Genomic DNA, 114791 nt, shown 5'->3' with positions numbered 1-114791 from the left:
CTCGTCATCATGACGGCAGCGCTCGCGCGCAGGCTCGACCTTCCGGTGACCTTCCAGTCGGTCGACGTGGAGGACAGCTGGAGCCGCGGCAATTCGCTCCTGCTGGCGGCCGGCCATGTGAACCTGGTCATAGGACACCGGCTGTTCGATCGCATGGGAGGCATCGGCAACGACACCTCCACGACGGTGGACTTCCTGCCGCCCCGGGACCTGCGGGGCCGCCGGGTGACGGTGATCAGCGAAGCGCGTGTCCTGGCAATGTTTCTCAACAACCGCGCGGCCGAGACCCTGACCGAGGGTGACCTGAACCAGGCGTACGCATGGGCCCGTGCGGCGGTGGCGCAAGACCCTTCTTTCGCCAGTGCCCAGATCACGCTCGGTGTCATCTACCACCGCCGCGGTTTGCTCGAGCCGGCCGAGCAAGTCTTCCGCCATGCGCTGCGGGCGGAGCCGCAGAACACGCAGGCACTGGCCGACCTTTCCGCTGTGCTTTCGAGCCAGGGCCGCGACGGCGAGGCCCACGAGATCAGGCAGCAGTTGGCTCGTCTCGAGACCCACCCACCGTTCCACTACTTCGAGCTGGGTCGCGCCGCGGTGCAGCGGGGCGATTTCGAGGCCGGCCGTGCCTGGCTGCAACGCGAGCTGTCACGCGACCCCGACTACCACGAGACCCACTTCTGGCTGGCAGTCGCCTACGCCGGCCTTGGCGACAACCGTGCGGCGCGGCAGCACCTCAACCGGGCGATGGCCAACAGCACCACCCGGGGCGAGCACGACCTCTACGCAGCCAAGCTGGATCGCCTGCAGGGCGCGCGACAACCGTGAAACACGGCTGCCCGGCCTGTGCACCGGGCGCCGGGCGCCGGGAACAGCGTGTTCGACGGTTTGTTGTCGGCAGCGGGCACCTGAAAGGTCAGGCCCAAGTAGGAGGTGGGCCGACCGGCGCTGCCGATCGGCCCCACACTCGCTCCCTGAGCACCCTTTTTCGTGATGTCGCTACCGAACCCTCCAACGGCCAGCGCGGCACACCCTACGGCGTCTTGTTCTTTAGAACGGATTGCCGACGCGAAACACGACATGCGCAGCAAAAGAATTTGCGCGGCGCCCTCGCGACATCCATTTCACGCCTGATTGCCGCTGCCAGCATGGCCCGCTAGAGTCGGCGTGGCGGATCGGCCGAGCGGCCGAGCGCCTCAGGGATGACCCAGGACATCACGCTGTTGCTTCGCCGTGCCGCTGACGGAAACCGTCAGGCCGCGGATCAGGTCGTGGCCTTGCTTTACGCCGATCTGCAGCGCCTGGCGCGCAGTCGCCTGCGCCGTGCGGCCGACATGACCCTGCTGGACACCACTTCCCTGGTTCACGAGTCGTATCTGCGGCTGGCGCGCGGCGAGGGCCCGGAGTTCGCCGACCGACGCCACTTCCTCGCCTATGCCGCCCAGGTGATGCGCAGCATCGTGGTGGATCTGCTGCGCTCGCGCCAGTCCGAACGCCACGGCGGGGGCGCCTGGCACGTCACCCTCAACACCGAGATCGGCGAATCGGTCATGCGCCACGAGGACGAGGTGCTGCGCGTGCATGAAGCGCTCGACGAGCTCGCGGTCAGCGACCCCCGCCTGGCGCAGGTCGTGCAGATGCGCTACTTCGGCGGCCTGTCCGAGGCCGAGATAGCCGACTGCCTGGGCATCACCGAGCGCACCGTCCAGCGTGACTGGCAAAAGGCAAGGCTCTTTCTCTCGCTGGCCCTGAAATAGGAACATGCGAGACCTGGACCCCCCTGCCGAAGTCCCCAAGGGGGGCCCACGCGTGGTCGACAAGTCGCGCTGGCCGGTCCTGAGCCCGCACCTGGACGCCCTGCTGGACTTGACACCGCCCGAGCGCGCGGCCCGCCTGGCCGAGCTGCGAACCAAAGACGAGGCCCTGGCGGAGGACCTCGCCGCCCTCATGACCGACCTCGAGGCGCTGGACCGCAGCGACTTCCTGCAGTCACCCGCCCTGCCACCGCCGCCGGCCTTCGAAGGCCAGGCGGTCGGGGCCTACACGATCGAGCGCGAACTGGGCGAAGGCGGCATGGGCAGCGTCTGGCTGGCGCGCCGCACCGACGGACGCTTCGAGGGGCAGGTGGCGATCAAGTTCCTGCACGCGGGCCTGGTGCCGCGCGCCGATGCCGAGCGCTTCGCAAGAGAGGGCCGCATCCTGGCGCGCCTGGCCCATCCGCACATCGCCCGGCTGCTCGATGCCGGCCTGCACGGCCCGCACGGCGCGGCCCAGCCCTACCTCGTGCTGGAGTACGTGGACGGCCTGCCCATAGACCAGCACTGCGAGCGCCACGGGCTCGACCTTGCCGCCAGGCTCCAGCTGTTTCTGGACGTGCTCGCCGCGGTCGCCCACGCCCACCACCGGCTGATCCTGCATCGGGACCTGAAGCCGACCAACATCCTGGTGACCGCCAGCGGCGACGTGAAGCTGCTCGACTTCGGCATCGCCAAGCTGCTGCGGGACTCCCATGGCGCCGCCACCACTCCACCGCACGAGGCCACCGAACTGACGCAGCGCGCCGGCCGCGCCTTCACCCTGCAATACGCCGCGCCGGAGCAGCTTCAGAACGGCGAGATGACCACGGCAACCGACGTGTATGCCCTCGGCGTGTTGCTCTACGTGCTGCTGGGAGGCACCCATCCGACCGCCGGCACCACCAGCGCGCCGGTCGACCAGATGCGAGCCACGCTCGATCGGCAACCCCGACGGCTGTCGGAAACCGTGCTTCGCAGGGGCGGTCCGGATGCGCAGCGCCTGTCGCGAGCCTTGCGCGGCGATCTGGACATCGTCGTCGCCAAGGCCCTGAAGAAGTCGCCCGCCGAGCGCTACTCGAATGCCGAGGCCCTGGCCGAGGATCTGCGCCGCCACCTCTCCCATGAGCCGATCGCCGCCCGCCGCGACAGCGCGGCCTACGTGCTGTCCAAGTTCGTCCGGCGCCACCGCGCCGGCGTCGCAACAGCCGGTCTGGTCGCCGGCGCATTGGCCGTGGGCGTCGGCGTCGCGCTGTACGAGGCCGAACAAGCCCGGCGCCAGCAGGAACAGGCCGAGGGCCTGATCGAATTCATGCTGGGCGATCTGCGACGCAAGCTGCAGCCGGTCGGAAGGCTGGAGGCGCTCGACGCGGTGGGCGAGCGCGCCCTGGCCTACTACGCCGAGCAGGAGCCGGGCCGGCTGGATGCCGAGTCGCTGGGCCGGCGTGCGCGGGCCTTGCACCTGATCGGCGAGATCGCCGACGACCGGGGAGACCTGGACGAGGCCACCCGCGTCTTCCGCCAGGCCGCCGAAAGCACGGCCGCGCTGGTGCAGCGGCATCCCAACGATGGCCAGCGCCTGTTCGATCACGCCCAAAGCCTGTACTGGGTGGGCTACGTCGCCCGGCGGCACGGCCAGGCAGACGAGGCCGAGCGTGCGTTCCGCGGCTACCTCGAGCTGGCGGAGCAACTCGTCCGGCTCGATCCGACGCGGCTGGACTGGCGGGTGGAGCGCGCCTACGCGCAGGAGAACCTCGGCGTGCTGAGGGTCGAGCGTTCGCAGCCGGCCGAAGCGCTGAAGGCATTGAACGATGCGCGCAACATCTTCGCGGCGGCGCCACCCGAGCGAACGGACCTGCGGTTCGAGGAGGCCAATGCCCTGGGCTGGATCGCCAAGGCGCGCGAAGCCCAGGGCGACCTCGCGGGTGCCCTCGCGGCCCAGCGCGACAAGCTGCGAGTCGTCAGTGGTCTGCCCACCGCAACGAAAGATCGGCACGTCCAGCGCTTGATGGCCAATGCCGTCTACGAGCAAGGCCGGCTGCACCTGATGATGGGCGATGCGGCGGCCGCCCTGCAGTCGGCCCGCGAATCGCTGGCCGATTTCGAGTCGCTTCTGGCCATCGACCCCAAGAACGCGGACTGGCAGGTTCAGGCCAGCCTCGTGCGTTTGAGCGTGGCCGAAGCGAGGTGGGCGCTGGGTCAGCGTGCGGCGGCTCGCGAGAGCCTCCAAACCGCGGAAGACGAGAACTCCCGCCTGCTGGCAGGCGGCAGCGCGCGACCCACCTGGCGGCTCGCGTTGCAGGGCAACGCTCTGCGCCTGCGACTGCAGATGGCAGACCCGTGGCCCGGTGCCGCTTCGGCGCTGCAGTCCTATCTGGACGACGTACGCCAGGCCGAGGCGGGAGGCCTTGTCACCGATTCGGGACAAGCCCGCCTGGCCGCAGCGGTCGAGCTCGGACTCGGCGACCTTCGCCATCGCGAAGGAGCGCGGGACGCCGCCCACACGGCGTGGCAAGCCGCGGCATCACGGCTGCGACAGGCGGCCGCCCAGGGCGACCTGGCCGCCTCCGTCCTCTTGGCCCAGGTGCTTTGGCGCCTGGGCGACAGCACCGAGGCGCGCGCGCTGGCCGAGCGCGCGACGGCATCGGCTTACCGGCACCCCGAACTTGCCGATCTGCGAGAACGGCTGAACAGCGGCGAGGGCGCTGCCAGCCATCACCATCAGTGAGGATTTCATGCCAACCGTCTCCGTCAGCGTCAGTTCGCCCGGCACCATCCACGTCACGCCGGATCCCGTCGGTGTAAGCGGCAGCAACGCCACGATCACCTTCAACCTCCTGAGCTCGGGCTACTCCTTCGCGAGCAGCAATGCGATCGTCGTGCCGGAGCCGGCGAGCCAGTTCCCGAACGGCTCGGTGACCGTGTCGGCCACCCAGGCGACCCTGCTCGACGTCAACAGCGATTCCAACACCTACAAGTACGTGGTGCACCTCGTTCGCAACAGCGACAACCAGCCGCTGAGCCTGGATCCGGCGATCGAGAACGGTAAATAAGCATCAACAAACGCCCATCGAAAGGGGGTGCGAAGTCCGCACCCCCACGCTTGCACGATAGGCCCCACCCTCCCCGCTGTGCTCGAATCGCCGACGCATTGCCCCGGAGGGTGTTCATGTCCGTGTTGTCCCGATTCCGCCGCGAGGTCGCGGTCGCCCTCGCGCCCTGGCTGATGGCGGGCGCGATGCCGGCGGGCGCAGCGACCCTGAACGAATTGCCGGTGCTGAAAAGCCAGGGCGGCATGCTCGACGTGCTCGTCGTCGCCCGTGGCGACAAGATCTCGCACCTCGGCACCCTGACGACCCGGGGCTGGGTCTACGACATCTGCCCCCGCCCCGCCGACGGCAGCGACAGTTGCCCCACCAAGCCGCCGGGCACCAACCTGTACGGCGGCACGCGGCTGCAGTTGCAGCCTGGTGACACCCTGAAGATGCGGCTGGTCAACAAGCTGCCGATGGTGCGCGACTCCGAGCACGCCGGCGAACCGGGCCACCACTACCTGGCGTCCAACCCGACCAACCTGCACACGCACGGCTTGATCGTCTCGCCGCACTATCCGACCAAGAACAATCCGACCTACGGCGACAACGTCTTCGTGATGACGCTGAACCCGGACAACCCGCCGCCAGGCGATGACGACGTGGTGCATGGCGACGTGCGCTTCGGCTTCACCGACTACGAGATCAAGATCCCCAGGAGCCATCCGTCGGGCCTTTTCTGGCTGCACGGCCACATCCATGGCCTGACGCTGAACCAGCTCAGCTCGGGCATGTCGGCAATGATCACCATCGGCGACCCGTCCGAGTACCTGTGCAAGAACGCCGAATGCAGCGCGTTCCTCGACACGCTGCCGGTGCGCCACCTGATGCTCAAGGACACCCAGGTGCTCAAGAGCGGCCGCATGGTCACCGAGCAGTACCCGGTGTTCTGCAAGACCCAGGCGACCCGCAACGAGGAATCGCGCCAGGGCTCCTGCGCCGGCATCCACGGCCGCCCGACCGGCGGTGGCCGCTGGTTTTTCAGCGTCAACGGCCAGGGCTACCCCCACATCCCGGTCGCCCAAGGCAACGGCGAGATCTGGCGCATCGTCACCGCCTCGGCCACCGTCACCTACGACCTCGGCCTGCGCGACGACCTGAGCGGCCAGGACATGCTGGTGCAGGTGCTGTCGGTCGATGGCGTCGCGGTGCAGCCCGGTCGCAACGCCACCACCGCCGAAATGCGCAGCATGACCGGCACGCGCATCACCGCCGTGCCCTGCCCGGCCGACCTGGGCGGCGGCCAGCTGGCGCACAAGGCGCTTTGCGCGACCCGCATCCGCATGATGCCCAGCTCCCGCGTGGAGCTCTGGGTGGCGCATCGCGATGCCAACGGCCGGCTCGCCCCCGCCGGCAACAACGCCAGCGCCACGCTTTACACCTCGCAGGTCCAGACCGGCCCGGCTGGCGACACCTGGCCGTGGGTGGACCTGGCGCAGGTGAGCTTCCGCGGCACCGCCGTGGCCAACGCCCCGCAGGTGCTGTCGGTGACCGGCGATGCGCAGGCGGAATGGCGCGATCCGCGTCGCATGAGCGCGGAACTGGGCGCGGCCAATGCCATGTTCCGCCCCGAGGCCGATTGCCAACCGCTGGCCACCGGCCACAAGCGAAGGATCTTCATGGGCTTCACCCCGGGCGGGTCAGTCGCCTTCGGCTTGGGCTACGAGGAACTCGACGAGAACGGTCAACCGGTGGCCGGCACCTTCAGGGACATCGAACCCTTCAACGCCGACACGCCGACCGTCTGCCTGCCGCTGGGCCCCGGCAACACCCCGACGGTGGAGCGCTGGCAGATCGTGAACATCGCGTCGGAGGACCACAACTTCCACGTCCACCAGACCAAGTTCAGCCTGCTGTCGCGTGACGTCATCAACGGCCGCATCGTCGAGCACCGCGGGGGCGTGTTGCACGACAACGTGCCCATCCCGCATGCCGACGGTGAATGCGAGTCGGTCGACGACTGGCGTGCCGGCAAGTGCGTGGCGCACCCGATGGAGCTGGAGATTCCCTTCACGGTCGCGGGCGACTTCGCCTACCACTGCCACATCGGCGAGCACAGCGACGAAGGCATGATGGCCCGCATCCGGATCAGGGCCAACAAGTGATGCGAAGGCCGCCTGTACCGGCCACGCTGCTGGCCTGCCTCGCCCTGGCGGCCGCAGCTGCACACTCTGCCGTGCCGCTGCCGGACGTGCCCGGCATCCAGGCGGCCTACGAATCGGCCTACATCGCCACGCGGGGCAAGCCGCCAGGCGAGCATGCGGACGACCTGCTGATCCAGGGCGCCCACTGCCAGCCGCTCAAGCCCGGCCCGGGAGCGGCTTGCCAGATCGATTTCGTGCGTCAACGCGAGCCCGAAGGGCGGCTGTACTTCGACATCGTCACGCTTCAGCAAGCCGAGGCAGGCAACGGCTGGGTCCTGCGCTCGGGCCTGTGCATGACCAAGCCGGCGGACCGGCACGCGGCACTGAAGGCCGGGGCTACTTCGGCCGCTCGCTGAAGGCCGGGCCGCAGTGGGCATCACCGTGTGCCAGCACGGTGTGCAGCGATTCGACGCAGGCCCGCTCGCCGCTGCGGTGCGCCCCTGCACGATCGAGCAGCAGCGCGTCGAGGCCGGCGGCGCGCGCCGCGTCATGGTCGAGCTCAGGGGAGTCGCCCACCATCAGGGCCTCTTCCGGGTCGATGCCGAAGTGCCCCACGACGTGCAGGAAGGCCTTCGCCAGCGGCTTGCTGGCCCCGATCTCCTCGCCTATGGCCACCAGCTCCACCCGCTCGCCCAGGCCGGTGGCCCGGAGCTTGCGCCGCTGCCCGTCGGACGGGCCGTTGGTCAGGATCGCCGTGCGCAGGCCCTGCGCCCGCAGGCGCTCCAGGGCAGGCAGGGCATCGTCGTGCAGCAAGGGGCTGTCGTTGACGCAGTCCATGAACAGGCGGTTGATCTCCTCCACCAGGCCCTGCCGGGGCACGCAGCGCAACTGCTCGAAAGGCTCGAGGAAGCGTCGTGCGCGGTATTCGGCGCGGGTCAGCTCACCGCGTTCGAAGCGCGCGAACAGGGGCCGGTCCGCCAGGGCGCACGCCTGGAGGTAAGGGGCCGCTTCCAGGCCCTCGCGCGTCACCAGCTCGCCGATGTGGCGATAGGCCTGCTGGCGCGTCGAGGCAAAGTCGATGAGGGTGTCGTCGAGGTCGAAGATCACCAGCTTCATGTCGCACGCTCCTCCCAGACCGGCCGCAGCCCTATCGTCGTGGTGCCCAGGCGGGCCCACTTCGCGCGATTGCAGTCGATGCGCAGCTGCGAGGCCCCCTTGCTCCAGGCACCGCCCTTGACCAATCGCTCCAGGTTGGGCCCGCCGGCAGGCACGTCGAGGCACCATTCGGCGAGGTTGCCGGCCAGGTCGTAGAGGCCGAGTGCATTGGCGGCAAAGCGGCCGACGGGCGTCGTGCCGGCAAAGTGCTCGTCGTAGTTGGCGAACTCGGGGCTCGGCGGGGCATCACCCCAAGGGTAGGCCGGGCCGGGCTCTCCTCCGGCGGCGAAGGCCTCCCATTCGGCCGCCCAGGGCAGCCGCGCGCCGAGCTGGCGACACAGCAATCGCGCCGCGTCCCAGTTCAGGCCCCAGACGGGATGGCGTTCGAACCCGGGCTGGGCCTGCCAGCCACCGTGCGCTTCGTCGTAGAGGAGCGCGCGGCGCGGGTTGTGCATGTTGACGTGCCGGTAGGAGTGAGCCGGCTCGGGCGGCAGGCCGATCTCGTTCATGAGCGCGGCCGCGAGTTCGCAGGTCAGCAGGCTCCTGGCGACGCGCAGGCGGCGCCGTCCCTGGCGCGATGAGAGGCGGCACCAGGCCGCCTCCTCCATGTAGCGCCTGGCCAGAGGGGTCTTGGCTTCCATCGTCATCCTTGCTTGATCTCCGAAGCTTCGGCCAGTGCCGGCAGCGGCACCGACTGCCAGACCGCTTCGATGGCCGCGAGTTCCCCGCCGCTCAGGTGCCGCCGCCAGCCCTCGAGGGCCAGCGCCGGCTCGCGGAACGACGAGAAGGCGTCGCCCCGGCTGGCGTTCTGCCGTCCGCGCAGGAACTGCAGCGGCCCGGGGTGAGGGGGCACGGCCAGGAATCGCCAAAGCCGCGTCAGCGTCTGGTCTGGTTGCACGACGAGGTCGTCCAGGCTCAGCGCCACATGGTCCATCTGCGGCAACTCCCGGCGTGCGAGCTCGTAGCGCACCGCGACGCTCATCGCGACCAGCGCGGCCCGTTCCTGGGGGCCGCCGGCAGGCCATTGCGGCAGCACGAGGGGCCCGAAACAGCGGCGGAAGGCCGGCGGCACGAGCTGGCGGTAGTCCCAGAAATCGATCAACCCGCTTCGCAGCACCGACGAGACGATGGCTCTCGGATCCCGCTGCAGGAAGATGACCTTCAGGCCGGGCACGAAGGCCTTAACCCAGCCGAGCTTGCCGAACAGGACGGTCTCCTTGAAGCCGATCACCCGGCCGGCCCGGGAGCACTGAAGGTACTCGCGCAAGCCGTGCAGGAAGGCCTGCAGGCCGCTGCCCTCGGGCAGGTCCTTGTGCAGGCGCCCGGGCTCGTGGTCGGCCGCCGTCCAGCGCTGCAGATCGGCCTCGCGGAAGAAAGGCGTGTGCATCGAGAACGGCTCGTTCAGGCACTCCACGAAAGGGTGTGCCTGCAACAGGTCGTTGAGCAGGTTGGAGCCGGACCGATGATGGGCCAGCACCAGGAACGGCGCACGTTCGTCACCCACCGTCTTCTCTCCCTGAGTCCGTGGACGCGGCTGGTGTGGACGCCCCGATGTTGCGTCAAGCCCCCACCGGCGCGCAAGCGCGACAGGACCCGGCCCCGGGGCCCGACCGGCTTGTCAGGCGCCGTGGCAGGACGTACCCTGCACACGCAGCAGAACCGGCGCGAGACCGTGCTGCCGGTTGTTCAACCACCGAGCGGCACCGAGATGCCGAGGGACAGGGAGAGTCGTTGTGGGTATCCGATCCCGCGCGGGCATGTCATCGAGCCGCGCGCTTCACGGCGGGACCGTGGATCACTTTTGGCGCCAGTGCGCCGGGCTGGCGGGGCGGGCTGGGCAGGCGATCGCGTCGCTTGCCATCGCATGGGTCGCAGGCACCGCCGATGCCGCCGCGAAGGATGCATTGCGCACGCCCGTGCGGGTGGCGGTGTCGTCCACGCCGCACGCCAGCTTGTTGCACCTGGCGGACGCGATCGGGGCCTTTGCCGAGCAGGGCATCGCCGTCGAGTTGGTGCCGGTGAGCCATGGCAAAGCCGCGCTGGACAAGCTGGCCGCCGGCGAGGTTGAACTCGCCGCCGCTGCCGAGGTGCCGTTCGTCGTCGGCGTTCTTCAAGGCCAGCCCTGGAGCGTGCTCGCCAGCGTGGCGAGCACGAACACCGAGATGGCCGTGGTCGCCCGGCGTGATCGGGGCATCGACAGACCGGCCGATCTGGCCGGCAAGCGGGTGGGTGTCACGCTGGGCACCAGCGGCGAGTACTTCCTGTGGGCCTGGATGATCCGCCAGCGCCTGCCGGCAGACGCATTGCAGCAGGTCGACATGCCGCCCAACCGGCTCGCCCAGGCGCTGGCCGAAGGCAGCGTGGATGCCGTCGCGACCTGGCAGCCTGTGCGCCAGCAGGCCGAGCGGTCCCTGGGCGCCAATGCGGTCACCTTCACCGCACCGCTGTCGTACACCACCACCCATGTCGTCGTTGGTCGCCAATCCACGCTGGCCGCCGATCCGCAGGCCGCGGGCCGCGTCGTGCGAGCCCTGCTGAAGGCGGAGACCTTTGTTCGACAACAGCCGAAGCAAGCCCTGGCGCTGGTGGCGCAACGCCTGAAGCTGCCGGCCGCAGAACTGCAGCCGCTGTGGACCGGCCTTTCTCTGCGCGTGGATCAGCGCCAGTCGCAGCTCATCACCTGGGAAGACGAAGCCCGCTGGGCGCTGGCGCGCGGCTATGTACCCCCGCAGCCTGTGCCCAATCTGCTGTCCCACCTGGAGCTGCAGCCGCTCGCGGCCGAGGCGCCCGGGCGTGTGACGGTCGTGCACTGAGGGACCAGCACGAATGCAGATTCGAACCAAGGGCTGGCTGGTCACCGTGACGACCCTGGCGGCCATCGTCCTGGTCGGCGCGATGACCTGGTGGGCCCACGAGGAAGTGCAGGATGCCAGCCGGCAGCGGCGCCAGACGTCGGATGTGGCCCAGGCGTTGCGCGATCTGCAGCTGGTCAGCTTCGAGTTCATGCTCCACCGGCTCGATCGATCCAGCGCCCAGGAGGGCCTGGTTTGGCAGCGCCTGTCCATGCTGCTGCCGCAGCTCGATTTCACCGAGGACAGCGAAGCCGCCGAGCTGGCGGACGGACTCCGGGTGCGGCTGGAATCCACCCACCGCCTGTTCGGCGAATTCCAGGCGGCGTCCCACGAGCGCGTCGCCGATGCGCAGGTGCAACGGCGCTTCGAGGCCCAGCTCGCGAGCCAGCTGCTGCTGATGCAGCAGGACAACCAGACCGATGCCTCGCTGCTCACCCGCCACGCCGCCGAGCGGATAGAGGCGGCCCAGAACCGGATGCTGTGGGTGATCGTCGGCGGCCTGCTGCTGTTCGCCCTGACCACCGCCGGCGGCGCCTGGGTGATCCAGCGCGATGCGCTGGGGCCGGTGGCGCGGCTCGAGCAGGCCACGCGCGAGATCGCCGCCGGCAACTGGACGTTCCGCCTGCCCGTCGATCGCCAGGACGAGATCGGCCAGCTCTCGCGCCACTTCAACGCGATGACCCATGCCCTGAGGGAGTCCTTCCACCAGATCGAGCACAGCAACCAGGAACTCAGCTCCCTCAACCGCGAGCTGGAGTCCTTCAGCTACTCGGTCTCGCACGACCTGCGCGCCCCGCTGCGCTCGATGGACGGCTTCTCCCTCGCGCTGCTGGAGGACTACGGCGACCGCCTGGACGACGAGGGCCGCGACTACCTCAAGCGGATCCGCGCCGCCAGCCAACGCATGGGGCGCCTCATCGACGACCTGCTCGGCCTTTCGCGCGTCACCCGGGCGGAGCTGAACCTGCGGCCTGTCGACCTGAGCGCCATGGCGCGCGAGATCGCCGACACGCTGGCGCAGCAGCAGCCGCAGCGCAATGTCCGCTGGGAGATTGCCGAAGGCATCGTCGCGCAGGCCGACCGGGCGCTGATGCAGGTGGCGCTGCAGAACTTGCTCGAGAACGCGTGGAAGTTCACCGGCAAGACCGAGCAGGCCGTGATCCGGCTGGGCGCCCGGCAGCGCGACGGCCAGCTGGAAATCCACGTGGCAGACAACGGTGCGGGCTTCGACATGACCTATTCGAGCCGCCTGTTCGGCGCGTTCCAGCGCCTGCACCACGAGGGCGAGTTCCCGGGCACGGGCATCGGGCTGGCCACCGTCCAGCGAGTGCTGCGTCGCCACGGCGGCGAGGTGTGGGTCGAGGCCGAGCCGGACCGCGGAGCGACCTTCCATTTCACGATCAAGGGAGTCGAAGATGAGCAACGACGCACAGAAGGTCATCCTGCTGGTTGAAGACAGCACGGACGACGTCGACCTCACCATGCGCGCCTTCAAGCGCAGCCACCTCATGAATCCCATCGAGGTGGTTCGCGACGGGGTCGAGGCGCTGGACTTCCTCTTCGCGCGCGGTGCCCACGCGGCGCGCGAGTCGGCGCCGCTGCCGACCCTGGTCATCCTCGATCTGAAGCTGCCGCGCCTGGACGGCCTGAGCGTGCTGCGCGCCATCCGCGCCGACGAGCGGACGCACCTGCTGCCGGTGGTCATCCTCACCTCGTCGAAGGAGGAGCAAGATCTCATCACGGGCTACTCGCTGGGCGCGAACAGCTACGTGCGCAAGCCCGTGGATTTCGCCGAGTTCATGGAGGCCGTGCGCGTGCTCGGCATCTACTGGCTGGCGCTGAACCAGATCGCACCGCCCAAGACCCCCCGGTGAGGCAAGGCTGACGTGAACCGGCCGATCCGACTTCTCATCGTCGAAGACTCCGAGGACGACGCCCGCCTGGCATTGCGTTCACTGCGACGCAGCGGCTTCGAGCCGAGCCACCGCCGGGTGCAGGACATCGGTGCGCTGCTACGCGCCCTGGTCGAGGAGAACTGGGACGCCGTCATCTCGGATTTCAGCCTGCCAGGATTCAGCGGCCTGGACGCGCTGCAGGCCTTTCGCAGCACCGGGACCGACATCCCCTTCATCTTCGTCTCCGGCACCATCGGCGAGGAGACTGCCGTGCAGGCCATGAAGGCCGGCGCGAGCGACTACGTGATGAAGCAGAACCTGGCGCGGCTGGCTCCGGCCATGGAGCGCGAGCTCGCACAGGCGGCCGTGCGGGCCGAGCGACGCCAGGCCGAGGTGGACCTGCGCCAGTTCGAGGCCCAGTTGCGCCACGCCCAGAAGATGGAGTCGATCGGCACCCTGGCGGGCGGCATCGCGCACGACTTCAACAACATCCTCGGCGCGGTGCTCGGCAATGCCACGCTCTTGCGGCAGGAGATCGGACCCGACCATCCCGGCCTCGTCAACGTCGACGAGATCCAGCGTGCCGGGCTGCGGGCGCGCGAGCTGGTGCGGCAGATCCTGGCCTTCAGCCGCAAGCAGGCCCCAGAGCTGCTCGTGCAGCCCCTGGCGCCCATCGTCACCGAGACGCACAAGCTGCTGCGGGCGACCCTGCCCACGCGGGTGACCCTGGAGGCTCACCTGCCGCAGCCGTCACCCAGCGTGCTGGCCGATGCCACGCAGATCCAGCAGGTGCTGATGAACCTGTGCACCAACGCCTGGCATGCCCTGCCCGACGGCACCGGGCGCATAGGGATCGGGCTGGACGAGGTGATGCTCGAGTTCGGCAGCCACGACCTGACCGCGCTCGGCACCCTGCCGCCTGGCCGCTACGCCCACCTGTGGGTCAGCGATACCGGCGTGGGGATGGATGCCGCGACGCGGGAGAGGATCTTCGAGCCCTTCTTCACCACCAAGCCCGTGGGCCAGGGCACGGGGCTGGGTCTTTCGGTCGTGCACGGCATCATCGTCTCGCACGGCGGCGGGATTCGCGTGGACACCCAGCCCGGCATAGGCACGACCTTCGACCTGTACATCCCTGCCTGCGATGCGCCGGCCGTGGGCGAGCCGGAGCCGGCGCCGCCGATGCCGGCAGCCCACGGCCGCGGCGAGCACGTGATCTACATCGACGACGACGAGACCATGATGCTGGTCGCCTCGCGGCTGTTGCAACGCGCGGGCTACCAGGTCAGCGCCTTCACCGACGCCCGTGCCGCGCTCGACGCGGTGCGCAACGCGCCCCTGCGCTTCGACCTGGTCGTGACCGACTTCAACATGCCCGATTGCTCGGGGCTGGAGGTGGCCAGCGAGCTGGCCTTCCTCCGACCCGACCTGCCGGTCATCATCAGTTCGGGCCACCTGACCGAGGACCTGCGCCTGCGCGCGGCCTCCATCGGCGTGCGCAGCCTGCTGGAGAAGGAGAACAGCTTCGATCAGCTGTGCCCCACGGTGGCCCGCGTGCTGGCCCTCAGGTGACGAGCCTCATCATCAGCCGCACTGCCCGACATAGCCGCAGGCCGTGCAGAAGTCGCAGCCATCCTTGTGGATGAGCGTCGCATTGCCACATTCGGGGCACGGGCGACCTGCCAGCACCGGCGCCGTGACCGAGGCGCCGGCTTTGGGGGCGGGTGCCTCGAGGATGCCCATGGCATGCAGCGGGAAGCCCTCCTCGTCCAGCACGCCGAGCATGGCGTAGCGATGGATGATGAGCCGTGCGACATAGGCCACCGTGCTGGGCCAGACCTGCTGCCGCCGCTGGCCCGGGACGGGCGCCATGAAATGCCCCAGCGGCTCGCCCACGTTGAGCAGCTTGCGCAGCTTCATGCCTATCCAGGCCGGGTCGATGACGCGCATGTCGAGCGACAGCAGCCGTGCCAGGCCATCGAAGGCCCGCGGATAGTTGCCCGAAAAGCCCAGCGCGCAAGGCCGGGTGGCGAACCCGGTCGGCGAGACCAGCGGATCGCTGGTGGCCAGTGACACCTCCTTCAATGTCAGCGTGAACGACTCGCCCGTGGCCGGGTTGTCGACGTCGACGGCCCAGGCCAGCGTGCCGGAGGTGCTGGTGCGCGGCTCTTCACGGCTGAACAGCGCATCCATCACCGGCGTGGGCCCACCCTCCTGCAGGGCACCGAGCTCTTCGCAACGCCAGCGGATGACGCTGGCGGTGGCGGCCACCACGCCGGGGAACAGCCGCTTCTCGCCGTTCGGCGGGAAGGCCATCTCGAAGGCGCGCTCCTCTGCGACGGTGGCCAGGGCGTCGAGCTTGAGCTTGAGCCACTGCGCATCGTTGGTCCGCATGTCCATCGACAGCGTCTTGGCCAGGGCGCCCAGGCCGCGCGGCTGCTCGGCGCCGTTCACCCAGACCTCGAAGGGAACCGTGGTGCCGAACAGGCCCGTACCCGGGCCGGCCTCGGCGGGCAGCTCGCCGACGAAGAGCGAGAAGTCGCCGTGCGGATGCTGGATGAGGTAGCTCCAGGCCGGGTTGCCGGCCTTCAGCTCCGGCCGGCCGGGCCAGCGCAGCGATGTCAGCACCGGCGCGGGCAGCTTGTCGAGCGTGAGGCGCTGGTTGGCTGAATCGGTGGCCAGGGGCGCCGGGGCCAGCGGTGCGGCCGGGGTGTCGACACTGAGCACCGAGCCCAGCACCGCGTTGGGCCGGTAGGTCGCGAGGCCCTTCAGTCCCGCGCGCCAGGCCGTCAGGTACAGGCCCTGGAACTCCTCGTAGGGGTAGTCGGCCGGCACGTTGACCGTCTTGCTGATCGATGTGTCGATGCAGGGCGCCACGGCGGCCACCATCAGCGCATGGGCCTCGGCGCTCATCTCGAGCGCGGTGACGAAGGCCGGCGTCAAGGCCGCGTCGGCGCCCTTCAGGTGGCGGTACAGGCGCCAGGCGTGGTCCTCGACGCTGTACTCCTTGAAGCTGCCATCGGCCATGCGCTTCTTGCGCGTGTACGTCCAGGAGAACGGCGGCTCGATGCCATTGCTGGCGTTGTCGGCGAAGGCCAGGCTGATGGTGCCCGTGGGTGCAATGGACAGCAGGTGCGAGTTGCGGATCCCCTTGGCGCGGATCTGCTCCTTCACCTCGCCGGGCAGCCGTGAGGCGAAGTTGCCGCGCGAGAGGTAGAGGTCGGCGTTGAAGAGCGGAAAGGCGCCTCGCTCCGCGGCCAGTGCGGCGCTGGCGAGATACGCGGAATCGCGCATGGTCTCGCTGATGCGGCGTGCCATCTCGCGCGCCTGCGGCGTGTCGTAACGCAGTCCCAGCATGATCAGTGCGTCGCCCAGACCGGTGAAGCCCAGCCCCACGCGCCGCTTGTTGCGCGCCTCCTCCGCCTGCTGCGGCAGCGGCCAGACGGTCACGTCCAGCACGTTGTCGAGCATGCGCACCGCGACCTTGACGACCTCCGCGAAGGCCTTGTCGTCAAAGTCCGCGCCGGGCTCGAAGGGAGCGGTCACGAAATGGGTCAGGTCGATCGATCCGAGGCAGCAGCAGCCGTACGACGGAAGCGGCTGCTCGGCGCAGGGGTTGGTCGCGGCGATCGATTCGCAGTAGTTGAGGTTGTTGTCGTTGTTGATGCGGTCGAGGAAGAGCACGCCCGGCTCGGCATGGTCGTAGGTCGAACGCATGATCAGGTCCCACAGCCTGGCCGCAGGCTGGCGGCGGTAGACCCACAGGCCATCGGCCCGGCGGTGCGCGCCGGCGGCCTTTTGCGCGGCACCCGGCTCCGCCCGGTGCACGAGTTCGACTTCGCCCCCGGCGAGGACGGCCTGCATGAACTCGTCCGTCACGCCGACCGAGATGTTGAAGTTGCGCAGGTCGCCTTCGTCCTTGGCGCGGATGAAGGCCTCGACGTCGGGGTGGTCGCAGCGCAGCACCGCCATCTGGGCTCCGCGGCGGGAGCCGGCCGACTCCACCGTCTCGCACGAACGGTCGAAGACGCGCATGTAGCTGACCGGGCCGGAGGCGCTGGACTGCGTCGAGCCCACCCAGGCACCCTGCGGGCGGATGCGAGAGAAGTCATAGCCGACGCCACCGCCTCGGCGCATCGTCTCGGCGGCCTCGGTCAGCGCGGTGTAGATGCCGGGAAAGCCCTCATCGACCTGGGCGATCGAATCGCCCACCGGCTGCACGAAGCAGTTGATGAGCGTCGCGCTCAGGTCGGTGCCGGCCGCCGAGTTGATGCGCCCGGCCGGGACGAAGCCTCGCCGCTGCGCATCGATGAAGCGCTGCTCCCATTGCGCCCGCTGCTCGACCGGCTCGGCCGCCGCCAGGGCCCGCGCGACCCGCTGGCGCACTTCGTCCAGCGTGCGCTCGTCGCCCTTGGCGTATTTCTCGGCCAGCACCTCGGCGCTGATGGCCTGCGGGGGCAGCGCGGGGCGTTGGCCGGCGCGAGCGGCGGCGGAAGAAGCGGAAGTGAAGGTGCGGCGAACAGAGGTCATGGCTTACGACGAGTGGCCCGGTCCGGGCGATCGGACCAGGCGCTGGGCTGTTGTTTTTTACAGTGGCATGATGCACCAAAGACCAGGCCATGGCGGACGGGTGACCCGCCCAAAAGCGTGGCTTTGCCCTAGGGCAAACATCGTTCGCGCATCGTGGGCGTGGTGCGAGCGCAGCACACCCGGCACAATGCGCCCCTTACCCGGCGCAGCCGCGCCCAGCCCATGCCTGATACCAACGAACACGATTCCGCCGCGGCGCCTGTGCCGTCGCCTGCTGCCGACGCCTCGCCCGAGGCGCAAGCCAGCGCCGATACCCCCCCCGAGATCCAGGCTCCCGAAGCTGCCGAGGCTGCCCCGCAGGGCGATCCCGCGGCTGCAGCGACCCCTGATACCCCGGTCGGCAAGGCCGCTGCGGCCAACCTCTCGCCCGCCGAGACCGCAGAGCGGCTCAAGGCCCTGTTCCCGGCCCTCTTCACCGGCCCTTCCAAGCCGATCAAGCTGCGCATCCAGGCCGACATCCAGGCCCGGGCTCCCGGCCAGTTCACCAAGGCCGCGCTGTCGGGCTTCCTGCGCCGCTACACCGGCAGCACCAGCTACCTCATCGCCTTGACCCGCGCCCCCCAGCGTCTGGACCTGGATGGTCAGCCGGCCGGCGAGATCAGCGAAGAACACCGTCAGGCGGCCACCGAAGAGCTCGCCCGCCGGCGCTCGGTCCACGAAGCCCGCCGCGAAGCCGAGGAGGCTGGCCGGCGCGAACGCGCCCAACTGCTGCGCGCCTTCGAGACGACCACCTTGACCAAGGACAACTTCCTGGCGCTCAAGGGCCTGACGGCCGAGGCGCTGGACGCCCAGCTGGCGCAGGCCCGTGAAGAGGCTCGGCTGTGGCGCGAGCAGCAGGCCCAGCAGCCGAATCGTGGCGGCGGCCGGCCCGAGCGCCGCCCTGAAGGACGACCCGGCCCCGCCCGGGACGGCGACCGCCAGGCGCCGCGTCAGGACGCCCAGGGGCGCCCGGCCGGCCGGCGTGACGAACGCAGTGACCGCCGCGGCCCTTCCGGCCCGGGCGGCAGGCCTTCGCGCCCGCCTCGTCCGGCTCGCTGACCCCGGGTCAATCCCAGTAGCGCGGCAGCAGCAGGCTGCCGTTCATCCGCCGCGCGCGCAGTTCGTCGCGCCGCGCCGGCGGCTGGTCGCACGGCCATGGCGGGCCTGCTGGTCGATGCCTACAGTCCGCTCCATCGACACCCCACACCTGCACCAGGAGCCGCAAATGACCACCGCCAGCACCCCCCGCTTCGCCACCGAACAGACCTCCGCCCGCAGCATCGCCGCCGGCCTCGCGCTGGTGCTGACGATGGGCCTGGTGGCCGGCCTGGACCGCGTCGCCGAATTCCAGTACGACGAGGCGATGGTCGCCCAGGCCGTCGAGACGTCGGCCCCCCAGGTGGTGGTGATCACTGCCAAGCGCCTGCAGGCCTGAGGGCCTCGCAGCTGCGGCTGCAACGACTTCCGTTCCACTCCTCTTGGGGCCCGCCGGGCCCCTTTTTTTGGTCTCCTAGTGACGTTCATCTAACTTGTTATTTTTATACTTCATGCTCAGCAGTTTCTGACTCACGAAACAGGCCGCCTCGTCCTTCGTCGGAGCTGACGGCAGCTCATCCGATCTTCCATGCCGATGGTCGCAATCCGCTGTCGCGACGGGTGGCCGATACCTACAGTGAGCCCCATCGCAGGACCGGGTTTCGGACTTGCGATCTTCCAGGAGCCCGTCATGTACAACGCCTTGAACACCTACGCCATCACCGCCCCGCGCGAGCGCGCCACCGCCTTCGCCCTGGCCGCCTTCGTCACGCTGAGCGTCCTGGCCGGGCTCGGCGACGTGGCCGACCATCAGTACGACAACGCGCTGCTGGCCCAGGCCGACGCTGCAGCCGTCACGGCCGCCGTGCGGACCACCGAAGCACGCGCTTGATCGCGCTCGCACCCTCCGTCGAAGGGGCCCCCGAGGCTCTTGTCGCTTTCGCGGGGAAACCTATCCCCGCCCGACGAAGGGCATGCCCGTCGCCATGATGGTGGTGAACAGCACGTTGGCCGACAAAGGCAGCGAGGCCATCTGGACCAGGGCGTCGGCCACGTGGCGCACCTCCATGCGCGCCTCGGTGCGGACATTGCCGTCGGCCTGGGCCATGCCGCGCGCCATGGCGGCGGTCATGTCGGTGGCGGCATTGCCTATGTCGATCTGGCCGACCGCGATGCCGAAGGCGCGGCCGTCGAGCGCACAGGATTTCGTCAAGCCCGTCATGGCGTGCTTGGTGCTCGTGTAGGCGACCGAATCCGGCCGCGGCGCGTGCGCCGAGATCGAGCCGTTGTTGATGATCCGGCCGCCGCGCGGATCCTGTGACTTCATCAGGCGGAAGGCCTCGCGGGTGCAGAGGAAGGCGCCGGTGAGGTTGATGTCCACGGCGCGCCGCCACTCCTGGACCGGCAGCTCGTCGATCGGCAGGCCGGCGGTGAACACGCCGGCGTTGTTGAAGAGCAGGTCCAGCCGGCCATGGCGCTGGCGGATCTGCTCGAACACCGCGGCGACGGCCACTTCGTCGCTCACGTCGCCGGCGGCCGCCCAGGCACGGGCGGCATGCGGCGACCCGGCGATCGCGGCCTCCAGTGCGTCGGCCCGCCGGCCGTTGAAGATCACCGTCCAGCCGGCCTCCAGCAAGGCGAGCGCGCACGCCTTGCCGATGCCGCTTCCGGCGCCGGTGACCAGCGCGATTCGAGGGGTGGGATGACTGGCATTCATGGTGCGGCCAGCATACACAGGGGCGGCGCGCCAGGCGATCTCCGTGAGAGCTGTCACGCCGTTGTCAAGCGGTGTTGCCGGCAGCACGCAATGGGCCCTGGAAGCGTTCAAAAGCCCTTGGTGATGTCAAACGCCAGGCGTAAGGTCACGCTCAATATTCCGCTCGAGAAAGGCCTGCCTCCTTGTCGAACGCGAAGCTCCTGTCCCCCTGGAAACGGTCGCTGCGGCGTGTGCTCGGCGCCCTTGTCATCCTCGTTGTGCTCAGCCTCGCCGGGCTGGTGGCCGACGAGGTGCACAGCTCTCGTCAACAGGCCGACTGGCTCGCAGCGCGAGCCGGCCGCCTGAACTTCGAGCTGCTGCCCGGCCCCAGTCCGGCGATCCGCTACGCCGGCAACGGCCCTTACGACCAGCGCCTGGGCTACCACCAGTTGCCCGATTACCTCGGGCGGCTGAAGTCGCAAGGCTTCGAGATCAGCGCGCAGGCCCGGATGTCGCCGGCCATGCTGTCGCTGCGTGACGAGGGCCTTTTCGCCCCCTACCGCGAAAAGGCGCAGGCCGGCCTGGAGGTCCACGACTGCCGCAACACGCCGCTGTACGAAGCGCGATATCCGCAGCGCGCGTACTCCGGGCTCGCGGAGGTACCGCCTCTGCTGGTCAAGGCGCTGCTCTACATCGAGAACCGGGACCTCTTCGACCCCCCGGCCACGCGCAATCCGGCGATCGAATGGGATCGCCTCGGCAAGGCCGCCTTCGATCAGCTGCTGCGCCGCGTCGACGACAGCCACAGCGCAGGGGGCGGCAGCACGCTGGCCACCCAGATCGAGAAGTACCGCCATTCGCCCCAGGGCCGCACCGAGACTGCGCGTGACAAGTTCCGCCAGATGGCTTCGGCCTCGGTACGCGCCTACCTCGATGGCGAGGACACCATGTCGCGGCGGCGCCAGATCGTGCTCGACTATCTGAACACCGTGCCGCTGTCGGCGCAGGCCGGCTTCGGCGAGGTGAACGGGCTGGGCGACGGGCTGTGGGCCTGGTATGGCAGGGATTTCGACGAGTTGAACCAGCTGCTGGCCACGCCGGTCGCCGAGCCGGCCCCGGGGGAGCCCCGGCGCACCGCCAAGGCCTTCAAGCAGGCGCTGCTGCCGCAGCAGGCCATGGCCTTCAAGCAGGCGCTTTCGCTGATGGTGGCCCAGCGCCGACCTTCGCACTACCTGGGCGCCGACGGCGAAAAGCCGCTGCAGGACCTGACCAACGCCCACCTGCGCCTGCTGGCCGAGGCCGGCGTGATCCCGCCGGCCTTGCGCGATGCCGCGCTGCCCCTGGCCTTGCACCCCCTCGCGCGCCCGCTGCCGGAGCCGCCGGTATCCTTCGTCGACCGCAAGGCGGCGACCGCCGTTCGCGGCAAGCTGCAGCAGCTGCTGGGCATGCCCAGGGCCTACGACCTGGACCGCCTCGACCTGGTCGTCGACAGCACCCTGGCCGCCGACACCCAGCGCGCCGCCAGCGCCATGCTGCGCAGCCTGGCCCGGGAGGACGCCGCGCACGCCGCCGGGCTTTACGGCTTCCACCTGCTGAAGGAGGGCGACGATCCGAGCAAGATCGTCTTCAGCTTCACCCTCTTCGAGCGAACCGAAGGCGCCAACCTGCTGAGGGTCCAGACCGACAACCTCGACCAGCCTTTCGACCTGAACGAAGGCGCGCGGCTGGACCTCGGCTCCACCGCCAAGCTGCGCACCCTCATCACCTACCTGGAGCAGGTGGCGGCGCTGCATGCGCGCTGGAGCGGCCTGTCGGAGGAAGAGCTGGCCGCACTGGATCTGGCCGACCACGACCCCATCGGCCGCTGGGCGCGCGACTACCTCGGCGATGCGCAGGACAAGGGCTTGCCCGCCATGCTGGACGCGGCGATGGAGCGCACCTACTCAGCCAATCCCGGCGAAGGCTTCTTCACCGGTGGCGGCCTGCACCACTTCGACAACTTCGAGCCCGAAGACGACCACAAGACGATGACGGTGCGCGAGGCGCTGACCCGCTCGGTCAACCTGGTCTTCATCCGCCTGATGCGCGACGTGGTGCGCCACGTGATGGCCGAACGCGAGGACATGAACGCCGCGTTGCTGGGCGACCGTGGCGACCCGGCCCGCCAGGCCTACCTGGAGCGCTTCGCCGACAAGGAGGGCCGCAGCTTCATCGTTCGCTTCTACCGCGAGTTGGCTCGCAAGACGCCGCAGGAGATCGAAGACACGCTGCTCAAGGGCAAGCGGCCGACGCCCAGCCGGCTGGCCGCCCTGTACTACGGGCTCGAGCCCGAAGGCGACGAGGCGGGACTGTCCGGCTTCCTGGCGCGCCACCTGGAGAACCCGCCGGATTCGGTGGAGGAGCTGCGGGCCAAGTACGGCCCGGGCCGCTGGTCCCTGGCCGACCGTGGCTACCTCGCCAAGGTGCATCCGCTGGCCATGTGGGTGGCAGGGCACCTGCTCCGGCATCCGCAGGCCACGCTGACCGAGACGATAGCGGCCAGCCAGCAGGAGCGGCAGGACGCCTATGGCTGGCTGTTCAAGACCCGCCACAAGAGCGCCCAGGACTCGCGCATCCGCAACCAGCTGGAGCAGGAGGCCTTCGTCGAGCTGCACAAGGCCTGGAAGCGCCTGGGCTATCCGTTCGAGTCCCTCACGCCTTCCTATGCGACGGCGCTGGGCGCGTCGGGCGATCGCCCCGCCGCGCTGGCCGAACTGATGGGCATCATCGTCAATCGCGGCAAGGCCCTGCCCCAGTCGCGGGTCGAGAGCCTTCGGTTCGGCGCCTCCACGCCGTACGAGACCCGCCTGGCCTATCGGCCGCCCGGCGGCGAGCAGGTGATGGCGCCCGAGGTGGCGGACGCGGCCCGCCGCGCGGTGATCGGGGTGGTCGAGCAGGGTACCGCCAAGCGCCTGAACGGCGCGCTCAAGCTGCCCGACGGCACCGTCGTGCCGATAGGCGGCAAGACCGGCACCGGCGACCACCGCTTCGAGGTCTACGGCCCCGGCGGCAAGCTGGTCTCTTCCCGGGTGGTGAGCCGCTCGGCCACCTTCGCCTTCCTGATCGGCGACCGCTACTTCGGCACCCTGATGGCCTTCGTGCAGGAGCCGGACGCGGCGAACTACAAGTTCACCAGCGCCCTGCCCTCGCAGATCCTCAAGGCACTGCTGCCCAGCCTGCTGCCGCTGGTGGAGGGCACGGCCTGCGTGCCGGCACCGGGGTTGGTGACAGCGGCACGCAGCGACTGACTCCCTGCGACGGCTCAGCGAGTCATTGCAGGGGCGAGGAGGTCAGAACGGTTCCAGCCTCGATGGAATTGATGGCGTTGTTGCCGAAACTGTAGGTTTTTGCCGGACTGGGCGCGGAGATGCCGATGGCGTTGCCCTTGATCGAAGTCCGGTCCAGGCTGAACCTGGCGAACGTGGTGGTGGCCAGGAGTCCGTATTGCAGATTGCTCTCGATGGAAGAGTTCTGGAGGGCAACGCCGGTACCGGTCGCCGTGGGAGCGGCCCTGACGCCGATCTGGTTGCCCATGACCAGGCTGTTGGCAATCGTCACGCGTGAGGCGGTGCTCGCCTGGGAGTTGACGCCCACCCCCGGGTTGCCGCGGAAGTTTCTGATGACGCAGTTGTCGATGTGAACGTCCCCGCTGAGCACGAGAACACCGGACAAGCCCGTCCCCAATCCCTCGAGTTGAAGGCCCCGCAGGTTCACGAAGCTTCCAGTCGGAGCGTTCACAACGATACCGTTCGTGCCGGACACGAGCACCCCTGCCTCTCCCGTTCCCTCCGATGCGATGGTGATCGCCTTGGTGATCGTCACACCCCCGAAGCCACCCGCATCGAGCGTGTTGATCTCGCCGCCGGTGGCCGTCTTGGAGATGGCACCTGCAAAGGTCTTGCAAGGGGCCGTGCGGCTGCATGGATTGGCATCGTCGCCGACACCCGACACCCACGTCCTTGAGGCCTGGGCATGCGCCAGACCGGTCGAGGCCATGGCGCAGAGCCAGGCGAGCGTGCGAACGTATCTTCCGAGTTGCATGGGATTCCGTTGGTGAGGGTTGATGGATCTCGCCCGCCGCGCGGGGCAGACCCGCGGCAGTCCGCGAAACAGGCAGTGAGCATATCGGCGTGGAACCTCGCCTTATGCCATCGCACGGCCCACGAGGCCGTGACAATTTGCCCACTCCCGCGGGCGCCTCGCCGCTCAGCGCGTCATCCGAGCGGTGCCGGGGCCTGGACCGGTCCTACTTGCACCGCGCAGTACTTGAACTCGGGAATCTTGCCGAAGGGATCCAGCGCGGGGTTGGTCAGCAGGTTGGCCGCGGCTTCCGCGAAGGCGAACGGGATGAAGACGGCGCCCAGCGGCGTGCCGTCGTCCCTGCGGGCCCTGAGCCGGACACTGCCGCGACGCGACGCCACCTGCAGCCAACCGCCGGGCACTATGCCCAGGCGCTCCAGGTCCTGCCCGTGCAGGCTGGCCGTCGGCGTGGGCTCCAGCGCATCGAGCACCTCGGCCCGCCGCGTCATGCTGCCGGTGTGCCAGTGCTCGAGCTGGCGGCCGGTGATCAGCACGAAGGGATAGTCGCCGTCAGGGCGTTCGTCGGCCGGTACCAGCTGGGCGGGTACCAGCTGAACGCGGCCGTCGCTGGTCGGGAAGCGGTCGGTGAAGACGATGGGCTGGCCGGGATCGTCGGCGGTGAGGCAGGGATAGGTCACGCTGTCCTCGCGTTCCAGGCGCTCCCAGCTGATGCCGGCGATCACGCCGTGCATGGCCTGGCGCATCTCCTCGTACACCTGGGCGACGCCGCTTTCGGGGCCCTCGTAGCGCCAGGGCAGGCCCATGCGCTGCGCGATCTGCTGGATGATCCAGAGGTCGGGCCTCGCGTCGCCGGGCAGCTCCAGCGCCCGGCGGCCCATCTGCACCATGCGGTCGGTGTTGGTCACCGTGCCGGTCTTCTCGGGCCAGGCACTGGCGGGCAGCACCACGTCGGCGAGCCAGGCGGTCTCGGTCAGGAACAGGTCCTGCACGACCATGTGCTCGAGGTTGGCCAGGCCGGCGCGGGCGTGGGCCAGGTCCGGGTCGCTCATGGCCGGGTTCTCGCCCATGATGTACATGCCGCGGATCTTCTTCGGGTCGCCCTCGTCCTTCAGCGCGTGGTGAAGGACCTCGACCACCGTCAGGCCGGGCCGGTCGTCGAGCTTGGTGCCCCAGAAGTTCTCGAACCAGGCATGCGCCTCGGGCTTGCTGACGCGCTGGTAGTCCGGGAACATCATCGGGATCAGGCCGGCATCGCTGGCGCCCTGCACGTTGTTCTGGCCACGCAGGGGATGCAGGCCGCTGCCCGGCTTGCCGATCTGGCCGGTGATGGCCGCCAGGGCGATCAGGCAGCGTGCGTTGTCGGTGCCGTGCACATGCTGGCTCACGCCCATGCCCCACAGGATCATCGAGGCGGGACTGGTGGCGTAGGCGCGCGCCACCTCGCGGAGGGTGGCGGCCGGGATGCCGCAGATCGGCTCGCAGACCTCGGGCGAGAAGGCCGCGACGCTGGCCTTCAAGGCCTCGAAATGGTCGACGCGCTCGGCGATGAAGGCGGGGTCAGTCAAGCCTTCATCGATGATGGTGTGCAGCATGGCGTTCAGCAGGGCCACGTCGCTGTCGGCCTTGAACTGCAGCGTGCGCCAGGCGTGACGCGCCAGGTCCGTCCGGCGCGGGTCGGCCAGCACGATCTTGGTGCCGCGCTGGGCCGCGTTCTTCATCCAGGTGGCCGCCACCGGGTGGTTCTGCGCCGGGTTGGCGCCGATGATGATGACGAGGCCGGCGTGCTGCACGTCGTTCACCGGGTTGCTCACCGCCCCGGAGCCCACGCCCTCGAGCAGGGCCGCCACGCTGCTGGCGTGGCATAGGCGTGTGCAGTGGTCGACGTTGTTGCTGCCGAATCCCGTGCGCACCAGCTTCTGGAAGAGATAGGCCTCCTCGTTGCTGCCCTTGGCCGAGCCGAAGCCGGCGAGCGCCGCGGGGCCGTGCTGGTCCCGCAAGCGCTTCAGGCCGCCGGCAGCAGCCTCCAGCGCTTCTTCCCAGGTGGCTTCGCGGAAGACCTCGCGCCAGTCCCGCGGCGGCTGCCCCGGGTGGTGCTGGGCACCGGCATCCTTGGCCACGCCCGGCTTGCGGATGAGCGGCGTGGTCAGCCGCTGCGGATGGTTGACGTAGTCGAAGCCGAAGCGGCCCTTGACGCACAGGCGGCTCGCGTTGGCCGGGCCGTCGCGACCCTTGACCGCGACGATGCGCTCGCCCTTGACCTGGTAGGTCAGCAGACAGCCCACGCCGCAGTACGGGCAGACGGAATCCACCTCGCGGTCCACCCGCTGGTCGCCGATCAGCGTCTTCGGGCTCAGGGCGCCGGTCGGGCAGGCCTGCACGCATTCGCCGCAGGCGACGCAGGTGCTGGCGCCCATCGGGTCGTCCAGGTCGAAGGCAATGTGCGCCTCGCCTCCGCGGCCGAGGTAGCCGATCACGTCGTTGACCTGGGCCTCCCGGCAGGCCCGGACGCAGCGGGTGCACTGGATGCAGGCGTCGAGGTTGACGGCCATGGCGGGGTGGCTCAAGTCGGCCTCGGGCTGCCGGCGCTGCAACGCCTTGAGCGCCGGGCGCGGGCTCACACCAAGTTCATCGGCCCAGTGGCTGAGCTCCCCGTGCGGGCGCGCCGCATCGCCGTCATTCCACTGGTAGCCGGTCTCCGGCAGGTCGGCCAGCAGCATCTCCAGCACCATCTGCTGGCTCTTGCGGGCGCGGTCGCTTTGCGTCTGCACCACCATGCCCGGCTGCACCGCGCGGCAGCAGGACGCCGCCAGCGTGCGCTCACCTTGCACCTCGACCACGCACGCGCGGCAGTTGCCGTCGGGCCGCAGACCATCGACGTAGCAAAGCCGCGGGACGTTGACGCCGGCGCGCTCGGCCGCCTTGAGGATGGTCTCGCCTTCGTGGGCCTCGCAAGGCTGGCCATCCAGCGTGAACGAAATCATGGCTTCACCTCGTCCGGGAAGTAGCGTTGCACGCAGCGGATCGCGTTGGGCGCGGCCTGCCCCAGGCCGCAGATGGAGGCGTCAGCCATCACGGCCGACAGGTCGTCGAGGGTGGCGTTGTCCCAGGCCGGCGACTGCATCAGCACGGCCGCCTTCTCGGTGCCGACGCGGCAGGGCGTGCACTGGCCGCAGCTCTCGTCGGCGAAGAAGCGCATGGCGTTCAGCGCCGCGTCACGCGCGCGGTCGTGCTGGCTCAGCACCACGACAGCGGCCGAGCCGATGAAGCAGCCATGCGGCTGCAGGGTGTCGAAATCCAGCGGCACGTCGGCCAGCGAGACCGGCAGGATGCCGCCCGAGGCGCCGCCGGGCAGGTAGGCGTGCAGCGTGTGGCCCTCGGCCATGCCGCCGCAGAACTCGTCGACCAGCTCGCGCAGGGTGATGCCGGCCGGCGCGAGCTTCACGCCGGGGCGCCTGACGCGGCCGCTGACGCTGAAGGAGCGCAGGCCCTGGCGGCCGTTGCGCCCGAAAGCACTGAACCAAGGCGCGCCGCGCTCGGCGATGTCGCGCAACCAGTACAGCGTCTCGGCGTTGTGCTCCAGCGTGGGCCGGCCGAACAGGCCCAGCTCGGCGATGTACGGCGGCCGCAGCCGCGGCTCGCCACGCTTGCCCTCGATGCTTTCGATCATCGCGGACTCTTCGCCGCAGATGTAGGCGCCGGCACCGCGGCGCAATTCGAGGCGGGGCAAAGGGCAAGGCGGATGGGCCTGCAGCAGGGCCAGCTCGCGTTCGAGGATCTCGCGGCAGCCGGCGTATTCGTCGCGCAGGTAGAGGTATGCCGCCTCGCAGCCCACCACCTGAGCGGCGATCAGCACGCCCTCGAGGAAGCGGTGCGGGTCGCGCTCGAGGTAGGTCCGGTCCTTGAAGGTTCCGGGTTCCCCCTCGTCGATGTTCACGGCCATCAGGCGAGGCGCGGAGAAGCCACGCACGATGCGCCACTTGCGCCCGGCAGGGAAGCCCGCGCCGCCCAGTCCGCGCAGGCCCGAACCTTCCAATGCGGCCAGCAGCTCATCGGCGCTGCGCTCGCCGTTGACCAGCTCTGCGGCCACCTGGTAGCCGCCGCGCGCCCGGTAAGCCGCGTAGCCGACGAAGGCCGGTGCGATGTCCGCCTCCTCGCCGGTCGTGATCTCGCAGGGCGCCTGGGCCGCTGGATCGAAGGCGGCATCGTCGGCCGCCGCGGGGTGCCGGCGATCGTTCGCCGCCGCATGCTCGCAGACTGATTCGACCGTGGCATGCGGCACGGGCCGCTGGCCGACGATCGCCACAGGTGCCTGCTCGCAGCGGCCGACGCAGGGGGCATGCACCACACGCACACCACCGCCCACGGCCTTGGCCACACCGTCCCTCAAGGCCTCGGCGCCGGCCATCGCGCACGCCAGGCTGTCGCACACGCGCACCGTCAGCGCGGGCACGACCTCTTCGTCCCGCACGATCTCGAAGTGGTGATAGAAGGTCGCCACTTCGGCGACCTCGGCCATCGACAGGCTCATCTCCGCAGCCAGCGCGACGAGATGCCCCTCGCGCAGGGCGCCGTGGGCATCGTTGAGGCGGTGCAGGTGCTCTATCAGCAGCTCGCGCGGGTGGGGCCCCGGGCCGATGAGTGCACGCACTGCGGCACGGGCTTCGTCAGTCGGTTGGCGGCCCTTCAATTGCGCCCGGGCCCGGCGCGGCGAGGGACCCGCGATGCGGACCTCGGCAGGTGGATTCGGCATGCAGCCGAGTATGCGTCATGGCACCGGCAGCCGGAAAGCGGACACCCGTTCGGCGAGCGCCGCGGCACGGTCGCGCAACGCCCCGGCAGACGCCGCCGTCTGCTCGACCAGCGCCGCGTTGCCCTGCGTCGAGCGGTCCAGCTCGTGCGCGGCCCGGCCCACCTGCTGCACGCCGGTGGACTGCTCGCTCGTGCCGAGCGCGATCTGCTCGATCAGCCCGCCCACCCGGCCCGCGCCTTCGACGACGTGGTCGATGGCCTGCCGGGCGCTGGCCACGACGATGTTGCCCTCGCCGACCTGCGTCACGCTGGTCTCGATCAGTGACTTGATCTCGCGCGCCGCGTCGCCCGAGCGCCGGGCCAGCGCGCGCACCTCGCCGGCCACCACCGCGAAACCGCGGCCCTGCTCGCCTGCGCGCGCGGCCTCGACAGCGGCGTTCAGGGCCAGGATGTTGGTCTGGAAGGCGATGCCGTCGATGACGCCGATGATCTCGCCGATGCGCGAGGAGGACTGGCCGATCGCCTCCATCGTGCGCACCACCGCGCCCATCGCGCGGCCCCCCTCGCCTGCCGCGCCGGCGTTCTCGCGCGCGATCGCGGCGGCCTCGACAGCGTGCCCGGCCGTCTGGCTCACGGTGCCTGAGATCTCCTCCATCGACGCGGCCGTCTGCTGCAGATTGGCGGCCGTCTGCTCGGTGCGGGCGGACAGGTCCATCGCGCCATTGGCGATCTCGCTGCTGGCCTGCAGGATGTCGTCGCTGCCGCTGCGCACGTCGCGCACGATGGCGCACAAGGCCGCCTGCATCTGCGCCAGGCAGACCATCAGTTCCGCTGCCTCGTCGCTGCCCCAGGGCCGCGGGCTGGTCGTGAGGTCGCCGGCGGTCATCGCCTGCAGATGGCGGCGGGTCTCGCGCAGTCCGCCATCGACCACGCGGTAGAAGCTGGCGAAGAAGTAGGCCGCCAGCAGCAGCCCGGCCACGACCACGGCGACGATCGCTTCCGCCTTCGAGTCGCCCCGTGCCTGGCGTGCGGCGAGCAGCGCATCGAGCTGCTCGAACATGCGCGCCTGGGTCGCCAGCAGGCTGGCGGTCAGCGCGTCACTCGCCTGCGCGATGGCGGCGGCATCTCCGCCGGCCACTGCCTTGTACAGGGCCTCGCGCTGCGCATCGACACGCGCCAGGGCCAGAGCCTCGCGTGTGCCCCCATGCAGCGTCTCGACCTTGTCGGCCGCGAGCTGCAGTTGCCCGGCGAGCAGGTCGGCATAGGCCTGGGAGCGGTGCATCGCGGTCATGGCGTCGATGCCATCGGCCGCGGCGAGCACCCGAACCTTGGCCGCCTCCTCGATGTACTGCGGCACGCGCATCAGCGAGCCGTCCATCAGGTAGTAGGTGTCGATGTCCGGGTCGAGCGTGAGGTTCGAGCCGTCGGTGGCCTGGTTGACGAGGTCTATCACGGCCTTGACGACCGCTGCATGGGCATCGGGCCGTCCGCCGGAGGCCAGCGCTGCCGCGCGGTCCTTGAGCGTCTGCAGCGCGGCCGCGGTACCGAAGGCGTCGCCGCTGGCCGCCTGCGCCTGCTCGACCTGGACCATGGCGGCCTGCCAATCGGCGCCCGCAGGCCTGGACTCGGCCCGCTGGCGCAGCGCCAGAGGCAACAGCGGCATGACCTGGCGCGCGTAGGCCAGGCCGTCGATTTCCTTGGCGGTGAAGTCGCGCTGGTCGGCGTACTGGCCGAACCAGGCGAGGCCCAGCGCGGCCATCGGCAGCATGAAGCACAGCGTGACGATGAGCGCCTTCGCCCGGAAGCCGAGGCGGCGGAACAGGCGAATGCCCGGCGCCCAGAGACCGTGATGGGCGAAGAAGCCGTCGGAGCCGGCGTGCTGCATGGGGTCGATCCCTTCCTGTTTGATCGATATCAAGCGATTGTGGGCAGGGGACGGATCCGCGATCGGCGCGAAATGAACTGCTTTTGCGGCCCGTTTGCGCCCCGGTCGGGCGGACCACAATCCCTGCATGGACGAAGTCGACACCGTCGTCGTGGGCGCCGGCGTGGTGGGCCTGGCCTGCGCACGCGCCCTGGCGCAGGCCGGGCACGAGGTGGTCGTGCTGGAAGCCGAGAACGCCTTCGGCACGGCCACCAGCGCCCGCAACAGCGAGGTCATCCACGCCGGTCTGTACTACCCGACCGGCTCGTGGCGCGCCCGGCTTTGCGTGCAAGGCAGGGGGATGCTGTATGACTACTGCGCGAGCCACGGCGTCGCCCACCGGCGCTGCGGCAAGCTGGTGGTGGCCTGCAGCGACGAGGAGCTCCCGAGGCTGGATGCGGTGCAGGCCCTCGCCGCGGCCAACGGCGTGCGCGACCTGCAGCGCCTGTCGGCCGCCGAGGCTCAGGCCCTCGAGCCGGCAATGGCCTGCCGCGGGGCGCTGCTGTCGCCTTCCACCGGCATCGTCGACAGCCACGGGCTGATGCTGGCCTTGCTCGGCGATGCCGAAGCCGCCGGCGCCATGCTGGCGCTGCAGTCGGCGGTTCGCGGCGGTCGCGTCGTCGGTGGCGGGCTGGAACTGGCGGTGGGCGGCGACACGCCGACGCGAATCAAAGCCCGGCGTGTCGTCAATGCAGCCGGCCTGCACGCCTGCGCGCTGGCCTCGTGCATCGAGGGCCTGCCCGCGCGCCATGTGCCGCAGGCGCACTTCGCCCAAGGCGCCTACTTCAGCCTCGCCGGCGCGGCACCCTTCTCGCGGCTGGTCTACCCGGTGCCCGGCCAGAGCAGCCACCTGGGCGTGCACCTCACGCTCGATCTGGCCGGACAAGCCCGCTTCGGCCCGAGCTTCCGCTGGGTGGACCGCGTGGACTACGAGGTCGACCCGGCCGACGGGGCGGGCTTCGCCGCCGAGATCCGCCGCTACTGGCCCGGCATCGACGACCGTCCAGCCGGCGCCTTGCAGCCCGGCTACGCCGGCGTGCGGCCCAAGATCAGCGGCCCCGGACAGCCGGCAGCGGACTTCCGCATCGACGGACCGCCCCTGCACGGCGTGCCCGGGCTGGTCAACCTGTTCGGGATCGAATCACCCGGCCTCACCGCGGCACTCGCCATCGCCGAGGTGGTGGCGCGCCTGCTCGCCCGCTGAAACGAAAAAAGGCAGCCCGACGGGCTGCCTTTGCGGGATGCGGAAGACCGCGTTCTCAGTCGTTCGCGTAGATATCCACGTCCTTGGTCTCGCGAAGGAACAGCATGCCGATGACGAAGGTCATCGAAGCCACCACGATCGGATACCACAGGCCGTTGTACATGTTGCCGGTCGAGGCCACGATGGCGAAGGCGGTGGTCGGCAGCAGGCCGCCGAACCAGCCGTTGCCGATGTGGTACGGCAGGCTCATCGAGGTGTAGCGGATGCGGGTGGGGAACATCTCCACCAGCGCGGCGGCGATCGGGCCGTAGACCATGGTCACGTAGATCACGAGGATGGTCAGGATGCCGACGATGCTCCACCACTGGCCGCCCATGAAGTCGATCGGCTTGGCCTTGGCCGGGTAGCCGGCCGTCTTCAGCGTATCGGCGACTTCCTTCTTGAAGGCGGCGACGGCCTTGACGCTCTCCTCGTCGAACTTCTGGTTCACCACATTGGCCGCGGGGGCCGTGATGACCTTGTCACCGATCGAGATGGTGGCCGGGGTGCCGGCGGGAGCGACCTCGTTGTCGTAGCTGACCGAGCTTTGCGCCAGGTAGCGCTTGGCGATGTCGCACGAGGTCTTGAAGTCGATCTCGCGGGCGATCGGGCTGCCCTGGAACGAGCAGTCGCCGGGCGCGGCATGCACCACCACCTTGTTGGCCTTCTGCGCGGCGGCCAGCTCGGGGTTGGCGGCGTTGGTCAGGGCGCCGAACAGCGGGAAGTAGGTCAGCGCGGCCAGCAGGCAGCCGGCCATGATGATCGGCTTGCGGCCGATCTTGTCCGACAGCGAGCCGAAGATGACGAAGAACGGCGTGCCGATCACCAGCGAGGCGGCGATCATCAGCTGGGCCGTGGTCGCGTCGACCTTGAGTTGCGAGGTCAGGAAGAACATCGCGTAGAACTGGCCCGAGTACCAGACCACGCCCTGGCCGGCCGTCAGTCCCAGCAGCGCCAGGATGACCACCTTCAGGTTGCGCCACTGGCCGAAGGACTCGGACAGCGGGGCCTTGGAGGTCTTGCCCTCGTCCTTCATGCGCTTGAAGGCGGGCGACTCGTTCAGGCTCAGTCGGATCCACACGCTGATGGCCAGCAGCAGGATGGACACCAGGAACGGGATGCGCCAGCCCCAGTCGGCGAAGGCGGTGTCGCCGACGGCCGTCTTGATGCCGATGATCACCAGCAGCGACAGGAACAGGCCCAGCGTGGCCGTGGTCTGGATCCACGCCGTGTAGGCGCCGCGCTTGCCGTGCGGGGCATGCTCGGCCACGTAGGTGGCGGCACCGCCGTATTCACCGCCGAGCGCCAGGCCCTGCAGCAGGCGCAGGCCGACCAGGATCACCGGGGCGGCGGCGCCGATCGCGGCGTAGCTGGGCAGCACGCCGACGATGAAGGTCGACAGGCCCATGATCAGGATGGTCACCAGGAAGGTGTACTTGCGGCCGATCATGTCGCCGAGCCGGCCGAACACCAGCGCGCCGAAGGGCCGCACCAGGAAGCCGGCGGCAAAGGCCATCAGCGAGGCAATGAAGGCCGCGGTGGGGTCCAGCGCGGCGAAGAACTGCTTGCCGATGATCGCGGCCAGCGAGCCGTAGAGATAGAAGTCATACCACTCGAACACGGTCCCGAGCGACGAGGCGAAGATGACTTTCTTCTCCTCCGCGCTCATGGGCCGCGGGGCGGCGGGTGCAGTTGCCGTTGCCATGAAGACAAACTCCTGGAAGGGAATGGGGCCGCCACCTGTCGGCAGCTCCTGCTGGCCACTATCAGAAGGTGGTCTGACCAACTCCTGACACCAGGCTGATGCGAAGCTGACAAACTCAGGTCGAACCCTGATGACTCGTTTCACCATGTGGTAAAACGGGCCTCTCTTCGGGAAACACCCGAGGGCGTGCTGCAGCGCAGCAGCCGGCAGGGATCAATTGATCAGGCCACCGGCGCGGCGGCGAGCAAGTCCTCGCGCAGCATGGGCAGTGCATCCAGGCCCCAGTACAGGCGCGGCCGCCCTTCGAACTCGATCTCGAAAGTCGGCACGCCGAACAGGCCTCGGGCCACCGCGTCGTCGGTGAGCGCACGCAACTCGACCTTGACCTGTTCGCTGTCCGGGTCACGCACGGGCGCCAGGCTCGCACGCAGGGCCTGCAACCGCGCCGGCTCGTTGGGATCCGCGCCGCCGGACTGCCAGGCGTGGCGCATCAGGGCCTCGACGACGCGGCGGTTGGGCATGCGGCCCGCCGGCTGGCAGGCCAGCGAAAGGCGCAGAAGGGCCAGCGGGTTGAAGGGGTGCGGGCTGGGGCAATGCATGTCGGCCAGGCCCAGCTTGGCCGCCAGCCAGTCGACCTGGCGAAAGGTCCATTCCCGCTTGGCCGGGATCTCCGCCGGCCCCTTGTGCCCATGCGCCTTCAGCAGGCCGGCGAACAGCACCGGCCGGTACTCCACGAGGTAGCTGCAGCCTTCCAGCGCCTCGGGCAGATGCTCGAAGGCCATGTAGGCAAACGGGGAGATGACGTCGAAATGGAAGGTGATGGGGGTCATGCCGGCTTTCCCGTGGTGAGGGCCTGCGCCTGCGTGCGCCGGGCCGGCAACAGGGCCCACACGCGGCGCTTGTCCTCGTCAGCCATCGTGCTCCAGCCGGCGATCTCTTCGAGGGTGCGCAAGCAGCCCTCGCACCAGCCGGTCTTCGCATCCATGCGGCAGACATTCACGCAGGGGGATGGGACCCCTCGTCCGACGGGTACGTCGGCCGATCCCCCGAGGGGATCCGGGCCGGCTAGGGAGCGGCCCGTCGCTCGGCCCGGCGGGACCCCTCGTCCGACGGGTACGTCGGCCGATCCCCCGAGGGGATCCGGGCCGGCTAGGGAGCGGCCCGTCGCTCGGCCCGGCGGGACCCCTCGTCCGACGGGTACGTCGGCCGATCCTCCCCCGAGGGGATCCGGGCCGGCCAGGGAGCGGCCCGTCGCTCGGCCCGGCGGGACCTCTTCGCTCACGCCGGCTGCACCACGTCGGCCACCGGCGCGCCGGTGAGCTTTTCCAGTTCGGCCGGCGAGACGCGGAACACGCCGTTCGGGTGGCCGGCCGCGGCCCAGACCTCCTCGAAGCGGAACAGCTCGCGGTCGATCAGGGTCACCGGCGCCGTGGCATGGCCCACCGGCGCCACGCCGCCAATCGAATACCCGGTCTTGGCCTTGACGAAGCTGGCATCGGCCCGGCCTATGGGGCCGACCAGCGCCGCGACCTTCTTCTCGTCGACGCGCCGGTCCCCGGAAGCCACGACCAGCACGGCCGTGTCATCGGCCTTGCGGCGGAAGATCACGCTCTTGGCGATCTGCCCGGTCTGTAGGCCCAGGGCCTCGGCGGCCTCCTGGCAGGTGCGCGCGGGCACGTCCAGCCAGCGCGGCGTGTGCGGGTGACCCGCCTCGGCCAGCAGGCGCGTGACCTGCGCGAAGGCCTCGTGGAGCGAGTCGGGGGAGGTGGTGGTGTCGGTGTCGGCCATGGTGCCGGCGATTGTCACCGCGCGAGAATGCCCCCATGACAGATCCCGTGGACGATGCCGCCCTGATCGCCGCCACCCGCGACTGGGTCGACCGCGCCGTCATCGGCCTGAACCTGTGCCCCTTCGCCAAGAGCGTGCAGGTCAAGGGCCAGGTGCGCTATGTGGTCAGCCGGGCGGCCTCGCCTGAAGCCTTGCTGGCGGTGCTCGACGAGGAGCTGCAGGGCCTGGCCGAGGCCGATCCGGAAGCCGTGGACACCACGCTGCTGATCCACCCGGACGTGCTGGCGGACTTCCTGGACTTCAACGACTTCCTCGCGACCGCCGACGATCTGCTCGTCGAGCGCGGCCTGGAGGGCGTGCTGCAGATCGCGAGCTTCCATCCCGACTACCAGTTCGCCGGCACCGCGCCCGACGACATCACCAACTTCACCAACCGCTCGCCCTTCCCCACGCTGCATCTGCTGCGCGAGGCCAGCATCGATCGCGCCGTGGCCGCCTTCCCCGAGGCCGAAGAGATCTACGAGCGCAACATCGAGACGATGCAGGCCCTGGGCCGCGAGGGCTGGGAGGCGCTGTTCCCCTCGCGCCGCGATTGAATTGACCGTCGCTTGACCGGCTGTTCGCGCCTTTCGCGGCGGCCGTGCTTTCCTAGCATCGACGGCTCGCATAACCCCTGAACCGGGAGGATCCCCATGACGACGAACGACGGCCCCACCGTGCCGCGCGCTGCCCTGCGCCCCGACTACCTCTACTCCGGCGGCAACGTGCTGATGCACCCGCCATTGATGCTGGGCAGCTCCGAGATGTACGGCTTCTTCGTCAAGGGCGGGCGCGAGGCGCTGCAGCGCACGGTGGACGACACGCTCAATGCCGCCTCGGCCGGGCAGATGAGCTTCAAGGTGCTGTCGCCCTACGTGCTGCTGACCTTCACCGACGTCCAGCACGCGTACTCGAAGGACCCGGCCGACCGCGCCAAGGGCTGGGGCCAGGAGACCGACATCGTCACCTGGGTCATGGTCGGGCAGTTCATGCCCGGCGAGCACGCGATCCGGCACATCTACTTCTACCCGTGCCACATCTGGGTCAACGACTGCATGGCGCTGATCAACGGGCGCGAGCTGTACGGCTATCCGAAGTACGAGTGCGCGTACACCATGCCGAAGGCCGGCAGCGACCCACTCGAGTTCACCCTCGCCGCCAAGGGCTTCCAGCCCTTCTCGCCCGAGACCGAGCTGGCCATGCATCCGCTGCTCGAGGTGATGCCGCAGGGATCCGGCTCGCCCAAGCCCCTGCGCAACGTCGAGGCGCTGGTGCGGCAGATCGTGGAGCTGCTCGTGAGCGATGCCGACGCGCTGGATCTGTCGCTCGTCGGCTGGGAGCAGGTGATCCAGACCCTGCTGTCGCCGCAGATCGACCAGGTCTTCCTCAAGCAGTTTCCCGACGCGGCCGGGGTCAAGGCGGTCTACCAGGCCATCGTCACCGCGCCGGCGAAGATCGACGCCATCCACGCCATCCAGCTGCTGGGCGGCAGCTTCGACTGCACGCTGCACCCTTTCGCGAGCTTCCCGCTCGACCAGACCCTGGGCTGGCCGCTCGGCGCGCAGCCGGCCATCCTGCCCTTCCACGTCAGCATGGATTTCAGCGTCCCGCCGGGCGTGGAGCTGGTCGACAACTCCGTCATCCGGCCACAGAAAGTGGCCATCATCGGCGGCGGCGTGGGCGCGATGACCGCCGCCTTCTACCTCACCGACCAGCCGGGCTGGCAGAGCCGCTACGAGATCACCGTCTACCAGATGGGCTGGCGGCTGGGTGGCAAGGGCGCGAGCGGCCGCAATGCCGAAGCCGGTCAGCGCATCGAGGAGCACGGCCTGCACGTCTGGTTCGGCTTCTACGACAACGCCTTCGCGCTGATGCAGAAGGCCTACGGCCTGCTCGGCCGCCCGGCGGGCGCCCCGCTGGCCACCTGGGACGAGGCCTTCAAGCCGCAGCACTTCGTCGCCTTGACCGAATGGATCCGCGACCACTGGGAAATCTGGCCGGTCGACACCCCGCCCAAGCCCGGCACGCCCGGCCATGGCGGTGAACGCCTGTCGGTATGGGACGTGGTGGTCACCGCCTGCGAATGGGTCAAGCAATGGCTGGGCACGCTGGCCGACGCGCACGATGCGCCGCCGCCGGTCTGCGCGACCGTCGAGGACTCGCCGAACTGGCTGCACCGCCTGACCGCGGCCGTGGAATGCGAGCTCGAGCAACTGGCCGCCGACGTGCGCCACGCCGCCCACGCGCTGTGCTGCCTCGCGCGCAGCCTGGACCTCGCCCTGCACGAGACCTGCGACACCGACGACCACCGCTTCCTGCAGGCCAGCCTGCGCGGGATGCGCGACTGGCTGCGCGAGAGCTTCCCCGCGCCCGGCGAGCTCGCGACCGAGCTCCGGCGCGTGTACATCTGCGCCGACCTGGCCATCACCAGCCTCATCGGCATGTTCGAGGACGGCGTCTTCGAGCGGGGCTTCGACGTCATCAACGACATCGACTTCCAGGCCTGGCTGCTGGAGCACGGCGCGAACCCCGAGGTCACGGTGAACTCCGCCCCGGTCCGCGGCTTCTACGACCTGGTCTTCGCCTTCGAGGACGGCGACATCCACAAGCCCAACATCGAGGCCGGCACCATGCTGCGCGGCATGATGCTGGTCGCCTTTGCCTACCGCGGCGCGATCATGTGGAAGATGCAGGCCGGCATGGGCGACGTGGTGTTCACGCCGCTGTACCAGCTGCTGCGCCAGCGCGGCGTGAACTTCAAGTTCTTCCACCAGGTCGAGGAGTTGCTGCCGGCCGCCGATGGCCAGCCCGTCGTCGAGCAGATCGTGCTGACCCGCCAGGCCGACGTGACCCGCGGCGTGGACCACTACGAGCCGCTGGTCGACGTGAAGGGCCTGGCGTGCTGGCCCAGCACGCCGCAGTATGGGCAGATCGTGCCGGAGCAGGCCGCCCTGCTGCAGGCGAAGAACATCAACCTTGAATGCCACTGGAGCGACTGGCCGGACGTCTACGAGGCCACCTTCGGCCGGCCGTTGCCGAAGGTCGTGCTGCAACGTGGCCGCGACTTCGATCTCGTCGTCTTCGGCGCCTCGGTGGCCAGCGTGCCGGAGCTGGCGCCGAAGCTGGTCGAGCGCAGCCCGGCCCTCAGGGCCACGACGCAGCACGTGAAGACGGTCGCCACCCAGGCCTACCAGGTCTGGCTGAAGAAGGATTTGAAGGACCTGGGCTGGAGCACCTGGTCCAACTGCCCCGGCCACGCGAAGGAGGAGCCGGTTCTGAGCGGCTTCAGCGAGCCTTTCGACACCTGGGCGCCGCTGGACCAGCTGCTCGTGCGCGAGGACTGGCCAGCGGGCGAGGAGCCGAAGAATGTCTCCTACTTCTGCAGCGCCCTGCCCATGGCCCACTACCCGCCCGAGCGCGACTTCGCCTTCCCGGCCCAGTGCAAGGCCCAGGTGAGGGCCAACGCGACGGGCCAGCTGAACGGCCCGATCAGGGCGCTGTGGCCGAACGCGGTGACCGCCGAAGGCTTCAAGTGGGAATGGCTCGTCGACCTGCAGCGGCCCGACGGCAGCGGCGGCGAGCAGCGGTTCGCGAGCCAGTACTGGCGCGCCAACGTCGACCCTTCGGAGCGCTACGTGCTGTCGGTGGTCGGCAGCTCCGCCTACCGCCTGGCCACGGACGCATCCGGCTTCTCCAACTTCTACCTGACCGGCGACTGGATCCGCACCGGCCTGAACGCCGGCTGCGTCGAGGCCGCCACCATGGCCGGCATGCAGACCTCCCGCGCCATCAGCGGCTGGCCCACCACCATCAAGGGCGAATCCGGCTGGTGAATGCCGGCCCCCACGCGCCCTTCCGGGGGCTGCCCCCCAAAGGGGGCTCGCGCAGCGGACCGGCAAAGCCGGATCCGCGCACGCCACTTGAATTGGCCAAGCCCTCGCACGGGCGGAGAATTCACTTGGTCCGCTGCGCGAGTTCCACCGGCATGGAGGTGGACGCGTTCTGGCGTTCTGCCTTGCGGCGGGCCTTGTTCTCGTACATGTGGCCGTCGGCGCGATTGAGCAGCTCGAAGGGGTCGCAGCCCGGCTCCCAGTGGGCGATGCCGTAGCTGATGCCGGACTGTTCGAAGCCGGCCGTGACCAGCTCCAGCTCCAGCAGCATCAGGTGTTCGGCGATGTGCACTTCGCGGTGTCGCAGCGCCAGGATGGCGAATTCGTCGCCGCCCAGGCGGTAGCAGCGCGCGCCGTCGGCCTGCAGGCGGGCCAGGCCGCGGCCGACCGCGCGGATGAGGTCGTCGCCCCGCGCATGGCCCTGGCGGTCGTTGACGAGCTTCAGGCCATCGAGGTCGATCACCGCCAGCAGACACAGCTGCTGGTCGGGCTGCAGGCCGGGTGTGCCCCGCTGCTCGACCATCAGGTCGAATGCGTAGCGGTTGCCCAGACCGGTCATCGCGTCGGTGTGGGCCACCTTGAGCGTGTGGATGAGCTCCTCGGCGACGCGGTCCTTCTCCAGGCCCAGCAGGCGGATGCGGTCGGCCAGCGCGAAGGCCTGCAGCAGCGCTTCGACCGCGCTGCCGAACAGCGTCCAGGCTTCGGCGTTGTCGACCAGGTCCGGGATCAGGTCGAGGTTGCCGGGCAGGATGATCAGGCCGGGCAGCGCGAGGGCGGCAAAGGCGAGCAGGAAGAACCTCGCCGGCCGGTAGCCGCTGCGCAGGCTCCTGTAGCCGCTGGCCAGCGTGAGCACCATCCAGGCCGAGATCAGCACCGAGGCCACCAGGTTGGCCCACGGCAAGGCGAACACCGCCACCGGCGAGAGCAGCACGCCGGCCACGATCACCCCGACATGCAGCCTGAACAGGGTCGGATGCCGTTCGCGCAGGTTCAGGAAGTCGATGCAGAACAGCGATGCGGCCGGCGGCATCAGGAAGAAGGGCAGGTAGTGCCAGCGCAGACCATGCCAGCCCCAGAGCTCGGTCGGGATCTGGAACACCATGGCCCACGCGCAGACCGCCAGCGTGAGCTGGGCAAAGTAGTAGAGGTGGCTCGCCGTGCGCGTCAGCGTGAAGAGAAACAGGTTGAACAGCGCCAGCGCCACCATCGCGCCCAGGGAACCCAGCACCAGCAGGTTCTCCTGCAGGAGCTTGCGCTGGAACAGCGGCTCGGCGGTGAACTCCAGCTGCGGCACCGAGGCGAAGTAGCGGCTGTCCAGCCGTACCAGCGCCAGGTAGTCCACCCCCGGCAGGAGTTGCACGTCCTGCGCGTAGTGCAGCATGTGGACGCGCGGCGCGACATAGCCGGCGACGACCCGCTGGCGGCTGCCGTCGCTGCCCGACAGGCGCAGCTCCACGCGTTCGATGAGCGTGTTGTTGGGGTCGAAGACCCAGCGCATCGGCGCCGGTTCATCGTGCCGCAGGCGGGCCGCGAGCCAGTAGTGGCCGCCCTGCAGGCTGATCTGGGCCGGCTGGCGATGGCTCGCGAACCATGCCGCCAGCGGCGCGCCCTCAGCGGGAGGGGCCTCGTTCGCCCCGGCCTCGGCCAGCCATGCCGTGCCGACCATGTCCACTGGCTGGGAGCCGGACAGCCGCAGCAGCGGCGGCGCGTCCGCAGCCCATGCGGCGCCGCACCAGCCGAGGATGAGCAGGACCATCCAGCGACCCCACCGGGGCGACAACCGGCGGATCCAACCAACGACGCTTGGGTTCAACTTGGAGTGCTCGGTGACCGCTGATGGCGGCCCGGCCCATGGTTTGGCGAACGGCGGGATTGTCGGGCAAACCGCGTCCCTGCCAGGGGATGCGCCTCCTAGAATGGCCGCCTTTCACGCTGTCCTGCTTCGTCTCGTGAACGACTTCCTGCGCGTCCTGCCTCAATACCTGCTGCCCAAGCAGGCACTGACCTCCCTGATGGGGGCCTTGGCGCGGCGCGAGAGCGGCGGCCTGACGACGTGGGTGATCCGCCGCTTCGTGCAGCGCTATGGCGTCGACATGAACGAGGCCCACCAGCCGGACATCGCCGCCTACAAGAGCTTCAACGAGTTCTTCACCCGGCCCCTGCACGCCGAGGCCCGGCCGATCGCCCCGCTGGACACCGCACCCCTGATCTGCCCGGTCGACGGCTCGATCAGCCAGTTCGGCCCCATCGAGGGAGACCAGGTCTTCCAGGCGAAGGGCCACTTCTATTCGACGACCGCGCTGGTGGGCGGCGACCAGGCGCTGGCGGCGAAGTTCCACGACGGTCATTTCGCGACCCTGTACCTCAGCCCGCGCGACTACCACCGGATCCACATGCCCTGCACCGGGCGCCTGCTGCGGATGATCCACGTGCCCGGCGCGCTGTTCTCGGTCAACCCGACCACCGCCCGCGGCGTGCCGGGTCTGTTCGCCCGCAACGAGCGGGTCGTCTGCGTGTTCGAGCGCGACGACCAGAGTCCCTTCGTCCTGGTGCTCGTGGGCGCCACCATCGTCGGCAGCATGGCCACCGTCTGGCATGGCGTGGTCAATGCGGAACGGCCCGGGCAGGTGCGCGAGTGGCGATACGAGGACCAGCGGATCATGCTGCACCGCGGCGAGGAGATGGGCCGCTTCCTGCTCGGCTCGACCGTCGTGCTGCTGTTCCCGCCGCGGCCGCCCGGCCAGCCGCCCCTGCAGTTCAACCCCGAGTGGGTTCCCGGGCGGGCCATCCGCCTGGGCGAGTGGATGGCGGCCTGAAGGTCGCCGCCGGAAGACGCCGCCGTGCCTGTCGCTGCCCGGTGTCTTCCCGCCCGATGCCCTGCAGCCGTGTGGCTGGCCGCCCTGCTGGTGCCTGTCGTCGCCACGGCCCAGTCGCTGAGCTGGTCCGGCGAAGCTTCGGCCGGCAATGAGTTGTCCGAGCGCGGCATCGCGCTGTGGCGCGACCAGCCGGTGGTCCAGGCCCTGGTGGTGGTCTCGGACGACGCCCTGTGGTCGGCCTCGTTCGCGGCCGCCAGGCCGCTGGGCGACGGCCGGGGCAGCCAGCTCGTGCTGCGTGGCGCGGGCTACTGGATGGCCTCGGCGGAGGTCCAGTTGCAGGGGCGACTGGCGGCCTATGCCTATCCCGGCGCCGGCTTCCACTACGACCACGGCGAGGCCACGCTCGCGCTCGCCTGGCGCGACATCGCCTCGATAGAGGCCTCGGCGCTGCGAATGAACGAAGGCGACCCGCATTGGTATCCGGCGCTGGACCTGGGCTTGCGCTGGCCGCTGTCGGAGCACTGGGCGCTGGCGGGCGGCATCGGCCGGGCCGAACTGCCGGCCTGGCCGGGCTACTACTACACCTACGCGGATGCCGGACTGAGCTGGCGCGCCGGCGAATGGCGCGCGACACTCAAGCACCTGGGCGTCCGCGGAGACATCCGGCGCTACCTGGGGGAGGCCGCAGCGCCGCGCACGGCGCTGACGCTGACGCGGCAGTTCTGAGTCTAGGGGGGCGTCCGGGCAACTTTTGCGCCCGACCGCGGCACTCACAGGAAACACATTTCCAGGCACCGGACCACCGATGAGACATTCTGGGTCAACCCCCTGTTGGCGGGCCGAGCGCAGGGCCGCTCCCAAGCCGGCCCGCATCCCCTCGGGGGATCGGCCGACGTACTCGTCGGGCGAGGGGCTTCAGTGAGCCCCAACGCCCGCCCTGCCGAGGAGGACAGCCAGGAGCGCACCCTGCTGCGCCGCATGGCCGAGGGCGATCGCGCGGCCCTGGCTGCCCTGTACCGCCCCTATCGCCGCCGGCTGCAGCGCTTTCTTTCACGCATGACCCGCCGCGCCGACGTGGCCGACGAGGTGATCAACGACTGCTTCTGGATCGTCTGGCAGAAGGCCGGCAGCTTCCGCGGGGACTCGAGGGTATCGACCTGGATCATGGGCATCGCGTACCGCTGCGCCCTGAAATCGCTGCGCCAGCACGGCGAGGACGATGCGGCCGACTCGGACTGGCCCGAACGCAGCGACCCGGCCACCGACCCGCAGGCCGACCACGAACTGCGCGACTGGCTGTCCAAGGCCATGCGCCGCCTGCCGACCGAGCAGCGTCTCGTGCTGGAGCTCGCCTACAGCGGCGGCTATTCGCTCGACGAGATCGCCGCCATCATGCAGTGCCCGCTGGGCACCGTGAAGGCGCGCCTCTTCCACGCCCGGGTCAAGCTGCGCAACCTGCTGCCGGACCTGGCCGCCACCCATCCGCCGCGCCTGGCCAGCCAGGGAGAACTCAAGTGACCAATGACCACCTGAGAGCCTGGGAGGCCCTGCCCTGGGTCGCCAATGGGCGCGCCACGCCGGAACAGTCGGCGATGGTGGCCGAGCACGTCGCCCGCTGCCCCGATTGCCAGGCTGAGCTGGATTGGCAGAAGCGGCTGCATGCCGCCATGAGCACCGGCGCGGTGCCGGGCGAGGACGATATCGAGGTCGAGGCCGGCCTGCAGCGCCTGATGGCCCGGTTGGACGACCCCGGAGAGCGGCAACCGCTGCCCACCCCGCCGCGAAGCGCAGGCCGCCTGACCTGGGCCCTGGCCGCCGCCGTGGTCGTGCAGGCCGTCGGCCTGGGCGTGATGGGATTGCAGCTCGGGCGTTTCGGCGGCGATCCGGGCAGCGGCGGCGACTACCGCACGCTGTCCGATCCGCCGGCGGCGACCCCCGCGGCCACGCTGCGCGTGCTGCCCGACCCATCGATGACGCTGTCTGCCTGGCAGGCCACCCTGGCAGCCCAGGGCCTGCAAGTGGTGGCCGGCCCGAACGCCGCCGGCGCCTATGCGCTGGCCCCCGCGCCGGCCGACACCACCACCCCCGTACGCCCGGCGGCCGAGGTGCTGGCCCGGCTGCGGGCCACGGCCGGCATCCGGCTCGCCGAGCCCATGGGCGACGCGCCATGACGCCAGCCGGGGAGCCGGCACGGGCGCCGGCCCGACACCTGCTGCATCCCTTACGCGCCCTTTCGGTGGCGCTGGGAGCGCTCCTGCTGGCCGCCTGCTCCAGCCCATCGCCCGGGCTGGCCGCGGCAACGGCTCCCCTGGCGGCGCCGGGGGCCGCGATGCGCGCGGACAGCAGCCACTACATCGTGCTTGCGGTCGACAACCCGCTGGAGAACCCCGGCGGCCGCGCCGGTAGCACCATGGGCGGCTACGGGCCTCCTCCGCGCTACCTGCTCGGCGGCCGGGCCGCGGCGACGCTGGCCGCCATCGCGAAGGAGCATGGCCTGCACGAAGCCGCCGGCTGGCCCATAGCCACCCTGGGCTGGCACTGCGTGGTCTTCGAGCTTCCGCCCACGAGCTCGCGCGAGGCCGTGCTGGCCGCGTTGCAACACGACCCGCGAGTGAGGCTGGCCCAGCCGCTGCAGGATTTCGACACCCGCTCCGCACCTCAGCTGCCCGCGCCCTCGGTCGCCGCCAGCGCCGCAGATGCGGGCCTGCTCTACAACGACCCGTACGTCAACCTGCAACGTGGGTTCGTCGACACCGCGGCGGCGCGGGCGCATCGGGTGAGCACGGGAGCCGGCGTGCGCGTGGCGGTGGTCGACACCGGAGCGGCGCTCGACCATCCGGACCTGCTGGGCCGCGTCGCACTGGCGCGCAACCTCGTCGATGATTCATCCCCGGCCGGCTTCGAGCCCGACCGGCACGGCACCGAGGTGGCCGGCGTCATCGCGGCCGTGGGCAACAACCACGAGGGAATCGTCGGCATCGCCCCCCAGGCGCGGCTGATCATCCTGAGGGCCTGCTGGCCCCGCGAGGGCGCCGCAGGCGACGCGGCGCGATGCAACTCGTTCACCCTCGCCAAGGCCCTGGCTGCCGTGCTGGAGTCCGACGCGCGCGTCGTGAACCTGAGCCTCGGCGGGCCCAGCGATCCGCTGCTGGACAAGCTGCTGGCGGAGCTGCTGCGCCAGGGGCGCATCGTCATCGGTGCCTTGCCGCCGGACGGGCGGCGCGGCGGCTTCCCGACCGGCCTGCCCGGCGTCATCGCGGCCGGAGTGTCCGGCGAGATCGAAGCCGCCGCCGGCAAGGACGTGATCGCCGCACCGGGCCGCGACGTGCTCACGCTGCAGCCGGGCGGCCGCTACGACTACGCCTCGGGCAGCTCGATCGCCGCGGCGCACGTCAGCGGCGTGGCGGCGCTCATGCTGTCCGCCCAGCCGCGGCTGGACCGGGCCGCACTGACCGAGATGCTGCTGACAGGCGGCGCCAGCCGATCGCCGCTGAATGCCGGCAACGCGCTGGAAGCCCTCGCGACCGGCCGGCTGCGCTGAGGCAGCACCTGCCTCACACGCACTTTGCGGTCACGTCGTGGTTGTGTCCGCTGTCCGTGCTGGAGGTGACGGTCACGCTCTGGCCGTTCTTCAGCATGCCCAGCTGCGCGACGGTGAAGGTCACGGTGTGGTTGTGACCGGCCGTGCCCATGATGCTGTAGGTCTTGTCGGTGGTCGAATTCAGGTCGGTTTCGTCGATGGTCAGCGTGTGGCCGTGGTTGTTGGCGATGCTGGCGCCACTCGCGCCGCAGCTCAGGCCGCCGCCGCTTCCGCCGCCGTTGCCGCCGCCGCTGCCGTAGCCACTGCCCCCGCCGCCGCAGGCCTGTAGCCACAGCACCACCGTGCCGCTGCCCAGGGCGCCCAGGAATTGCTTGCGCGAGATCTTCGTCATGGAACCGTTCTCCTCTTGATAGCGGGGAGGCCGCCGCCCGGATGGCGCGGCCTGGACATCTCAAGCCCCTGTGGCTGCGCCACCGTGCCTGAACCCCCGCGGGAGCGGGCCGGGCCCGCCCTGGGGGCGCTCAGTAGGTACCGGGACCGCGCCGGAAGGTTGTGCACACCGCGCGTCCTTTACGCGCCGCCGGCCAGCAGCGCCGCATAACGCGCCGGATCCACGTTGCCGCCGGACAGCACGATGCCCACCCGGCGGCCGCGCACTTCGAGCTTGCCGTGCAGCACGGCCGCTGCCGCGAGGCAGCCGGTGGGCTCGACCACGATCTTCATCCGAGCCGCGAAGAAGCGCATGGTCTGGACGAGCTCGGCGTCGCTGACGGTCAGGATGCCGGCCACGAGGGCACGCAGGACCGGGAAGGTGTGCTGGCCCAGGTGCCGGCTTTGCGCCGCATCGGCGATGGTGCGCGGCGTCTCGATGGACACGATGCGGCCGGCGGCGAGGCTTTGCTGCGCGTCATTGCCGGCTTCCGGCTCCACTCCCCAGCAGGCGCATCCCGGACTCCAGCGCGCGGCGGCGGTGGCGCAGCCGGACATCAAGCCGCCTCCGCCCACCGGCGTCAGCAGCAGGTCCAGCGGGCCGGCGTCCTCGATCAGCTCGGCGGCCAGGGTGCCCTGGCCCGCCATCACGTGGGGGTGGTCAAAGGGCGGCACGGGCGTGAGCCCGCGCTCGGCCACGAGCCGGGCGAGCACCGTGGCGGAGTCCTCTTCATAGCGGTCGAACAAGACCACCTCGGCGCCGTAGCCGCGGGTCGCGTCGAGCTTGATCTGCGGGGCGTCTTGCGGCATCGCGACCACGGCCTTGACGCCGAGCAACTGGGCCGCGCGCGCAATGGCCTGGCCATGGTTGCCCGAAGAGAACGTGACCACGCCCAGTGCGCGCTGCTGCGGCGTGAACTGCGCGATCGCGTTGTAGGCGCCGCGGATCTTGAAGGCGCCGGTGTGCTGCAGGCTCTCGGCCTTGAAGAACAGCTGCGCGCCGGTGAGCTCGTCGGCATGGCGCGAGGTGAGCACCGGCGTGCGGTGGGCGATGCCGGCCAGTCGGGCCCGTGCGGCGGTGATGTCTTCGTGGCCTATGGCCAGCGCAGAAAGGTTGGTGTCCATGGCCGCCGACCTTAGCAGCGCCGCCCATGGCCGAAACTGTGCGCATCCGGCGGGTGATACAGCATGGCGCCGCGCGACGGATCTTGTGGCTGTTCGCCCGAAACCCGGCTGGCTACGCTGGCGGCACCGCTCGAACCTGGCCTGCCCGATGACCGAACTGCTGCCCTTGATGACGTATTGCCTCGTGATGTCCAGCACCCCGGGGCCGAACAACATGATGCTCACCGCCTCGGGCGCCAACTTCGGCTACCGCGGCTCGCTGCCGCAGATCCTCGGCATCAACGCCGGCGGCTTCGTACAGACCGCCCTCACCTGCCTGGGCCTGGGCGCGCTGTTCACCGCCTATCCGGTGCTGCAGACGGCCCTGCGCATCGGCGGCGCGCTTTACCTGCTGGTGCTGGCCTGGCAGCTCACCGGGGGCGCGGCCGGCGAGGCGCGGCTCGCGAGGCCGGTGTCGTTCTGGCAGGGCGCGCTGTTCCAGGCGGTCAACCCCAAGAGCTGGCTCAAGGCCATCACCCTGGCCTCGGTGTTCATGCCTGCGGACCTGCCGGCGCCCCTCGCCGCGCTGCTCGTGGCCACCATCGGGCTGGTGATCGGCTTCCCCTGCATCTCGATGTGGGCGCTGTTCGGCGTCGCCATCCGGCGCCTGCTGGCGCGGCCCGGCTGGCAGCGGGCCTTCAATGCGATCATGGGCGCGACCCTGGCCGTGCTGGCCATCCTGTTCCTGCGCTGATGTTTCCACTCGACCGCGACAGTGGCGTGCCCCTGGCCGACCAGATCGAGGCCCGCCTGCGAGAGCTGATGGCGCGCGCGCAACTGCCGCCGAGTTCGCGCCTGCCTTCCATCCGCCAGCTCGCCTCGCAACTGGGCGTGAGCCCGAACACCGTCGTCACGGCGTATGACCGCCTGGTGGCCGCGGGCGCGATCGACTCGCGCGGCACGGCGGGCTTCTTCGTCCGCGAAGCGCGTGATGTGCCCGACACCGACGATGCCGCGCTGGAAGCCGGCGACGAACAGGATCCCGTCTGGCTCGCGCAGCAGGCCCACGACCAGCGCGCCGGCCTGTTGCTGGCCAGCGCCGGCGCCCTGCCCGGCAGCTGGTTGCAGGACGCGGTGCCGGCCTCGCTGCTGGCCCGCGCGCTGGCACGCAGCCCCGCCGGCATGGCCTCGCGTTGCCCGCCGCAGGGCCTGCCCGAGCTGCGCGAGCGCATCGCGATGCAGATGCGCGGCCAGGGCATCCCGGTGGATGCGGGGCGGCTGCTGACCACCTTCGGCGGCACGCACGCCATCGACCTGATCTGCCGCGCCTTCCTCCAGCCCGGCGACACGGTGCTGGTGGAGAACCCGGGCTACTTCCTGATGTTCGGCCGGCTGCGGCAGGCGGGGCTGCGCCTCGTGCCCATTGCGCGCCGGCCCGACGGCATCGACCTCGAGCAACTCGAGGCCGCCTGCCGCGAGCACCGCCCGCGGCTGCTCTTCCTGCAGAGCGTGCTGCACAACCCGACCGGCTGGGGCAGCAGCGCGGCCAACCTCTACCGGGTGCTGACGCTGGCTCACGAGCATGGCTTTCTCATCGCCGAGGACGACGTGCAGGGCCACTTCCATCCCGGCCAGCCGACGCGCCTGGCCGCCTTGTCGGGGTTGGACCGCGTCATCTACTACTCGAGCTACTGCAAGGCCCTGAGCCCCGCGCTGCGCACCGGCTACGTCGCCGCCGAGCCGGCGCTGCTCAAGGTGCTGATGCGCGAGAAGATCTACTCGGTGCTCAGCACCGCGGCGCTCAATGAGTACGTGATGCTGGAGGTGCTGGCCGCCGGCCGCTGGCGCAAGCACCTCGAGCGGCTGCAACGCAAGCTGCTGGCCGCGCGCAATGCCAGCACGCGCGCGCTGCGCACGGCCGGCATCCTGCTGCACCACCCGGGCGAGGGCGGGCTGTTCCTCTGGGGTGCCGTGCCGCACGGCGTCGACGTGGACCTGCTGGTCAAGGATGCCTACCGCCACCAGATCCTGCTGGTGCGCGGCGCGACCTTCTGCGCCGACAACGCGAGCGACCCGCACATCCGCTTCAACGTGGTCTTCGCGCAGCAGCCGAGGCTGGGCGAATACCTGAAGCAGCGCTTCGCCGCCTTCGAACAGGCACGCTCGACGCTGGCCCGCGCGGGCCACACGGCGAAAGGCTCGTAGAGGCCTGTAAGTTCCTGCGGCATCTCCCGACTAGTGCGTGCGGCCGATTCACACGACGTACCACTCACACCGACAGGAGATCCCCATGAACAGCAAACTCGCCCTCATTGCCCTTTGCCTCGCCGGCGCCCTGGGCGCCATCGGCGCTCCGGCGCAAGCGCAAGAAGCGCCGCTGACCCGCGAGCAGGTCCAGATGGACCGCGACACCTTCCTCAAACTCATGCGATGGGACGAGCACACCGGCCAGTGGGTGCTCAAGTCCAACATGCAGCCACCCCAAGGCGTGGTCTCCCGCTCGGACGTGCTCGCCATGCGCGACGAGTGGCTGCGCCACCATCGCTACGACGAGCCGAGCGGCACCTGGCTGAGCGTCGGAACCCCGCGCGAGATGAGCAAGCTCACCCGCGAGCAGGTCAACATGGAGACGGTCCGCTTCCTGATGATGTACCGCTTCGACGAGTCCCGCAGCGAGTGGATCAGCCGGCTCGCGCCGGTGCATTGAGGCGAGGATCAGGCCAGCGCCGGCGTCAGCTTCCAGATGGTTCCCTGGTCGCTGACGCCGCCGCCGCGGCAGGTGCCCACCACCTGTCCGTCGGCCAGCCTGAGCAAGGCCCCTGAGGGCCGCGCTCCATCGGGCAGGCCATCCACCGTGCCCCCGAAGGCATGCAGGCGCTGGAACCCGCCATCGTCGCGGATCTGATAGACGACGCCGGAGCCGAAGCCGTGCCCGCCGCCGAAGGTCGTGGTGCCGACGAAGACACCGGGCTCGATCATCAGGAGCTCGGTGTTCGGCTCGCGGCCGTCCGGGCCACCGGTGAACTCATGCAGCACGGTATGCGTGCCATCGGGCCGTAGGCGAAAGACGGTTCCGGCATCGCTGGCGCCGCCGAAGGTGGTGACGCTGTACAGGCTTCCGTCCGCTGTCTCCAGCAGCGGCACCGCCGGGACACTCCCATGGGAGCCGTCGAAGGAGAAGATCACCTCCCGGTCGGATCCGTCCTTCGCCAGGCGGTAGACGGTGCCGCCGTCGTGGGCGCCGCCGGCTCGCGAGGTGCCGTACAGGTAGCCGTCGGCGCCTTCGATGGGCGCGGCCATCACCAGCGACGGATCGCCGGCGGCGCCGAGCTGCCACAAGGGCGTGACGGTGCCCGCCTTGTCCATCCGGTACACCACGCCCGCGTCGTGGTCGCCGCCGAAGTAGGTGCCGCCGTAGAAGAACCCGTCCGACGCGAACAGCAGGCCGCCCCAGCACAACCGGCCATCCGGCGCGCCGCCGAAGTCGTGCAGCACGGCGTATCCGGTGTCGTGCGACCACCGGAACGCCACGCCTGCGCCGGCGGCACCGCCCTCCGCGGTCACGCCGTACAGGGCACCGTCGACCTCGATGACCGGGGCCACCGGGTGCGCGCCACCTCGGCTCGGGCTCGCAAAGTGGTGCACCACCTTCAGGTTCTTCCCCGCGCCGATCCGGTAGACGGTGCCCAGGCCGTGGCTCCCGCCGAGGGCGGCGGTGCCGTACCCCTTGCCGTCGGTGGCCAGCAGGAGGCCGGCGTCGACCTCGGAGCCCTCCAGATCGCCAAGGTGATGCACCGTCCTGTAGTGCCGGCCCGATGCCTCGACCCCGGCATGCCCCGGTGGAGCCCGCCTATCCGGCAAGCCGCGCGACATCGCCATCGGCGATGCGAGCCCCATGCCGAGGCCGAAGCAGAGCTGGCGGCGCAGCTGCGAGGTGTTGCTCATGGTGGTCCTCCTTGAGCCTGGCGGCAGGCGAACGCTGCACCGATCGAGGCCGCCGCGCGAGTCGCCTGGCGAGTCGCGTTGCGCGTCGAGGGGATGCCGGTCGACTGGTGCAGAGGCGAACCGGCGCTCCGAACTGCGGCTGCATCATCTGCTTCGCCGCTCTCCACCACAACCCTTCGGGCCTGCGGCGCCGCCGGGCGGGTGTCAGGCCCCCGCAGCGAGAAGACGATCCACCAGTTCGAAATGCGCTGGCACGTTCAACGCCGGCGCATGACCGCAGCCGGCGATCTCGATGACCTCGGCCCGGGGTCCGCGCTCGCGCATGGCCTGGGCCACTTCGGGCTCGAGCAGGTCGCTGGTCGCGCCGCGCAGGCACATCACCGGCAGGCCGGTCAGCGAATCCCAGGCCTCCCACTGGTCGTAGTCGGTGGGGTAGTTGACGAACTGCTGGACCATCGCCGGGTCGTAGTGCGGCGTCACGCGACCGTCGGGCAGGCGGCGGGTGGACGTTTCGGTCAGGCGGCGCCACTGGGCATCGGTGAGGAGGCCGTAGGGCTCGTAGACGGTGCGGAAGTAGCGTTCCAATTCAGTCACCGTGGCAAAGGCCGGCGGCTGGCCGGCGTAGCCGCGGATGCGCTCGACGGCAGGCGGCGCCAGGCGCGGGCCGATGTCGTTGAGCAGCAGCGTTCGGATGCGGCCGCGCAAGCTGGTGGCCGCCGCGCGCAGGCCGATCGCGCCGCCCATCGAGGTGCCTATCCAATGAAAGCGGTCGACGCCCAGTTGGTCCACCAGAGCCACCGCGAGCTTCACGTAGAAGCGCAGGCCGTACTCCTCGGCCGGCTGCGGGCTCCACTGCGAGAGCCCGCGGCCTATCGTGTCGGGGCAGATCACCCGGTAGCCGCGCGAAGCGAGGTGCGCCGCCACCTCGTCCATGTCGCGGCCGGTGCGGGCCAGGCCATGCCAGGCGATGACGACCTCGCCACGCGCCGCGCCCCACTCGGTGAAGTGGACCTCGCGGCCCTCGCAGCTCAGGTAGCGCGATTGGAAGTCGTTCATCGCCTGGTCCTCGCTCGCCGCTTCAGTCGGGAATGTGGAGAGTGCCGCTGCTGAAGCTGATCACGTCACCGGCGGCCGGAGCGGACTGGATCGGCGGGACGTTGGCCGCTGTCAGCGCCGGGGCCGCACCCGGCGTGCCGCCGCGTGGCACCGTGCGCACCACCTGGCTGGGCGGCAGTGCGGCCCCCGTCTTCAGGTGGGCCCACATCGCATCCAGCGCCTGGTTGAAGTAGACGTGCAGCGGGATGAAGCGCGTGTCGTAGCCGGTGAAGGCACCGATCGCGATGAAGGAGTCGAAGTGCTGGGCGTTGGTGACTTCGACGTAGCGCACATCCGCCGCCTTGCCGCCCTCGTCCGCGGCGGTGGATTGGTTCTTGGCGAACCAGGCGCGCGAGGCATGGTTGATCGGCAGCAGCGCATCGTTGCGGCCGGCCACCACGATGGCGGGCTTGCCGTGCAGGCGGGCGCCGAGCTGCACCTCCTTGATGCCGGCGCGCAGGCGATCCGACTTCGCCTTCATGTCGCCCGACAGCTTCGCGCCGGTGACCGCGTCGCGGCCCGTCACCAGCGAGCGCTGGCAGAGCGCGCCGTCGAGCGCGAAGTCCGCGGCACTGGTCGACGGCGATGTGGCGAGGAAGTCCAGCTTCGCGCCGCCGACCGAATCGTTGTAGACGACGTTGATGCCGGTGGTCGGCGGGATGCCGTTGCCGGTGGCGAAGATGCCCGCCTCGGCCAATGGCAGCTGCGCGGTCACGTTGCCGGACGCATCAGTGTTGGCGAAGCTGAAGCCGCAGAGGCTGTCCAGCACGCTGAAGCGACCGTAGGTGTTGGTGTAGGTGACGGCGATCGCGTTGGTCGCGAAGCGGAAGTGCGACTGCTGCAGGAAGTTGCTGTCGGGCAGCCAGCCGTAGGCCTGCATCTTCGCGAGCGCATCGTCGGCCCGCTCGGCCGTCGTCGCGCCGCTGACCAGGCCCTTGGCGGCGAGGCCGGCGCAGCGCGCCTCGGCCGACGCGGTGTAGGCCGCCGGCCAGAAGGCCGCATGCAGTGACAGCCCAGCCTGCGACGACAGCAGCGCACAGGGCTGGTAGACGTTGGCGAAGCTGAAGTAGTCGGCCAGCGGCTTGCCCACCGTCGGGAAGACATGGCCGCCCTGCTCGATCTGCAGGTTCTTGGCGCCGCGCGGCTGGACGCTGGGCTCGCTCACGGCGACACCGTCGATCAACCCTTCGGCATCCTGCTCGGCCGCCGCGAGCGCAGCGCCGGCGCCGTTCGACACGCTGCTGGCGATCACCAGCGTGTTCTTCGGATTCAGCGCCACGCGGTGCCGGCCCTTGCCATCGACCGGGCCGTAGCGCTCGTTGAGCACGTAGAAGGCGAAGCGGATCGCGTCCAGCGTGTTGCGGCCCCACTGGGCCTCGGGGTTCTGCTGCGAATGCGCGTGCTTGTAGGCCACGCGGTTGGGCGTGGCGGCGTTGAACGCCGCGCGCTGCTCGTCACTGACGTTGGCCGTGAAGATGGACTCGATGCCCAGCGCCGTCGCGTCGCCCAGCACGCCATCGCGCGCCGTGACCTGGTTGGTCATCAGGTCGTGCAGGCCGTTGCCCGAGCCCTTGTCGGCATAGGCCACCGCGCAGCCGTGCTTCAGGCCCCAGTCTCCCGAGGTGCCTATCGCGCCGTAGATGCCGCGCGAGCCGGAGGAGGTGGCGCTGACGATGCAGGCCGCGTCGGGGCTGAAGCTGTCGGGCACCTGCACCATCAGCGTCACGTTCTGGGCACCGCTGCCGTCGTCCGCCCAGACGATGTATTCACGGCCGGGCACCTTGCCCTCGCCGAGCGTGTCGTGGCCGTCGACGTCGATGTTGGGGCCGTAGAACACGGTGAAGCCGCCGGGGATGGTGTAGTCGACCAGTGCCCGGTAGTTGGTGTGGATGGCGTTGCGGCGCAGCTCGGCAGGCGTGGGGTGAAGCGGGTCGACGAAGGCGGGCGCGGCGCCCAGCAGCCCGGTCTTGCCGAGGCCGCCGGTGAGCAGGTCGTCGGTGATGCCGTCGTAGGCTTTCTCGCTGATGGGTCCGCGCAAGACGGCCGGGCGCTGGTTGGGCGGGGCGGCTTGGGCGGTGCTGCAGGCCAGGGTGGCGGTCACAGCAAGCAAGGTGAGTTGGCGATGCACTGCGAGTCTCCTCGGGCCGGCTATGGGTTGGTGCCCCGAGCGCGCAGCCGGCCCACGACGCCGCTCGGGAAGAAATAGACGCACAGCACGAAACCCAGCCCCAGCCAGAACAGCCAGCGCTCGGGCGAAACCAGCGAAGACAGCACCGGCACGCCGGCCAGCAACCCAGCTTCGCCGCCCAGGTGCTTGAGCAGGTCCTGCAGGTAGTTCTGCGCGAAGACGAAGAGCACGGTGCCGATCACCGCGCCGTAGAGCGTGCCCATGCCGCCGATGACGACGATGAGCAGCACGTCCAGCATCACCTCGAAGCCCAGCGTGGTCTCGGGGCCGGTGTAGCGCAGCCACAGCGCGAGCAGCGCGCCGGCGAGCGTGGCGAACAGCGCGGCCAGCACGTTGCTCAGGCTGCGATAGACCACCGTGCGGTAGCCGATGGCCTCGGCACGGAAGTCGTTCTCGCGGATGGCCTGCAGCACGCGGCCGAAGGGCGAGTTGACGATGCGAAGCAAGGCCAGGAAGCCCAGCACCACCGAGAAGAACAGCACGTAGTAGGCGATGACCTTGCCGTCGATCATGAGGCCGAAGACCGGCTCCTCGAAGGGCTCGAACGAAGGCGACAGCCACAGCGGCGTCTTGAAGCTCAGTCCATCCTCGCCGCCGGTGAGCTCGGAAAGTTGCGAGGCCAGCGTCTGGAAAGCCGCCGCCACGGCGAGCGTGATCATCGCGAAGAAGATGGCCTTCACGCGCAGGCTGAACAGGCCGATGAGCAGGCTCAGGGCGAGCGACAGTGCGAGGGCGACACTCACGCCGGCCGCCACTCCCCCCCAGCCGACGCCCTCGTCGCCCGCCCAGCGCGTGCAGCCTATGGCCACGCCATAGGCCCCGATGCCGAAGAACATGGTGTGGGCGAAGCTGACGATGCCGGTGTAGCCCAGCAGCAGGTCGTAGCTGGCCACGAGCAGCACGAAGACCAGCATCTTGGCCGCCACGTTCAGCGCCTTGGCGCCCGGGAAGAGGAAGGGCTCGACGGCCAGCAGCGCGAGCACCAGCACGAGTGCGATGGCCAGTGCGCGGCTGCGCGGCAGGTCGTGGGAGAGCATGCGGTTCAGCATGCCGGTCACCGTGGGCCCGACACGGGATACAGGCCCTGCGGGCGCCACAGCAGCACCGCGACCATCAGCGCGATGTTCGAGAACAGCGCGACCTTGGGCGCCACGAAGCCGGTGTAGTTGGCCATCAGCCCCACCAGCAGCGCGCCCACGAAGCAGCCGAGCGTGGAGCCCAGCCCGCCGATGATGATGACGATGAACAGCAGCGTGTTCACCTGCGCACCAATCTGCGGCACCACGCTCTGCTGGTACAGGCCCCACATCACGCCGCCCAGGCCGGCGAGCGCCGAGCCCGCGACGAACACCCCGATGAACAGGCGCCGGATGCGGTAGCCCAGCGACTCGACCATTTCCCGGTCCTGCACGCCGGCTCGGACCAGCAGGCCGAGCTTGGTGCGGTTGAGCACCCACAGCAGCACGGCGAAGACGACGAGGCCGACGACGACGGCGAAGAGCCGGTAGACCTCCACCGCCGCATCGCCCAGGAGCACCGCGCCGCGCAGCGATGGCGGCAGGGGCAGCGGCACCTGCGCCGGGCCCCAGATCATCTTGATCACCTCTTCGCCGATGATCATGCCGCCCATGGTGATGAGGATCTGCTTCAGGTGCTGGCCATAGACCGGGCGAACCACCACGCGCTCGAAGGCCCAGCCGATGGCGCCGGCGACCGCCATCGCGGCGAGCATGGCGGCGAAGACGGCGGCGAGGTTCTGCCAGGCCACCGCACTGCCCGTCCAGTCGGCCATGCCGCCCATCACGCTGGTGGCGACGAAGGCGCCGAAGGCGATGAACACGCCGTGGCCGAAGTTCAGCACGTCCATCAGGCCGAAGACGAGCGTGAGGCCCGAGGCGATGACGAAGACGATGAGGCCCATCGCGAGGCCGGCGACGGTGAGCGTGAGCCAGGTGGCGCCCGAGCCGATGAGCGGCCAGGCGGCGAGCGCGACGACCGCCAGCAGCATGAGCGGCTTGAAGTCGAAGCGGGCTTGCGGGATGGCGCTCATTGGTGCGCCCCCAGCGACAGACCCAGCAGGCGCTGCTGCAGCGCTTCGTCCCCGGCGAGTTCGTCCATGGCGCCGGTGTGCACCACGCGGCCGTCGTCCATCACCGCCACGCGGTCGCCCAGCGCCTTGGCCATCATGAAGTTCTGCTCGACCAGCAGCAGCGTCGTCTGCTGGCGCTTGAGCTCGGTGAAGGCGGTGACGAGGTTCTGGATGATGGCCGGCGCGAGGCCCTTGCTGGGCTCGTCGATGAGCAGCAGGGCGCGCGGCTCGATGATGGCGCGCGCCACGGCGAGCATCTGCTTCTGCCCGCCCGAGAGCTTGCCGGCCGGGTAGAGCCAGAACTTGTGCAGCGCGGGGAAGAGGCCGAAGAGCCAGTCCAGGCGCGCCTTGTCGAGCTCTTCTTCGCGGCGTGCCGCGCGCGCGGCGAGCAGCAGGTTCTCCTTCACCGTGAGGCCGCCGAAGATGCCCATGCTTTCGGGCACGTAGGCGATGCCGAGCTGGGCGATGTCGGGCGTGAAGAGGCTGTCGATCGACTGGCCATTGAAGCGCACGCTGCCGGCGCTGGCCCGCCACAGGCCCATGATGGTTCGCAGTGTCGTGGTCTTGCCCGCGCCATTGCGGCCCAGCAGCATGGTCACCTGGCCGGCGGGCACGGCGAGGTCCACGCCGTGGAGGATGTGGTACGCGCCAATGTGGGTGTGCACGCCTTGCAGCTCGAGCACTGGAGACGTCATGCCGCCTCCTCCACGGGCGCCGTGCCGAGGTAGGCCTGCTGGACCACGTCCGATGCGATCACCGTCGCAGGATCGCCATCCGCCACCAGCGCGCCGTTGTGCAGCACGATGATGCGGTCGGCCAGCTCGCGCACCACGTCCATCTTGTGCTCGACAAGCAGGATGGTGCAGTCGGCCCTGGCCTTCAGCGCGCGGATCAGATCCAGCACCACCGGCACCTCGTCCACGCTCATGCCGGCGGTGGGCTCGTCGAACATGTAGACCCGCGGCTCCAGCGCCATCAGCAGCGCCACTTCCAGCTTGCGCTGGTCGCCGTGCGGCAGGCTGGCCGCCGCGGCGTCACGCCGATCCAGCAAGTGCACCGTGGAGAGGATTTCCCGGGCCTCCTCGAGCCAATCCTGGCGATCCAGCCAGACCTGCCACAGGTTGAGGCCACCGCCGTGCCTGGCCTGCACCGCGAGGCGGACGTTCTCGAGCACCGTGAGGTTGGGGAACAGCTGCGTCAGCTGGAAGGCACGGCCCAGGCCGCGACGGGTGCGCAGCGGCGCGGCCATCCGCGTGATGTCCATCCCGTCCAGCAGCACCTGGCCTTCGCTCGCGGGCAGCTGGCCGGAGATGAGGTTGAAGTAGGTCGTCTTGCCCGCGCCATTCGGCCCGACGATGGCGGTGAGCGTGCCGGGCGCGAAGGCGCAGCTCACGTGGTCCACCGCCACGTGGCCGCCGAAGCGAATGGTGAGATTTCTGGTTTCAAGCATTCACGAATTGACCAAGGGCCTTGCGCGGACCGGCAGGAAGCGTGGGGGCTCCGTTTCAGGGGCAGGTGCCTATGACGTAGTAGTTCGGGGCCGTCTGCTTCAGCGTCGTGACGACGAAGACATTCCACAGCCCCATGTTCTGGTTGGAGCCGTTGGCATAGGCATACCCGCCGCTCTGGTGCGCGCGGCCGGCTGTCGTGTGGGCGTAGTTGCTCGCCGTGTAGCAGGTGGCCGCGGCACCGGTGGTCGTGCCGCTGGCGGGTGATGACATCGCGCCCTGCGCACCGTTGCCATCCACCGCAGCGACCGTCCACGAGTAGGTCGTGGCCGGCGCCAGGCCCGAGTCGAGATAGCTGGTGCTGGTGACGAGCGAGGTGTCGACCTGGCCGCCGTTGCGGAACACGTGGTAGCCCGCCGCGCCGCTCACCGCATTCCACCCGATCGTCATCGTGGTGTCGGTGGCGTTGGAGGTGGCCACGCCGGTCGGTGCGGGCAGCGTGCCGCCACCGCCGGAGCCGGAGGACACCCGGTCCACCATCGCCTTGATGGCTGCCATCTGCGTGCCGGCCTTCTGCGCGAAGCCGTTGCCGTACCAGCCTATCCAGTCCCAGCAGCCGTTGGGGTTGGCGAGCGAGCCGCTGGCCGAGGTTTGCCGGCTGGTGTTGTCGACCCTGGTCTGCGGGAACAGCACGACGATGCTGTTGGTGTCGGCCCAGCGCGTGTAGCCGGTGTTCCTGACGAACTTGTCGCCGATGGTCGCGTAGTTCTGCTGGCAGCCGTGCAGCGCGACGTGGAGCTTGCACTGCGCGCCGCTCGCGCAGTTGGCCGGCACATAGGCCCAGCCGCTGGCGGCCAAGCCGGGGTTGCCGGCGATGTAGGGCGTCTGGTCGAACTCGATGTAGTTTGCCGCGGCCGGGGCGTTGTTGCGGGCGTTGAGGGTGCCGTAGAACTTGGCGAGCGTCGCCTTGGCGCCGTCGTAGCTGCAGTTGGCGATGTAGGGCGAAGCGCTGGTGCCGCAACTGTTGTTGCCCGTCGAATCGAAGTCAGTCGGGAAGACGTGCGCTGTGCCGCTGCGCTGCACATAGCTCAGGTTGGCGGCCGTGACACCGTTGTTGGTGTACTGCGTCTGCACCGCGCTCATGGGGTTGGGGCCGACGGTGTAGTCGCTGGTGCCCACGAACATGAACACCTTCTGCGCCGCCACGTTCGCCAACGCATCGTTGGACGTGCCGCTCCAGTTGTTCAGGTCGGCCTGCATCGTGCTGAGCATGCTGGCCGTGATGCTGGCGTTGTACATGCAGGCGGTGTAGTTGCTGTGGCCGGCGCACATGTAGGGCCCGCCGGCGAACACGCCCACGCCCTTGAAGGTGCTGGCGTAGGCATAGCCCAGCTGGTTGGCCATGAAGCCGCCCGAGGACAGGCCCGAGACCGTGATCCCGGACTTGTCGATGTTCAGCTGCGGCAGCGTCACGACGGCAGCGGTCGATGAGCAGGCGGCGAACGCGGCAAGTACTGACGCCGCGACGCCGCCCATGCGATGGGCGAGCGTCTTCATGGCTTGTCTCCTGTGGTTGGGGAATGCGGGTTCTTGGACCCGCTTCGATCAACGCTTGTTCTTGATCGGAACGCTCATCTCTTCGGCTTTGATCTCCCGGACCAGCTCCGGCACTCCCCACGCGAACGCCGGATCCACCTTGATCTTGAAGTGGTACATGCTCTGCATGGCCTGGTGGTCCTCCTTGCGGAAGGTCATCCGGCCCTTGGGCGACTCGAAACTCATGCCCTCCATCGCGGCAATCAGCTTGTTGGGCGAGGCATCGCCGCCCGTCTTCTTCAGCGCCTCGACGATCGCGATGCCGGCCGTCATGCCGCCCGCGGTGAAGAAGTCCGGCGGGGCCTTGAACTGCTTGTAGTGGTTGGAGACCAGCCACTCGTTGACCGGGTTCTTGGGGATGCCGAAGTAGTAGTAGGTGGCGCCCTCCATGCCGGGGAAGTTCTTGTACGCCGCCATGGCCGGCAGAATGTTGCCGCCGGTGAAGACCTCGATCTGGTAGCGCTTGGCCAGCTCCTGCGCCGCCAGCGCGTTGTAGGGCGGTGTGCCGCCGGCCCAGATCACCTCGATCACCTTGCGCCCGCCCTGCCCCTTGAGCGCATCCACGACGCGCTGGATGCCGGCGGTGAAGTCGGTCGTGTTCTGCGGCAGGTACTCCTCGTGGACGATCTTCGCGTTCTTCAGCGCGTCCTTGAAGGCCTTCACGCCGTCACGGCCGAAGGCGTAGTCCTGCGCCAGCGTGGCGATGACGGTGCCTTGCTTGTCGAGCGCGACCGCGTTCGAGATGGCGTCCTGAGACGAGTTGCGGCCGGTGCGGAAGATGTACTTGTTCCACTTGTCGCCGGTGATCGAGTCGGCCACGGCCGGCTCCACCAGGAGGATCTTCTTGTACTCCTCGGCCACGGGAAGCATGGCCAGCGCGACACCCGAGGAGGTCGGCCCGACGGCGATGTCGGCCTTGTCATCCGAATAGGCCGCGGTGAGCAGGCTCTTGCCCACGTCCGGCTTGCCCTGGTCGTCCTTCTCGATCACCACCAGCTTCTTGCCGGCCACCATCATCGTGCCGCCGGTCGCGAAATCCAGGCCCATCTGGAAGCCGGTGGTGGTCTGCTTGCCGTAGGCCTCGAGCGGGCCGGTGAGCGAGTGGATGTGGGCGATGCGGATTTCAGTGGCCGCGAGGGCCGCGCCCTCACCGAGCAGAGAAGCACCGACCACCAGGCCCAGCGCGGCGCGGATCGGCAAGTCGATCAAGAGGCAAACGGCACGAGGTCGCATCAGTCAGGTCTCCTGAGTCCATATGGATAGAGCTGAGCAATGCAACGCGCATGCCGAGAACGGCTGGCCTAGGGCAAGCCCTAGGCCGGCTGGTCGGAGGTCAGAAGGAATTAAAGGAGAAGTACACGGCGACCTCCTTCTGGGCGTCTCCCGTGCCGTCGGCCGCCTTCACGTAGACGAAGGCGCCGGGCAGGAGTCCGGAGGAGGTGTCGATCTGCGCCATCCAGTCCTGCGAGGTCGAGCCGGGATCGATGTCGAATGTGTACGAGCCCGGATGGTCCTGCGCTGAGATCGCCGCCGGAGTGTTGGAGACGATCTCGATGCTCGTGCGCGGGGTGTACGGCAGCTGAATCACATCGCTGCTGGACGTGGCCGCGGCCACCTCGACACCGTCCACATAGATCATCAAGGACATCTGCGGGACGATGGTGATCGTGTAGGGCAGCGTGTTGCCCGTCACCTTGTACTTGCTCCCGCAGGTCACGTCCTTGCAGATGTTCACCGTCAGACTGCCGGCATAGGTGCCGGGAGGCAGGTCGGAATTGGCGCGAAGGGTTGCCGTGAAGCGCCCGTCGCCTTGATCGGTGATGGCCGCCGACTCACCGACGAAAGCCTGATTGTTATCGACCACCTGAACATAGATCGGACCCGACACCTCGCCATCCGCCGACAGCGCGATCGTGACGTCGGGATCAGACTGCGCATTGACGTACATCTCCTGGTGCTCGAAGAAGGTCGCATCCACCCGCTCGCCATCGAAGTCGAGGACGATCGTCGAATCGTCGGAACCCCCGCCACCACATGCGTTGAGCAAGACAACGCAAAAGGCGCCGATGAGGCGCCACTGTTTTGAAATCACTTTCCGGACTCCCAAGAAGAATCCACCGGCAAGGGACCGGCGGCAGTTCATGTAAACGATTGTATTTTCGGGGGCTGCTCAAGTTGCTGAGCGGGCGCGACACCTGCCCGGTTCTTGGACAAACTTCACGGTGCTGTCCGAATGCCGGACAACGCGCGACGGAGCCGGCAGCCCTCAGTGGCCTTCAGGATTCATGGCCTACCCGGATTCAGGCTGGTCAGTCGCTGGGTCGCCTGCCAGGGTGTGCGGGGCAGATGCTCGCAAGCGCCACTGAAACATTTGGATCACGTCCGACCGGCCTCCGAAATGCCGGCCAAACCAACGCCCCCGGACATGCCGTCATCGGCAGCAGGCCCGCCATCGTGGAGGCCGCCGTACCGAGCCCTCACGATGACCTCGCTGGCCGAGACCGCCCCTTCCGCCTCATTTCGCCCATGGGTCCCTGCTGTGGATTGGCCATGCCGACCTTCGCGGCCGGCGGCCTGGCGACGCTTGGCCTGCTGCTCGCCGGCACGGTCGACTGGACGCTGGTGCTGGTGGCCGCGCTCGCGGTGTGCGCGAGCTACCTGATCGACGCCGCCTCGGAGCGCGGTGAAGGCGAGTGCGCTTCGGCTCGCACGCGGTTCCTGCAGTCGCGGCGACACCGAGCCATGGGCTTCGCCTTGACGGCGGTCGCTGCGGCCTGGTGCTGAGCGCCGTCGACGGGGCCCGTGGGCTGCGGCCGGCCTGCTGCAGCGCTTGACGACTGGATGGCGCTTCAGGAGCCGGAGCTGAAGATCGCGATGCTGTACCGGCTCGGCGACGCCGGATGAAACGCGCGCTCTCGGCGTGCACGCCGCATGAGGCCCGGGCGGTTGCGAACGCCCGGCCCGGAAATGACGCGGGCGCTCCCACCAGTGGTGAGGAGCGCCCGCGGGTCAGGCTACGAAAGCCGGCTACATGAGCTGGGGATCCGCCCCAGACCTAGAGATTGAAGACATATCACCTCCTTTCATGGTTGCCGAGAAGGCCGACCTTACTCTGGCCCGGAGCCTGCGGTCAATCCCGGCGGCCATGGCCGGACGCCGCGTCGCGAAACATGGCGCCACCCAGCCCGCTGGCATCGCTGCCGGCGGGCTCCTCTTCGCGAGGGGCGATGACCCCCGGTTACTTCGAACCCTCGAAGAACTCGCGGACGAACTCGCGCACGTCGCGGCTCGGCCCGGCCGGGCCGACCGTGGTGGTGACGATGGGCGCGAGCGGGCGGGCGAAGGCCAGGCTGGAGATGCTGCCGGACAGCGGCATGGTGATCCAGGAGTTCTCGGTGTCGACGGTCGCCGTGACGGGCTGGTAGCCGATCAGCGGGTTGGCCTTTTCCGCGGTGATGACCAGGCCGAGGTTGTGGCCCTTGGCGAAGATGCGGTCATCGGTGTTGATCTCCCAGGTCAGCTCGTACCATTTTCCCGGCACCAGTTCCTTCTTCGTTTCCCACGACTTGAAGTGGCCGAGGTCGGCGATGGTGCGCGAGACGATGAAGGCGGAGTTGCCGTTGTAGTCCACCACGCGAGCCTGGAAGCCGGCCGTCGGTCGATCGACCTTGACGCGCAGGGTGAGCGTGGCGGTGCCGGACTCACGCACCTTGTCCGCGAGCGCGTCGGTGAGGAACACCAGCCGGTCGCCGCGCGGCTGGGTGGGGTTGGCGACGATCGAATCGCTCGAGTACTCGGTCGACTGCGTGAACGTCAGGAAGCGCTTGCCCTGCGGGATGTTGGCGGAGGGCGTGGTCAACGCGCCCGCGAGCCGGCCCAGCGGCGAGGTGAGCTTCAGTTGCTGGTCGGCGGTGCCTTCGGGCGGCCACAGCTTGTCGGTCGACCAGGTGGTGTCCTCGCGCTGGATGATGGCCTGCGGCTCCTTCGGCGCGCCGTTGTCGAGCCCTTGAAGGTAGTAGTCGAACCACTGCAGCAGCGGCGTGGTGTAGGTCGAGCCGAAGGAGTAGTACGGCTCGATGTGCTGGCCCTGGTGCAGGAAGATCCGGCGCTTGATGCCGTACTTTTCCAGCTCGTCCCACCATTCGCCGAACTGGCGCGTCTTCACGTTCTCGTCGTTCAGGCCGTGCACGACGAAGACGCTGGCCTTCATCTGCGAGGCGTCGAGCCGGTAGTCGCGCACGGCCCAGAAGTCGTTGTAGTTGCCCGTCGGGTCGTCCGAATGCTTCTGCAGGCGCGGCGTCATGTCCCTGCAGAACTGGCTGTCGTAGTTGCTGACGAAGTCGTTGAGGAAGGCGACGTGGTCTTCGTAGAAGGGGATGCCGTTGCCCCGGGTGTAGTCGTACCAGCTGGAGATGGCGGCGACCGGCACGATGGTCTCCAGCCCCTTCACGCCGGTGGCCGCGACCGAGTTGGCGATCGTGCCGTCCCACGACACGCCGATCATTCCGGCCTTGCCGGTGCTCCACTGGGTGGCGTCGGCCTGGCTGCCATCGAGGTAGTAGCCCTCGGCGCGGCCGTTGAGCCAGTCGATCACGGCCTTGGTGCCCCGCACCTCGCGGTCGCCGCCGACATCGGCGCAGCCCGTCGAGAAGTCGGTGCCCGGCAGGGCCACGGTGGCGACGGCATAGCCGCGCGGGACGAAGAAGTCGGTCTCCCAGGCATCGCGGGAGCCATTGAAGAAGTAGGGCGACGCATGGATGATCACCGGGACCTTGTCGCCCTCGGCCGTGTCGGGACGGGTGATCTCGACGCGGATGGTGTCGGGCGTGCCGTTGCGGTCGCGGTCGGCGCCGGTGCGCACGTTGATGGTCTCTGTGACGGCCAGCGCCCGGTCGAAGTAGGGCACCGTGCGGTTGCCGACGACCCAGGGCGAAGCCGCCGAGGCGGTCGAGGGAACAGAGATGAGCGCTGCGCCGGCGGCCATCGCGCAGCCCACCGTCAGGCTCGAGCGAGCGAAGGCCGAACGTCTTGAAGCCATGTGTGTCTCCTCACAAGAAATGATTGCGGAGCACGAACGTTTGGCGGCGGCGACACGCTCGCAGGGGCGAACGAAGATTCTGGGTGGCACGCTCGCGCCGGGTCAATGCAGGCGGCGGCCCCACCTTAGGGGGCCTGAACATCGACCGGACCTCGGGGACGCGGCTCGAGGACGGCGGGAAGCCGGCTGCTGGGGCCGGGGACCGCAACCGCCTCGGCGGGCGGGTCCGCCGGCTGAAGGCCAGGGCCCGGCGCGACGCGGCCGGGCCGGCGAGCTCATGTCAGTAGCGTTTCCACTGCTGGCTGGCGGCCGCGGAACAGGAGAACTGCACCAGCTTGGCACCGTCGGACGTGCTGCCCGCATTGACGTCCATGCACAGGCCGCTATAGCGCGACTTCAGCCTGAACCAGCCGTTGCCCATGTCCTCGCTGGCCCATTGCTGGCTGAGTGCACTCGTGCAGGCCGCCTGCACCAGGCCCACGTTGGCGGCCGTGCTTTGGCTCGCCAGGTCCATGCACATGCCGCTGTGCCGGACTTTCAGGCGCCACGAGCCGGAGCCTGCGTCCAGGAAGGTCCAGAGCTGGTCGTCCCCTGAGGTGCAGGTACGCTGGGCCAGCGGCGCGCCGGCGACCTTGCTGGCACCGTCGACATCCGCGCACTTGCCACTGTGCCGCGCCGACAGGCGCGTCGCGGCGGGCCCTCCGTAGACGATGCCACGTCCGACGGTGCTCATGTAGACGCGTCCTTCGACGTTCATGTCGCCGCTCACGAACTCGCCGTTGCCGGGCCCGCCGAACTGGTGCATGTCGTCGTTCACCTGCACCCAGCTCGCGCCGGCGTCGGAGGAGCGATAGATCCCGCGCTTGCCGGTCCCGACGGTCCCCCAGATGAACACCGTCGGATAGGTCTTGCCGCTCTGGGCCTTTCCGAAACCGACCGCACCGCAGTACGTCACGGCGGAAAGCTTGGCGAAGGACGCGCCGGAGTTGGTCGAGCGGGCGAGGCCGCCTCCCCTGAGGGCCACCCAGACATCCCCTGCGCGGCCCGGAGCGGCGCGCAGCAGCGTGGATCCTCCGGCGTCCAGGGTGGCTGCGTTGCTGAAGCTCGCTCCGCCGTTGGTGCTGACCTTCAGCGTGCCGTTGTCGTAGGCATAGAAGGTGTTGGCGTTGACAGGGTCGCCAATGGGCCGCACCGCATTGCCGGAGAGTCCACCGACGGCGGTCCAGGTGGGACTGCCGCTGGTGAAGTTCGTGCTGCGATAAGTCGCATAGGTGCCTTCCGAGTTGGCGAAGGTGTGCAGCAGGGTGGCACCGTCGGCCGACAGGGCCACCGTGCCCTTGGTGCCCTTGATGCCCGCGACTTCGACCCAGGTGGCGCCGGTGTCGGCGGATCGGTACATCTTCGATCCGACGCGGACCGCCACCGTGGTCTTGGCCGCCGCGACGGCCAGGCCGGTCGTGGTCCCCATCGGGGGCTGGTGGACCGGCACGTAGGTGGTGATGTTGCTGTGGCGGAAGCCGTCGTAGTCACCGATCACCGACAGCAGCGGCCCGCCGGCCACGCTCTGTACCGCCTGCGGGACGGTTTCCTCCAGGCCCTTCACGGTGAAGGCCCATCGGGTCGGGACGGCGTCCAGGTCGGCGGTACGGAAGACGCCGTTGCCCGAGGTCACCCAGGCGGCGGCGGGGTTGAACGGATCGAACTCGATGCTGCTCGCCCAGTGGATGGAATAGCCGGTGATCCAGTCGATGCCGTTCGTGTCCTGCTCGAAGCCTCGCGCCACCACGTCTGTCCAGGTGGCGCCGCCGTTGGTGGTGAGGAAGAAGTGGTCGCCCCAGGAGTTGCCCTGCTGCATGTAGGTGTTGATGGTCGAGACCAGCACGCGTTGCGGGTGCGTCGGGTCGATCGACACGCCCGAGAAGGGCCGGCCGAGGCCGGCCGGCGTGACGTCCGTCCACACGCCGGTGGCGACGCCGTACTTCCACACCTGGCCGGCATCCATCGGCTCCGGGGGGTTCAGGGTCTTCCAGTCCCCGTGGGGACCGGAACCGTTGCCGTAGGTGATGTAGAGGCTGCCGTCGCTGGCCAGCGCTGCACGTTGCGGCAAGTACGACCCCGGCGCATTCGCCACCGGGCTGAAGCTGACGCCCGCATCGTCGCTGCGGTACAGGTTGGCACCTATCGAGCCGTAGCGCGAGACGCCGACGAAGATCCTCTGCGCGACGCCGTTGCTCACGCTCGACGGGTCCAGCAGCACGAAGCTGATGCCGGATTCGTTGGGCGTCGTGGTCACCGGCAGCGACGCCACCCGGCTGAAGCTGGCCCCGGCGTTCGTGCTCTTGAACAGCCCGTTGCCACGGGAGCCGACATACAGCACGTTGCTGTTGCCGGGGTCGACCTGCATCTTCTCGCCGTTGCCGCGGCCGAGACCGTTGCCGTTGGCGCGGAACTGGCTGCTCACGTCGGTGATGCGGCTGAAGCTGGCCCCGTAGTTGGTGGAGCGCATGACCACGGTCTTGCCGTTGCTGAAGTACGGCACGCCGGCCAGCAGGTAGACCACCGCGCTGTTCTTCGGATCCAGGGCGATGGCGTCGACGCTCAGCAGGCCGACATCTTCCTCGGACACTCCGTCCAGCAGCGGCAACCAGCGCGAGTTCGCCGCATCCCAGCGGTAGGCGCCGCCCACGTCGGTGCGGGCATAGAACAGGTCGCGCTGCGTCTTGCTCGGCACCACGGCGGTGACGAATCCGCCGCCCCCCATGGCCACGTTGCCCCAGCGGTAGGCCTGGGCGTGTGCGCTCCAGGCCGCGCTCAACGACAGGACTGCGCAAAGCAGCCGCCACAGTGTCTTACTCATGGGTGACCTCGAGTCGGGATCGGCGGCCACGGGCGCGGCCGGCCAGGTTGCTGATAAATTGGACTGACCAATTTCAGCAGCTTGCCTTGGCCGGACTGACCAACCGTCCAGTTGCCCGGACCCGGCTCACTTCCTGGCGTACGCCGCGAGGTGCTGGGCGGTCACGGTGGACCGCTTCGCCACCAGCTGCGCAGGGGTGCCTTCGAAGACGACACGGCCGCCTTCATGCCCAGCCCCGGGGCCCAGGTCGATGATCCAGTCGGCGTGCGCCATCACCGCCTGGTGGTGCTCGATGACGATCACGGACTTGCCTGAATCGACGAGCCTGTCGAGCAGACCGAGCAGTTGCTCGACGTCGGCCAGGTGCAGGCCGGTGGTCGGTTCGTCGAGGACATAGACGCTGCCCTTCTCGCCCATCTCCGTGGCCAGCTTCAGGCGCTGCCGTTCGCCGCCGGACAGCGTCGTCAGCGGCTGGCCGAGGCTGAGGTAGCCCAGGCCCACGTCGGCCAGGCGTTCGAGGACGGCGTGCGCGGCCGGCGTCCGGCCGGGGCCGGCGCCGAAGAAGTCCTTCGCCTCTGACACGGGCATCGCGAGCACCTCGCTGATGTCGCGCTGACCGAGCTTGTATTCCAGCACCGAGGCCATGAAGCGCTTGCCTCCGCACTCTTCGCACGGGGTGGCCACGGCCGCCATGGTCGCCAGGTCGGTGTAGATGACGCCGGCGCCGTTGCAGCTGGGGCAGGCGCCTTCGGAGTTGGGGCTGAACAGCGCCGGCTTGACGCCGTTGGCCTTGGCGAAGGCGCTGCGGATCGGATCGAGCAGGCCGGTGTAGGTGGCCGGGTTGCTGCGCCGCGAGCCCCGGATGGCGCCCTGGTCGACCGTCACCACCCCTTCGCAGCCGGACACCGAGCCGTGGATCAACGAACTCTTGCCCGACCCGGCCACGCCGGTCACCACCACGAGCACCCCGAGCGGGATGTCGACATCCACCTTCTTCAGGTTGTGGGTGCTGGCGCCGCGCACCTTCAATGCGCCGGCGGCCTTGCGCAAGGTGGTCTTGAGCGCAGCACGGTCGTCGAGGTGGCGGCCGGTGATCGTGCCGCTTTCCCGCAGGCCCTCGACCGTGCCCTCGAAGACCACCTGGCCGCCGGCCGTGCCCGCGCCCGGCCCGAGGTCGATGACGTGGTCGGCGATGGCGATCGCCTCCGGCTTGTGCTCGACGACGAGCACAGTGTTGCCCTTGTCGCGCAGGCGCAGCAGCAGTTCGTTCATCCGCTGGATGTCGTGCGGGTGCAGGCCTATCGTCGGCTCGTCGAAGACGTAGGTGACGTCGGTGAGCGAGGAGCCGAGGTGGCGGATCATCTTCGTGCGCTGCGCCTCGCCGCCCGAAAGCGTGCCCGAAGGCCGGTCCAGCGAGAGATAGCCCAGGCCGATCTCCACGAACGATTCGAGCGTGTGGTGCAACGCCTTCAGCAGCGGGGCGACCGTCGGCTCCTTCAGGCCCTTCACCCAGGCCGCCAGGTCGCTGATCTGCATCGCGCAGGCATCGGCGATGCTGAGCTTGCCGATCTTCGACGAGCGAGCGGCCTCGCTCAGCCTCGTTCCGCCGCACTCCGGGCAGGTGGCGAAGGTCACCGCCCGCTCGACGAAGGCGCGCACGTGCGGCTGCAGCGATTCGACGTCCTTGGACAGCATCGAGCTGCGGATCTTGGGGATCAGCCCTTCGTAAGTGAGGTTGATGCCGTCGACCTTGATCTTGGTCGGCTCCTTGTGCAGCAGGTCGTGCAGCTCGCGCTTGGTGAACTTGCGGATGGGCTTGTCGGCATCGAAGAAGCCGCAGCCGCGGAAGATGCGGCCGTACCAGCCGTCCATGCTGTAACCGGGGATGGTGAGCGCGCCTTCGTTGAGCGACTTGCCGTCGTCGTAGAGCTGGGTGAGATCGATGTCGTTGACCGAGCCCATGCCCTCGCAGCGCGGGCACATGCCACCGGTGCGCGTGAAGGTCTGCTTGACCGCGTGGCTGGCCGAGCCGCGCTCCACCGTGATCACGCCGGTGGCCTGCACCGAGGGCACGTTGAAGGCGAAGGCGCTGGGCGGGCCGATGTGCGGTTGGCCGAGCCGGCTGAACAGGATGCGCAGCATCGCGTTCGCATCCGTCACCGTGCCGACGGTGGAGCGCACGTTCGCCCCCAGCCTCTCCTGGTCGACGATGATCGCCGTCGTCAGGCCGTCCAGGACGTCGACCTCCGGCCGCGCCAGGGTGGGCATGAAGCCCTGGACGAAGGCGCTGTAGGTCTCGTTGATCAGCCGCTGCGACTCGGCCGCGATGGTGTCGAACACCAGCGAGCTCTTGCCCGAGCCGGAGACGCCGGTGAACACCGTGAGCCGGCGTTTCGGGATCTCGACGCTGATGTCCTGGAGGTTGTTCTCCCGTGCGCCCTGCACGCGGATGAGGTCGTGGCTGTCGGCGAGGCGCGCGGCGGCCGGCGCCGCCTTCGTCTTCGGGGCCTTGCTCATCGCTTCAACGCAGTTGCTGGATGCGGATCAGGTTGCCGGCGGGGTCGCGCACCGCGCAGTCGCGCACGCCGTACGGCTGGTCCGTCGGCTCCTGCACGATCTCCGCATCGCGGGCCTGCAGGCGTTCGAACGTGCCTGCCAGGTCGTGCGTGGCCAGCAGCAGGGTGGCATACGTGCCCTTGGCCATCATCTCGCCGATGACGCGTCGCTCGTCATCGGTGATGCCCGGCGTGGCCGCCGGCGGGTACAGCACGATCGAGGTGCCGGGCTGGCCCTTGGGGCCGACGGTGACCCAGTGCATGCCGTTGTAGCCGACGTCGTTGCGCACCTCGAAGCCGAGGGTGTCGCGGTAGAAGGCGAGCGAGGCCTCCCAATCGCTGTGCGGCAGGAAGCTGGAGTGGATGGTGATGTCCATGGAAGCTGTCTCCCGAAGGGGTTGTTGAGCGTGGAATCAGTCTAGGTCGGGGTCGTTGCCCTGCGCTTCTCGATTCCTGATCGGTCGCGTGACCTGCCGCGCCACGCAGGCCGGCATCCCGGCCGTGGACTGCGCCGACTCGCGCCGGTAGACGCTGGGCGGCACGCCGACCAGCTCGGTGAAGCGCGTGCTGAAGGTGCCTAGCGATGAGCATCCGACCTCGAAGCAGACCTCGGTGACGCTCAGATCGCCCCGCCGCAGCAGCGCCATGGCGCGCTCTATGCGCCTGGTCATCAGGTAGGCATAGACCGACTCGCCGTACGCCAGGCGGAACTGCCGGCTCAGGTGGCCGGCCGACATCCCGGCATCGCGGGCCAGGGCTTCCACATCCAGCGGCTGCGCGTACTCCCGGTCTATCCGGTCGCGGACGCGGCGCAGGCGTGCGAGATCGCGCAGCGACTGCGCGGCGGGCTTGCTGGTCATCTCACTCCAGGTGGCCGAGCTTCTCGTACAGCGTGGCCCGCGCGATGCCGAGCATGCGGGCCGCGGCGAGCTTGTTGCCGTTGGTCGCCTTGAGTGCCGCGCGGATCGCCTCCGCCTCGAGCGCCGCCACGGCGCGGTGCAGCGGCTTGCCGGCGTCGGCCTTCGAGGCAGGGGACGCTTGCAGCTCGCCCGCGCCGCCGAGCAGCGGTTGCAGATGCGCCGCCGCCAGCACCAGCTCGTCGGTCATCAGGCAGGCCTGCTCCAGCACGTTGCGCAGCTCGCGGATGTTGCCGGGCCAGGCCTGCGCGGCGAGCAGCTCCAGCGCATCGGCCGTCAGGATCTTGGGCACCGGCAGGCCGATGCGCCGGCCGATGTCCTCGAGCAGGTGGTCGGCCAGCGCGTCCAGGTCGGCCGCCCGGTCGCGCAGCGGCGGCAGGCGGATCGGCAGCACGTTGAGGCGGTAGTACAGGTCGGCCCGGAAGCGGCCCTCGGCCACCATCGCCTGCAGGTCGCGGCTGGTGGCCGCGATGATGCGCACGTCCACCCGCTCGACGCGGTTGCTGCCGAGCGGCTCGACCTCCTGCTCCTGCAGCACCCGCAGCAGCTTGGCCTGCAGGCCCAGGGGCATGTCACCGATCTCGTCGAGGAAAAGCGTCCCGCCGTCGGCGAGCTTGAACTTGCCGGCGCGGCCCTTGCGGTCGGCGCCGGTGAAGGCGCCGGGCGCGACGCCGAAGAACTCGGCTTCGAGCAGGGTGTCCGGGATGGCGGCGATGTTCACCCCGACGAAGGGCCCGGTGGCCCGGTGGCCGCCCGCGTGGATGCCCTGGGCCATCAGCTCCTTGCCGGTGCCTGTCTCGCCCAGCAGCAGCACGGTCGAATCGGTGCCGGCCACGCGCCGCGCCTGGCGCTTGACCTCCATCACCACGGCGCTCGAGCCGATGAAGCTGGCGATCGTGTACTTGGGGCGGCGCTGGGTGGCGAGCTCGCGCCGGGCATCCTCCAGCTCCTTCTGCAGGCGGCTGAACTTGGCCATCAGCGGCTGCATGGTGCTCTGGCTGTGATCGGGCGATTCGTTGAGCCACACCATGCCCACGGCGCCCAGCACCTGGCCGTGTTCGTCGCGCAGCGGCAGGCGGCTGACGAGGAAGGTGCCGGCCTTGTTGGTCAGCAGGTCCAGCACGATGGGGCGGCCCGAGTCGATGACCTGGTTCATCAGCGTGTTGGGCACCACCTCCTCCACCGGCCGGCCGACGAAATCCTGCTCGCGCTCGAAGCCCAGGGCGGGCAGGAAGTGCTTGTAGCCCTCGCTGATCCAGACGATGCGGTGCTGGCGGTCGACGACCATCATGCCCAGCGCCGTGCGGGCGAAGATGTCGAACATTGATTGCGCGGCCAGGCGCAGGACCTGGTCGGCGTCCTGCGGCAGGCGGGTGGGCGTCGGGCGGGCGGGCATGACAGTCGTTCAGTCGGCTGGCCGAATGTAGCGCCGGCCGGCGGGAGTGGCGCCGGGTGCATTCCCCGTGGCACTTTCGCCGGTGCGGTCTCGGGAGCAGTCCGTCGGCCGTGGCGGGGGCTTCGTCGCAAGGCGCGTCGCGCCACGCCCCGCGCTTGTGCAGAATCCGCTCATCCTGGGGTCATCCTCGCGAGGTCAGGCATGAAGAAGTGGATCAAGGACAACCGCGGGCTGCTGCTGTTCCTGCTGTGCTTCGGCTTCGTGCGCACCGCGGTGGCCGACTGGAACCCCATCCCCAGCGGATCCATGCGCCCCACCCTCGTGGAAGGCGACGTGGTGCTCGTCAACCGGCTGGCCTTCGATGCCAAGCTGCCGCTGACCGACATCTCGCTGCTGCGATTGGGCGACCCGCGCCGGGGCGACGTGGTCACCTTCAGCTCGCCGCGCGACGGCGAACGCCTGATCAAGCGCATCGTGGCCATTCCCGGCGACGTGGTGGAGCTGCGCGACGAGGTGCTCTTCGTCAACGGCGAGGCCGCGAACTACACCGATCAGCAGCAGGCCGAGGAGCCCGTCGGCTCGGGCCTGGTGGTGCCGGCCATCCGCGCGACGGAGGCCCTGGGCGGCAGCCAGCGCTCGGTGCAGTTCCTGCCGCCGCTTGGCGCGCGCCGCGACTTCGGCCCGCTGCGGCTGCAGGCCGACGAGTACTTCATGCTCGGCGACAACCGCGACAACAGCGAAGACTCGCGCTTCATCGGCCCGGTCCAGCGCAAGCTGCTGATCGGCCGCGCCCACCACATCGTGGTGTCGGCCGACATCCTCGGCTGGTGGAAGCCGCGCTTCGAGCGTACCGCGGCGCCGATCCGATGAGTGCCGCTGGCACGGGCTACTCCGGCACTCCGCTGGCCAGCAAGCTCGGGCTGAAGCCCGGCATGGCCATCCACGTCGCCGGCGAGCCCGAAGGCTACCGCGACTGGCTGGCCCCCTTGTCTGCGGAAGTGTGCTTCCTGCCGCGCCTGTCCGCCCAGGCGCAGCTCGTGCACCTGTTTGCCGACGAGCGCCGCGTGCTCCAGGCCGCATTGCGCGAATGCCGCGAGCAGCTTGCGCCCGATGCGGTCGTCTGGGTCTCCTGGCCCAAGAAGGCCAGCCGGCGCCCCACCGACATCACCGAGGACGTGATCCGCGAAGTCGCCCTGCCGATGGGCTACGTGGACATCAAGGTCTGCTCGGTCAGCGAGGTCTGGTCGGGCCTGAAGCTCGTCGTCCGCAAGAGCCTGCGTTAGGACCGCATAAGCAAGCCCCGGGCGGCTGCGGGTTTTTACGGGGTACTACGGACGCGAAGCCGCCGCGGCCGGGAGCAGACTCCCGCCTCCTCCACCGACGGACGAGGTCGCCATGCCGAGCAGCAGCCGCCGCAAGCCGCTTTACAAGTCGCTGTACTTCCAGGTCATCACCGCCATCGTCATCGGCGTGCTCCTGGGCCACTTCTACCCCGCCACCGGCGAGGCGATGAAGCCGCTCGGCGACGGCTTCATCAAGCTGATCAAGATGATCATCGCGCCGATCATCTTCTGCACCGTCGTGGTCGGCATCGCCGGCATGGAGGACATGAAGAAGGTCGGCAAGACCGGCGGCCTGGCGCTGCTGTACTTCGAGGCCGTCAGCACCATCGCGCTGGTGGTGGGCCTGATCATCGTCAACGTCATCCAGCCGGGCTCGGGCATGAACATCGATCCCGCGACGCTGGACACCAAGGCCATCGCCGCCTACACCGGCCCGGGCAAGATGCAGGGCACGGTCGACTTCCTGCTCAACATCATCCCCAGCACGGTGTTCGACGCCTTCGCGAAGGGCGAGATCCTGCAGGTGCTGCTGTTCTCGGTGCTCTTCGGCTTCGCCCTGCACCGCTTCGGCGGCCGCGGCACGCTCGTCTTCGATTTCATCGAGAAAAGCTCGCACGTCCTGTTCGCCATCGTCGGCATCATCATGAAGGTGGCCCCGCTCGGCGCCTTCGGGGCGATGGCCTTCACCATCGGCAAGTACGGCATCGGCTCGCTGCTTTCGCTGGGCAAGCTGATGGGCAGCTTCTACGCCACTTGCCTCATCTTCATCTTCGTGGTGCTGGGGCTGATCGCGCGGGCCCACGGCTTCTCGGTCTGGAAGTTCATCAAGTACATCAAGGAGGAGCTGCTCATCGTGCTGGGCACCTCGTCCAGCGAATCCGTGCTGCCCCGCATGATGGCCAAGATGGAGAACCTCGGCGCGCGCAAGTCGGTGGTGGGCCTCGTCATCCCGACGGGCTACTCCTTCAACCTCGACGGCACCTCCATCTACCTGACCATGGCGGCGGTCTTCATCGCCCAGGCCACCAACACGCCGATGACGCTGACGCAACAGTTGACGCTGCTGGGCGTGCTGCTGCTGACCTCCAAGGGTGCGGCGGGCGTCACGGGCAGCGGCTTCATCGTGCTCGCGGCCACGCTGTCCGCCGTGGGCGCCGTGCCGGTGGCCGGGCTGGCGCTGATCCTCGGCATCGACCGCTTCATGTCGGAGGCACGGGCGCTGACCAACCTGATCGGCAACGGCGTGGCCACCATCGTCGTCGCCAAGTGGACGGGCGACCTGGACACCGCGCGCCTTCAGCGCCAGCTCGATGGCGAGATGGACGCGGCGGCCGAGGCGCCGGAGGAAGTGCTCGACGCGGTCGACGCCCAGATGCCGGGCACCAACCCGGCAGCCGCGACCGCCCTGCATTGAACGGCGGGCACCCCGCTTGCTCATAGGGCCTCCGCAGTCGATGCGGCGGCCCTTCGCCATTTTCGAGCCCCGAAGAAGCGCCGATCCGCAAGAGCAGGGGTTTTTTCGGGTGTGCAGTTTTTGGCGGAAAGCCATGCTGCACACCTGATCAATCGTGGGGTTGTCCGGCCCTGGGCCGGCCCGTCTAATTCCGCAGCCAGGTCAACTGGCCTTGGTGTCGAAACACAAACACAGGGGAGCACCCCATGAGCAAGCAAGTCGTTCGGGCAGTGGTGGCCGCATCCGCGCTGCTGCTGGCCATGTCGGCGCAGGCCGCGCTGGTCACCTACCGCCTGTCGGGCTGGGTCACCCAGAGCGGAACCTTCGATGACGGCAGCACGGTGCCGCAGTTCACGCCGGTCACCCTGAGCTTCAGCTACGAGACCCGCCAGTCCGCGACCTCGCTGGAGCGGCACGAAGACGGCTCCGGTCGCGCCGCCTACGAATTCGGCCAGCCGTACCACTTCACCCTGCGCGTCGGCGATCACCGCGTGCGCACCGAGGGCTACCGGGTCACCATCAACAACGACCTGAACCAGCCCTTCGGCGACACCTTCGACCTCGAGGCGCTGGGCGGCGCCACCATCGACGGCGTGGCTCAGCCGCAGGCCCAGTTCACGCTTTCGCTGCTCAGCCAGGGCGGCCACACCGACGCCCTGCGCTCGCTCTCGCTGCCCAAGCACCTGAACGAGTGGGCCTTCGACGCCTTCCGCGCCGGGCGCCTGGGCATCGGCAGCGATCGCACGCTGCTGATGTTCGACATCCAGCGCATCAAGTCGACGGTCTGCGCAGAGGCCATCCCCGGCACCGACGACTGCGCCCAGTAAGCGCCCCGCCGGCCGCAAGCCGGCAGGGATGACGTGCCGGCCGGCGGGCGCCCGCCGGCCTCCTTGTCCAGCGCATGCTCGTTTCCCAGCCCTCGTGATCCGTGACAGCGGCATTACGATGGCCCGCATGCATGTCGCCAGCGCACCCGCCGAGCGCCGCGCCGCAGGGCAGCACGGCCATGGCTGCGCCCGCGCCCACCACGGCTTCCACACGCAGTGCCCGGCCAGCAAGCACTGGCTGTATCGGCCCAACGTCCACGCGCGTGTGATGCGCAGCGCACCGAGCGCCCCATGCATGATCCTTTCATGGCCAGGCGGACCGGCCTCAAGGCACTCGCGCGGGCTATCGCGCAGGCCCCGCCAGCCTTGAGCGACATCGCCTTCCCACACGACCAGGACGACGGAGACACCCGATGACTGCACGACTTCACCACCGCCGCCACGCCCTAGGGCTGATGGCCGCCGCGACCGCCCTCGCCAGCCCGCTGGCCTGGGGCCAGGCCGCGGGCTGGCCGACCAAGCCGGTGACGATCGTCGTGCCCTTCCCCGCCGGCGGCGGCACCGATGCCTTCGCCAGGCCCCTGTTCGCCGCGCTCACCCGCCAGACCGGCAAGCAGTTCATCATCGACAACCGTGGCGGCGCCGGCGGCACGGTGGGCGCCACCATCGCTTCCAAGGCCACTCCCGACGGCTACACCTTCTTCATGGGCGCGGTGCACCATGCCATCGCGCCGGCCATGTACCCCAAGCTGGATTACCACCTGGACACGGACTTCGTCCCGGTGGGCCTCATCTCCAGCGTGCCGCAGGTCATCGTCGTCAACCCGCAACGGGTGCCGGTGAACGACCTCAAGGGCCTGCTCGAGTACGTGCGCGCCAACCCCGGCAAGCTCAACTACGGCTCCGCGGGCAACGGCACTTCGCACCACCTCGCAGGCGAGCTGTTCAAGCTGCAGACCAAGACCTTCATCACCCACATCCCCTACCGCGGCGCGGGCCCGGCGCTGCAGGACCTGGTCGCCGGCCAGGTCGACATGATGTTCGACGGCCTGGCCTCGTCGGCCCAGCACATCAAGGGCGGCCGCATCAAGGCGCTGGCGGTGGCGGCCGACAAGCGCGCGCCCGGCTTCCCCGACGTCCCGACCACGGTCGAGGCCGGCGTGCCGAGCTACCAGGTCGCGACCTGGTACGGGCTCTGGGCGCCCAAGGGCACGCCCAAGGAGATCGTGGCCGCCATGCAGGCCGAGATGAAGAAGGCCTTTGCCGCCGAAGACATCAAGTCCGCCTGGAACGGCCTGGGCACCAACGTGCCCAACCTCTGGGGCGACGATTTCGGCAAGTTCGTGGCGTCCGAGACCAAGCGCTGGGCCGAGGTCGTGAAGTCCTCCGGCGCCAAGCTGGACTGATGGCTGGCCACGTCCATCTCCATCCAGCCGACGCCCAAGGCATCGCCACGCTGCGTTTCTCGCACCCCGGCAAGCTCAATGCGCTGACGGTGCGGATGTGGCGCGACCTGCGCGCGCTGCTGGAGGGCCTGAACCGCCTCGATGCCGACGAAGGCCCGCGGGTCATCGTCGTGCAGGGCGAGGGCGGCAGCTTCGTCGCCGGGGCGGACATCGAGGAGTTCCCGGACTTCCGCTTCGATGCCGAGACCCTGGCCCACTACCACGAGGAGGTCGTGGCCCCGGCCCTCGACGCGCTGCTCGATTGCGAGCGACCGCTGGTCGCGCAGATCGAGGGCGCGTGCGTCGGCGGCGGGCTGGAGATCGCGGCCTGCTGCGACATCCGCCTGTGCGGCGAATCCAGCCGCTTCGGCGTGCCCATCGCCAGGCTGGGTTTCCCGATGGCGCCGCACGAGGTCGAGATCGTCGCCCGCGTGATCGGCGAGACGACGCTGCGCGAGCTGCTGCTGGAGGCACGTGTGCTGAACGCCGCCGAGGCGCGCGAGCGCGGCCTGGTGACGCGGGTGGTGGAGGATGCGCAAGTCGCCGCCGAGGCCCGCCGCAGCGCCGAGGCGATGGCCGCCCTTTCGCCCCAGGCGCTGCGCCTCTCCAAGCGCGCGCTGCGCCAGTTCGCCCACCGCGCACCGCTGAGCAGCCGCGACGAGCGCGCCCCGCACTATGACTACGCCTCCTCGGCCGAGCACCGCGAAGGCCTGGCCGCGTTCAACGAGAGACGACCGGCGCGATTCGGCAGCCCGCTGCCGCCGGCCGACAAGCACGACGACAAGACATGAACCTTTTCACTGCCCTGCGAAAGGCCTTCCCCGAGGACCTGGATGCCTGCGCGATCGAGCCGTGCGATGGCCCGGACACCTCGCACTGCTACACCTGGCGCGACCTGGACGGCGCCAGCGCACGCATCGCCAACCTGCTGGATTCGCTGGACTTGCCGCCGGCGAGCCGCGTGGCCGTGCAGGTCGAGAAAAGCGTCGAGGCGCTGTTGCTGTACCTTGCCGTTCTGCGCGCCGGCCACGTCTTCCTGCCGCTGAACACCGCCTACCAGGCGGCCGAGATCGAGTACTTCATCGGCAATGCCGAGCCGGCGGTCGTCGTGTGCTCGGGCAGGAATTTCGGCTGGGTCAGCCGCCTCGCCTTCCAGCGCGGCACGACCCACGTCTTCACGCTCAACGACGATCGAACGGGCACGCTGCTGGACCGCGCTGCCTTCCAGGCCGACGAGCACACGCCCGCGCCCAAGAGCCCGGACGACCTCGCGGCCATCCTCTACACGAGCGGCACCACCGGGCGCAGCAAGGGAGCGATGCTCTCGCACGGCAACCTGCTGTCCAACGCCGAGACGCTCAAGGACTACTGGGGCTGGCAGCCCGGCCGGGACGTGCTCATCCACGCCTTGCCCATCTTCCACGTGCACGGCCTGTTCGTCGCCTCGCACGCCGCCCTTCTCGCCGGCAGCAGGATGCTCTGGTTCTCCAGGTTCGATCCCAAGGCCGTCGTCAGGCGCCTGCCCGAGGCCACCGTCTTCATGGGCGTGCCCACGCTCTACGTGCGCCTGCTGGGCGAGGCCGGGTTGACCAGAGAAGCCTGCCGCCACATGCGCCTGTTCATCAGCGGCTCGGCGCCCCTGCTGATCGAGACCTTCAACGACTGGCGCGAGCGCACCGGCCACACCATCCTCGAGCGCTACGGCATGAGCGAGACGGTGATGCTCACCTCGAATCCCTACCGGCCCGAGGACGGCGAGCGCCGCGGGGGAACCGTCGGCTTTCCGCTGCCGGGCGTGTCCCTGCGCATTCGCGGCGACCAGGGCCAGGCGCTGGCCGAGGGCGAGATCGGCGGCATCGAGGTCAGGGGTCCCAACGTCTTCGCCGGCTACTGGCGCATGCCGGAAAAGACGAAGGAGGAGTTCACCGCCGACGGCTGGTTCAAGACCGGCGACGTCGGCAAGGTGGACGCCGACGGCTACGTCACCATCGTCGGCCGCAGCAAGGACCTGATCATCACCGGCGGCTACAACGTCTACCCGGCCGAGGTCGAGGGCTACCTCAACGAGCTGCCCGGCGTGGCCGAGAGCGCGGTGATCGGCGTGCCCCACCCCGACTTCGGCGAAGGCGTGGTCGCGGTGGTGGTGGCGCGGCCGGGCGCCTCGATCGACGCCCGCGGGCTCATGGACTCGCTGAAGACGAAGATCGCCGCCTTCAAGGTGCCCAAGCAGCTCTTCCTCGTCGAGGAGCTGCCGAGGAACACGATGGGCAAGGTGCAGAAGAACCTCTTGCGCGAAAGGCACGAGGGAGCGTTCAAGGCCCTGGGCCGATCGTGAGCGGCTCGACCTGATCGCCGAGCCGTGGTGAGCAGGCCAGCAAGGTTCGAGCCTCCAGGCCGCATCGGATGTCAGGCATGAACAGCCGACACGGCCACGGGCGTGCAGACCAGCTTCGACAGCTCACCGAGGCCGACGGGTGGCACCGGCAGCCACGGCAGCGCGAACAAGCGCCTGGCCAGGCCTGCGGACATGCGGTCGATCTGCCGGCGCTCACCCGCCAGTCGAGCCTGCAGCAGTGGATCCTTGGTGCCAGCCGCCAGCACGCTCTTGTTGAGGACCCAGGCATGGGGCTCGACATGGGCCCTGCGCAGGTCCTCCTGAAGCGCGGCCGCTTGCGACACCGGTGTCACTTCGGGCAGCGTCACGAGGATGATCTTGGTGTACGAGGCGTCCTGCAGCCGCATCAACGGCGTCACGATGCGTGCCGCGCCGCGTGCTTCGAACTCCCGCGCCGTCTGCCGGTGGTAGGCGCCGGTCGCGTCCATCAGCAGCATCGAATGACCTGTGGGCGCCGTGTCCAGCACGACGAATGAACTGCGACCTTCGCTGACGATTCGCGAAAAGGCGTGAAAGACCGCGACCTCTTCCGTGCAGGGTGACTGCAGGTCTTCCAGCAGCAGCTGTCTTTCCTGCGTGTCGAGGCCGGGCGCCCTGGCCGCCAGGATCTTGTCGATGTAGCGCTGCGTCTCGACCTTCGGATCGATGCGGCTCACGAGCAGGCCCGGCACCTCCGCGTCCAGCGTGGCGGCCAGGTGAGCCGCGGGGTCGGTGGTGCTCAGGTGCACGCTCTTGCCCCGCTGAACGAGGCCGAGCGCCAAAGCCGCGGCGATGGTGGTCTTGCCGACGCCCCCCTTGCCCATCACCATGATCAGGACATGTTCGGCAGCGGCCAGGTCATCGGCCAGCGCCGCCAGGCCGGGCAGCGCGATGCCGTCCGGGCCTCCTTCTGCCTCGCGCAGGGCGACCGGTGCGGCCGCGGGAAGCAGCAATGCACGCAAGGCCTGCAAACCGACGGTATCGAAGGAGCGCAGCGGCACCCGGTCCTGTGGGAGTTCTCGCAGTGATCCGGGCATGTCGTCCAGGGCCTGCTGTCCCAGGCCCTCGATGGCGCAGGCCACGGCGTCGGCGCGATCGCTGGCACGGAACACGCCATTGACCACCAGGCGCTGATGGGCCAGCCCGAGCTCGCGCAACTCGCTGGAAGTGCGCGCCGCCTCGGCGATGGCGCCCTGATCGGGCCGGGTCACCAGGACCACGGTGGTCCTGGCTGGGTCGCTCAAGGCATCGAGCGCGGCCTGGAACCGGGCTTCCTGCATCTTCAGCCCGGAATGCGGCCCGAGGCAGGAGGCGCCCCGGTCGTTCCCCTGCAGGAAGCCGGTCCAGGCCTTCGGCAGGCTCAGCAGCCGCAAGGTGTGCCCGGTGGGCGCGGTGTCGAAGATGACGTGATCCCAGGGCTGGTCGCCGTCGGCCAGCAGGCCAGAGAACTCGTCGAAGGCCGCGATCTCGGTGGTGCAGGCGCCGGACAGTTGCTCGCGCACCGTGGCCCGATCCTGCTCGCTCGCGGACAGTTGCATCTGCGCCAGCACGCGCTGGCGATAGGACTCGGCCGCATTGGCCGGGTCGATGTTCAGCACCGACAGGCCGGGCGCGCCGGGGACAGGGACGGGCGTGTTGCGCAGCTCGATGCCGAGCATCTCGTCCAGGTTGGACGCGGCGTCGGTGCTGACAAGCAGCACCTTCCTCCCGGCATCGGCCAGCCTCAGCGCCGCGGCCGCGGACAGCGAGGTCTTGCCCACACCGCCCTTGCCGGTGAAGAACAGGTGTCTCGTCGGGCGGTCCAGGAATCCGATGTCGAGCGGCTGGATCCAGGATTGCACCGCTTCGCGGGATGGGATGCCGCCGCTGTGGACCACCTGGCCTTCGACGACGACGGCCGGCGTGGCGCGCACCCCGAAGGTCTTGATCTCGGCCGGGCTTTCGACCTTGATGATCCGGACTTCGATGCCCGCGTCCCGGGCGGCGCGCTCGATGAGGCCGATCGTGCTGCGGCACTTGCTGCAGCCCGACCCCAGAACCTTGATCTCCATGGACTTGTCCTCCAGGCGGAACTGTGATCCGCCTGGCGCCAGTCGGGTTGATGATGATCAAGCTGCGGATCCGCCTGCCTCGGCCTCGTCTCGGCTCTCGCTGCCAGCTCCCTGCCCGCGCGGCCCTGCGATTTCGTTGACGGCTTCCACCGGGTCCTCGTCCCGCCGATGCGCCCAGCGGTAAAGGACGGGCAGCACCAGCAGCGTGAGCATCGTCGAGGACAGGACACCGCCTATGACGACCGTCGCCAGCGGCCGCTGCACTTCGGCGCCCGTGCCCGTCGCCAACGCCATCGGCACGAAACCGAGTGAAGCGACCAGTGCCGTCATCAGCACCGGCCGCAGCCGCGCCAGCGCACCTTCGCGCAGGGCCTCGTCCAGGCCCTTGCCGTCTTCGCGCAGTTGCCGGATGAAGGACAGCATCACCAGGCCATTGAGCACCGCCACGCCCGACAGCGCGATGAAGCCCACCGCGGCAGAGATGGAAAGCGGAATGCCCCGTGCCCACAAGGCCAGCACGCCGCCGGTGAGGGCGAAGGGGATGCCGGTGAACACCAGCAGCCCGTCCTTCACGTTGCCGAACATGGCGAACAGCAGCACGAAGACCATCAGCAGCGCGAGCGGCACGACCAGCATCAGCCGCTGGCGCGCGGATTCGAGCTGCTCGAAGGTGCCGCCCCAGGTCGTCCAGTAGCCGGGCGGCACCTTCACCTGCTGCTCGATCGCCGCCTGCGCATCGGCCACGAAGGAGCCCAGGTCGCGCCCGGTGACGTTGGCACTGACGACGACGCGGCGCTTGCCGTTCTCGCGCGAGACCTGGTTCGGCCCCGGCGAGAGGTCCAGCGTGGCCAGTTCCGCCAGCGGGACGTAGGCCGCGCGCCCATCGGCCCCGGGCCGCGGCAAGGGGATCGGCAGGCGCCGCAGCGCGTCCGGGTCCTCACGCACCGCATCGGGCAGGCGCACCAGCACGTCGAAGCGCCGGTCGCCCTGGAAGAGGGTGCCGGCCTCGCGCCCACCGATGGCCGTGGCCACGGCGTCCTGCACCTCGGTCATGTCCAGGCCGTAGCGGCTCGCGCGTGAGCGGTCGATGTCCACCGTCAGCATGGGCAGGCCGGTGGTCTGCTCGACCTGGACCTCGGTCGCGCCGGCCACGCCTTGCAAGGCCAGCGCGATGCGCGCCGCCGTGTCGTTCAGCACCTCGTTGTCGTCGCCGAAGACCTTCACCGCCACGTCCGAACGAACGCCGGAGATGAGCTCGTTGAAGCGCAGCTGGATGGGCTGGGAGAACTCGTAGTTGCTGCCCGGGACCTTGGCCGCCTCTTCGCGCACGGCGGCCAGCAGCTCGTCGCGCGTCCTGCGCGGCTCGGGCCACTGGTCCCTGGGCTTGAGCATGATGTAGCCGTCGGAGATGTTGGGCGGCATCGGATCCGCCGCGATCTCGGCGGTGCCGGTGCGGGCGAAGATCCGCTCGATCTCGGGGAACCGGGCCTTGAGGTGGCTCTCGAGCCGGCTCTGCATCTGCACCGACTGGGTGAGGCTGGTGCCGGGCACGCGCAGCGCCTGGATGGCGAAGTCGCCTTCGTTCAGGTTGGGCACGAACTCCGAGCCCAGCCGCGTGCCGACGGCGGTGCAGAAGACGACGAGCACGGCGGCAAAGGTCAGCACCACGGGGGCATTGGCCATCGATTCGCCAAGCATCGGCCGGTAGCGCTGCTCGGCCCATCGCATGAGGCGGCTCTCCTGCTCGGCCACGCGCTCGCCCATGAACACCGCCACCGCCGCCGGCACGAAGGTGACCGACAGCAGCATCGCCCCCAGCAGCGCCAGCAGCACCGTGTACGCCATCGGATGGAACATCTTCGCTTCCACGCCGGTCAGCGCCAGGATGGGCACGTAGACCACCATGATGATGAGCTGCCCATAGAGCAAGGGGCGGCGTGCCTCGCGGGCCGCCGCGAAGACTTCGTGCAGCCGCTCCGACCGGCTCAGCGGCCGCCCGTGGCGGGCCTGCGCATGCGCGAGGCGGCGCACGCAGTTCTCGACGATCACCACCGCGCCATCGACGATGATCCCGAAGTCCAGCGCGCCCAGGCTCATCAGGTTGGCGCTGATGCCGGCCTGGAGCATGCCGGTGAAGGTGAGCAGCATGGCCAGCGGGATCACCAGCGCGGTGATCAGCGCCGCGCGCAGGTTGCCGAGGAAGAGGAACAGCACGGCCACCACCAGGGCCGCCCCTTCGAGCAGGTTGGTCTGCACCGTCCGGATGGCCTTGTCGACCAGCACCGTGCGGTCGTACACGGTGACGGCGCGCACGCCCTCCGGCAGCGTCTTGTTGATGGCCAGCATCCGCGCATCGACGTCGCGCGAGACGGCGCGGCTGTTCTCGCCCATGAGCATGAAGACCGTGCCGAGCACCACCTCCCGGCCGTTCTCGGTCGCCGCGCCGGTGCGCAGTTCACGGCCGAGCTCCACCTCGCCGATGTCGCGGATGCGGATGGGCTGGCCTTGCGCGGTGCCCACGATGACGTCGCGCAGGTCGGCCATCGACTGCACCTGCCCCGGCGCGCGCACGAGGTACTGCTCGCCGTGGCGCTCGATGTAGCCGGCGCCCTGGCTGGCGTTGTTCCGCTCCAGCGCGCGCACCACGTCGGCGAGACCGAGGCCATGCGCGAAGAGCCGCTCCAGGCTGGGTGCCACGACGTACTGCTTCTCGAAGCCGCCGATGGAGTTGATCTCGGTGACGCCCGGCACGTTGCGCAGCTGCGGCTTGATGACCCAGTCCTGGATCTCGCGCAGGTCGGCCGGCGTGTAGGGCTGGCCGTCGGGCCGGCGGGCGTCGGGCGCGGCCTCCACCGTCCACAGGTAGATCTCGCCCAGGCCGGTGGAGATGGGCCCCATGGCGGGCGTGACGCCGGCGGGCAGCCGATCGCGCGCCTGCTGCAGGCGCTGGTTGACCAGCTGCCGCGCGAAGTGGATGTCGGTGCCGTCCTGGAAGATGACGTTCACCTGCGACAGGCCGTAGCGCGACAGCGAGCGCGTCTGCTGCAGCCCGGGCAGGCCCGCCATCACCGTCTCGACGGGATAGGTGATGCGCTGCTCGATCTCCAGCGGCGAGTAGCCGGCCGCCTCGGTGTTGACGACGACCTGGACGTTGGAGATGTCGGCCACCGCGTCGACCGGCAGCCGGCTGTAGCTGTAGACGCCGACGCCGGACATGCCGAGCACGGCCAGCAGGACGAGCCATCGCTGCTCGATGCAGAAACGGATGATGCGTTCGAACATGTCGGTCCCTCCGCGCTCAGTGCCCGTGCCCGGCGCTGGCCTTGCCGAGCTCCGACTTCAGGACGAAGGTGTTGGCCGTCGCGACCGGGTCGGCCGGCTGCAGGCCGCGCAGGATCTCGACGGTCTTGCCGTCCGCGCGGCCGGTCTCCACCGCAACGGCCTGGAAGCCGCCGGGCACCGCCTTGAAGACCGTTGACTGGCGGCCGATGGCCTGCACGGCCTCCGCCGGCACGGCGACGGCGACCTGCTCTTGCGCGCCCTGCACCTTGACCGTCACGAACAGACCGGGCCGCCAGGCGTCCTGCGGGTTGGCGAGGACGACGCGGGCGCGCGCCGTGCGCGTCTGCTCGCCCAGCAGGGCGCCGACGTACGAGATGGTCCCCTCGACCGTCTGCGGGAAGGCCGTGGAGGACACGACCACCTGGCGGCCGACGCGCACGACGGCCAGGTCCTGGGGCGCCACGGCGAACTCCGCCCACACCGAGCGCAGGTCGGAGACGGTGAAGATGCTCGCGTCTTCCTTGACCGCCTCGCCGAGCGCCAGGTGCTTCTCGACCACGGTGCCGTCGAAGGGTGCACGGATTTCGAAGCGGTTCAGGCCCGAAGAGCTGGCGGACGCGCCCACGGCCGCGAGCTTCTGGCGGGCGTTGGCCACGGCGATGTCGGCTTCGCGCAGCGCAGCCTGGGCCTGCAGGTAGTCCTGCTCTGCCGAGATGCGGTCCTGCCAGAGCTTCTTCTCCCGCTCGTGGGTCGCCGCAGCGGCCTCCCGCCGGCGCTCGGCGGTGAGCAGCTCGCTGCGCTGATCGGACAAGGCTGTGCTCGCGACAACGGCAAGCACCTCGCCCTTGCGCACCGCCTGGCCGAGTCGTGCCGGCACCGCTTCGGCGACACCCGCCAGCCGAGGCACGACGTGGGCCGTGCGATCCTCGTCGAAACGGATCTCGCCCTGGAACTCGTGAATGGCCTGCAGTGGCGCCGGCCCGGCCGGTGCGACGGCGATGCCCGCCGCTTGCTGCTGCTCCGCGCTGAGCTCGATGCGGCCTTCGCCGGCAGGCTCGCCGCCGTGTCCGGCCTCGTGCCCTTCTTCGTGTTCATGCGCTGCGTCGCCGGAGTTCTCCGGCTTCTTGGCCAGCAGCACAGCCCCGCTGCCGAGCAACCCAAGGGCCACCATCGCCGCGATGGCGAGGCTTTGCTTCTTCGTGATGGACATGTGCAGGTTCTTTCGCTGTCAGCGACCGACGACGCGGTCGATGTCGGTCGCGGCCCGGTGGGCGGCGGCCAGGGTGTCGAGGTAGTGCGAGCGGGCCTGCAGCAGCGTTCGCTGTGCGTCCAGCACGTCGAGGACACCGAACTTGCCGGCTTCGAAACCGCGGCTGGCCGCCTCCTGGGCCTGTTGCGCCGCAGGCAACACGACGGACTGCAGCGTCTGCAGCGTGGCGTTGGCCACGGCCAACCGGCTGGACGCATCCTGCAGTTCGACGAGCAGGCGCCGGCGGAGGTCGAGCTCGTCATCCGCGGCCCTGTCGGCTCGCTGGTTCGCCTCGCGGATGGCGCCCTGGTTGCGGTCGAACAAGGGCAGCGGGATCGAGAGGCCGATCACCGCCTGCGAGCGGCCCAGTTCGTTGTCCCGCCGGCTGCCGAGGCTGAGGGTGACGTCGGGCATGGCCTTCGTTCGCTCCACCTCGGCGAGGGCGCGTCGTCGGCCGACTTCCAGCCGTGCGGCGGCGAGCATGGGGGCGTGCTCCAGCTGCGCAGCGAGTTCGGCCAGCGGCGGGCGCGGCAAGGCATTCGGAACGTCGGCCGAAACCTGGTCGAACTGCGGCTCGCCATCGCCCATCAGGCTCGCGAGGGCGAAGCGCGTTCGCTGCCATGCCGCGTTCGCCTCTGCCGCCGAGAGCTGGACCTGGGCCTGTTCGACCTGGGCACGCGTGGCCTCGACCGGCGAGGCCTTCCCGGCCGCGGCGCGGCGTGCAACCACGTCGGCCCCTCGGGTCGCCAGATCGACGGCCTTTGCGGCCAGTGCGTGGCGCTCCTGGGCGACCACGACGGCGAAGTAGGCCTCGGTCACACGCGACCTGAACTCGGCTCGCGTGCGCGCCAGTTCGGCCGCTGCCACATCGCGAGCGCGAGCCGCAGCAGCGACGCGCGCGCCTCGCTGGCCACCGAGTTCGAGCGGGACGTCGACGGTGGCGGTGGTCGTGCGACTCTGGCTGCGGGTGTCCTCCAGCGTCAGGTTGAGCACCGGGTTGCGCCGCGCGCCGGCCTGTTCGAGGGCGCCGTCGGCGGCCTCCACCTCGCGGGCGGCGGCCGTGATCGCGGCGCTGTGTCGAAGAGCCTGCTCGAGCGCGCGCTCAAGCGTGAGGGTGGTCTGTGCCGCGAGCGGCACGGGGCTGAGTGCAAAGGCCGCCAGCCCGAGCGGCCACAAGAGTTTTCTCATCGAATCTCATGGTGTGAACCTCGGATTCGGCGAGACGACGACAACGATGGGAAGCGCCTGCGTCTCGCCGGCTAGGCGAGAGCTCTCCATTGAGGGCGATCCGGCGCGCGTGGCGGCGCCGATGGATGGCGGCGTTCGACTGGAGCTTGCAGTCCACCACCGCCGAGCGGACCCGGCGCAGACGCCTCGACATGCGGCACCACGGCCGTCGCGGCCACGTTGCAGTAGCCGCAATCGTGATCGCCCACGACCTTGCCGCTGGCCGACTTGGCGTGGCGGTGGTTGTCGTCCTTCTGCACGTCGTGCACGTGCTGGTGATGGCCGAAGTGGGCCGACCCGGCGGGCGCGGTCTCGTGCTGGCAGTACACCGCCGCCGCGCCCCAGGCGAGCTGGAGCGGCAGCAGCAGTGCGAGCAGGCATGCGAAGAAGCGCCTCATGGTCCGGGCGATTATGGTCGGCGCGGCCTTGGCCCCTTCGCGCGTCCGAGTTTCATCAGCGGAATCACCTCTTCTCGGCGCTGACGAAACTTGACGATCGCCGCCCCCTAGAACCACAGGGGGAGCGCTGGCGGCCGCAGGGGGCGGCCCACACAATCGTCCGCTGCCCCGGTGTGCCGTGCCGGCACCGGCTGATCCGATTGCCACAGGAGATCCCCGTGAAGCGATTCCCCCTTGCCGCCGCCCTCTCGGCGGCCTTCGCCACCCTCGGCCTGGCCACGAGCTCGCCGATGGCCTGGGCCGAAGACACCTCCGCCGCACGCTCGCCCGAAGCAATGGAGCTCGACGATCTGGCTGCCCAGGAACTGCTGGCCGACAACTTCTACCGCGCGTACTTCCCCGATGCGGCCACTGGCCGCAAGGCCGCCGTGACGCTGCATGACGCCATGCTCGACGCGCGCTGGGAGCAAGGCTATCTGCTGATGCAGCTGGATGCGGAGGACGTCAAGCGCCTGGAGTCCTTCAAGTTCCGCGTGGTCAAGGACCAGGCCTTCATCGACCAGCACCGGGCCATGCTGCAGAAGCTGCGCGAGCTCGGCATGCCCAACCTGTTCGGCGCTTCCGGCGCTGCCCTGGCACAGCGCGCCGCCCAATCCGGCGAGTCGATCCCGAACTACCCCTGCTACGAAACGGTGGAGGAGACCTTCGCGGCCGCGCAAGGCTTCACCTCCACCTATCCCAAGCTGGCCGACTGGACGCCGGTCGGCCAGAGCTGGCAGAAGCAGAACGGCCTGGGCGGCTACGACATGGCCGTGCTGAAGCTGACCAACAAGAACACCACCGGCCCGAACGGCGAGCCCAAGCCGAAGCTGTTCGTCAACTCCGCGATCCATGCGCGCGAGTACGTCACCGCGCCGCTGATGCTGGCCTTTGCCACGCAGTTGCTCACCGGTTACGGCAAGGATCCCGAAGCGACCTGGATCCTCGACCACCACGAGATCCACCTGCTGCTGCACACCAATCCCGACGGCCGCAAGAAGGCCGAGAGCGGCCTGCTGTGGCGCAAGAACACCAACCAGGCCTACTGCGGCGCCAACAGCAACGACCGCGGCGCGGACCTGAACCGCAACTTCAGCTACAGCTGGAACATCACCCACGGCGGCGGCTCCAGCGGCAACCAGTGCGACGAAACCTACCGCGGCCCGTCAGCGGCATCCGAACCCGAGACCCAGGCCGTCGAGAGCTACGTGCGCTCGATCTGGGCCGATCGCCGCGGCCCCGGCCAGAACGACCCGGCACCGGCCGACACCAGCGGCATCCACCTCGACATGCACAGCTACGGCCAGCTGGTGCTGTGGCCCTGGGGCTTCACCAACAACAAGGCCCCCAACAGCACCGCATTGCAGACGCTGGGCCGCAAGTTCGCCTACTACAACGGCCACCTTCCGGAGCAGTCCATCGGCCTGTACCAGACCGACGGCACGTCCGACAGCATCAGCTACGGCGAGCTTGGTGTGGCCGCCTTCACTTTCGAGATGGGCAACAACTTCTTCCAGAGCTGCACCTACTACGAAAGCAGCGTCAAGCCGGGCAACCTGAACGCGCTGTGGTACGCCGCGAAGGTCGTCCGCACGCCCTACATCACTCCTGCCGGGCCCGACGTCACCAAGCTCAAGCTCAGCGTGAACAAGGTGCCGCCCGGCACGCCGGTCACGCTCACGGCCACCGTCGACGACACTCACTACAGCACCCGCAACGGCACGGAGCCGACTCAGAACATCGCCGGGGCCGAGGCCTTCGTGGACCTGCCGCCGTGGATGCCCGGGGCCACGCCCATCGCGCTGACGGCAGCCGACGGCGCCTTCGATGCCAAGTCCGAAAAGGCCACCGTCACGCTGGCCACCGGCGGCCTGAGCAAGGGCAAGCACCTGGTCTTCGTGAGGGGCACCGATTCGGCTGGCAACAAGGGTCCGGTGACGGCCGTCTTTCTCAAGATTTCCTGACCGCCCCCAGGGCCGGGCTGCGCCCGGCCCGCCCCCGCGGCGGTTCGAATCCGCAACGGTTTGTCAGGGGCCTGACCGCGAGGCTGCATGACAATGCGGGCCCATGAGGGCTCGCGGGTCGTGCAGCACAACGCGCTGGAGGTGGGGCCGGCTGGCGGCCACGATGCTGATCGGCGCGGTGCCGGCCAGCCATGCGATTGGGATCGACGCCATCTCGCGCTGTGCTGGCGACGCGGCCTGCCTGTCCGGGCTGGAGCTCGCTGCCTTGCGCGACAGCCGCGGCAGCGCGCGGCGCGAGGGCGCGGAGCTGATCCTGCAAGCCGGGATGCAGGCTCCGGCCCGCTTCATCGACCAGCCTGCGCTGAGCCACCGGTACCTGGGCCGCCTCGATGGCCTGCAGTTGCACGTGGTGCGCGTGGCCTCCGCCTCGCAGCGGCCCGCCTGGTGGCTCCTGGCCGATGGCGGCCAGGCCCCATTGAGGGTGGATGCCTTGCCCATCGGCGGGCCGGGCGGCCGGCACTTCGTCATGGCGGATGGCAACAGTCTGGCGCTGTACCAGCGCTCAGGCGCGCGCTGGTCACTGCAATTCCGACTGGACGCGCCGGCCGGCCTCAGCTGGGCGGTCAAGGGCTGGCGCGCCGACGGGGCGGCCGTCAGGCTCGAGTGGATCTGGCCAGAGGCACCCTCGGCCTGCGCGGGCCAGGCGGCCCAAGGCCAGCTGCAGTTGCGTGACGGCCCTTACGGCTGGGACCTCGTGCCCGAGGCACCCCACCGCTGCTGAAGCGGCCGGGGGCGCCGGCTCACTCGTCGTCGGGCTCTTCGTCTTCCTGTTGCGGCTTGGCGGGTCGCGGCGCTGGTTGAGCTGCCGGGCCGGGCTGATGCATGCCCGGCACCTGCGCGGCGCCCGAGGGCATCATGGGGACCGGGCGGACGCCAGGACCCAGGGCCGCGCGTGCGGGTGCGGCGATCGGCACCGGCTCGGGCAGGCTGAGCTCGGTCGTCGCGGGGCCGCCTCGCGGGCCGAGCTGCACCGAGCGCTGGTTGACCGCCAGCAGCACGGTATCGCCATCGATCACGCTGCCGGTGCGCACGGCCTTGGGCGGTTCGTCGCCCACGGCGATCAGCGCCACGCCCTGGGGCGAATGACCGGCTCCACGGGGCGCGACGACCCCGAGCAGCTTGAAATGGTCGCTGGTGTCGAGCTCGTCTACTTCCTTCGGCTTCTCGGACGTGCCGAGCAGGCGGCGAAGCTCGCCTCCCATGGCCAGCGTGCGGGTAGGCATCTGCGCCTGGGGAGGCACACCCGTGCGCGACGCGAAGATCTTCATGCCCCAGAACACGGCGCTGGCGAGCACCACCGCCCAGACGGCCAGGGTTAACAATCTCGATGCCATCCGACGATTATGATTCATGCCACCTATCGCACACATGGCCTTGGAGCGGGCTTTCAAATCATGACCGTCTCGAATCGTCTCGGATCCCTCGCCCGCCGCGGTGCACAGGCCGGCTTCACGCTGATCGAAATCATGGTCGTCGTGGTGATCATCGGCGTGCTGGCCGCGCTGATCGTGCCCGGCGTCCTCGACCGCGCCGACGATGCGCGCGTGACCGCGGCGCGTGCGGACGTCGGCAACGTCATGCAGGCGCTCAAGCTCTACAAGCTCGACAACAACCGCTTCCCGACCGCCGAGCAGGGACTGGACGCCCTGGTCCACAAGCCCACCGTCGGGCCGATCCCGCCGAACTGGCGGGTCTACGTCGAGAAGCTGCCGAACGACCCCTGGGGCCACCCGTACCAGTACGCCAACCCGGGCGTGAAGGGTGAGATCGATGTGTTCAGCTTCGGTGCCGACGGCCAGCCCGGCGGCGAAGCGCGCGACGCCGACATTGGCTCGTGGCAGTGACCCTCCCGAGCTCCGCCGGCCCGGCCCGTCGGTGACCGTCGTGGCGGCGCGCCGCGCCCTTCAGCGCGGTTTCACGCTGCTCGAACTGATGGTCGTCACCGCCTTGATCGCGGTCGCCGTGGGCATGGCCACGCTGGCCTTGCGCGACGCCGATGCGAACCGGCTGGAAGAAGAAGGCGCGCGGCTGGCCGCCCTGTTCGAGGGCGCCCGCGCCCGTGCCCGCGCCGAAGGCAGCGAGGTACTGTGGCAACCCAACCGGGAGACCGGCATAGGCTTCAGGTTCACCGGCCTGCCTCCCGAGGCGGGCCTGCCGAGCACCTTCCTGGATGAACGCACGCGGGCCGAGATCATCGGCGCGCCGGTGCTGCGCCTGGGCCCGGAGCCGGTGATCGGTGCGCAACGCGTGGTGCTGCGAATCGAGGAGAGGCAGCTCGTGCTCGCCACCGACGGACTCGGTCCCTTCGTCGTCGTCGTTCCGGAGCAGGCGCCGTGAAGAGCTACCGCCGGATGATGAGCCTCGCTCGCTTGCTGCGCGGGGCGGGCCGAGCGACGGGCCGCTCCCTAGCCGGCCCGCACCCCCACGGGGGGTCGTCCGGCGTACTCGCCGGGCGGGGGGCCGACGGTACGGGCCGAGCGACGGGCCGCTCCCTAGCCGGCCCGCACCCCCAGGGGGGGTCGTCCGGCGTACTCGCCGGGCGGGGGGCCGACGGTACGGGCCGAGCGACGGGCCGCTCCCTAGCCGGCCCGCACCCCCACGGGGGGTCGTCCGGCGTACTCGCCGGGCGGGGGGCCGACGGTTTCACTTTGGTCGAGGTGCTGGTCGCGGTGGCCATCGTCGCCATTGCGCTGGCCGCCGGCAGCCGGGCGGCCGGCACCTTGCTGGACAACTCGCAGCGCCTGTCCGACGTCACGCTGGGCCAGTGGTGCGCCGACAACCGGCTGGTCGACATGAAGCTGGCCAAGGTCTTCCCCGACGTGGGCGAGACCAGCTTCGACTGCGAGGAGATGGGCCAGGTGTTCAAGGTGCGCATGGTGGTGCGGGCGTCCTTCAACCCGAACTTCCGTGTCGTGGACACCTCCGTGCAGGACAGCCGCGCGCAGCCGCTGACGCACCTGTCCGTGATCCTTCCGAGGTACTGAAAGCCATGGCCCCCACCCGCCGCACCGAAGGCTTCACGCTGGTGGAGGTGATGGTCGCGCTGGTCATCATGGCCGTGCTGGCCACCATGGCCTGGCAAGGCGTGGACGGGCTGATCCGCGCCCGCGAAGGCGCCGCGCGCAGCGGGGAGGCCGCGCTGCGCCTGGGCACCGTGCTCCTGCAATGGGAACAGGATCTCAACCAGATCCAGCAGAGCAATGCCGCTCCGGGCCTCAGGTTCGACGGCGCGTCGCTGCGCCTGACCCGCCGCGCGCCGGGTGGCGTGCAAGTCGTCGTGTGGACCCTGCAGAACCGCACCTGGTACCGATGGGCGGCCCCGCCTGTCACGCGCATCCAGGACCTGCAGGAGTGGTGGATCCGCAGCCAGCAGTGGGCGGCCATCCAGCCCGATGCGTTGCGCATGCTCGACGACGTCGACAGCCAGCAGGTCTATTTCTACCGCGGCAACAGCTGGAGCAACGCGCAATCCACGGGTGACATCGAGGCACCGCCCGCCCCGCCGCCGCCCGCCTCGGGGGCGTCGCAGCCGCCCGTCGGCGGGGAGAACGAGGCCCTGCCCTCCGGCGTCCGCCTCGTCCTGGCCCTGCCGGGCGGCCCGCTGACCCGCGACCTGATGGTGAGGCCATCGCGATGAGCCCGCGTCGTCGCCAATCCGGAGCGGCCTTGCTGCTGGCCATGCTGATCGTCACGCTCGTGTCCACGCTGGCGGCCGGCATGGTCTGGCAGCAGTGGAAGGGCATCGAGGTCGAGACCGCCGAGCGGGCGCGTTCGCAGGCCAGCTGGCTGATCGAAGGGGCCACCGACTGGGCTCGGCTGATCCTGCGCACCGACGCGCAGGACCGCGAGCATCCGAACGTCGACACCCTCAACGAACCCTGGAACACGCCGCTGAAGGACGTGAAGCTGTCGGACTTCCTGGCCGCCGACAAGAACAACACCGAGGACACCGGCCTGGAGGCTTTTCTTTCCGGCCAGATCACCGACGCACAGTCGCACTACAACCTGCGCAACCTCGTCAACGACGAGGACGAGGAGGCGGCCAAGGAGCTCACCACGCTGCGCCGCCTGTGCGAGGCGCTGGGCATCCCGCCGGAGGCCGCCAACCGCATCGCCGACGGCATGAAGGGCGCCGACCTCGCCGAGGACCAGCTCGACGACGAGGAGGCCGTGTCGCCTGGCGCTCCGCTGCCGCCGCAGCGTGTGCAGCAGCTGACCTGGTTCGGCCTCGACAACGACGCCGTCCGGCGCCTGTCGCCCTACGTGGTCATCCTGCCCGCGCCGACGCCGGTGAACCTGATGACGGCGCCGCCCGAGGTCCTGAGCGCCGTGCTCGACGGCCTCGACCGCGGCAGCGCCGAGCGCTTCGCGCAGAAGCGGCTCGGCCTGGACGTGCGCTCCATCAGCGACCTGAAGCCGCTGCTGCCCGAGAAGGTCCAGGCCCAGCTCGACGACAGCACCCGCGTCAGCATCGGCTCCAACCACTTCGAGATCATCGGCGAGCTGCGCTACGAGAACTTCCTGCTTCGCGAGCTCACGCTCGTCATGCGGCGGGGCCTCGAAGTCATCGTGCTGCGTCGCGAAAGGGTCCCCCATGAATGACAATCGCCACCCCGAGGGGCCGTCCGGGCCCCACGCCACAATAGCGCTCGCCGTCACCGGGCCCCCTGTCCAGACACGCTCTACATGTCGACACTGATCGTTGCCCTGCCCGCGCCGCCCCGCTTGTCGTCCCAGGGCGCGGCGGGTGTCGCGTTCGCACCGCCCGAGTACGACTACGTGTACAGCGCCGATGGCGGGCCCCGCCTGCAGGCGGGGCGTGCAGCCGCGGCCCTGCTGCCGAAGGCGCAGCAGACCATAGCCGTGGTGCCGCCGCACGGCGTCGCCTGGCACCGTGTCACGCTGCCGAAGGCGCCGCCGGCCAAGTTGCGCGCCGCCCTGGCCGGCGTGCTGGAAGACGTGCTGCTGGAAGACGACTCCGAGCTGCACCTGGCGCTCGCGCCCCATGCCAAGGCCGGCGAGCAGACCACGGTCGCGGCTTTGAGCAAGCCGTGGCTCAGGACCCAGCTGGATGCGCTCGAAGCCGGCGGCCAGACGGTCGACCGCGTCGTGCCCGCCTGGGCCCCGGACGATGCGCCGGCCGGCCACTTCTTCCGCGGTGACGCACTGCCGGACGGCAGCGATCCGGGTCCGCAACTGGCCTGGCGCGACAGTTCCGGCCCGCTGTGCCTGCCCGCCTCGAGCGACGCCGCCCGCACGCTCCTGGCCCGCGTGTCCGACGAAGTCCCGGTGCGATGGACGGCGGAGCCCGAATGCGCCGCCGACGCGGTCCGGCTGGCCGGCGGCAACGTGGCGGCACTGTCGGCCGGCGAATTCCTCTACGCCGCGACGCGCAGCGAATGGAACCTGCGCCAGTTCGACCTGGTGCCCCAGCGCCGCGGCAGCCGTGCCGCGAAGGAGCTGCTGCAGCAGCTGTGGAACGCCCCCGCCTGGCGCCCCGCGCGCTACGGCGTCGCGATCCTGCTGCTGCTGAACATAGTCGGCGCCAACGTCTGGGCCTGGCAGCAGCGCCAGGCGGTGACGCGGCAGAAGGTCGCCATGACGAGCCTGCTGCAGACCACCTTCCCGCAGGTCCGGGCGATCGTCGACGCGCCGGCCCAGATGCAGAAGGAGCTGGACCTGCTGCGCGCTTCGGCCGGCAAGCCCGGCGAGAGCGACCTCGAGCCGATGATGTACGCGGCCGAAGCCGCCTGGCCACCGTCCCGGGCCCCGGCCGACGCCCTGAAGTACGAGCCGGGCCGCCTGACCATCACCAGCGCGGGCTGGAGTCCGCAGGAGGTCGAGGCCTTCCGCGGGCGCCTGCGGCAGCTGGGCTACGACGCGGAATCCGTGCCCGGCCGCCTGACGCTGGTGCGCGCCAAGCTGCCCGAGGGCGGCCTGGCCGAACCTCCACCGGGCGCCACGCCCCCCGGCGCCCGGCCGGTGAACCCCGGCGCGCAGCCGCCGGCGCCGACGCCGAACGCGGCCCCCAATCCCGCCGCGAACACGCCGCCCGGCGCTGCGCCGAACGCCGTGCCCGCCCCGGTCCCCGGCGGTCGGCCCATGCCCCCGGGCATGGCGTCGCCGCAGTCGCCGCAACAGGTTCGCCCCCTGCCCGGTGCCCAGCCCATGCTGCCCCAGCCCGGCGGCATGCCGCCGGGTGCGCGCCCGCCGGCCGGGGCCAACCCCGAGCAGATCCAGCGGATGCCATCGCCCACCGGCGTCAACCCGCCCGCCCAGGAATGACGAAGAAGGCTCCTCGATGAACATGGCTGAACTCCGCCGGCGCTGGGCCAGGCTGGCGCCGCGCGAGCGCAACCTCGTCGCCCTGGGCGGCGCCGCGCTCGGCCTGCTGCTGCTCTGGTATGTCGGGCTCGCCTCGGCCTGGTCCACCTGGAAGACGGCCCCCGCACAGTTGCGTGCGGGAGAGGCCGACTGGATGCAGATGCAGCGCCTGGCCACCGAGGCGCGCGACCTCAAGGCCCAGCCCCCGGTCAGCGCGGCGCAAGCCGCCGAGGCGCTGAAGTCCGCCACCGAGCGCCTGGGCCCGCACGGCAAGCTGAGCCAGCTGGGCGACCGGGCCACGCTGAACATCAACGGCGCCTCGCCGGAGCAGTTGCGCACCTGGCTGGCCGAAGTGCGCAGCGGCGCGCGGGCGAGGCCCGTGGACGTGCAGGTCAGCCGCGCCGAGGGCGGGCTGTCGGGCCAGGTCGTCGTCAGCCTCTCCGCGGCGTCCTGAGCGTCAGGACACCATGATCCTCAAGCGTTCCCCCACCGCCACCGGCTGGAGCCTGTCGACCTTCGACGACAGCATCCTGCTGGGCATGCGCCGCGCGGTGCGCAGCGGAGCCCTCGCCGGCCCGGCGCCGGCCCGGGTGGCGCGCTGGGGCGTGGCCGGCGCGGTGCTGGGCGGTGTCCTGGCTCTCGTCGCCTTCGCCCCGGCATCCTGGCTGGCCGACGCCGTCGAGCGCGCCTCCGGCGGCCGCCTGCTGCTGGCCGAGGCCGAGGGAAGCCTCTGGCGAGGCAGCGCGCTGCCGGTGCTGACCGGCGGCGCCGGCAGCAAGGATGCCGCAGTGCTGCCCTCTCGCCTGGACTGGTCCATCAGCCCCTTCTTTGGCGGCCTGCGCCTGAAGGTGGCCCAGCCCTGTTGCATCGATCCGGGCCTGGAGCTGGAGTGGCGGCCGGGCTGGAACAAGGTCGCCATCGCCGTCAAGCCCGCCGCCGGGCCGGTCGGACACTGGCCGGCGGCCTGGCTGGAAGGCCTCGGGGCCCCGTGGAACACCCTTCGGCCCGGAGGCCAGCTGCGCCTGGCCACGCAAGGGCTGGTGCTGGAGTCGCAAGGCGGCGTCTGGCACGTGCGCGGCAGCGCGGACCTGGACTGGCTGCAGGCCTCTTCCCGCCTGTCCACGATGGAAGCGCTGGGCAGCTACCGGATCGGGCTGGTCGGCACGCCGGCGGACCCGGTCGCCGACGGTGCCGGTGCCAAGGCGCCGGCCGGCCGGCCCACGATCAGCCTGAGAACCCTGGACGGCGCGCTGCAGCTCAACGGCAACGGCCAATGGGGCGAGCGCGGCCTGAAGTTCACCGGCGAGGCCCGCGCGGCGCCGGGCTTCGAGACGGCCTTGAGCAACTTGCTGAACATCATCGGGCGCCGCAACGGCGCAGCGTCCGTCATTTCGATCGGGTGATCATGACTTCGAACAACCGCCCCCGCTTCGCCCCGCTGGCCCTCGCCGCCCTGCTGGCCACCGCACCGATCGTGCACAGCCAGGACCGCGACCCGCCGATGCCCGCCACGCGCTCCAAGGCGCCGGTGACGCTGAACTTCGTCAACGCCGACATCGAGGCGGTGTCACGGGCCATAGGCACCATGCTCGATCGCCAGATCGTGGTCGACCCGCGAGTCAAGGGCCAGATCACCGTGACCAGCGAGAAGGCGCAGCCGCCGCAGGAGGCCTGGCGCAGCTACCTGGCCGCGCTGCGGGGCATGGGTTTCACCGTGGTCGAGAACGCCGGGCTGCTGAAGGTCGTGCCCGAGGCCGAGGCCAAGCTGCAGGCCGGCACGGTGTCCATCGGCCAGCCGACGGCGCGAGGCGACCAGATCCTGACCCAGATCTTCCGCCTCAACCACGAGAACCCGAACAACCTGGTGGCGGTGCTGCGGCCGCTGATCAGCGCCAACAACACGATCAACGCCAACCCGGCCAACGGCACGCTGATCATCACCGACTACGCCGACAACCTGCAGCGCCTGGCCAAGATCATCGCCGCGCTCGACCAGCCGGCCGCATCCGAGGTCGAGGTCATCCCCGTCCAGCATGCGCTGGCCGCCGACCTGGCGCCACTGCTGCAGCGCCTGACCGAAGGCGCAGGCGCCACCAACGTGCCGGGCGCCGCGGCCGTCCAGGCGGCCGCCACGCAGATCGTGGTCGAGCCTCGCAGCAATGCGCTGATCGTGCGCACCGCCAACCCGGTCCGCATGAACGCCGTCAAGTCGCTCGTGGAAAAGCTGGACAAGCCCATCCCGGGCGGCGGCCCGGCCGGCAACATCTGGGTGGTCTACCTGAAGAATGCCGATGCGGTGAAGCTGGCCGAAGTGCTGCGTGCCGCCATCGCCAGCGGCACGGCCGCGGCCAGCGGCAGCGGCAGCAGCACCGGCTCCAGCTTCTCCTCCGGCGCCACCGGCTCGCGCACGCAGCCCACGTCACCTGCGGCGCAGATGAGCCCGACCGGCTCGACCAGCTCGTCGGCGAGCGGCATGTCGGCAGCGGCCACGACGCCGGTGGCAGCCTCCGCGAGCCCGTCCACCGGCGGCCAGATCCAGGCCGATCCGGCGACCAACTCGCTCATCATCTCGGCGCCCGAACCGGTGTATCGCCAGATGCGCCAGGTGATCGACCAGCTCGACACGCGCCGCGCCCAGGTCTATGTCGAGACCCTGATCGTCAAGGTCGATGCCACCAAGGCGGCCGAGTTCGGCTTCCAGTGGCAAAGCCTGCTGGGCAACTCCAATACCGACAGCAAGGTGGTCGGGGTGGCGGGCACCAACTTCGGCTCGGTGGGCAACATCATCGACCTGTCGCTTTCGGGCGGCTCCACCGGCACGGGCACGACGACCACGACGACCAGCAGCCCGAGCAGCCTCGTCGGCAACGGCCTGAACATCGGGGTGTTCCGCAAGATCGCCGGCTTCTACACGCTGGGGGCGCTGGCGCGGTTCCTCGAGACGAACACCGGCGCCAACATCCTTTCCACGCCCAACCTGGTGGCGCTGGACAACGAAGAGGCCAAGATCGTGATCGGCTCGAACGTGCCCTTCACCACCGGCTCGTTCACCAACACCGGCACCGGCAACGGGGCCGTCAACCCCTTCCAGACCATCGAGCGCAAGGACGTCGGCATCACCCTGCGCATCAAGAGCCAGATCGGCGAAGGCGGCACCGTGCGCATGACGGTGTTCCAGGAGAGCAGCTCGCTGCGCAGCGACAACTCGCAGATCACCGACAAGAGCTCGATCGAGACCACCGTCGTCGTCGACGACGGCAGCATGATGGTGCTGGGCGGCCTGCTGAAGGACGAATACGGCGACAGCGAGGGCAAGATCCCGGGCCTGGGCAACATCCCCATCATCGGCAACCTGTTCCGCAACGAGGGACGCACCCGGGTCAAGAGCAACCTGATGCTGTTCCTGCGCCCGGTGGTGCTGCGCACGCCGCAGGCCGCCGAGCAGATGATGGTCGACCGCTACGACGCGATCCGCAGCGTGCAGGCGGGCCAGCAGAAGGAGGCCACGACCTTGCTGCCGGTCGAAGGCTCGGTCGTGCTGCCGGAGCGCCTGCCGGGCAGGTTGCCGAACCAGCAGGTCGTTGTGCCCACCGAGCCTGCCGCCTCGGCGCCTGTCGTGGCGCCGGAGCCAGCAGCCCCGGCGCCGGTCCGCTGAACCTCACCCGCGCCACGCGCCAACCGCCATGGGTCAACGCCATCCCCTGCCCTACGCCTTCGCGAAGGCCAACACCCTGCTGCTGGAGGACGACGGTCGCCAGCTGGTGCTGCGCATGGCCGACACCACGCCCCGCAGCGCCCTGACCGAGGTGCTGAGGCGCTACGCCGTCGACCGTCTGGAGCCCGAGGCGGCCGACATGCTGGACAAGCGCCTGTCCGAGGCCTATGCCGGCGGCGAGGCCAGCGCGGCGGCGGTGGTGGGCGAGGTGGAAAGCGCGGTCGACCTGTCCCGCATGATGCAGGAGCTCCCGGCGGTCGAGGACCTGCTCGAGGCCGCCAACGATGCGCCGATCATCCGCATGCTCAACGCCCTGCTCACCCAGGCGGCCAAGGACGGCGCGAGCGACATCCACATCGAGCCCTACGAGCGCAGCTCCAGCGTGCGCTTCCGCGTCGACGGCACGCTGCGCCAGGTGGTGCAGCCGAACAAGGCGCTGCACGCGGCGCTGATCTCGCGCCTGAAGATCATGGCCGAGCTCGACATCGCCGAGAAACGCCTGCCACAGGACGGCCGCATCAGCCTGCGCATCGGCGGCCGGGCGATCGACGTGCGGGTGTCGACCCTGCCGTCGGCGCACGGCGAGCGCGCGGTGCTTCGCCTGCTGGACAAGACCGAAGCCAAGTTCAGCCTCGAGGGCCTGGGCATGAGCGGCGATGTGCTGACCGCCTTCCACAAGCAGGTGCAGCAGCCCCACGGCATCGTGCTGGTCACCGGGCCCACCGGCTCGGGCAAGACGACGACGCTCTACGCCTCGATGTCGCGCCTGGACACGGCGACCACCAATGTGCTGACGGTGGAGAACCCGGTCGAGTACGAGCTGCCCGGCATCGGCCAGACGCAGGTCAACGCCGCCATTGACCTCACCTTCGCCGCGGCGCTGCGCGCCATCCTGCGCCAGGATCCGGACGTGATCATGATCGGCGAGATCCGCGACTTCGAGACCGCGCAGATCGCCATCCAGGCCTCGCTGACCGGCCACCTCGTGCTCGCGACGCTGCACACCAACGATGCGCTCTCGGCCGTCACCCGCCTGACCGACATGGGCGTCGAGCCTTTCCTGCTGAGCTCCAGCCTGCTGGGCGTGCTGGCCCAGCGCCTGGTGCGCAAGCTCTGCCCGGTGTGCAAGCGCCAGGACGATCGGGGCCGCTGGCATCCGGTGGGCTGCCCCGAGTGTGCCAACACCGGCTACAAGGGGCGCACCGGCGTCTACGAGCTGATGGTGGTGGACGACAAGATCCGCGCGCTGATTCACAACCGCGCCGCCGAGAGCCAACTCTATGTCGCCGCCGAGGCCGCGGGCTTCCGCACCATGCGCGAGGACGGCCAGCGGCTGATCGACTCCGGCATCACCTCGCAGGAAGAAGTGCTGCGAGTGACACGAGAAGGATGACCATGCTGCGCTGCCTGCTCCTGACCTTGTCGATCTCATGGGCGGGGCTGTCCCCGGCGCAGGCGGCGAAGAAGCCCCCTTACGACTACTACCTGACCGGCAACGGGGGCGACACGGTGGTCGCCGCGCCGGCCACGTCGACCACCTTGCTGATGGGCGGCGGGCCGGATGTCGACGCGGGCTTCCAGTGGATGATCACCAAGGCGGGGGGCGGCGACTTCGTCGTCATCCGGGCCTCGGGCGCAGACGGCTACAACCCCTACATCTACGCCATGGGTGGCGTCGATTCCGTCGAGACGCTGGTCCTTCCTTCTCGAGAGGCGGCGAACGATTCGTTCGTGGTCGACCGGGTCAGCAAGGCGGAAGCCCTGTTCATCGCCGGCGGCGACCAGAGCGACTACATCCTGAACTGGAAAGGCACGGCGCTGGAGGCCGCGATCCAGGGCCTCATCGCCCGTCATGCCCCCATCGGCGGCACCAGCGCCGGGCTGGCGGTGCTGGGCGAGGTCGACTATGCCGCCCTGAACGGCAGCGTCACCTCGGCCAACGCACTGGCCAATCCGTTCAATCGCCGCATGACGCTGGACCGCGGCTTCCTCACCGCGCCCTCTCTCGAGTCGGCGATCACCGACGCCCACCTCGACTCGCGGGATCGCATGGGCCGGCTCGTGACCTTCCTGGCCCGGATGGCGCAGGATGGCTGGGTGTCCTTCCCCCGCGGCATCGGCGTCGATGTCGAAACGGCCCTGGCCATCGAGGATGGCGTCGCCACGCGGCTGGGCGTCGGCTCGGTGTACTTCCTGCTCGGACCCGGCGCGCCGCAGGTCTGCCAGCCCAGGCTGCCCCTGACCTATCACGGCGTGCAGGTGCAGCGCCTGTCCGGTGGCGGCCACTTCGACCTGATGCAGTGGCAGGGCGACGGCTCGACGACGGATTACCAGCTCGACGCCGAGGCCGGCGTGCTGAGCTCCACCCAGCCCGGGGGCGGCATCTACTGACCTCCGTGCGCCTGACCTAGATTCCCTCCCGCCCCATGCCCGCCTTCAAGTACGAAGCCCTGGACGCCGCCGGCAAGACCACCACCGGCATGGTGGAGGCCGACAACGCCAAGACGGCCCGGGCGCAGGTGCGCGCCAAGGAGCTCGTCCCCTTGTCGGTGACGCCGGTCGGCATGGCGCCCGCCGAGAACAGCCCCGCCGGCGTCGGCAGCGGGATCCGCTTCGGCCGCCGGGCCTTCAGCAACAGCGGGCTCACGGTCTGGACGCGGCAGCTCGCCGGCCTGGTCGGCTCCGGCCTGCCGCTGGAGCGTGCGCTGACGGCCCTGGCCGACGAGGCGGAGGAGCCCAAGCAGCGCGAGTTGGTCGCACACCTGAAGAGCGAAGTGAACGCGGGCAGTTCCTTCGCCCGCGCCCTGGCCTCCAGCCCCCGGGAGTTCGACGACGTGTACCGCGCCGTGGTGTCCGCGGGCGAGCAGAGCGGTGCCCTGGGCGGCGTGCTCGAGAAGCTCGCCGACGACCTGGAGGACAGGCAGGCACTCAAGGCCAAGGTGCTGGGCGCGATGCTGTACCCGGCGATCGTTTCGCTGATCGCGATCGTCATCGTGACCTTCCTGGTCACCTACGTGGTGCCGCAGGTGGCCTCGGTCTTCACCAGCAGCAAGCGGGCCCTGCCCGGCCTGACCGTGGCGATGCTGGCCATCAGCGCCTTCGTGCGCAACTACGGGTTCATCCTGCTGGCGATCATCGTCGGCGGCTTCGTCATGCTCAGCTATTCGTTGCGCAACGAGGCCTTTCGCGAGCGCTTCGATGCCGGCGTGCTGAGACTGCCCTTGTTCGGTCGCCTGGCCCGCGGCTACAACGCCGCCCGCTTCGCCGGCACGCTGGCCATGCTGGCGGGCGCCGGCGTGCCCATCCTCAAGGCCCTGCAGGCCGCGGCCGAGACGCTGGGCAACCGTGCCATGCGGGCCGACGCGATGGCAGCGCTGGTGCAGGTGCGCGAGGGCGCGCCGCTGGCCTCGGCCCTGGCGGCCAAGAAGCGCTTCCCCGGCCTGCTCGCGATGTTCGCGCGGCTGGGCGAGCAGACCGGCAAGCTGCCGGTGATGCTGGACCGCGCCGCCCGGCAGCTGGGCAGCGAGGTGCAGCGCCGCGCGCTCGCCATCGCCACGGTGCTGGAGCCCCTGCTCATCGTGGCGATGGGCGTGATGGTGATGCTGATCGTGCTGTCGGTGCTGCTGCCGATCATTCAGCTCAACACCTGGGTGAAATAGGCCCCCACGGCCCCCTGCCAGGGGCCTGCCCCCCGAGGGGGCTAGCGCAGCGGACCGGCGAAGCCGAGGAACGAGGCCCCCACGCCCCCTGCCGGGGGCTGCCCCCCGAGGGGGCTCGCGCAGCGGACCGGCGAAGCCGGATCCGCGCACGCCCTGGGTGGGAGCGGCGCTGCGCGCGCCTCGGGCTGCTGCCCCAACGTTGCGCGCGCGGCGGACCGGCGAAGCCGGATCCGCGCACGCCCTGGTAGGGAGCGACGCTGCGCGCGCTCCGGAAATGCCGGTGCAAGCCAAGCGAGGATCGAGCGGCTGAATGGCAGCTGGACGGGGAGGCCAGGTGATGGACGGCGGGGCTGGGCTGGTGTTGGAATCCGGCTTCCACTGCATTGGGCTGCCCATGACCGACTCGAAACATCTCATCGCCCGCGGCTCCTTCGAGGTCCGGATGACTCCGCAGCCGGAAGGCGACGCGGGAGTGCCGGGCGTCAAGCTCGGGCGGATGCTGCTGGAGAAGGCGTTCCACGGCGACCTCGAGGCGAGCGGCCAGGGGCAGATGCTGACCGCCGTATCGGACATGCCGGGCTCGGCCGGCTACGTGGCGATCGAGCGCGTCACCGGCACGCTGCACGGCCGCCGGGGCAGCTTCGTCTTCCAGCACAGCGGGACCATGGACCGCGGGGCGCAGTCGCTGTCGATCACCGTGGTGCCCGGCTCGGGTGGCGGCGAACTCGCCGGGCTGGCCGGCACGTTCACGCTTCGCATCGAGGACGGCCAGCACTTCTACGAGTTCGACTACACGCTCTGAGCGGCCGCATCGGTCATCATGGACGCATGAAGTCGGTCTTCGAAGCCTCCAACACGGTGGAGGCGCACATGGTCCTGCACCTGTTGCGGCAGCACGGCCTGGCCGGTCGCGTGGAGGGCGAGTACCTCACGGGTGCGATGGGCGATCTCCCCGTGGCCGGCCTGCTGCGGGTCGTCGTCGAAGAGCCGGACTACGACGCCGCGCGCGCCGTGGTCGCGGCCTTCGAGGCAGAGCAGCCGCGGGACAGCCACCAACCCTCTCCGCCGCGAGGCCCTGGCCGCCTCGCGTGGGCCGGCATGGGCCTGGCGTTGGGCATCGTGGTGACGGCGGCCGCCCTGCGCATTCCGGCGGTCGACGACGGCATCGACCACGACCGCGACGGCCTGCCGGACGAGCGCCTGTTCTACAGCGCCAGCGGCCAGCTGCTGCGGGTGGAGATCGACCGCAACCTCGATCACCGGGTGGATGCGATCGTGCACTACGAACGCGGCATGGCCGCGAGCGAAGAGGACGACGACGATTTCGACGGCCGCTTCGAGACGCGCCTGTTCTACCGCCATGGCAACCTCGAACGCAGCGAGGTGGATGCGGACGGCGACGGCCTGGCCGAGTGGCGGGCGGCCTACCGCGATGGCGTGCTGGACTCCGCCACCGTCATCGAGCCATCGACCGGGCTGCCCCTGCGGGTGGAGCACTACCGCCTCGGCCGCCTGACCCAGGCCGAGCAGGACGACGACCGCGACGGCCGTCTCGACACCCGCCTGGTCTATGGGCCGCTGGGCCAGGTGACATCGCGCGAGCCCCTGCCATGAAAGACGGCAGCCTGCAGTACGTCCACCTCGCGCTGGCGATCGTGGCCGAGGTGGCCGCCACCTCGGCGCTCAAGGCCTCGGCGGGCTTTCGCGAGACGCTGCCCTCGGTCATCGTGGTGATCGGCTACGGGGTGTCGTTCTACTTCCTGTCGCTCACCCTGCGCACGATGTCGATCGGCATCGCCTACGCCATCTGGTCGGGCGCCGGCCTGGTGCTGATCTCGCTGGCTGCCTGGTGGCTCTACGGGCAGACGCTCGACGCCGCCGCGCTGATCGGCATGGCGCTGATCGGCGCCGGCGTGGCGGTCATCAACCTGTTCTCGCGCTCGGTCGGCCACTGACGCCCGGGCCCTCGCGGGCCCACGGCGTCACGAGGGCAGGAAGTCCACCGGGAAGCTGACGACCATGGTGTCGACGTCCTTGGCCCCGAAGTCGAACTGCCCGATGCGGGCCAGGAGCTTCTGCTCCAGCTCGGGCGTCTTCAGCTCGGTGGCGATGACACGGCATGAAATGACGTTGCCGCCCGGCGCGATCTTCAGCTCGAAGGTCACCTTGCCCTGTAGCGAGGGATCCTCGCGCAGCGCCCGGTTGTAGATCGCGTAGATCGCGCCCTTGTTGCGTTCGAAGACGAGGCGGATCTCCTCGATCGAACGCGAGGCCTTTCCGCTGTTGCCCTTCTGGACCGTGCCGCCCACGGGCGAGCCGCCGGCGCCCGTGCCCTTGCCGCCGGTGCCATAGCCTCCACCGCCGCCCGGGCCGCCGCCGCCACCGCCGCCGGCCGTGCCCTCGACCAGAGTGGTCGAGCGGCCCGCCAGGCCGCCGCCACCGGTGTTGCGGCTGTAGCCGGCGGTGTTGATGCCGCCCGAGCCGCCGGTGGCGTTGGAGGTGATCATGGAACGCACCGGGAGGCCGGCCTCGTTGCCCGCTCCCACGCCGGGACCGACGCCAGTGCCCACGCCGAGTCCGGGCTTGATGGCCTCCTTGTTCAGCTGCACCGCAACGGGCGCGCCATGCAACTCGGCCAATTGCTCCTTCATCGCGAGCAGACCGACGCCCGTGGCCTTGCGGCGCGCGGCGTCCAGGGCCTCGCCGGGGGGCTTGCCGGGAACCGGGTTGCGCGCTTCAGGCACGGGGGCCTGCTTCTTGTCGCGCTCGGGCTTGGGTGCCGGCTCGTTCTTGGCCTTGGCATCGGGGGGCGGCTTCTGCACGTCCGCCGCGGGGGCCTTGGGCAGCTCCAGCGGCTTCTTCTCGTCCAGCAGCAGCTTGGCCAAGGGCGGCGGCAGCGGCTGCACCTCGTCGCGCGAGACCTCGGGATGCGGCAGCAACAGCAAGGCGAGCGCGAACAGCGCCACCACCACCAGCACCATCTGCACGATGCGACGGAAGCGACGGACATCCTCTTCCGGGACCGCCCACGCCAGGACCGGCGTGCGGAATGAAACGGCCAGGGCTGTCATGCGTCAGCCCTCTTGCGCACGGCGAAGGACACGTCGCTGAAGTTGGCGCGGGCGCAGGTCACCATCACCTTGCGAAGCAGCTGGTACGGGATGTCCTTGTCGCCCATGATGGTGATGGCGGTCGCCTTGGACTGGTTCTCCGGCTTGACGACCTGGCGCGTGGCCAGCAGGTCGAGCTCGGCCTTGAGGGGCGCGATGACGTCATCGGCGGACTTCAGCACATCGGCCACGCCCGCAATGCGGCGGCCCTCGACCACGATGTCGGTGCCGCTGACCATCACCACCAGCGTCTGGTGCGGGCTCTCCTGGGCGGTCGACTCGGGCAGCTTGACGTCCTTGCTGGACGGCAGGAGCTCGACCTCGGTCGAGTTCGACAGCAGGAAGAAGATGAGGATGGTGAACACGTCGATCAGCGACACCAGGTTCAAGTCCAGCTGCTGCTGGTTGCGCGCCTTGTGGACGGCGCGCTTCTGGAGCGGGGTCAGCTTCATTGGGCCGGCGCCTCGCTGGTTTTGTGGCGCACCGGCGCGTCGCCGATCGCGATGTCGGGGAAGTAGTCGGTGCGGACGATGTCGCGGCCCTGCAGGACGTGGGTGCCGCGCACCGCGTCCATCACCTGCACGAGCTTGTCGTAGACGGTGTCGGGCTCGGCCAGCACGCTGGCGTCGCGCTGCTCGGGAAACTTGACCTTGATCTGCTTGACGAGCGCAGACAGCGCCGCCAGGTCGGGCTGGCCCTGGGCGGTGTTGGGGATGCGCTCGATCAGGCCGCCGATGCGGTCACCGACCTCGATCGACTCGGGGCGGATCACCACTTCGAGCTGCAGGTGGTCGACCTTCAGCTGCTCGGCAGCACCGCCGGTGTTCTGGGCCGGCAGCGACATGTCCATCACCGCGATGCGCGTGAACACCGCCGTGGACAGCAGGAACGGCACCAGCACCACGATCAGGTTCAGGAAAGCCGAGATCTCCAGCGCTGCGGGCGCTTTGCGTAGGCGTCGAACGCGCATGACGCGAGCCTTTCGGGTTCAGGTCAGCGGTTGGCGGGATGCTCGGGGGCGATGCGCTGCATCAGGTTCAGGAAGCTGATCTTGGCGGCCTCCAGACCATCGACGATCTCGCTGGTGCGCGCCTGCAGGAAGGCGTGGATCAGCAGGAAGGGGATCGCCACCATCAGCGCGAAAGCGGTGTTGTTCATCGCGATCGAGATCGAGGCCGACAGCATCTCGGCCTTCTCGGCCGGGTTCACCTGGGCCACCGCGGTGAAGGCCTTGATCAGGCCGATGATGGTGCCCAGTAGGCCCACCAGGGTGATCACGTTGGCGAAGGTGGCCAGGTAGTGGGTGCGGCGCTCCAGGCGCGGCACGATCTCCATCATCCCTTCTTCCATCGCGGCGTCGAGGTCTTCACGGCGGCGCGAGGTCTGCAGGCGGGTCAGGCCGTGGGTGACGATGTTGGCGATGGCCGATTCGGACTTCGAGGCCGAGCCCAGCACTTCCTTCAGCTGGCCGCCCTGCAGCGCCGGCAGGATCTGCGACCACTCCTTCTTGTTCTGGCTGCGCGCACGGCGCAGGAAGACCCAGCGTTCGATCGCGATCGACAGGCCCAGGGCCATGATCAGCAGGCTGGGGTAGATGAACAAGCCGCAGTCCTGGAAGAACTTCACGACCGTTTGGAAGGCATTCATCTCAATCTTCTCCGAGAGGCGGGGGCTGGAACAGGAAAGGTCAGGGTCAATCAGGAATCAGGGCTTGGCGGCCGTCGCGCCGGCCGGGGCCGGCGAGGGCCGCAACGCGGCGTCGTACTGGATCTGGCGGCGGAAGACCTCGCGGTCGACCGGTGCCAAGGCCTCGTCCAGCACGCTCACCGCGGGACGGCCGGCCGGGTCGCCCGGCAGCGGCTTCTTCCACGGCACGATGTAGAGCACCTTCGGCAGCTCGCGGTTGCCGATGATCTGCGTGCGGTCGAGGTCTGCACGGTCTTCGGCATGCGCGGAGCCGAAAGCAGCCAGCGTCAACGCAAGCAGCAGTAAGCGACGTGTCATGGCTTCTCCTTGGGGCTCGAGGCGGCATCGGCGGAGGCGGAGGCTGCCGCCGTGGCAGGCGCCGGCGCGGGCGGTGCCGGAGCGCGCCGCTTGACGTCCGCCACCCACTTGGTCACGGCGGCGTCCCCCGGCGCGAGGGCGAGGTAGCGGTTGTAGAGCTCGAGTGCCTCGCCCGGATGGTCGAGGTACAGGTCGTGCAGCACGCCGAGGTTGAGCACGGCAGGCGCGTAGCTCGCATCGGCCGCGATGGCGGCCTCGTAGGCCTCGCGCGCCTTGACGAAGTCGCCCTTCTCGCGCAGGGCCACGGCCTGCTGGTTCAGCGCAGCCGCGGGCGAGGCACCGGCGACGCTGCGCTCGGCCTTGTTCCAGCGGCCCGGACGCAGCTCGCGCAGCGCGCCGTAGCTCTTCTTCACCCAGTCGTCGTACAGGCCATCGGCGGCGCGGTGCGCGTTGAGTTCGTGCAGCTCGATGGCCTTCTCCTCGAAGGGGAAGGCCTGCTCCTCCAGCAGCACGTTGTACTGCTCGAGCTCCAGCTTGGAGAGCTTCTTCGGCCGCTGCGAGCCGATCAGCGCCTTGCCGAAATCCTGGTAGAGCGCACCGATCTGGAAGGTCGACGCGGTGACGACCTCGGCCACGCCGTAGTCGGCGGCCACCGAGTAGGCCTTGAGCGTCTCCTCGAGCTTCTCCTTCTTGAGCTTCAGCTGCTTCTGCAGCGGCTCGACCAGCTTGACCTGCGCGTAGCTGGCACGTGCGGGCTCGGCCAGCGCCAGGGCGGCCATCGCTCCCAGCGTCTTCGTGCGGCCGGTGCGGGCGCTGCCGCCGGACTGGTCGGCCTGGAAGATTTCCTTCTGCAGGGCCAGCACCCGGGCGGCGTTGCCTTCGGCTTCGGCCAGGCGGGCGAGCCGCGCACGAGCCTCGACCGCCGGCTCCAGCGGCGCCGGGTACTGGCGCAGGTAGCGCTCGTAGGCCTTGGCCGATGCGGTGCGTGCGGAGGGGCTGCCGCCTTGAGCGGCCTTGTCGTACATCTCGGCGGCCTGCCACTGCGCGGAGCGGGCCAGCTCCGGATCCTTCTGGGCGACGGCCACCCGCTCGTACTCGGCCGCGGCGGCGGACCACTGGCCCTGCTCGGTGTAGGCCAGTGCCAGCTTGGCGGTCACCTCGTCGGCCAGCTGATGTTTCGGGAAGCGCTGGCGGAAGTCCTCCAGCAGGCGCGTGGCGCCCGGCCAGTCCTTCAGGGCGATCAGCGAGGCGGCGGCGTCGTACTGCGCCGTCGAGCGGACGCTCGAATCCGGCGCAGCCGCCGCCACGCGGGCGAAGTGGGCCGCGGCATCCTTGGTCTGCCCCGCCGTGCGGGCCTTCTCGCCCTGCTTGTAGATCGACGCGGCCAGGCGCTCGTTGAGGTCGGCGCGGGTGGCGTCCTTCTCGGGCGTCAGGGCCAGCACCTCGGTGTAGGCCTTCTCGGCCGTGTCGAAGGCGCCGGCTTCGAAGGAGGTGTGGGCGACCACCGTCCAGGCCACCCGACGCAATGCGGGCGCCGCTGGAGGTTGCAGCGACAGCACCTGCTGCGCGACCTGCGCCGCACGTTCGCCTTCGCCGAGCGCATAGAGCTTGTCGGCCGCGTCGGTGAGCACAGGAGCGGCGCGCTTGTCCTGCGCGTTCGCGGCGGCGAAGCGCAGGCCGCTTTCGACCGAGGCGCGCTGCAGCGCCGCCAGGTCGGCCGTTCGGCCTTCTGCGCGAGCGCGCTTGTCCTGCTCGGCATAGGCCAGCAGGGCGGCATAGCCGGCGTCGGCACTGTTGGCGTGCGGCGGGAAGTTGTAGGCCGCGATCTCGTACTCCGCGGCGGCGGGCGCGAACTGCTTGTCCTCGAACAACAGCTCGGCGAGCAGGAAGTGGCTGCGAGCCGCATCCGCATCGTCGGGGAAGGCCTTGAGCAGAGCGCGGTACCAGCGCACCGCCTCCTGCACATCGGCACTCGCGTGCGTCTTCTGCGCGCTGGCGTGGTAGCGGGTGGCGAGCTCGGTCAGGTGGGTTTTGACCAGCGGCTGCGCGCGCTCCCAGCCGGCCGGGTTGGCGCGGCGGAAGTCGCTCTCGGCGCCGTAGCGTGCGACGTATTCCTTCTTGGCCTCGACGGCCAGCGAATCGAAGCCGGCCTTCTCGTGGATCTCGATCACCCGCGCCTGCATCAGCGGCGCCTGCGCGTGCAGCGGCTGGCGGCGGGCGAAGGCGTTGAGCGTATCGGCGGCGTCCTTGGGGCGCTCCTGCTTCAGGTACAGCGCGGCCAGCTGCTCGTAGACGCGGAACTCGTAGCCGCGCCTTGCATCGCTGGTCACGTAGGCGGGGATGGACTCGGCGCCCTTCAGGTTCTCCAGCGACAGGCTGCTGACGCGGAAGGTGTCTTCCACCAGCTCGCGGTCGGCGCGGGTCAGGCCCTCGACCTCCGCCAGTTCGGCATCGCTCTTCAGCGGCTCGGCCTTCAGGTCCAGCACGCCGAAGAACGAGGTCAGCGCGTCCTCCAGCCGGCCCTGCTTGAACACCGACCAGCCGTGCATGTACAGCGCACGCTCGCGGTAGACGCTTTCGGGTTGCTTGAGAACGATGCCGTAGGCGCCTTCGGCGGCCGGGTAGTTGCGTGCCGTGAAGAGCAGCTCGCCGCGGCGGAACTGGACCTCGTCGAGGTAGCGGGTGTTCGGGTAGTCCTTGACCAGCTTGTCCAGCGTCGCCAATGCCACCTCGAGCTGGCCGCCCTGCTCGTAGGCGCGGGCCAGCTGGTAGTAGACGCGGTCGTTGCCGGGGTCGGCGGGATAGGCCTTGAGGTAGTCCTGGTAGCGCTCGATCGCGGCCTTGTAGTCCGGGTCGGTCGCCCCCGCGGGGGCGTTGACGGCCGGGTTGGCGGCCTTGGCGTCGGCGGCCTCCATCGCGAGGTCGCCGAGGCGCCGCATGGCTTGCGGACGCTGGGGTGCCTTGGGAGCGGCGGCGAGGAAGCGGCGATAGGCCTCGATCGCCTGCTCCTCGTCTCGGGCGATGGCGTTGTCGGGGCCCACCGGGTACTCGCGGCCAGCGAGCGTCTTCAGCGTCGGCTGGTCGTCGCCGGGCAGGGTGTCCTTGTGCGCGCAGCCGGCCAGCACGAGGGCGGCGGCGAGCATGGTCAGGCGCAGGTCAGGGCTTCGCACGTTCGCCCTCCTGGCGTTGGTCCGCGCGATCCGGCCTCTGGGTCGCGCGGTCATACAGCTGGGCGACCGCATAGCGGGCCTGGTCGGCATAGCCGACGAGACGCTCCTGCTGCGCACGCAGCGCGACGATCACGGTGTCCTGCATCGCCGTCTGCTGCTCCGAGGCCAGGGCTGCCACGCGGGGCTGCAAAGTCTGCAGGCGCTTGTCCAGCTCGGCCAGGCGCTGCGCGAAACCGGCGAACTTCGCCGACTGCTCCTGCTCGGCCGCGGCCAGCGCGGCATCGTGGGCACGCGCCTCGGCCAGCTGGCCATCGACGGCGGTCAGGCCCTTTTCGGCCTGCCGGCGCCGCTCGGGACGCTCCTGCGAGAGCTGCCAGGTCAGCGCGCCCTGGAGGCGGCGCAGGCGCTCGGTCGTGGCTTCGCTGTCGACCTCGCCCTTGAGGGCATCGCCGCCCTGGGCCAACAGGCCTCGGGCGCGTTCCAGCATGGCCTGGCGGGCCTGCTCTTCGGCGCTCGCATAGGCCACGCCGTCGGTCGTGTCCTCGGCGGACTGGAACTCGTTGCGCAGGGCATCGCGCCGGCGCTGCAGGGTTTCCAGGCGGCGCTCGGAGGCCCGCTCGCGCACCTGCGGCAAGCGCTCGGCGAAGGCCTGGCGGCGGTTGTCCAGCATGTCGCCGTAGATGCCGATCTTGTCGTGCCACTCGGTGAGGTTGTGGTCGAGGAAGATCAGGTCGCGGTAGTTCTTGAACGACTCCTGGAACTCGTGGCCGGCCAGCACAGGCGCCAGGTGGCCCTGGTGCGGCATGTCGGGCAGCTGCGTCACCGGCAGGTACCAGCCCATGTCCTCGGCCGGGTTGCCCTCGACCAGGCTGGCCACCAGCTTGCCCGACCGGATGGCCGCGATGGATTCCTCCAGCGCGCGGTTCTCCTGGTCGTAGGCGGCGAGGGCCTCCTGGTAGCGGGTCAGCGCCTGCCCGTAGGCGCCGGCCTCGGCCAGGGCGTACGGCACGGCGATGCGGGCTTCGAGCACCGCGGCGTCGCTGGGGTCCCGGTCGGCGAGTTCCATCCAGGGCACCAAGGCCTGCGTGGGCTTCTTCTGGGCGGCCGCGGCCCAGCCGAAGCCGAGCAGCGCCTTGTTCGAATGAGCGCCCTGCAACCTGACTCGCTCCAGCGCCTTGGCGGCGCGCTCGGGGTCGTCCTGCGCCAGAGCCGTGAAGCCCAGCGCCACGTTGGCCTGGTCGCGCAGCGAGCGCAGTTCCTCGGTGGGCATGGGGCTGCGGCCGACTTCGTCCAGCAGCGCCCGGCCGCCTTCGATGTCGCCGCTGCGGATCAGCGCGACGCCGAGGTTGAAGCGGGCGTACGAAGGCGTGGAGCTGACCGGCGCTTCGGCCTCGCGGGCGAAGTTGAAGGTCACCGCATCGAGCAACCAGCGTCCCACGCGGCTGAAGATCGAGCGCCGCGGCGCATCGGCGCCACCCGCCGTCTCAACAACGGGCGGGCGAGCCAGCAGCGCGCGCAACTCCTGCGCCGCTCGCTGTGGGTCCCCCAGCGCCAGGCTCACCTGGCCCGCCAGCAGCGCGCGCTCTTCATCCAGCGCGCCAGGCAGCGGATGCTCGATGCGTGACAACGCATCGGCCGCCTCGGCCAGGCTGCCGCGCTGGTAGCGGATCTTGGCCAGGAAGTACCAGGCCCGATCCCGCACCGCCGGCTCCGCGCCGCGGTTGATCAGCCCGGCGAAGATCTCGCCCGCCTCGCGGTGCATGCCGTAGCCCAGCAGCAACCCGCCCCGCAGGATCTCCGCCTCGTCCTCATGCTGCGGCAGCCGCCCGAAATGCTGCGACACCATCAGGCTTGTCAGCGCCGGAAACGGCCGGTCCTGGAAAAAATAGAACAACGTGTCGCCGTAATGCGGCGCCTTGACCGAATGGTCCACCTTCGGCGCTTCAGCAGCGTGCACCACGGCCGCCGCTACGCACAGCACCGCGACCGCGACACCACGCACCCAACCATGGGCGTGCGCGGATCCGGCTCCGCCGGTCCGCTGCGCGAGCCCCCTCGGGGGGCAGGCCCCGGAGGGGCCGTGGGGGTCCAAAATCATTGCCAGACCCGGACGTCGAACTCAGGCTGCAGCTTCGCGGTCGTGTCGCGGATGCGCAATTCGATGTACTTGGGCTCGGAGGCCTTGTCGAACTTCAGCGTGGTCGCGCGCTTGTAGTCGCGGGTGTGCGGCCCCTGGCCGGTGAAGAAGGCCGTGATCTCGTGGGGCCCCGTCTTGAGGTTGCCCACGAACACGCGTTGCACGCCGCCGCGGTGCAGTGCAGCCACCTCGTTAGGCGTGTAGAGGTAGTCGGCGACGATCTTGTCGTCGAGCTTGATCTGCACGGAGTCGAGCGAGAACAGCTTGCCCACGTCCATCGAGACGAACAGCGCCACCTGGGTATTGGCCGGGAAGAGCAGTTCCTCCTCCAGCACGAGCAGGTCGCGGTTCAGGGCGATG

At 69.7% G+C, this 114791-nt stretch carries 96 protein-coding genes (2 of these 96 cut by a window edge); 50 read left to right on the top strand and 46 right to left on the bottom strand.

What is annotated here, in order from left to right; genetic code table 11:
- The 6 genes from ACS5PM_RS15550 to ACS5PM_RS15525 form a co-directional block, all read left to right on the top strand.
- Positions 1–825, top strand: partial view of a tetratricopeptide repeat protein gene (locus tag ACS5PM_RS15550; RefSeq protein WP_439388561.1) — the 3' portion only. It extends 357 nt beyond the left edge of the window; the window shows 825 of its 1182 coding nt (coding positions 358–1182); the start codon falls outside the window, past its left edge; its stop codon occupies positions 823–825.
- A gap of 374 nt (positions 826–1199) precedes the next feature.
- Positions 1200–1754 (top strand): ECF-type sigma factor, encoded by a 555-nt coding sequence (locus ACS5PM_RS15545; protein WP_439388560.1) that lies wholly within the window; start codon positions 1200–1202, stop codon positions 1752–1754.
- 4 nt (positions 1755–1758) lie between these two features.
- Entirely contained in the window at positions 1759–4518 is a 2760-nt protein-coding gene (locus ACS5PM_RS15540) for a serine/threonine-protein kinase (RefSeq protein WP_439388559.1), read from the top strand.
- A gap of 7 nt (positions 4519–4525) precedes the next feature.
- The gene (locus tag ACS5PM_RS15535) at positions 4526–4843 is read left to right on the top strand and encodes a hypothetical protein (protein WP_439388558.1); all 318 of its coding nucleotides are present in this window, start codon (positions 4526–4528) and stop codon (positions 4841–4843) included.
- A gap of 116 nt (positions 4844–4959) precedes the next feature.
- Positions 4960–6987 carry a multicopper oxidase domain-containing protein gene (locus ACS5PM_RS15530; RefSeq protein WP_439388557.1) on the top strand — a complete coding sequence of 676 codons (2028 nt, stop codon included), beginning with the start codon at positions 4960–4962 and terminating at the stop codon, positions 6985–6987.
- The gene (locus ACS5PM_RS15525; protein WP_439388556.1) at positions 6987–7382 is read left to right on the top strand and encodes a hypothetical protein; all 396 of its coding nucleotides are present in this window, start codon (positions 6987–6989) and stop codon (positions 7380–7382) included. The genes ACS5PM_RS15530 and ACS5PM_RS15525 overlap by 1 nt, the downstream gene beginning before the upstream one ends.
- Here the strand turns inward: ACS5PM_RS15525 and ACS5PM_RS15520 are convergent.
- From ACS5PM_RS15520 to ACS5PM_RS15510, 3 genes are read right to left on the bottom strand one after another with little or no spacing between them, the layout of a single operon-like run.
- Positions 7363–8082 carry an HAD family hydrolase gene (locus tag ACS5PM_RS15520; protein WP_439388555.1) on the bottom strand — a complete coding sequence of 240 codons (720 nt, stop codon included), beginning with the start codon at positions 8080–8082 and terminating at the stop codon, positions 7363–7365. The two genes, ACS5PM_RS15525 and ACS5PM_RS15520, sit on opposite strands and share 20 nt — an antisense overlap.
- Complete coding sequence (locus tag ACS5PM_RS15515; RefSeq protein WP_439388554.1) at positions 8079–8762, bottom strand: formylglycine-generating enzyme family protein; 684 nt, start codon at positions 8760–8762, stop codon at positions 8079–8081. Before ACS5PM_RS15515 ends, ACS5PM_RS15520 begins: the two co-directional genes overlap by 4 nt.
- Positions 8763–8764: 2 nt before the next feature.
- Positions 8765–9625: a sulfotransferase gene (locus tag ACS5PM_RS15510; RefSeq protein WP_439388553.1), complete on the bottom strand. Its 861-nt coding sequence runs from the start codon at positions 9623–9625 to the stop codon at positions 8765–8767.
- 286 nt (positions 9626–9911) lie between these two features.
- Between ACS5PM_RS15510 and ACS5PM_RS15505 the strand changes: the two genes are divergently transcribed.
- The 4 genes from ACS5PM_RS15505 to ACS5PM_RS15490 are packed head-to-tail and all read left to right on the top strand — an operon-like array spanning position 9912 to position 14440.
- Positions 9912–10934, top strand: coding sequence for an ABC transporter substrate-binding protein (locus ACS5PM_RS15505; protein WP_439388552.1), 1023 nt, complete (start codon positions 9912–9914; stop codon positions 10932–10934).
- 13 nt (positions 10935–10947) lie between these two features.
- Entirely contained in the window at positions 10948–12426 is a 1479-nt protein-coding gene (locus ACS5PM_RS15500; protein ID WP_439388551.1) for a sensor histidine kinase, read from the top strand.
- Positions 12389–12847, top strand: a complete 459-nt coding sequence (locus ACS5PM_RS15495) for a response regulator (RefSeq protein WP_439388550.1) — start codon at positions 12389–12391, stop codon at positions 12845–12847. Before ACS5PM_RS15500 ends, ACS5PM_RS15495 begins: the two co-directional genes overlap by 38 nt.
- Before the next feature lie 12 nt (positions 12848–12859).
- Positions 12860–14440 (top strand): hybrid sensor histidine kinase/response regulator, encoded by a 1581-nt coding sequence (locus tag ACS5PM_RS15490; protein ID WP_439388549.1) that lies wholly within the window; start codon positions 12860–12862, stop codon positions 14438–14440.
- 12 nt (positions 14441–14452) lie between these two features.
- Here ACS5PM_RS15490 and ACS5PM_RS15485 read toward each other — a convergent pair whose 3' ends face one another.
- Entirely contained in the window at positions 14453–17398 is a 2946-nt protein-coding gene (locus ACS5PM_RS15485) for an adenosylcobalamin-dependent ribonucleoside-diphosphate reductase (RefSeq protein ID WP_439388548.1), read from the bottom strand.
- A gap of 222 nt (positions 17399–17620) precedes the next feature.
- On the opposite strand from ACS5PM_RS15485, the gene ACS5PM_RS15480 reads away from it, so the two are divergent.
- The 3 genes from ACS5PM_RS15480 to ACS5PM_RS15470 all read left to right on the top strand — a co-directional run bounded on the left by ACS5PM_RS15480 (position 17621) and on the right by ACS5PM_RS15470 (position 19364).
- Positions 17621–18496: a ProQ/FINO family protein gene (locus ACS5PM_RS15480; RefSeq protein ID WP_439388547.1), complete on the top strand. Its 876-nt coding sequence runs from the start codon at positions 17621–17623 to the stop codon at positions 18494–18496.
- 166 nt (positions 18497–18662) lie between these two features.
- On the top strand, positions 18663–18872 hold the full coding sequence (locus tag ACS5PM_RS15475; RefSeq protein WP_439388546.1) for a hypothetical protein: 210 nt from the start codon (positions 18663–18665) through the stop codon (positions 18870–18872).
- A 291-nt stretch (positions 18873–19163) separates the two neighbouring features.
- Positions 19164–19364, top strand: a complete 201-nt coding sequence (locus tag ACS5PM_RS15470) for a hypothetical protein (protein ID WP_439388545.1) — start codon at positions 19164–19166, stop codon at positions 19362–19364.
- A gap of 60 nt (positions 19365–19424) precedes the next feature.
- On the opposite strand, the gene ACS5PM_RS15465 is transcribed toward ACS5PM_RS15470, so the two are convergent.
- A complete protein-coding gene (locus tag ACS5PM_RS15465) occupies positions 19425–20189 on the bottom strand; it encodes an SDR family oxidoreductase (protein WP_439388544.1) in 765 nt (254 codons plus the stop codon).
- A 182-nt stretch (positions 20190–20371) separates the two neighbouring features.
- On the opposite strand from ACS5PM_RS15465, the gene ACS5PM_RS15460 reads away from it, so the two are divergent.
- Complete coding sequence (locus tag ACS5PM_RS15460; protein ID WP_439388543.1) at positions 20372–23455, top strand: transglycosylase domain-containing protein; 3084 nt, start codon at positions 20372–20374, stop codon at positions 23453–23455.
- A 22-nt stretch (positions 23456–23477) separates the two neighbouring features.
- On the opposite strand, the gene ACS5PM_RS15455 is transcribed toward ACS5PM_RS15460, so the two are convergent.
- From ACS5PM_RS15455 to ACS5PM_RS15440, 4 genes are all read right to left on the bottom strand, one after another.
- Positions 23478–24203 (bottom strand): right-handed parallel beta-helix repeat-containing protein, encoded by a 726-nt coding sequence (locus ACS5PM_RS15455; RefSeq protein WP_439388542.1) that lies wholly within the window; start codon positions 24201–24203, stop codon positions 23478–23480.
- A 218-nt stretch (positions 24204–24421) separates the two neighbouring features.
- A complete protein-coding gene (fdhF, locus tag ACS5PM_RS15450) occupies positions 24422–27229 on the bottom strand; it encodes a formate dehydrogenase subunit alpha (protein ID WP_439388541.1) in 2808 nt (935 codons plus the stop codon).
- Positions 27226–28998: an NADH-ubiquinone oxidoreductase-F iron-sulfur binding region domain-containing protein gene (locus tag ACS5PM_RS15445; protein WP_439388540.1), complete on the bottom strand. Its 1773-nt coding sequence runs from the start codon at positions 28996–28998 to the stop codon at positions 27226–27228. Before ACS5PM_RS15445 ends, fdhF begins: the two co-directional genes overlap by 4 nt.
- 15 nt (positions 28999–29013) lie before the next feature.
- A complete protein-coding gene (locus ACS5PM_RS15440; RefSeq protein WP_439388539.1) occupies positions 29014–30882 on the bottom strand; it encodes a methyl-accepting chemotaxis protein in 1869 nt (622 codons plus the stop codon).
- A 127-nt stretch (positions 30883–31009) separates the two neighbouring features.
- Between ACS5PM_RS15440 and ACS5PM_RS15435 the strand changes: the two genes are divergently transcribed.
- Positions 31010–32125 (top strand): NAD(P)/FAD-dependent oxidoreductase, encoded by a 1116-nt coding sequence (locus ACS5PM_RS15435; RefSeq protein WP_439388538.1) that lies wholly within the window; start codon positions 31010–31012, stop codon positions 32123–32125.
- A 55-nt stretch (positions 32126–32180) separates the two neighbouring features.
- On the opposite strand, the gene ACS5PM_RS15430 is transcribed toward ACS5PM_RS15435, so the two are convergent.
- From ACS5PM_RS15430 to ACS5PM_RS15415, 4 genes are all read right to left on the bottom strand, one after another.
- Positions 32181–33869, bottom strand: coding sequence for an MFS transporter (locus ACS5PM_RS15430; protein ID WP_439388537.1), 1689 nt, complete (start codon positions 33867–33869; stop codon positions 32181–32183).
- 221 nt (positions 33870–34090) lie between these two features.
- Positions 34091–34699 carry a 2-hydroxychromene-2-carboxylate isomerase gene (locus ACS5PM_RS15425; protein WP_439388536.1) on the bottom strand — a complete coding sequence of 203 codons (609 nt, stop codon included), beginning with the start codon at positions 34697–34699 and terminating at the stop codon, positions 34091–34093.
- The gene (locus tag ACS5PM_RS15420; RefSeq protein ID WP_439388535.1) at positions 34696–34869 is read right to left on the bottom strand and encodes a DUF1289 domain-containing protein; all 174 of its coding nucleotides are present in this window, start codon (positions 34867–34869) and stop codon (positions 34696–34698) included. The genes ACS5PM_RS15425 and ACS5PM_RS15420 overlap by 4 nt, the downstream gene beginning before the upstream one ends.
- Positions 34870–35147: 278 nt before the next feature.
- Positions 35148–35657: a YbaK/EbsC family protein gene (locus ACS5PM_RS15415; protein WP_439388534.1), complete on the bottom strand. Its 510-nt coding sequence runs from the start codon at positions 35655–35657 to the stop codon at positions 35148–35150.
- Between the two features lie 35 nt (positions 35658–35692).
- Between ACS5PM_RS15415 and ACS5PM_RS15410 the strand changes: the two genes are divergently transcribed.
- Positions 35693–36253 carry a DUF1415 domain-containing protein gene (locus ACS5PM_RS15410; RefSeq protein ID WP_439388532.1) on the top strand — a complete coding sequence of 187 codons (561 nt, stop codon included), beginning with the start codon at positions 35693–35695 and terminating at the stop codon, positions 36251–36253.
- A gap of 96 nt (positions 36254–36349) precedes the next feature.
- Positions 36350–39529: an NAD(P)-binding protein gene (locus ACS5PM_RS15405; protein ID WP_439388531.1), complete on the top strand. Its 3180-nt coding sequence runs from the start codon at positions 36350–36352 to the stop codon at positions 39527–39529.
- Between the two features lie 121 nt (positions 39530–39650).
- Here the strand turns inward: ACS5PM_RS15405 and ACS5PM_RS15400 are convergent, their stop codons facing one another.
- The gene (locus ACS5PM_RS15400; RefSeq protein ID WP_439388530.1) at positions 39651–41342 is read right to left on the bottom strand and encodes a 7TM diverse intracellular signaling domain-containing protein; all 1692 of its coding nucleotides are present in this window, start codon (positions 41340–41342) and stop codon (positions 39651–39653) included.
- A 193-nt stretch (positions 41343–41535) separates the two neighbouring features.
- Here ACS5PM_RS15400 and asd point away from each other — a divergent pair, with 193 nt between their 5' ends.
- The 5 genes from asd to ACS5PM_RS15375 all read left to right on the top strand — a co-directional run bounded on the left by asd (position 41536) and on the right by ACS5PM_RS15375 (position 45943).
- Entirely contained in the window at positions 41536–42402 is an 867-nt protein-coding gene (gene asd / locus ACS5PM_RS15395; RefSeq protein WP_439388624.1) for an archaetidylserine decarboxylase, read from the top strand.
- Between the two features lie 69 nt (positions 42403–42471).
- Entirely contained in the window at positions 42472–43128 is a 657-nt protein-coding gene (locus tag ACS5PM_RS15390) for a hypothetical protein (protein WP_439388529.1), read from the top strand.
- A gap of 192 nt (positions 43129–43320) precedes the next feature.
- Positions 43321–43920 (top strand): RNA polymerase sigma factor, encoded by a 600-nt coding sequence (locus tag ACS5PM_RS15385; RefSeq protein ID WP_439388528.1) that lies wholly within the window; start codon positions 43321–43323, stop codon positions 43918–43920.
- On the top strand, positions 43917–44573 hold the full coding sequence (locus ACS5PM_RS15380; RefSeq protein WP_439388527.1) for an anti-sigma factor family protein: 657 nt from the start codon (positions 43917–43919) through the stop codon (positions 44571–44573). The genes ACS5PM_RS15385 and ACS5PM_RS15380 overlap by 4 nt, the downstream gene beginning before the upstream one ends.
- Positions 44570–45943, top strand: a complete 1374-nt coding sequence (locus tag ACS5PM_RS15375; RefSeq protein WP_439388526.1) for a S8 family serine peptidase — start codon at positions 44570–44572, stop codon at positions 45941–45943. The genes ACS5PM_RS15380 and ACS5PM_RS15375 overlap by 4 nt, the downstream gene beginning before the upstream one ends.
- A gap of 13 nt (positions 45944–45956) precedes the next feature.
- Here ACS5PM_RS15375 and ACS5PM_RS15370 read toward each other — a convergent pair whose 3' ends face one another.
- Positions 45957–46334 carry a hypothetical protein gene (locus ACS5PM_RS15370; RefSeq protein ID WP_439388525.1) on the bottom strand — a complete coding sequence of 126 codons (378 nt, stop codon included), beginning with the start codon at positions 46332–46334 and terminating at the stop codon, positions 45957–45959.
- A 179-nt stretch (positions 46335–46513) separates the two neighbouring features.
- Positions 46514–47497, bottom strand: coding sequence for a threo-3-hydroxy-L-aspartate ammonia-lyase (locus ACS5PM_RS15365; protein WP_439388524.1), 984 nt, complete (start codon positions 47495–47497; stop codon positions 46514–46516).
- A 148-nt stretch (positions 47498–47645) separates the two neighbouring features.
- Here ACS5PM_RS15365 and ACS5PM_RS15360 point away from each other — a divergent pair, with 148 nt between their 5' ends.
- The 3 genes from ACS5PM_RS15360 (at position 47646) to ACS5PM_RS15350 (ending at position 50183) form a co-directional block, all read left to right on the top strand.
- Complete coding sequence (locus ACS5PM_RS15360; protein WP_439388523.1) at positions 47646–48230, top strand: LysE family translocator; 585 nt, start codon at positions 47646–47648, stop codon at positions 48228–48230.
- The gene (locus ACS5PM_RS15355) at positions 48230–49681 is read left to right on the top strand and encodes an aminotransferase-like domain-containing protein (protein ID WP_439388522.1); all 1452 of its coding nucleotides are present in this window, start codon (positions 48230–48232) and stop codon (positions 49679–49681) included. Before ACS5PM_RS15360 ends, ACS5PM_RS15355 begins: the two co-directional genes overlap by 1 nt.
- Positions 49682–49766: 85 nt before the next feature.
- The gene (locus ACS5PM_RS15350) at positions 49767–50183 is read left to right on the top strand and encodes a DUF4148 domain-containing protein (protein ID WP_439388521.1); all 417 of its coding nucleotides are present in this window, start codon (positions 49767–49769) and stop codon (positions 50181–50183) included.
- Between the two features lie 8 nt (positions 50184–50191).
- Here the strand turns inward: ACS5PM_RS15350 and ACS5PM_RS15345 are convergent, their stop codons facing one another.
- From ACS5PM_RS15345 to ACS5PM_RS15300, 10 genes are all read right to left on the bottom strand, one after another.
- On the bottom strand, positions 50192–51421 hold the full coding sequence (locus tag ACS5PM_RS15345) for a choice-of-anchor tandem repeat GloVer-containing protein (RefSeq protein ID WP_439388520.1): 1230 nt from the start codon (positions 51419–51421) through the stop codon (positions 50192–50194).
- 204 nt (positions 51422–51625) lie between these two features.
- The gene (locus ACS5PM_RS15340; RefSeq protein WP_439388519.1) at positions 51626–52477 is read right to left on the bottom strand and encodes an alpha/beta fold hydrolase; all 852 of its coding nucleotides are present in this window, start codon (positions 52475–52477) and stop codon (positions 51626–51628) included.
- A gap of 22 nt (positions 52478–52499) precedes the next feature.
- The gene (locus ACS5PM_RS15335; protein WP_439388518.1) at positions 52500–54644 is read right to left on the bottom strand and encodes a 3-hydroxybutyrate oligomer hydrolase family protein; all 2145 of its coding nucleotides are present in this window, start codon (positions 54642–54644) and stop codon (positions 52500–52502) included.
- A 20-nt stretch (positions 54645–54664) separates the two neighbouring features.
- Positions 54665–55753, bottom strand: coding sequence for a branched-chain amino acid ABC transporter permease (locus ACS5PM_RS15330; protein ID WP_439388517.1), 1089 nt, complete (start codon positions 55751–55753; stop codon positions 54665–54667).
- A gap of 5 nt (positions 55754–55758) precedes the next feature.
- A complete protein-coding gene (locus ACS5PM_RS15325) occupies positions 55759–56754 on the bottom strand; it encodes a branched-chain amino acid ABC transporter permease (RefSeq protein ID WP_439388516.1) in 996 nt (331 codons plus the stop codon).
- The gene (locus ACS5PM_RS15320) at positions 56751–57488 is read right to left on the bottom strand and encodes an ABC transporter ATP-binding protein (RefSeq protein ID WP_439388515.1); all 738 of its coding nucleotides are present in this window, start codon (positions 57486–57488) and stop codon (positions 56751–56753) included. Before ACS5PM_RS15320 ends, ACS5PM_RS15325 begins: the two co-directional genes overlap by 4 nt.
- Entirely contained in the window at positions 57485–58243 is a 759-nt protein-coding gene (locus ACS5PM_RS15315; protein WP_439388514.1) for an ABC transporter ATP-binding protein, read from the bottom strand. Before ACS5PM_RS15315 ends, ACS5PM_RS15320 begins: the two co-directional genes overlap by 4 nt.
- Before the next feature lie 55 nt (positions 58244–58298).
- Positions 58299–59798: an extracellular catalytic domain type 2 short-chain-length polyhydroxyalkanoate depolymerase gene (locus ACS5PM_RS15310; RefSeq protein WP_439388513.1), complete on the bottom strand. Its 1500-nt coding sequence runs from the start codon at positions 59796–59798 to the stop codon at positions 58299–58301.
- Between the two features lie 48 nt (positions 59799–59846).
- A complete protein-coding gene (locus ACS5PM_RS15305) occupies positions 59847–61070 on the bottom strand; it encodes a substrate-binding domain-containing protein (protein WP_439388512.1) in 1224 nt (407 codons plus the stop codon).
- Positions 61071–61170: 100 nt separating this feature from the next.
- A complete protein-coding gene (locus ACS5PM_RS15300) occupies positions 61171–61980 on the bottom strand; it encodes a hypothetical protein (protein ID WP_439388511.1) in 810 nt (269 codons plus the stop codon).
- Positions 61981–62387: 407 nt separating this feature from the next.
- On the opposite strand from ACS5PM_RS15300, the gene ACS5PM_RS15295 reads away from it, so the two are divergent.
- Positions 62388–62621 (top strand): hypothetical protein, encoded by a 234-nt coding sequence (locus ACS5PM_RS15295; RefSeq protein WP_439388510.1) that lies wholly within the window; start codon positions 62388–62390, stop codon positions 62619–62621.
- Between the two features lie 454 nt (positions 62622–63075).
- On the opposite strand, the gene ACS5PM_RS15290 is transcribed toward ACS5PM_RS15295, so the two are convergent.
- The 6 genes from ACS5PM_RS15290 to ACS5PM_RS15265 all read right to left on the bottom strand — a co-directional run bounded on the left by ACS5PM_RS15290 (position 63076) and on the right by ACS5PM_RS15265 (position 72600).
- Positions 63076–64875, bottom strand: coding sequence for a CocE/NonD family hydrolase (locus ACS5PM_RS15290; RefSeq protein WP_439388509.1), 1800 nt, complete (start codon positions 64873–64875; stop codon positions 63076–63078).
- Positions 64876–65155: 280 nt separating this feature from the next.
- The gene (locus tag ACS5PM_RS15285) at positions 65156–67732 is read right to left on the bottom strand and encodes an RICIN domain-containing protein (RefSeq protein ID WP_439388508.1); all 2577 of its coding nucleotides are present in this window, start codon (positions 67730–67732) and stop codon (positions 65156–65158) included.
- Between the two features lie 126 nt (positions 67733–67858).
- Positions 67859–70249 (bottom strand): ATP-binding cassette domain-containing protein, encoded by a 2391-nt coding sequence (locus ACS5PM_RS15280; RefSeq protein ID WP_439388507.1) that lies wholly within the window; start codon positions 70247–70249, stop codon positions 67859–67861.
- Positions 70250–70253: 4 nt separating this feature from the next.
- Complete coding sequence (locus ACS5PM_RS15275) at positions 70254–70664, bottom strand: VOC family protein (protein ID WP_439388506.1); 411 nt, start codon at positions 70662–70664, stop codon at positions 70254–70256.
- 36 nt (positions 70665–70700) lie between these two features.
- Positions 70701–71147, bottom strand: a complete 447-nt coding sequence (locus ACS5PM_RS15270) for a helix-turn-helix transcriptional regulator (RefSeq protein ID WP_439388505.1) — start codon at positions 71145–71147, stop codon at positions 70701–70703.
- 1 nt (position 71148) lies between these two features.
- Entirely contained in the window at positions 71149–72600 is a 1452-nt protein-coding gene (locus tag ACS5PM_RS15265; protein WP_439388504.1) for a sigma-54 interaction domain-containing protein, read from the bottom strand.
- Positions 72601–72801: 201 nt separating this feature from the next.
- On the opposite strand from ACS5PM_RS15265, the gene lepB reads away from it, so the two are divergent.
- The 7 genes from lepB (at position 72802) to ACS5PM_RS15230 (ending at position 80003) form a co-directional block, all read left to right on the top strand.
- A complete protein-coding gene (gene lepB / locus ACS5PM_RS15260; RefSeq protein WP_439388503.1) occupies positions 72802–73470 on the top strand; it encodes a signal peptidase I in 669 nt (222 codons plus the stop codon).
- Positions 73467–73883 (top strand): DUF3052 family protein, encoded by a 417-nt coding sequence (locus ACS5PM_RS15255; protein WP_439388502.1) that lies wholly within the window; start codon positions 73467–73469, stop codon positions 73881–73883. Before lepB ends, ACS5PM_RS15255 begins: the two co-directional genes overlap by 4 nt.
- 112 nt (positions 73884–73995) lie before the next feature.
- Positions 73996–75357: a dicarboxylate/amino acid:cation symporter gene (locus ACS5PM_RS15250; RefSeq protein WP_439388501.1), complete on the top strand. Its 1362-nt coding sequence runs from the start codon at positions 73996–73998 to the stop codon at positions 75355–75357.
- A 245-nt stretch (positions 75358–75602) separates the two neighbouring features.
- Positions 75603–76223, top strand: a complete 621-nt coding sequence (locus tag ACS5PM_RS15245) for a hypothetical protein (RefSeq protein WP_439388500.1) — start codon at positions 75603–75605, stop codon at positions 76221–76223.
- A gap of 413 nt (positions 76224–76636) precedes the next feature.
- Positions 76637–77629, top strand: a complete 993-nt coding sequence (locus ACS5PM_RS15240; protein ID WP_439388499.1) for a Bug family tripartite tricarboxylate transporter substrate binding protein — start codon at positions 76637–76639, stop codon at positions 77627–77629.
- Entirely contained in the window at positions 77629–78459 is an 831-nt protein-coding gene (locus ACS5PM_RS15235) for an enoyl-CoA hydratase/isomerase family protein (protein ID WP_439388498.1), read from the top strand. The genes ACS5PM_RS15240 and ACS5PM_RS15235 overlap by 1 nt, the downstream gene beginning before the upstream one ends.
- Positions 78456–80003: a malonate--CoA ligase gene (locus tag ACS5PM_RS15230; protein ID WP_439388497.1), complete on the top strand. Its 1548-nt coding sequence runs from the start codon at positions 78456–78458 to the stop codon at positions 80001–80003. Before ACS5PM_RS15235 ends, ACS5PM_RS15230 begins: the two co-directional genes overlap by 4 nt.
- 71 nt (positions 80004–80074) lie before the next feature.
- Here the strand turns inward: ACS5PM_RS15230 and arsA are convergent, their stop codons facing one another.
- The 5 genes from arsA to czcI form a co-directional block, all read right to left on the bottom strand.
- Entirely contained in the window at positions 80075–82093 is a 2019-nt protein-coding gene (arsA, locus tag ACS5PM_RS15225; protein ID WP_439388496.1) for an arsenical pump-driving ATPase, read from the bottom strand.
- Positions 82094–82150: 57 nt separating this feature from the next.
- A complete protein-coding gene (locus ACS5PM_RS15220) occupies positions 82151–85375 on the bottom strand; it encodes a CusA/CzcA family heavy metal efflux RND transporter (protein ID WP_439388495.1) in 3225 nt (1074 codons plus the stop codon).
- A gap of 16 nt (positions 85376–85391) precedes the next feature.
- Positions 85392–86585, bottom strand: a complete 1194-nt coding sequence (locus tag ACS5PM_RS15215) for an efflux RND transporter periplasmic adaptor subunit (RefSeq protein ID WP_439388494.1) — start codon at positions 86583–86585, stop codon at positions 85392–85394.
- An 18-nt stretch (positions 86586–86603) separates the two neighbouring features.
- Complete coding sequence (locus ACS5PM_RS15210) at positions 86604–87812, bottom strand: TolC family protein (protein WP_439388493.1); 1209 nt, start codon at positions 87810–87812, stop codon at positions 86604–86606.
- 71 nt (positions 87813–87883) lie between these two features.
- A complete protein-coding gene (gene czcI, locus ACS5PM_RS15205) occupies positions 87884–88249 on the bottom strand; it encodes a cation efflux protein, CzcI family (RefSeq protein ID WP_439388492.1) in 366 nt (121 codons plus the stop codon).
- 218 nt (positions 88250–88467) lie between these two features.
- Here czcI and ACS5PM_RS15200 point away from each other — a divergent pair, with 218 nt between their 5' ends.
- Both ACS5PM_RS15200 and ACS5PM_RS15195 read left to right on the top strand, forming a co-directional pair.
- Complete coding sequence (locus tag ACS5PM_RS15200) at positions 88468–90252, top strand: M14 family metallopeptidase (RefSeq protein WP_439388491.1); 1785 nt, start codon at positions 88468–88470, stop codon at positions 90250–90252.
- A 163-nt stretch (positions 90253–90415) separates the two neighbouring features.
- The gene (locus ACS5PM_RS15195; protein WP_439388490.1) at positions 90416–91033 is read left to right on the top strand and encodes a hypothetical protein; all 618 of its coding nucleotides are present in this window, start codon (positions 90416–90418) and stop codon (positions 91031–91033) included.
- A gap of 19 nt (positions 91034–91052) precedes the next feature.
- Here the strand turns inward: ACS5PM_RS15195 and ACS5PM_RS15190 are convergent, their stop codons facing one another.
- Positions 91053–91646, bottom strand: a complete 594-nt coding sequence (locus ACS5PM_RS15190) for a hypothetical protein (protein ID WP_439388489.1) — start codon at positions 91644–91646, stop codon at positions 91053–91055.
- 60 nt (positions 91647–91706) lie between these two features.
- Between ACS5PM_RS15190 and gspG the strand changes: the two genes are divergently transcribed.
- The 15 genes from gspG (at position 91707) to ACS5PM_RS15115 (ending at position 105965) form a co-directional block, all read left to right on the top strand.
- A complete protein-coding gene (gene gspG, locus ACS5PM_RS15185; RefSeq protein WP_439388488.1) occupies positions 91707–92156 on the top strand; it encodes a type II secretion system major pseudopilin GspG in 450 nt (149 codons plus the stop codon).
- A gap of 40 nt (positions 92157–92196) precedes the next feature.
- Positions 92197–92649: a pilus assembly FimT family protein gene (locus tag ACS5PM_RS15180; RefSeq protein WP_439388487.1), complete on the top strand. Its 453-nt coding sequence runs from the start codon at positions 92197–92199 to the stop codon at positions 92647–92649.
- 14 nt (positions 92650–92663) lie between these two features.
- Positions 92664–93296: a type II secretion system minor pseudopilin GspI gene (gene gspI / locus ACS5PM_RS15175; protein ID WP_439388486.1), complete on the top strand. Its 633-nt coding sequence runs from the start codon at positions 92664–92666 to the stop codon at positions 93294–93296.
- Positions 93297–93301: 5 nt separating this feature from the next.
- Entirely contained in the window at positions 93302–93949 is a 648-nt protein-coding gene (locus ACS5PM_RS15170; RefSeq protein ID WP_439388485.1) for a PulJ/GspJ family protein, read from the top strand.
- Positions 93946–94914, top strand: a complete 969-nt coding sequence (gene gspK, locus ACS5PM_RS15165; protein WP_439388484.1) for a type II secretion system minor pseudopilin GspK — start codon at positions 93946–93948, stop codon at positions 94912–94914. Before ACS5PM_RS15170 ends, gspK begins: the two co-directional genes overlap by 4 nt.
- A gap of 84 nt (positions 94915–94998) precedes the next feature.
- Entirely contained in the window at positions 94999–96597 is a 1599-nt protein-coding gene (gene gspL, locus ACS5PM_RS15160; protein ID WP_439388483.1) for a type II secretion system protein GspL, read from the top strand.
- Between the two features lie 22 nt (positions 96598–96619).
- The gene (locus ACS5PM_RS15155) at positions 96620–97090 is read left to right on the top strand and encodes a type II secretion system protein M (protein WP_439388482.1); all 471 of its coding nucleotides are present in this window, start codon (positions 96620–96622) and stop codon (positions 97088–97090) included.
- A gap of 13 nt (positions 97091–97103) precedes the next feature.
- Complete coding sequence (gene gspN, locus ACS5PM_RS15150; protein ID WP_439388481.1) at positions 97104–98039, top strand: type II secretion system protein N; 936 nt, start codon at positions 97104–97106, stop codon at positions 98037–98039.
- A gap of 2 nt (positions 98040–98041) precedes the next feature.
- Positions 98042–100291: a type II secretion system secretin GspD gene (gene gspD / locus ACS5PM_RS15145; protein ID WP_439388480.1), complete on the top strand. Its 2250-nt coding sequence runs from the start codon at positions 98042–98044 to the stop codon at positions 100289–100291.
- A 28-nt stretch (positions 100292–100319) separates the two neighbouring features.
- Complete coding sequence (gene gspE, locus ACS5PM_RS15140) at positions 100320–101744, top strand: type II secretion system ATPase GspE (RefSeq protein ID WP_439388479.1); 1425 nt, start codon at positions 100320–100322, stop codon at positions 101742–101744.
- 2 nt (positions 101745–101746) lie between these two features.
- Positions 101747–102742 (top strand): cyanophycinase, encoded by a 996-nt coding sequence (locus ACS5PM_RS15135; RefSeq protein WP_439388478.1) that lies wholly within the window; start codon positions 101747–101749, stop codon positions 102740–102742.
- A gap of 35 nt (positions 102743–102777) precedes the next feature.
- The gene (gene gspF / locus ACS5PM_RS15130) at positions 102778–104010 is read left to right on the top strand and encodes a type II secretion system inner membrane protein GspF (RefSeq protein ID WP_439388477.1); all 1233 of its coding nucleotides are present in this window, start codon (positions 102778–102780) and stop codon (positions 104008–104010) included.
- Between the two features lie 394 nt (positions 104011–104404).
- The gene (locus ACS5PM_RS15125) at positions 104405–104812 is read left to right on the top strand and encodes a DUF3224 domain-containing protein (protein ID WP_439388476.1); all 408 of its coding nucleotides are present in this window, start codon (positions 104405–104407) and stop codon (positions 104810–104812) included.
- A 26-nt stretch (positions 104813–104838) separates the two neighbouring features.
- The gene (locus ACS5PM_RS15120) at positions 104839–105624 is read left to right on the top strand and encodes a putative signal transducing protein (protein ID WP_439388475.1); all 786 of its coding nucleotides are present in this window, start codon (positions 104839–104841) and stop codon (positions 105622–105624) included.
- Positions 105621–105965 (top strand): DMT family transporter, encoded by a 345-nt coding sequence (locus tag ACS5PM_RS15115; protein WP_439388474.1) that lies wholly within the window; start codon positions 105621–105623, stop codon positions 105963–105965. Before ACS5PM_RS15120 ends, ACS5PM_RS15115 begins: the two co-directional genes overlap by 4 nt.
- Before the next feature lie 27 nt (positions 105966–105992).
- On the opposite strand, the gene ACS5PM_RS15110 is transcribed toward ACS5PM_RS15115, so the two are convergent.
- The 8 genes from ACS5PM_RS15110 to ACS5PM_RS15075 form a co-directional block, all read right to left on the bottom strand.
- Positions 105993–107081 carry an AgmX/PglI C-terminal domain-containing protein gene (locus ACS5PM_RS15110; protein WP_439388473.1) on the bottom strand — a complete coding sequence of 363 codons (1089 nt, stop codon included), beginning with the start codon at positions 107079–107081 and terminating at the stop codon, positions 105993–105995.
- A complete protein-coding gene (locus ACS5PM_RS15105; RefSeq protein WP_439388472.1) occupies positions 107078–107572 on the bottom strand; it encodes an ExbD/TolR family protein in 495 nt (164 codons plus the stop codon). Before ACS5PM_RS15105 ends, ACS5PM_RS15110 begins: the two co-directional genes overlap by 4 nt.
- Positions 107569–108090 carry an ExbD/TolR family protein gene (locus tag ACS5PM_RS15100; RefSeq protein WP_439388471.1) on the bottom strand — a complete coding sequence of 174 codons (522 nt, stop codon included), beginning with the start codon at positions 108088–108090 and terminating at the stop codon, positions 107569–107571. Before ACS5PM_RS15100 ends, ACS5PM_RS15105 begins: the two co-directional genes overlap by 4 nt.
- A gap of 23 nt (positions 108091–108113) precedes the next feature.
- Positions 108114–108767, bottom strand: a complete 654-nt coding sequence (locus ACS5PM_RS15095; protein ID WP_439388470.1) for a MotA/TolQ/ExbB proton channel family protein — start codon at positions 108765–108767, stop codon at positions 108114–108116.
- Positions 108768–108824: 57 nt separating this feature from the next.
- Positions 108825–109124 carry a hypothetical protein gene (locus tag ACS5PM_RS15090; protein WP_439388469.1) on the bottom strand — a complete coding sequence of 100 codons (300 nt, stop codon included), beginning with the start codon at positions 109122–109124 and terminating at the stop codon, positions 108825–108827.
- Positions 109121–112294: a tetratricopeptide repeat protein gene (locus ACS5PM_RS15085; RefSeq protein WP_439388468.1), complete on the bottom strand. Its 3174-nt coding sequence runs from the start codon at positions 112292–112294 to the stop codon at positions 109121–109123. The genes ACS5PM_RS15090 and ACS5PM_RS15085 overlap by 4 nt, the downstream gene beginning before the upstream one ends.
- Positions 112281–114227, bottom strand: a complete 1947-nt coding sequence (locus ACS5PM_RS15080) for a tetratricopeptide repeat protein (protein WP_439388467.1) — start codon at positions 114225–114227, stop codon at positions 112281–112283. The genes ACS5PM_RS15085 and ACS5PM_RS15080 overlap by 14 nt, the downstream gene beginning before the upstream one ends.
- A 161-nt stretch (positions 114228–114388) precedes the next feature.
- Positions 114389–114791: the 3' portion of an AraC family transcriptional regulator gene (locus ACS5PM_RS15075; protein ID WP_439388466.1), read on the bottom strand. Its footprint extends 173 nt past the window's final position; the window shows 403 of its 576 coding nt (coding positions 174–576); its start codon lies off the right edge, out of view; it ends in the stop codon at positions 114389–114391.

This window comes from Ideonella flava (assembly GCF_051857595.1).
GTDB lineage: Bacteria > Pseudomonadota > Gammaproteobacteria > Burkholderiales > Burkholderiaceae_C > Ideonella.
Note: the sequence above shows the minus strand (reverse complement) of the source record. Positions and strands in the feature narration are given on the sequence as shown.

Coding starts and splice junctions, on each gene's coding strand:
- ACS5PM_RS15295 (WP_439388510.1), top strand. CDS start 62,388: ATGCCGACCTTCGCGGCCGGCGGCCTGGCGACGCTTGGCCTGCTGCTC.
- ACS5PM_RS15495 (WP_439388550.1), top strand. CDS start 12,389: ATGAGCAACGACGCACAGAAGGTCATCCTGCTGGTTGAAGACAGCACG.
- lepB (WP_439388503.1), top strand. CDS start 72,802: ATGAAGAAGTGGATCAAGGACAACCGCGGGCTGCTGCTGTTCCTGCTG.
- arsA (WP_439388496.1), bottom strand. CDS start 82,093: ATGGAGATCAAGGTTCTGGGGTCGGGCTGCAGCAAGTGCCGCAGCACG.
- ACS5PM_RS15245 (WP_439388500.1), top strand. CDS start 75,603: ATGAGCAAGCAAGTCGTTCGGGCAGTGGTGGCCGCATCCGCGCTGCTG.
- gspL (WP_439388483.1), top strand. CDS start 94,999: ATGTCGACACTGATCGTTGCCCTGCCCGCGCCGCCCCGCTTGTCGTCC.
- ACS5PM_RS15230 (WP_439388497.1), top strand. CDS start 78,456: ATGAACCTTTTCACTGCCCTGCGAAAGGCCTTCCCCGAGGACCTGGAT.
- ACS5PM_RS15535 (WP_439388558.1), top strand. CDS start 4,526: ATGCCAACCGTCTCCGTCAGCGTCAGTTCGCCCGGCACCATCCACGTC.
- ACS5PM_RS15430 (WP_439388537.1), bottom strand. CDS start 33,869: ATGGCAACGGCAACTGCACCCGCCGCCCCGCGGCCCATGAGCGCGGAG.
- ACS5PM_RS15250 (WP_439388501.1), top strand. CDS start 73,996: ATGCCGAGCAGCAGCCGCCGCAAGCCGCTTTACAAGTCGCTGTACTTC.
- ACS5PM_RS15360 (WP_439388523.1), top strand. CDS start 47,646: ATGACCGAACTGCTGCCCTTGATGACGTATTGCCTCGTGATGTCCAGC.
- ACS5PM_RS15275 (WP_439388506.1), bottom strand. CDS start 70,664: ATGGACATCACCATCCACTCCAGCTTCCTGCCGCACAGCGATTGGGAG.
- gspK (WP_439388484.1), top strand. CDS start 93,946: ATGAGCCCGCGTCGTCGCCAATCCGGAGCGGCCTTGCTGCTGGCCATG.
- gspD (WP_439388480.1), top strand. CDS start 98,042: ATGACTTCGAACAACCGCCCCCGCTTCGCCCCGCTGGCCCTCGCCGCC.
- ACS5PM_RS15455 (WP_439388542.1), bottom strand. CDS start 24,203: ATGGCCTCGACCGGTCTGGCGCATGCCCAGGCCTCAAGGACGTGGGTG.
- ACS5PM_RS15340 (WP_439388519.1), bottom strand. CDS start 52,477: ATGAACGACTTCCAATCGCGCTACCTGAGCTGCGAGGGCCGCGAGGTC.
- ACS5PM_RS15170 (WP_439388485.1), top strand. CDS start 93,302: ATGGCCCCCACCCGCCGCACCGAAGGCTTCACGCTGGTGGAGGTGATG.
- ACS5PM_RS15470 (WP_439388545.1), top strand. CDS start 19,164: ATGTACAACGCCTTGAACACCTACGCCATCACCGCCCCGCGCGAGCGC.
- ACS5PM_RS15120 (WP_439388475.1), top strand. CDS start 104,839: ATGAAGTCGGTCTTCGAAGCCTCCAACACGGTGGAGGCGCACATGGTC.
- ACS5PM_RS15415 (WP_439388534.1), bottom strand. CDS start 35,657: ATGGCCGACACCGACACCACCACCTCCCCCGACTCGCTCCACGAGGCC.
- ACS5PM_RS15405 (WP_439388531.1), top strand. CDS start 36,350: ATGACGACGAACGACGGCCCCACCGTGCCGCGCGCTGCCCTGCGCCCC.
- ACS5PM_RS15445 (WP_439388540.1), bottom strand. CDS start 28,998: ATGCCGAATCCACCTGCCGAGGTCCGCATCGCGGGTCCCTCGCCGCGC.
- ACS5PM_RS15240 (WP_439388499.1), top strand. CDS start 76,637: ATGACTGCACGACTTCACCACCGCCGCCACGCCCTAGGGCTGATGGCC.
- ACS5PM_RS15255 (WP_439388502.1), top strand. CDS start 73,467: ATGAGTGCCGCTGGCACGGGCTACTCCGGCACTCCGCTGGCCAGCAAG.
- ACS5PM_RS15135 (WP_439388478.1), top strand. CDS start 101,747: ATGCTGCGCTGCCTGCTCCTGACCTTGTCGATCTCATGGGCGGGGCTG.
- ACS5PM_RS15425 (WP_439388536.1), bottom strand. CDS start 34,699: ATGACCCCCATCACCTTCCATTTCGACGTCATCTCCCCGTTTGCCTAC.
- ACS5PM_RS15195 (WP_439388490.1), top strand. CDS start 90,416: ATGCTGATCGGCGCGGTGCCGGCCAGCCATGCGATTGGGATCGACGCC.
- ACS5PM_RS15365 (WP_439388524.1), bottom strand. CDS start 47,497: ATGGACACCAACCTTTCTGCGCTGGCCATAGGCCACGAAGACATCACC.
- ACS5PM_RS15350 (WP_439388521.1), top strand. CDS start 49,767: ATGAACAGCAAACTCGCCCTCATTGCCCTTTGCCTCGCCGGCGCCCTG.
- ACS5PM_RS15440 (WP_439388539.1), bottom strand. CDS start 30,882: ATGCAGCACGCCGGCTCCGACGGCTTCTTCGCCCATCACGGTCTCTGG.
- ACS5PM_RS15155 (WP_439388482.1), top strand. CDS start 96,620: ATGGCTGAACTCCGCCGGCGCTGGGCCAGGCTGGCGCCGCGCGAGCGC.
- gspN (WP_439388481.1), top strand. CDS start 97,104: ATGATCCTCAAGCGTTCCCCCACCGCCACCGGCTGGAGCCTGTCGACC.
- ACS5PM_RS15215 (WP_439388494.1), bottom strand. CDS start 86,585: ATGTCCATCACGAAGAAGCAAAGCCTCGCCATCGCGGCGATGGTGGCC.
- gspE (WP_439388479.1), top strand. CDS start 100,320: ATGGGTCAACGCCATCCCCTGCCCTACGCCTTCGCGAAGGCCAACACC.
- ACS5PM_RS15435 (WP_439388538.1), top strand. CDS start 31,010: ATGGACGAAGTCGACACCGTCGTCGTGGGCGCCGGCGTGGTGGGCCTG.
- ACS5PM_RS15315 (WP_439388514.1), bottom strand. CDS start 58,243: ATGCTTGAAACCAGAAATCTCACCATTCGCTTCGGCGGCCACGTGGCG.
- ACS5PM_RS15515 (WP_439388554.1), bottom strand. CDS start 8,762: ATGGAAGCCAAGACCCCTCTGGCCAGGCGCTACATGGAGGAGGCGGCC.
- ACS5PM_RS15125 (WP_439388476.1), top strand. CDS start 104,405: ATGACCGACTCGAAACATCTCATCGCCCGCGGCTCCTTCGAGGTCCGG.
- ACS5PM_RS15210 (WP_439388493.1), bottom strand. CDS start 87,812: ATGAGAAAACTCTTGTGGCCGCTCGGGCTGGCGGCCTTTGCACTCAGC.
- ACS5PM_RS15325 (WP_439388516.1), bottom strand. CDS start 56,754: ATGAGCGCCATCCCGCAAGCCCGCTTCGACTTCAAGCCGCTCATGCTG.
- ACS5PM_RS15480 (WP_439388547.1), top strand. CDS start 17,621: ATGCCTGATACCAACGAACACGATTCCGCCGCGGCGCCTGTGCCGTCG.
- ACS5PM_RS15290 (WP_439388509.1), bottom strand. CDS start 64,875: ATGGCTTCAAGACGTTCGGCCTTCGCTCGCTCGAGCCTGACGGTGGGC.
- ACS5PM_RS15280 (WP_439388507.1), bottom strand. CDS start 70,249: ATGAGCAAGGCCCCGAAGACGAAGGCGGCGCCGGCCGCCGCGCGCCTC.
- ACS5PM_RS15320 (WP_439388515.1), bottom strand. CDS start 57,488: ATGACGTCTCCAGTGCTCGAGCTGCAAGGCGTGCACACCCACATTGGC.
- ACS5PM_RS15475 (WP_439388546.1), top strand. CDS start 18,663: ATGACCACCGCCAGCACCCCCCGCTTCGCCACCGAACAGACCTCCGCC.
- ACS5PM_RS15115 (WP_439388474.1), top strand. CDS start 105,621: ATGAAAGACGGCAGCCTGCAGTACGTCCACCTCGCGCTGGCGATCGTG.
- ACS5PM_RS15400 (WP_439388530.1), bottom strand. CDS start 41,342: ATGGTCCTGCTCATCCTCGGCTGGTGCGGCGCCGCATGGGCTGCGGAC.
- ACS5PM_RS15090 (WP_439388469.1), bottom strand. CDS start 109,124: ATGACACGTCGCTTACTGCTGCTTGCGTTGACGCTGGCTGCTTTCGGC.
- ACS5PM_RS15545 (WP_439388560.1), top strand. CDS start 1,200: ATGACCCAGGACATCACGCTGTTGCTTCGCCGTGCCGCTGACGGAAAC.
- czcI (WP_439388492.1), bottom strand. CDS start 88,249: ATGAGGCGCTTCTTCGCATGCCTGCTCGCACTGCTGCTGCCGCTCCAG.
- ACS5PM_RS15100 (WP_439388471.1), bottom strand. CDS start 108,090: ATGCGCGTTCGACGCCTACGCAAAGCGCCCGCAGCGCTGGAGATCTCG.
- ACS5PM_RS15235 (WP_439388498.1), top strand. CDS start 77,629: ATGGCTGGCCACGTCCATCTCCATCCAGCCGACGCCCAAGGCATCGCC.
- gspI (WP_439388486.1), top strand. CDS start 92,664: ATGATGAGCCTCGCTCGCTTGCTGCGCGGGGCGGGCCGAGCGACGGGC.
- ACS5PM_RS15285 (WP_439388508.1), bottom strand. CDS start 67,732: ATGAGTAAGACACTGTGGCGGCTGCTTTGCGCAGTCCTGTCGTTGAGC.
- ACS5PM_RS15330 (WP_439388517.1), bottom strand. CDS start 55,753: ATGCTGAACCGCATGCTCTCCCACGACCTGCCGCGCAGCCGCGCACTG.
- ACS5PM_RS15220 (WP_439388495.1), bottom strand. CDS start 85,375: ATGTTCGAACGCATCATCCGTTTCTGCATCGAGCAGCGATGGCTCGTC.
- ACS5PM_RS15305 (WP_439388512.1), bottom strand. CDS start 61,070: ATGCGACCTCGTGCCGTTTGCCTCTTGATCGACTTGCCGATCCGCGCC.
- ACS5PM_RS15265 (WP_439388504.1), bottom strand. CDS start 72,600: ATGCCCGCCCGCCCGACGCCCACCCGCCTGCCGCAGGACGCCGACCAG.
- ACS5PM_RS15190 (WP_439388489.1), bottom strand. CDS start 91,646: ATGGCATCGAGATTGTTAACCCTGGCCGTCTGGGCGGTGGTGCTCGCC.
- ACS5PM_RS15540 (WP_439388559.1), top strand. CDS start 1,759: ATGCGAGACCTGGACCCCCCTGCCGAAGTCCCCAAGGGGGGCCCACGC.
- ACS5PM_RS15300 (WP_439388511.1), bottom strand. CDS start 61,980: ATGAACTGCCGCCGGTCCCTTGCCGGTGGATTCTTCTTGGGAGTCCGG.
- ACS5PM_RS15105 (WP_439388472.1), bottom strand. CDS start 107,572: ATGAAGCTGACCCCGCTCCAGAAGCGCGCCGTCCACAAGGCGCGCAAC.
- ACS5PM_RS15410 (WP_439388532.1), top strand. CDS start 35,693: ATGACAGATCCCGTGGACGATGCCGCCCTGATCGCCGCCACCCGCGAC.
- ACS5PM_RS15530 (WP_439388557.1), top strand. CDS start 4,960: ATGTCCGTGTTGTCCCGATTCCGCCGCGAGGTCGCGGTCGCCCTCGCG.
- ACS5PM_RS15375 (WP_439388526.1), top strand. CDS start 44,570: ATGACGCCAGCCGGGGAGCCGGCACGGGCGCCGGCCCGACACCTGCTG.
- ACS5PM_RS15525 (WP_439388556.1), top strand. CDS start 6,987: ATGCGAAGGCCGCCTGTACCGGCCACGCTGCTGGCCTGCCTCGCCCTG.
- ACS5PM_RS15520 (WP_439388555.1), bottom strand. CDS start 8,082: ATGAAGCTGGTGATCTTCGACCTCGACGACACCCTCATCGACTTTGCC.
- ACS5PM_RS15500 (WP_439388551.1), top strand. CDS start 10,948: ATGCAGATTCGAACCAAGGGCTGGCTGGTCACCGTGACGACCCTGGCG.
- gspG (WP_439388488.1), top strand. CDS start 91,707: ATGACCGTCTCGAATCGTCTCGGATCCCTCGCCCGCCGCGGTGCACAG.
- ACS5PM_RS15485 (WP_439388548.1), bottom strand. CDS start 17,398: ATGACCTCTGTTCGCCGCACCTTCACTTCCGCTTCTTCCGCCGCCGCT.
- ACS5PM_RS15345 (WP_439388520.1), bottom strand. CDS start 51,421: ATGAGCAACACCTCGCAGCTGCGCCGCCAGCTCTGCTTCGGCCTCGGC.
- ACS5PM_RS15465 (WP_439388544.1), bottom strand. CDS start 20,189: ATGAATGCCAGTCATCCCACCCCTCGAATCGCGCTGGTCACCGGCGCC.
- ACS5PM_RS15270 (WP_439388505.1), bottom strand. CDS start 71,147: ATGACCAGCAAGCCCGCCGCGCAGTCGCTGCGCGATCTCGCACGCCTG.
- ACS5PM_RS15110 (WP_439388473.1), bottom strand. CDS start 107,081: ATGACAGCCCTGGCCGTTTCATTCCGCACGCCGGTCCTGGCGTGGGCG.
- ACS5PM_RS15310 (WP_439388513.1), bottom strand. CDS start 59,798: ATGAAGACGCTCGCCCATCGCATGGGCGGCGTCGCGGCGTCAGTACTT.
- gspF (WP_439388477.1), top strand. CDS start 102,778: ATGCCCGCCTTCAAGTACGAAGCCCTGGACGCCGCCGGCAAGACCACC.
- fdhF (WP_439388541.1), bottom strand. CDS start 27,229: ATGATTTCGTTCACGCTGGATGGCCAGCCTTGCGAGGCCCACGAAGGC.
- ACS5PM_RS15095 (WP_439388470.1), bottom strand. CDS start 108,767: ATGAATGCCTTCCAAACGGTCGTGAAGTTCTTCCAGGACTGCGGCTTG.
- ACS5PM_RS15370 (WP_439388525.1), bottom strand. CDS start 46,334: ATGACGAAGATCTCGCGCAAGCAATTCCTGGGCGCCCTGGGCAGCGGC.
- ACS5PM_RS15355 (WP_439388522.1), top strand. CDS start 48,230: ATGTTTCCACTCGACCGCGACAGTGGCGTGCCCCTGGCCGACCAGATC.